Annotated in this window: 100 protein-coding genes and 1 tRNA gene (2 of these 101 only partly in view); 40 read left to right on the top strand and 61 right to left on the bottom strand. The window is 67.5% G+C overall.

Annotation, left to right across the window (positions count from 1 at the left end; translation table 11 throughout):
- The 4 genes from GRX31_RS06815 to mdlC form a co-directional block, all read right to left on the bottom strand.
- Positions 1-25, bottom strand: partial view of a Bug family tripartite tricarboxylate transporter substrate binding protein gene (locus GRX31_RS06815; protein ID WP_126312465.1) — the start only. It extends 974 nt beyond the left edge of the window; 25 of the gene's 999 nt are visible here — the first part of the coding sequence; the start codon lies at positions 23-25; its stop codon lies off the left edge, out of view.
- Between the two features lie 70 nt (positions 26-95).
- Positions 96-1,070 carry a Bug family tripartite tricarboxylate transporter substrate binding protein gene (locus tag GRX31_RS06820; RefSeq protein ID WP_160851978.1) on the bottom strand — a complete coding sequence of 325 codons (975 nt, stop codon included), beginning with the start codon at positions 1,068-1,070 and terminating at the stop codon, positions 96-98.
- Positions 1,071-1,112: 42 nt separating this feature from the next.
- The gene (locus tag GRX31_RS06825; protein WP_160851980.1) at positions 1,113-2,051 is read right to left on the bottom strand and encodes a ketopantoate reductase family protein; all 939 of its coding nucleotides are present in this window, start codon (positions 2,049-2,051) and stop codon (positions 1,113-1,115) included.
- A gap of 28 nt (positions 2,052-2,079) precedes the next feature.
- The gene (gene mdlC, locus GRX31_RS06830; protein ID WP_272918440.1) at positions 2,080-3,726 is read right to left on the bottom strand and encodes a benzoylformate decarboxylase; all 1,647 of its coding nucleotides are present in this window, start codon (positions 3,724-3,726) and stop codon (positions 2,080-2,082) included.
- A 130-nt stretch (positions 3,727-3,856) separates the two neighbouring features.
- On the opposite strand from mdlC, the gene GRX31_RS06835 reads away from it, so the two are divergent.
- Both GRX31_RS06835 and GRX31_RS06840 read left to right on the top strand, forming a co-directional pair.
- Positions 3,857-4,786, top strand: a complete 930-nt coding sequence (locus tag GRX31_RS06835; protein ID WP_160851983.1) for a LysR family transcriptional regulator — start codon at positions 3,857-3,859, stop codon at positions 4,784-4,786.
- A gap of 446 nt (positions 4,787-5,232) precedes the next feature.
- Positions 5,233-6,015, top strand: a complete 783-nt coding sequence (locus GRX31_RS06840) for a 3-hydroxybutyrate dehydrogenase (RefSeq protein ID WP_016453173.1) — start codon at positions 5,233-5,235, stop codon at positions 6,013-6,015.
- Positions 6,016-6,063: 48 nt separating this feature from the next.
- On the opposite strand, the gene GRX31_RS06845 is transcribed toward GRX31_RS06840, so the two are convergent.
- The 8 genes from GRX31_RS06845 to GRX31_RS06880 form a co-directional block, all read right to left on the bottom strand.
- The gene (locus GRX31_RS06845) at positions 6,064-7,068 is read right to left on the bottom strand and encodes a tripartite tricarboxylate transporter substrate-binding protein (RefSeq protein WP_126312461.1); all 1,005 of its coding nucleotides are present in this window, start codon (positions 7,066-7,068) and stop codon (positions 6,064-6,066) included.
- Between the two features lie 155 nt (positions 7,069-7,223).
- Positions 7,224-8,105 carry a carboxylating nicotinate-nucleotide diphosphorylase gene (gene nadC, locus GRX31_RS06850; protein WP_160851985.1) on the bottom strand — a complete coding sequence of 294 codons (882 nt, stop codon included), beginning with the start codon at positions 8,103-8,105 and terminating at the stop codon, positions 7,224-7,226.
- A 124-nt stretch (positions 8,106-8,229) separates the two neighbouring features.
- A complete protein-coding gene (locus tag GRX31_RS06855; protein ID WP_013804059.1) occupies positions 8,230-9,180 on the bottom strand; it encodes an NUDIX hydrolase in 951 nt (316 codons plus the stop codon).
- 198 nt (positions 9,181-9,378) lie between these two features.
- Positions 9,379-10,527 carry a PDDEXK nuclease domain-containing protein gene (locus GRX31_RS06860; RefSeq protein ID WP_160851987.1) on the bottom strand — a complete coding sequence of 383 codons (1,149 nt, stop codon included), beginning with the start codon at positions 10,525-10,527 and terminating at the stop codon, positions 9,379-9,381.
- A 430-nt stretch (positions 10,528-10,957) separates the two neighbouring features.
- Complete coding sequence (locus GRX31_RS06865; protein ID WP_160851989.1) at positions 10,958-11,845, bottom strand: SMI1/KNR4 family protein; 888 nt, start codon at positions 11,843-11,845, stop codon at positions 10,958-10,960.
- The gene (locus GRX31_RS06870; RefSeq protein ID WP_160851990.1) at positions 11,842-12,384 is read right to left on the bottom strand and encodes a CbrC family protein; all 543 of its coding nucleotides are present in this window, start codon (positions 12,382-12,384) and stop codon (positions 11,842-11,844) included. The genes GRX31_RS06865 and GRX31_RS06870 overlap by 4 nt, the downstream gene beginning before the upstream one ends.
- 157 nt (positions 12,385-12,541) lie before the next feature.
- Positions 12,542-13,636 (bottom strand): redox-regulated ATPase YchF, encoded by a 1,095-nt coding sequence (gene ychF / locus GRX31_RS06875; protein ID WP_016447967.1) that lies wholly within the window; start codon positions 13,634-13,636, stop codon positions 12,542-12,544.
- A gap of 69 nt (positions 13,637-13,705) precedes the next feature.
- Positions 13,706-14,572, bottom strand: a complete 867-nt coding sequence (locus tag GRX31_RS06880) for an MOSC domain-containing protein (RefSeq protein WP_034347768.1) — start codon at positions 14,570-14,572, stop codon at positions 13,706-13,708.
- A 175-nt stretch (positions 14,573-14,747) separates the two neighbouring features.
- Here GRX31_RS06880 and GRX31_RS06885 point away from each other — a divergent pair, with 175 nt between their 5' ends.
- The 5 genes from GRX31_RS06885 to GRX31_RS06905 all read left to right on the top strand — a co-directional run bounded on the left by GRX31_RS06885 (position 14,748) and on the right by GRX31_RS06905 (position 19,879).
- Positions 14,748-15,893, top strand: a complete 1,146-nt coding sequence (locus GRX31_RS06885) for an FAD-dependent monooxygenase (protein WP_026062153.1) — start codon at positions 14,748-14,750, stop codon at positions 15,891-15,893.
- Between the two features lie 144 nt (positions 15,894-16,037).
- Positions 16,038-16,754, top strand: coding sequence for a DsbC family protein (locus GRX31_RS06890; protein WP_016447970.1), 717 nt, complete (start codon positions 16,038-16,040; stop codon positions 16,752-16,754).
- A gap of 121 nt (positions 16,755-16,875) precedes the next feature.
- Complete coding sequence (locus GRX31_RS06895; RefSeq protein ID WP_074922763.1) at positions 16,876-18,798, top strand: M61 family metallopeptidase; 1,923 nt, start codon at positions 16,876-16,878, stop codon at positions 18,796-18,798.
- Between the two features lie 95 nt (positions 18,799-18,893).
- Entirely contained in the window at positions 18,894-19,673 is a 780-nt protein-coding gene (locus GRX31_RS06900) for an enoyl-CoA hydratase (protein WP_160851994.1), read from the top strand.
- A gap of 129 nt (positions 19,674-19,802) precedes the next feature.
- A tRNA-Met gene (locus GRX31_RS06905) sits at positions 19,803-19,879 on the top strand.
- A 106-nt stretch (positions 19,880-19,985) separates the two neighbouring features.
- Here the strand turns inward: GRX31_RS06905 and GRX31_RS06910 are convergent.
- The 5 genes from GRX31_RS06910 to GRX31_RS06930 form a co-directional block, all read right to left on the bottom strand.
- Complete coding sequence (locus tag GRX31_RS06910) at positions 19,986-21,188, bottom strand: DUF1513 domain-containing protein (protein WP_160851996.1); 1,203 nt, start codon at positions 21,186-21,188, stop codon at positions 19,986-19,988.
- A complete protein-coding gene (locus tag GRX31_RS06915; protein WP_160851997.1) occupies positions 21,172-22,257 on the bottom strand; it encodes an imelysin family protein in 1,086 nt (361 codons plus the stop codon). Before GRX31_RS06915 ends, GRX31_RS06910 begins: the two co-directional genes overlap by 17 nt.
- Positions 22,257-23,768, bottom strand: coding sequence for a di-heme oxidoreductase family protein (locus GRX31_RS06920; RefSeq protein ID WP_160851999.1), 1,512 nt, complete (start codon positions 23,766-23,768; stop codon positions 22,257-22,259). The genes GRX31_RS06915 and GRX31_RS06920 overlap by 1 nt, the downstream gene beginning before the upstream one ends.
- A 105-nt stretch (positions 23,769-23,873) precedes the next feature.
- On the bottom strand, positions 23,874-25,070 hold the full coding sequence (locus tag GRX31_RS06925) for an imelysin family protein (protein ID WP_016447976.1): 1,197 nt from the start codon (positions 25,068-25,070) through the stop codon (positions 23,874-23,876).
- A 249-nt stretch (positions 25,071-25,319) separates the two neighbouring features.
- On the bottom strand, positions 25,320-27,488 hold the full coding sequence (locus GRX31_RS06930; protein WP_160852001.1) for a TonB-dependent siderophore receptor: 2,169 nt from the start codon (positions 27,486-27,488) through the stop codon (positions 25,320-25,322).
- A gap of 738 nt (positions 27,489-28,226) precedes the next feature.
- Here GRX31_RS06930 and GRX31_RS06935 point away from each other — a divergent pair.
- Positions 28,227-29,384: an MFS transporter gene (locus GRX31_RS06935; RefSeq protein ID WP_237426625.1), complete on the top strand. Its 1,158-nt coding sequence runs from the start codon at positions 28,227-28,229 to the stop codon at positions 29,382-29,384.
- Positions 29,385-29,465: 81 nt separating this feature from the next.
- On the opposite strand, the gene GRX31_RS06940 is transcribed toward GRX31_RS06935, so the two are convergent.
- From GRX31_RS06940 to GRX31_RS06950, 3 genes are all read right to left on the bottom strand, one after another.
- Complete coding sequence (locus tag GRX31_RS06940; protein ID WP_017404479.1) at positions 29,466-29,876, bottom strand: hypothetical protein; 411 nt, start codon at positions 29,874-29,876, stop codon at positions 29,466-29,468.
- Positions 29,877-29,969: 93 nt separating this feature from the next.
- On the bottom strand, positions 29,970-30,248 hold the full coding sequence (locus GRX31_RS06945; protein WP_016447980.1) for a hypothetical protein: 279 nt from the start codon (positions 30,246-30,248) through the stop codon (positions 29,970-29,972).
- A gap of 216 nt (positions 30,249-30,464) precedes the next feature.
- Positions 30,465-31,292 (bottom strand): TOBE domain-containing protein, encoded by an 828-nt coding sequence (locus GRX31_RS06950; protein WP_016447981.1) that lies wholly within the window; start codon positions 31,290-31,292, stop codon positions 30,465-30,467.
- Between the two features lie 103 nt (positions 31,293-31,395).
- Here GRX31_RS06950 and modA point away from each other — a divergent pair, with 103 nt between their 5' ends.
- From modA to GRX31_RS06995, 9 genes are all read left to right on the top strand, one after another.
- A complete protein-coding gene (gene modA / locus GRX31_RS06955; RefSeq protein ID WP_160852005.1) occupies positions 31,396-32,157 on the top strand; it encodes a molybdate ABC transporter substrate-binding protein in 762 nt (253 codons plus the stop codon).
- Between the two features lie 151 nt (positions 32,158-32,308).
- Positions 32,309-32,989 carry a molybdate ABC transporter permease subunit gene (modB, locus tag GRX31_RS06960; RefSeq protein ID WP_160852007.1) on the top strand — a complete coding sequence of 227 codons (681 nt, stop codon included), beginning with the start codon at positions 32,309-32,311 and terminating at the stop codon, positions 32,987-32,989.
- Positions 32,986-34,116, top strand: a complete 1,131-nt coding sequence (gene modC, locus GRX31_RS06965; protein ID WP_160852009.1) for a molybdenum ABC transporter ATP-binding protein — start codon at positions 32,986-32,988, stop codon at positions 34,114-34,116. Before modB ends, modC begins: the two co-directional genes overlap by 4 nt.
- A gap of 52 nt (positions 34,117-34,168) precedes the next feature.
- Positions 34,169-35,089: a formate dehydrogenase accessory sulfurtransferase FdhD gene (gene fdhD / locus GRX31_RS06970; protein WP_160852011.1), complete on the top strand. Its 921-nt coding sequence runs from the start codon at positions 34,169-34,171 to the stop codon at positions 35,087-35,089.
- Positions 35,090-35,162: 73 nt separating this feature from the next.
- Positions 35,163-35,564: a hypothetical protein gene (locus tag GRX31_RS06975; protein ID WP_016447986.1), complete on the top strand. Its 402-nt coding sequence runs from the start codon at positions 35,163-35,165 to the stop codon at positions 35,562-35,564.
- 156 nt (positions 35,565-35,720) lie between these two features.
- Entirely contained in the window at positions 35,721-37,049 is a 1,329-nt protein-coding gene (miaB, locus tag GRX31_RS06980) for a tRNA (N6-isopentenyl adenosine(37)-C2)-methylthiotransferase MiaB (protein WP_016447987.1), read from the top strand.
- Positions 37,050-37,259: 210 nt separating this feature from the next.
- On the top strand, positions 37,260-39,548 hold the full coding sequence (locus GRX31_RS06985) for a hypothetical protein (protein ID WP_160852012.1): 2,289 nt from the start codon (positions 37,260-37,262) through the stop codon (positions 39,546-39,548).
- A complete protein-coding gene (locus GRX31_RS06990; protein WP_160852014.1) occupies positions 39,545-40,762 on the top strand; it encodes a hypothetical protein in 1,218 nt (405 codons plus the stop codon). Before GRX31_RS06985 ends, GRX31_RS06990 begins: the two co-directional genes overlap by 4 nt.
- Entirely contained in the window at positions 40,759-41,433 is a 675-nt protein-coding gene (locus GRX31_RS06995; protein ID WP_047217459.1) for a DUF1266 domain-containing protein, read from the top strand. The genes GRX31_RS06990 and GRX31_RS06995 overlap by 4 nt, the downstream gene beginning before the upstream one ends.
- A 22-nt stretch (positions 41,434-41,455) precedes the next feature.
- Here GRX31_RS06995 and GRX31_RS07000 read toward each other — a convergent pair whose 3' ends face one another.
- From GRX31_RS07000 to ffh, 3 genes are all read right to left on the bottom strand, one after another.
- Complete coding sequence (locus GRX31_RS07000; protein WP_016447991.1) at positions 41,456-41,851, bottom strand: helix-turn-helix domain-containing protein; 396 nt, start codon at positions 41,849-41,851, stop codon at positions 41,456-41,458.
- 86 nt (positions 41,852-41,937) lie between these two features.
- Positions 41,938-42,492 (bottom strand): C40 family peptidase, encoded by a 555-nt coding sequence (locus GRX31_RS07005; RefSeq protein ID WP_016447992.1) that lies wholly within the window; start codon positions 42,490-42,492, stop codon positions 41,938-41,940.
- Positions 42,493-42,585: 93 nt separating this feature from the next.
- A complete protein-coding gene (ffh, locus tag GRX31_RS07010) occupies positions 42,586-43,980 on the bottom strand; it encodes a signal recognition particle protein (RefSeq protein ID WP_016447993.1) in 1,395 nt (464 codons plus the stop codon).
- Positions 43,981-44,247: 267 nt separating this feature from the next.
- Between ffh and GRX31_RS30745 the strand changes: the two genes are divergently transcribed.
- The 11 genes from GRX31_RS30745 to GRX31_RS07060 all read left to right on the top strand — a co-directional run bounded on the left by GRX31_RS30745 (position 44,248) and on the right by GRX31_RS07060 (position 60,024).
- The gene (locus GRX31_RS30745; protein WP_237426622.1) at positions 44,248-46,653 is read left to right on the top strand and encodes a PAS domain-containing protein; all 2,406 of its coding nucleotides are present in this window, start codon (positions 44,248-44,250) and stop codon (positions 46,651-46,653) included.
- Between the two features lie 6 nt (positions 46,654-46,659).
- The gene (locus GRX31_RS30750; protein ID WP_237426623.1) at positions 46,660-48,147 is read left to right on the top strand and encodes a response regulator; all 1,488 of its coding nucleotides are present in this window, start codon (positions 46,660-46,662) and stop codon (positions 48,145-48,147) included.
- Positions 48,140-49,066: a GGDEF domain-containing response regulator gene (locus tag GRX31_RS07020; RefSeq protein WP_016447995.1), complete on the top strand. Its 927-nt coding sequence runs from the start codon at positions 48,140-48,142 to the stop codon at positions 49,064-49,066. Before GRX31_RS30750 ends, GRX31_RS07020 begins: the two co-directional genes overlap by 8 nt.
- 86 nt (positions 49,067-49,152) lie before the next feature.
- Positions 49,153-49,968, top strand: coding sequence for a cytochrome C assembly family protein (locus tag GRX31_RS07025; RefSeq protein ID WP_017407444.1), 816 nt, complete (start codon positions 49,153-49,155; stop codon positions 49,966-49,968).
- Positions 49,965-50,225 carry a PP0621 family protein gene (locus GRX31_RS07030; protein WP_061288088.1) on the top strand — a complete coding sequence of 87 codons (261 nt, stop codon included), beginning with the start codon at positions 49,965-49,967 and terminating at the stop codon, positions 50,223-50,225. Before GRX31_RS07025 ends, GRX31_RS07030 begins: the two co-directional genes overlap by 4 nt.
- Positions 50,226-50,227: 2 nt before the next feature.
- Complete coding sequence (locus GRX31_RS07035) at positions 50,228-51,991, top strand: sensor histidine kinase (RefSeq protein ID WP_047474686.1); 1,764 nt, start codon at positions 50,228-50,230, stop codon at positions 51,989-51,991.
- Complete coding sequence (locus GRX31_RS07040; RefSeq protein ID WP_160852016.1) at positions 51,991-53,505, top strand: sigma-54-dependent transcriptional regulator; 1,515 nt, start codon at positions 51,991-51,993, stop codon at positions 53,503-53,505. The genes GRX31_RS07035 and GRX31_RS07040 overlap by 1 nt, the downstream gene beginning before the upstream one ends.
- Positions 53,492-54,133, top strand: coding sequence for a 1,6-anhydro-N-acetylmuramyl-L-alanine amidase AmpD (gene ampD, locus GRX31_RS07045; RefSeq protein ID WP_016448000.1), 642 nt, complete (start codon positions 53,492-53,494; stop codon positions 54,131-54,133). Before GRX31_RS07040 ends, ampD begins: the two co-directional genes overlap by 14 nt.
- A gap of 529 nt (positions 54,134-54,662) precedes the next feature.
- Positions 54,663-57,581 carry a ribonucleoside-diphosphate reductase subunit alpha gene (locus GRX31_RS07050; protein WP_016448001.1) on the top strand — a complete coding sequence of 973 codons (2,919 nt, stop codon included), beginning with the start codon at positions 54,663-54,665 and terminating at the stop codon, positions 57,579-57,581.
- A gap of 214 nt (positions 57,582-57,795) precedes the next feature.
- Positions 57,796-58,890, top strand: a complete 1,095-nt coding sequence (locus GRX31_RS07055) for a ribonucleotide-diphosphate reductase subunit beta (RefSeq protein ID WP_016448002.1) — start codon at positions 57,796-57,798, stop codon at positions 58,888-58,890.
- Positions 58,891-59,067: 177 nt separating this feature from the next.
- Complete coding sequence (locus tag GRX31_RS07060) at positions 59,068-60,024, top strand: hypothetical protein (RefSeq protein WP_070080660.1); 957 nt, start codon at positions 59,068-59,070, stop codon at positions 60,022-60,024.
- Between the two features lie 97 nt (positions 60,025-60,121).
- Here the strand turns inward: GRX31_RS07060 and GRX31_RS07065 are convergent, their stop codons facing one another.
- The 7 genes from GRX31_RS07065 to GRX31_RS07095 form a co-directional block, all read right to left on the bottom strand.
- The gene (locus GRX31_RS07065) at positions 60,122-61,024 is read right to left on the bottom strand and encodes a carbohydrate kinase family protein (protein WP_160852018.1); all 903 of its coding nucleotides are present in this window, start codon (positions 61,022-61,024) and stop codon (positions 60,122-60,124) included.
- 34 nt (positions 61,025-61,058) lie between these two features.
- Positions 61,059-62,399 (bottom strand): zinc-ribbon and DUF3426 domain-containing protein, encoded by a 1,341-nt coding sequence (locus GRX31_RS07070; RefSeq protein ID WP_160852020.1) that lies wholly within the window; start codon positions 62,397-62,399, stop codon positions 61,059-61,061.
- A gap of 75 nt (positions 62,400-62,474) precedes the next feature.
- Positions 62,475-63,365 (bottom strand): 50S ribosomal protein L11 methyltransferase, encoded by an 891-nt coding sequence (gene prmA, locus GRX31_RS07075; protein WP_047217452.1) that lies wholly within the window; start codon positions 63,363-63,365, stop codon positions 62,475-62,477.
- 85 nt (positions 63,366-63,450) lie between these two features.
- Positions 63,451-64,815 carry an acetyl-CoA carboxylase biotin carboxylase subunit gene (accC, locus tag GRX31_RS07080; RefSeq protein WP_016448007.1) on the bottom strand — a complete coding sequence of 455 codons (1,365 nt, stop codon included), beginning with the start codon at positions 64,813-64,815 and terminating at the stop codon, positions 63,451-63,453.
- Between the two features lie 132 nt (positions 64,816-64,947).
- Positions 64,948-65,412: an acetyl-CoA carboxylase biotin carboxyl carrier protein gene (gene accB / locus GRX31_RS07085; RefSeq protein ID WP_016448008.1), complete on the bottom strand. Its 465-nt coding sequence runs from the start codon at positions 65,410-65,412 to the stop codon at positions 64,948-64,950.
- 145 nt (positions 65,413-65,557) lie between these two features.
- Positions 65,558-66,058: a TlpA family protein disulfide reductase gene (locus tag GRX31_RS07090; protein WP_160852048.1), complete on the bottom strand. Its 501-nt coding sequence runs from the start codon at positions 66,056-66,058 to the stop codon at positions 65,558-65,560.
- Between the two features lie 46 nt (positions 66,059-66,104).
- Entirely contained in the window at positions 66,105-66,713 is a 609-nt protein-coding gene (locus GRX31_RS07095) for a hypothetical protein (protein WP_016448010.1), read from the bottom strand.
- A 244-nt stretch (positions 66,714-66,957) separates the two neighbouring features.
- On the opposite strand from GRX31_RS07095, the gene mpl reads away from it, so the two are divergent.
- A complete protein-coding gene (gene mpl, locus GRX31_RS07100; RefSeq protein ID WP_160852021.1) occupies positions 66,958-68,397 on the top strand; it encodes a UDP-N-acetylmuramate:L-alanyl-gamma-D-glutamyl-meso-diaminopimelate ligase in 1,440 nt (479 codons plus the stop codon).
- Positions 68,398-68,480: 83 nt separating this feature from the next.
- Here the strand turns inward: mpl and GRX31_RS07105 are convergent, their stop codons facing one another.
- A complete protein-coding gene (locus tag GRX31_RS07105) occupies positions 68,481-68,798 on the bottom strand; it encodes a hypothetical protein (protein ID WP_016448012.1) in 318 nt (105 codons plus the stop codon).
- 247 nt (positions 68,799-69,045) lie between these two features.
- Between GRX31_RS07105 and GRX31_RS07110 the strand changes: the two genes are divergently transcribed.
- Positions 69,046-69,414: a YqcC family protein gene (locus GRX31_RS07110; RefSeq protein ID WP_016453140.1), complete on the top strand. Its 369-nt coding sequence runs from the start codon at positions 69,046-69,048 to the stop codon at positions 69,412-69,414.
- Between the two features lie 57 nt (positions 69,415-69,471).
- Here the strand turns inward: GRX31_RS07110 and GRX31_RS07115 are convergent, their stop codons facing one another.
- The 4 genes from GRX31_RS07115 to rodA all read right to left on the bottom strand — a co-directional run bounded on the left by GRX31_RS07115 (position 69,472) and on the right by rodA (position 74,771).
- Positions 69,472-70,629, bottom strand: coding sequence for a 3-deoxy-7-phosphoheptulonate synthase (locus GRX31_RS07115; RefSeq protein WP_016453139.1), 1,158 nt, complete (start codon positions 70,627-70,629; stop codon positions 69,472-69,474).
- Between the two features lie 441 nt (positions 70,630-71,070).
- The gene (locus tag GRX31_RS07120) at positions 71,071-71,691 is read right to left on the bottom strand and encodes a hypothetical protein (protein ID WP_016448015.1); all 621 of its coding nucleotides are present in this window, start codon (positions 71,689-71,691) and stop codon (positions 71,071-71,073) included.
- Between the two features lie 97 nt (positions 71,692-71,788).
- Entirely contained in the window at positions 71,789-73,249 is a 1,461-nt protein-coding gene (gene tldD / locus GRX31_RS07125; protein ID WP_017404622.1) for a metalloprotease TldD, read from the bottom strand.
- A 352-nt stretch (positions 73,250-73,601) separates the two neighbouring features.
- Entirely contained in the window at positions 73,602-74,771 is a 1,170-nt protein-coding gene (rodA, locus tag GRX31_RS07130; protein WP_016448017.1) for a rod shape-determining protein RodA, read from the bottom strand.
- Positions 74,772-74,983: 212 nt separating this feature from the next.
- Here rodA and GRX31_RS07135 point away from each other — a divergent pair, with 212 nt between their 5' ends.
- Genes GRX31_RS07135 through ruvC form a run of 6 tightly spaced genes read left to right on the top strand, consistent with a single transcriptional unit; the run spans position 74,984 to position 80,794 of the window.
- A complete protein-coding gene (locus GRX31_RS07135) occupies positions 74,984-75,568 on the top strand; it encodes a YqiA/YcfP family alpha/beta fold hydrolase (RefSeq protein ID WP_016448018.1) in 585 nt (194 codons plus the stop codon).
- Between the two features lie 55 nt (positions 75,569-75,623).
- Positions 75,624-77,690, top strand: a complete 2,067-nt coding sequence (locus tag GRX31_RS07140; protein WP_016453136.1) for a ribonuclease catalytic domain-containing protein — start codon at positions 75,624-75,626, stop codon at positions 77,688-77,690.
- A gap of 48 nt (positions 77,691-77,738) precedes the next feature.
- Entirely contained in the window at positions 77,739-78,602 is an 864-nt protein-coding gene (locus tag GRX31_RS07145) for a TonB family protein (RefSeq protein WP_160852023.1), read from the top strand.
- Positions 78,603-78,643: 41 nt separating this feature from the next.
- Entirely contained in the window at positions 78,644-79,504 is an 861-nt protein-coding gene (aroE, locus tag GRX31_RS07150) for a shikimate dehydrogenase (RefSeq protein ID WP_160852025.1), read from the top strand.
- Positions 79,505-79,511: 7 nt separating this feature from the next.
- The gene (mtgA, locus tag GRX31_RS07155) at positions 79,512-80,228 is read left to right on the top strand and encodes a monofunctional biosynthetic peptidoglycan transglycosylase (RefSeq protein WP_016448022.1); all 717 of its coding nucleotides are present in this window, start codon (positions 79,512-79,514) and stop codon (positions 80,226-80,228) included.
- 17 nt (positions 80,229-80,245) lie between these two features.
- Entirely contained in the window at positions 80,246-80,794 is a 549-nt protein-coding gene (ruvC, locus tag GRX31_RS07160; RefSeq protein WP_016448023.1) for a crossover junction endodeoxyribonuclease RuvC, read from the top strand.
- On the opposite strand, the gene GRX31_RS07165 is transcribed toward ruvC, so the two are convergent.
- The 26 genes from GRX31_RS07165 to dapF form a co-directional block, all read right to left on the bottom strand.
- The gene (locus GRX31_RS07165) at positions 80,791-81,579 is read right to left on the bottom strand and encodes an alpha/beta fold hydrolase (RefSeq protein ID WP_337193868.1); all 789 of its coding nucleotides are present in this window, start codon (positions 81,577-81,579) and stop codon (positions 80,791-80,793) included. The two genes, ruvC and GRX31_RS07165, sit on opposite strands and share 4 nt — an antisense overlap.
- A gap of 127 nt (positions 81,580-81,706) precedes the next feature.
- Entirely contained in the window at positions 81,707-81,883 is a 177-nt protein-coding gene (locus tag GRX31_RS30515) for a hypothetical protein (protein WP_016448025.1), read from the bottom strand.
- A 13-nt stretch (positions 81,884-81,896) separates the two neighbouring features.
- Positions 81,897-82,820, bottom strand: a complete 924-nt coding sequence (gene lpxC / locus GRX31_RS07170) for a UDP-3-O-acyl-N-acetylglucosamine deacetylase (protein ID WP_012203406.1) — start codon at positions 82,818-82,820, stop codon at positions 81,897-81,899.
- A 93-nt stretch (positions 82,821-82,913) separates the two neighbouring features.
- A complete protein-coding gene (gene ftsZ / locus GRX31_RS07175) occupies positions 82,914-84,152 on the bottom strand; it encodes a cell division protein FtsZ (protein WP_016448027.1) in 1,239 nt (412 codons plus the stop codon).
- Between the two features lie 119 nt (positions 84,153-84,271).
- Positions 84,272-85,501, bottom strand: coding sequence for a cell division protein FtsA (gene ftsA, locus GRX31_RS07180; RefSeq protein ID WP_012203404.1), 1,230 nt, complete (start codon positions 85,499-85,501; stop codon positions 84,272-84,274).
- Positions 85,502-85,585: 84 nt separating this feature from the next.
- Entirely contained in the window at positions 85,586-86,386 is an 801-nt protein-coding gene (locus tag GRX31_RS07185; protein WP_016448028.1) for a cell division protein FtsQ/DivIB, read from the bottom strand.
- Positions 86,383-87,360 carry a D-alanine--D-alanine ligase gene (locus GRX31_RS07190; protein ID WP_151019273.1) on the bottom strand — a complete coding sequence of 326 codons (978 nt, stop codon included), beginning with the start codon at positions 87,358-87,360 and terminating at the stop codon, positions 86,383-86,385. The genes GRX31_RS07185 and GRX31_RS07190 overlap by 4 nt, the downstream gene beginning before the upstream one ends.
- Positions 87,357-88,790, bottom strand: coding sequence for a UDP-N-acetylmuramate--L-alanine ligase (gene murC / locus GRX31_RS07195; RefSeq protein ID WP_160852027.1), 1,434 nt, complete (start codon positions 88,788-88,790; stop codon positions 87,357-87,359). The genes GRX31_RS07190 and murC overlap by 4 nt, the downstream gene beginning before the upstream one ends.
- Complete coding sequence (murG, locus tag GRX31_RS07200) at positions 88,787-89,878, bottom strand: undecaprenyldiphospho-muramoylpentapeptide beta-N-acetylglucosaminyltransferase (protein WP_016448031.1); 1,092 nt, start codon at positions 89,876-89,878, stop codon at positions 88,787-88,789. Before murG ends, murC begins: the two co-directional genes overlap by 4 nt.
- Entirely contained in the window at positions 89,875-91,140 is a 1,266-nt protein-coding gene (gene ftsW / locus GRX31_RS07205; RefSeq protein WP_442874080.1) for a putative lipid II flippase FtsW, read from the bottom strand. The genes murG and ftsW overlap by 4 nt, the downstream gene beginning before the upstream one ends.
- Before the next feature lie 5 nt (positions 91,141-91,145).
- Entirely contained in the window at positions 91,146-93,107 is a 1,962-nt protein-coding gene (gene murD, locus GRX31_RS07210; RefSeq protein WP_160852030.1) for a UDP-N-acetylmuramoyl-L-alanine--D-glutamate ligase, read from the bottom strand.
- Positions 93,108-93,111: 4 nt separating this feature from the next.
- On the bottom strand, positions 93,112-94,290 hold the full coding sequence (mraY, locus tag GRX31_RS07215; RefSeq protein WP_016448034.1) for a phospho-N-acetylmuramoyl-pentapeptide-transferase: 1,179 nt from the start codon (positions 94,288-94,290) through the stop codon (positions 93,112-93,114).
- The gene (locus GRX31_RS07220; protein WP_160852032.1) at positions 94,281-95,696 is read right to left on the bottom strand and encodes a UDP-N-acetylmuramoyl-tripeptide--D-alanyl-D-alanine ligase; all 1,416 of its coding nucleotides are present in this window, start codon (positions 95,694-95,696) and stop codon (positions 94,281-94,283) included. The genes mraY and GRX31_RS07220 overlap by 10 nt, the downstream gene beginning before the upstream one ends.
- Positions 95,693-97,222 (bottom strand): UDP-N-acetylmuramoyl-L-alanyl-D-glutamate--2,6-diaminopimelate ligase, encoded by a 1,530-nt coding sequence (locus GRX31_RS07225; protein WP_016453129.1) that lies wholly within the window; start codon positions 97,220-97,222, stop codon positions 95,693-95,695. Before GRX31_RS07225 ends, GRX31_RS07220 begins: the two co-directional genes overlap by 4 nt.
- Positions 97,219-98,967, bottom strand: coding sequence for a peptidoglycan D,D-transpeptidase FtsI family protein (locus GRX31_RS07230; RefSeq protein ID WP_013804112.1), 1,749 nt, complete (start codon positions 98,965-98,967; stop codon positions 97,219-97,221). The genes GRX31_RS07225 and GRX31_RS07230 overlap by 4 nt, the downstream gene beginning before the upstream one ends.
- Positions 98,964-99,248: a cell division protein FtsL gene (gene ftsL, locus GRX31_RS07235; protein ID WP_012203393.1), complete on the bottom strand. Its 285-nt coding sequence runs from the start codon at positions 99,246-99,248 to the stop codon at positions 98,964-98,966. Before ftsL ends, GRX31_RS07230 begins: the two co-directional genes overlap by 4 nt.
- A 37-nt stretch (positions 99,249-99,285) precedes the next feature.
- A complete protein-coding gene (gene rsmH, locus GRX31_RS07240; protein ID WP_016448037.1) occupies positions 99,286-100,215 on the bottom strand; it encodes a 16S rRNA (cytosine(1402)-N(4))-methyltransferase RsmH in 930 nt (309 codons plus the stop codon).
- A 15-nt stretch (positions 100,216-100,230) separates the two neighbouring features.
- Complete coding sequence (mraZ, locus tag GRX31_RS07245; RefSeq protein WP_026062826.1) at positions 100,231-100,659, bottom strand: division/cell wall cluster transcriptional repressor MraZ; 429 nt, start codon at positions 100,657-100,659, stop codon at positions 100,231-100,233.
- Positions 100,660-101,029: 370 nt separating this feature from the next.
- The gene (gene hslU / locus GRX31_RS07250) at positions 101,030-102,349 is read right to left on the bottom strand and encodes an ATP-dependent protease ATPase subunit HslU (RefSeq protein WP_189354027.1); all 1,320 of its coding nucleotides are present in this window, start codon (positions 102,347-102,349) and stop codon (positions 101,030-101,032) included.
- 105 nt (positions 102,350-102,454) lie between these two features.
- Complete coding sequence (gene hslV / locus GRX31_RS07255; protein ID WP_016448040.1) at positions 102,455-103,000, bottom strand: ATP-dependent protease subunit HslV; 546 nt, start codon at positions 102,998-103,000, stop codon at positions 102,455-102,457.
- A gap of 69 nt (positions 103,001-103,069) precedes the next feature.
- Entirely contained in the window at positions 103,070-104,854 is a 1,785-nt protein-coding gene (locus tag GRX31_RS07260; RefSeq protein WP_046240633.1) for an STAS domain-containing protein, read from the bottom strand.
- A gap of 45 nt (positions 104,855-104,899) precedes the next feature.
- A complete protein-coding gene (dksA, locus tag GRX31_RS31145) occupies positions 104,900-105,394 on the bottom strand; it encodes an RNA polymerase-binding protein DksA (RefSeq protein ID WP_016448042.1) in 495 nt (164 codons plus the stop codon).
- 530 nt (positions 105,395-105,924) lie between these two features.
- Positions 105,925-107,040 (bottom strand): CobW family GTP-binding protein, encoded by a 1,116-nt coding sequence (locus GRX31_RS07270; protein WP_016448043.1) that lies wholly within the window; start codon positions 107,038-107,040, stop codon positions 105,925-105,927.
- 134 nt (positions 107,041-107,174) lie between these two features.
- On the bottom strand, positions 107,175-108,263 hold the full coding sequence (locus GRX31_RS07275; RefSeq protein WP_160852034.1) for a tyrosine recombinase XerC: 1,089 nt from the start codon (positions 108,261-108,263) through the stop codon (positions 107,175-107,177).
- Positions 108,264-108,277: 14 nt separating this feature from the next.
- Complete coding sequence (locus tag GRX31_RS07280; protein ID WP_016448045.1) at positions 108,278-108,991, bottom strand: DUF484 family protein; 714 nt, start codon at positions 108,989-108,991, stop codon at positions 108,278-108,280.
- Positions 108,988-109,848, bottom strand: coding sequence for a diaminopimelate epimerase (gene dapF, locus GRX31_RS07285; RefSeq protein WP_016448046.1), 861 nt, complete (start codon positions 109,846-109,848; stop codon positions 108,988-108,990). Before dapF ends, GRX31_RS07280 begins: the two co-directional genes overlap by 4 nt.
- 127 nt (positions 109,849-109,975) lie before the next feature.
- Here dapF and GRX31_RS07290 point away from each other — a divergent pair, with 127 nt between their 5' ends.
- The 4 genes from GRX31_RS07290 to GRX31_RS07305 all read left to right on the top strand — a co-directional run.
- A complete protein-coding gene (locus GRX31_RS07290; protein WP_160852036.1) occupies positions 109,976-111,646 on the top strand; it encodes an MBL fold metallo-hydrolase in 1,671 nt (556 codons plus the stop codon).
- Between the two features lie 63 nt (positions 111,647-111,709).
- Positions 111,710-112,453, top strand: a complete 744-nt coding sequence (locus GRX31_RS07295; RefSeq protein ID WP_012203381.1) for a pseudouridine synthase — start codon at positions 111,710-111,712, stop codon at positions 112,451-112,453.
- Positions 112,454-112,548: 95 nt separating this feature from the next.
- Positions 112,549-113,859, top strand: a complete 1,311-nt coding sequence (locus tag GRX31_RS07300) for a sigma-70 family RNA polymerase sigma factor (protein WP_160852037.1) — start codon at positions 112,549-112,551, stop codon at positions 113,857-113,859.
- Positions 113,860-114,005: 146 nt separating this feature from the next.
- Positions 114,006-114,634 carry the beginning of a TonB-dependent siderophore receptor gene (locus GRX31_RS07305; RefSeq protein WP_160852039.1) on the top strand. The gene runs 1,858 nt beyond the window's last position, so only the first 629 of its 2,487 coding nucleotides appear in the window; it begins with the start codon at positions 114,006-114,008; its stop codon lies off the right edge, out of view.

The following is a 114,634-nucleotide window of genomic DNA, read 5'->3' on the forward strand; positions in this document are numbered from 1 at the left end:
GGCTGAAGGGATTTGTCTTGTGCATGAGCTATGTCTCCTTGGGTTATGAGTTCTTGAAAACGGTGAGGGCGCCTGAAGCAGCAGCGGCGCTACGGTCAATCCAGCCGTATGCCCGCCGACTCGATGACCTGGCCCCAGCGCCGGCTTTCGCTGCGCCAGTAGTCACGCATCTGGGCGGGCGTGCCGGGCAGCGGCTCCAGCGACAGCGCCTCGAAGCGCGCCAGCACGGCAGGCGAGCGCAGCGCCTGCTGCAGCGCCACGGACCAGGCCTGTACGGTGGCGTCGTCCGTGCCTGCGGGTGCGACCAGGCCCTGCCATGCATGGGCCTCGAAATCCTTGACGCCCTGCTCGGCCAGCGTGGGCACGCCCGGGTGGCTCTTGAGACGCTCGGCGCTGGCCACGCCGATGACGCGCAGCTTGCCCGCCGCAATGTGCTGGGCCGCCGCCGCGCTGTCGGCCAGCATGAAGGGGATCTGGCCGCCGATCACATCGATCAGGGCCGGCCCCGCGCCACGATAGGGCACATGGGACATCTTCACGCCCAGGCGCTGGGCCAGCAGTTCGGTGGCCAGGTGGTGGGGCGTGCCCAGGCCCGGGCTGCCATAGCTGACGGGGCCGGGCTGGGCCTTCACCCACTGCGTGAACTCCTGCAGGTTGTGCACCGGCAACGGGTTGCCGACCACGAGGAACAGCGGAAAGCGCGCCAGCAGGCCGATGGGCACGAAGTCCTTCTCGGCGTTGTAGGCCAGCTTGCGAAACAGGTGGGGGTTGGCCGCCAGCGTGGCGAAGTCGGCCGTGAAGACCAGGCTGCCCAGTTCGCGCGTGCGCGCCGCGTATTCGGCGGCGATGTTGGTGCCTGCACCGGGCTTGTTCATGACGACCACGGTGCGGCCCAGGGCTTTGCCCCAGACTTCGGCCACGCCGCGCGCCACGGCGTCCGAGCCGCCGCCTGCGGCAAAGCCCACCACCCATTCGATGGGCTTGCCGGTCTGGGCGTGTGCCGTGCCCATGCCCAGCAGGGGCGGGGCGCCTATGGCCAGTGCGGCCTTGAGTGCTTGTCTGCGCAGCATCTTGTCTCCTTCTTGTAGTGGCTCGTTTTGCCTTGAGCGCGTTCAGCGCGGTGCGACGGAGCCCGCGTTCTCGGACAGGCTGACCAGTGCATGCAGCGTGCGCGTCACGGGCACGGCAATGCCCAGGCGGTCGGCCACCTTAAGCACGGCACCGTGGATGGCGCCCGTCTCGGTGGCACGGCCGGCCAGCAGGTCCTGCAGCATCGAGGGCTGGTGGCCCCGGTGATGGTCCAGCGCATCGCGCACGGCCGCGCCCACGCGCTCGGCGCTGGCGGCGACGCCATGGGCATGGGCGACGGACAGCACCTCGTCCAGCACGCGCTGCAGCAGGGCCTCGCCCTGCGGATTGGCCAGTCCGTCCACGGTCTGGCGCGTCACGGCGCACACGCCGTTGAAGGCGGCATTGAAGGCCAGCTTCTCCCAGATGGCCTCCTGCACCTGCGGGTCGATGCTGCAATGCATGCCTGCGCGGTTGAGGTCTTCCGCCAGCAGGTCGAAGACCGCGCTGCGCTGGCCATCGCAAGGCATGAAGCGGATACCGCCCTGCCCCATGGAGCTGACCTCGCCCGGCGACATCACGCGCGCAGGCCAGGTGGTCACGCCCACGGCGATGCGCTCGGCCGGCACCCGCTCGCGCAGCACATCGGCGTGGCCTATGCCGTTTTGCAGGCTCAGGAAATGCGTGTCCGGCCCGATGAGATGGGCAATGCCCTGCAGTGCAGCGCGCGTATGGGCCGACTTGGTGAAGACCAGCCACAGCGCGGGCCCTGCCGTGAGCTGCTCGGCCCGCGCGGCCTGCACGCGGGTCTGCAGCAGCCCCTCATCGGTGTGGCAGCGCGCGCCATCGCGGTTCAGGGCCTGCAGCAGTTCGTCGTTCACATCGACCAGGGTCACATCCAGGCCGACGTTGGCCAATCGTGCGGCGAACAAGGTGCCCATGGCGCCTGCGCCGAGGATGCCTATGCTTCTTGTGTTTTCCATTGCCGTGTCTCCTGCAGGGGGCTTCGCCTCAGGCGACTTCGACCTCGACCACGATGGGCTTGGGATGGGCCAGCGCGCGCGCCAGCACATCGGCCAGCTCGGCCGCGTTCTCCACATGCACGCCGTCGCAGCCCTGGCCACGGGCCAGCGCCACGAAGTCGATGTCGGGCAGTTCCGTGCCCTCGACCTTCTCGCCCTCGCGGTAGCCGAAGACATGGGCGAAGTCCTGCAGCGCCGCATAGCGGCGGTTCTTGAGGATCACGAAGCTGATGGGCAGGCGCAGCTGGGCTGCACTCCAGAGGGCCTGGATGGCGTACATGGCCGAGCCGTCGCCGATGACGGCGACCACCTTGGCCTCGGGCTGCGCCAGCGCCACGCCCACGGCGGCCGGCATGCTGTGGCCCAGGCCGCCGCTGCACATGGTGTAGAAGGTGCCCGAATGGAAGATGGGCAGGTAGGTCTGGATGGTGGAGCGCGAGCTGGGCGCCTCTTCCACCACGATGCTGTGGCGGTCTCGCACCTGGGCCAGCGTGTGCATGGCAAAGGCCACCGACATGCGCTCGCCTGCGGCGGGCGCGGCCGGCACGGGCGCTGCGGGCCGGGGTGCGGGCGCCTGGCGCGGTGCGGGTGCGGGGCGCTGCAGCAGTTCCTCCACGCCCATGCGCACATTGCCCACGGCTGCCGTGCCCACGGGGGCCCAGGCGGCAATGGCCGGGTCTTCGATCAGCTGGTAGAGCGCCGTGCCTTCGGGGATGTGCGGGCCCTCGCCTTCCACGTGGTAGGTGAAGGCGGCCGCGCCCACGGCGAAGACCACGTCATGGCCGGACAGCAGTTGCACGATGCGCTCGCGCATGGCGGGCAGGAAGCCGGCGAACAGGGGATGGTCCTCGGGGAAGCTGCAGCGCCCGCTCATGGGGGCCACGAAGACGCGGGCCTGGTGGCGCTCGGCCAGCGCGACCACGGCATCCCAGCCCTGGGCCCGGTCCACGGCCGCGCCCACGACCAGGGCCGGGGCACGCGCCGCATCCAGCGCATCGCCGATAAGGTCCAGCGTGCGCGGATCGGGCCGCGTCTCGAAGCCCACATGGCGCAGCGTGACGGGCTCGGCCGGCTTGTCCCAGTCATCGGCGGGAATGGAGACCAGCACGGGGCCGCGTGGCTCCTGCATGGCGATGTAGTAGGCGCGCGCCAGCGCCTGGGGCACGTCTTCGGCGCGCGCGGGCTCGCAGCTCCACTTCACATAGGGCTTGGGCAGCTCGGCGGCCTGGTTGGAGTGCAGGAAGGGATCGAACTGCAGCAGCGAGCGCGCCTGCTGGCCCGCCGTGATCACCAGGGGCGTGCGGTTCTTGAAGGCCGTGAAGATGTTGGCCATGGCATGACCCACGCCCGCGGCCGAGTGCAGGTTCACGAAGCTGGCATTGCGCGTGGCCTGGGCATGGCCGTCGGCCATGCCCACGACGACGGTTTCCTGCAGGCCCAGCACATAGGAGAAGTCTTCGGGGTAGTCGCGGAACAGCGGCAGCTCGGTCGAGCCCGGGTTGCCGAAGATACGCGTCATGCCCAGCTCGCGCAGCATGGCGATCACGGCATGGCGCACGGTGTAGGTCGCGGTGGAGGTCGCGGTGGAAGAAGATGCCTCGGCGGGCTGGCTGCGCGGTGTGGTGGGTGCTTGCAAGATGGGGTCTCCTGGGAAATGGGCCGGCCGCCCGGTGCGTGCCGCGCGGTGGCCATGGAAGTCGGTGCCCATGGTGCAGGCGCTTATGATTTCCAGCAATTGAATAAACTATCTAAGAGATATTCACTAAATGGATATCAAGAACCTGGACCTCAACCTGCTGCGCGTCTTTGACGCCGTGTACCGCCACTGCAGCGTCAGCCGCGCGGCCGAGGAGCTGGGCATGTCCCAGCCCGCCGCCAGCCAGGCCGTGACGCGGCTGCGCCTGCTGCTGGGCAATCCGCTGTTCGAGCGCGCGCACGCAGGCGTGCGCCCCACGCCGCGTGCCGAGCGCCTGGCGCTGGCCGTGCGCCAGGCGCTGGAGGTGCTGGAAGTCGCCATGTCCGAGGCCCAGAGCTTCGAGCCACTGCAGGCGCGCCAGCGCTTTCGCATCCACCTGAGCGACATCGGCGAGGCGCGCTTTCTGCCGCCGCTGATGCAGGCGCTGCACCAGCGCGCCCCGCATGTGCAGCTGGAGACCCTGCCCATGCCGCTGGACGGCATTGCCGATGCGCTGGACCGGGGCACGCTGGACATCGCCATCGGCTTTCTGCCGGGTGGCACGCGGACCCGGCAGACCGTGCTGCTGTCCGACCATTACGGCGTGCTGCTGCGCAGCGGCCACCCCGCGCTGGCGCACCTGTCCGAAGACGCGCCACTGGCGCTGGCCACGCTGCGCCAGCTGGACTTTGCCGCGGTGCGCTCGCACTCGGAAACCTTGCGCATCCTGCAGGCGCTGCGGCTCGATGAGCGCATCCGCCTGTCGGCCGCGCATTTCATGGCCGTGCCCTCCATCGTGGGCAAGACCGATCTGGCGGTGATCATGCCGGCCGAGATCGCGGCCGGCTTTGTCGAGCGCGGCGGCTATGCGGTGCGCGATGCCGACCTGCCCGATCACCGCTTCGACGTGTCGCTGCACTGGAGCTGGCGCTTCGAGCAGGAACCGGCCAAGCGCTGGCTGCGCGAACTGGTCTGCGAGCTGTTCCAGCAGCCCCGGCACCGCGAGGCCGCCGCGCCCTGAAGGGCCGGCCGTCACGGGCATGACTTGCGGGCTGCCAACACTAGAGCGTGTTGTGCACTTTTACGTGCCCGCGAAAGCCGGGAAAGGGGTCCGGAACGAGGCGTAGCACGCGCCGCGGTTGCCACACCGCAAGCGGGCTGCAACGAAGGGCCGGGCCCCTTTCCCGGCTTTCCCTTCGGGTTGGCTCTGCGCGCAGGCGTTCGCGGCGTTGCAGCGCTTGCCAAGGCATGAGCCTTGGCGGCGCACTGCGCCTTGCGATCACCAGCGCGCAGAGCCAACGCGGGTACTTAAAAGTGCATAACACGCTCTAGGCAGCCGGGCCTGCCGACTCAGTTTCGTCTAAGAAACCGGCGCCAGACTGGTCCCTGCGCCGACAAGGGCACGCGGCCGGCCCCGCCGAAGATGGGCACCGGCCTGTTTCATCCACTCTCCAGGAAAGACTCACCATGCAACTCAAGGACAAGGTCGCCTTCATCACCGGCTCGGCCAGCGGCATCGGCAAGGAGATCGCCACGCTGTTCGCCAGCGAGGGCGCGCGCATCGTCATTGCCGACCTCAACAAGGAGGCGGCCGACGCCACGGCGGCCGAGCTGCGCGCCACGGGAGCGCAGGCCATGGGCGTGGCCGTGGACGTGACCGACGAGGCCCAGGTCAACGCCTCGGTCGAGGAGGCCGCCCGGGCCTTCGGCGGCATCGACATCCTGGTCAGCAATGCCGGGATACAGATCGTGCATCCGGTGGAGGAATTCAGCTTTGCCGACTGGAAGAAGATGCTGGCCATCCACCTGGACGGCGCCTTCCTCACCACGCGCGCCTGCCTCAGGCACATGTATGCGCAGGGCCGCGGCGGCAGCGTGATCTACATGGGATCGGTGCACTCCAAGGAAGCCTCGCTGCTCAAGGCGCCCTATGTCACGGCCAAGCACGGCCTGATCGGGCTGGCCAAGACCGTGGCCAAGGAAGGCGCCAAGCACGGCGTGCGCGCCAATGTGATCTGCCCGGGCTTCGTGCGCACGCCGCTGGTGGACAAGCAGATTCCCGAGCAGGCCCGCACGCTGGGCATCAGCGAGGACGAGGTCATCAAGAACGTGATGCTCAAGGAAACCGTGGACGGCGAGTTCACCACCACCGAGGACGTGGCCCGCGTGGCCCTGCTGTTCGCGGGTTTCCCCAGCAATGCGCTGACCGGCCAGTCGCTGGTGGTCAGCCACGGCTGGTTCATGCAGTAAGTCGCCAATCGGCCCTTCTCTGGCCCTTCTCTGGCTCTTCTCTGGCCCTCAATCGGCCTTCAGGCCCAGCGCCCGGGTCACGGCCGCATAGCGGTCGATGTCGGCCGCGATCAGCGCCTGGAATTGGCCCGGTGTCTGCCGCGCCAGGGTGTAGCCCTGGTCGCGCAAGCCAGCGCTGACGGCGGGATCGGCCAGCGCCTGCTCCAGCGTGTCATGCAATGCCTGCACCGTGGCCCGGGGCGTGGCGGCAGGTGCCAGCAGGCCATGCCACTGCTCCACCGCAAAGCCCGGCAGGCCGCGCTCGGCCACCGTGGGAACGCCGGCCAGCTGCGGCAGTCGCTGCGGCGCCGTGACGGCCAGGGCGCGCACGCGGCCTGCAGCGATCATGGCCGCAGCACTGCTGGCCGTGACCATGCCCGCCGCCACCTGGCCTGCCGCCACGGCCGTGATGGCCGGGCCGCAGCCCTTGTAGGGCACATGCTGCACAAAGCGCTTCGCCTCCCGGGCCAGCATTTCGCCGGCCAGGTGCTGGGGCGTGCCGTTGCCGCAGGAGGCGAACAGCAGCGGCCGTTCCTGGCGCGCCTGGGCCAGCGCATCCTCCAGCGTCTGCAGCGCGCTGTCCGCAGGCACGACCAGCACCGAGGCGATGGAGCCTGCGTTGAACACCGCCGTGAAGTCCTTGCGCGGGTCGAAATCCAGGCGTTCGTAGACACCGGGATTGATGGCGAACGAGCTGTTGGCCATCAGCAAGGTGCTGCCGTCCGCTGCGGCCTGGGCCACGGCATGGGCGCCGATGTTGCCGCTGGCGCCGGGACGGTTATCCACCACCACGGTCTGGCCCAGGCGCTGCTGCAGCTGCTCGCCCAGGCGCCGCGCCAGCAGGTCCGTGCCGCCGCCCGGCGGAAACGTCACGACGATGGTGATGGGCCGCTCCAGGCGCGTGCCGGCCTTGCCCGGCGCCGCCAGCCACAGCCCCGATGCGCCCGCCAGCAGCGCGCAGGCCGCCAGCGTCCAGAGTCTCCGTCGCTTCAAGGTACACCCTTCAAAAAACATGGCAACTGCTCCACTGGGCTAGCTGCAAAAAAACGGCGCGGCCCAAACTCAGAGAAGCCGAGCAAGAGCCGCCTCGCGGCGAGGGCGTCGTCCCCCTCCCCCGCGAAGCGGGTAGAGAGGGGGAAGCCGCGCAGCGGCTCAGGGGGTGCCTCATTTCAGGTGTCGAGGCCGATGTCGAGAACCCGGGCGCTGTGCGTGATCCAGCCCACGGCGATCTGGTCCACGCCGGTCTCGGCCACGGCGCGCGCCGTCTCGGGCGTGATGCGGCCCGATGCTTCGGTCACCGCGCGCCCGCGCGCCATAGAGACGGCCGTGCGCAGCGTGTCCAGGTCCATGTTGTCCAGCAGCACCACTTCCACGCCCAGGGACAGCGCCACCTCCAGCTGCTCCAGCGTGTCCACCTCCAGCTGGATCTGCACCATGTGGCCCACGCCCGCGCGCGCCCGGGCCAGGGCTTCGGCCACGCCGCCGGCCAGCGCGATGTGGTTGTCCTTGATCAGCACGGCATCGTCCAGGCCGAAGCGGTGGTTGCTGCCGCCGCCCACGCGCACCGCGTACTTCTGCAGCGCGCGCAGGCCCGGCATGGTCTTGCGCGTGCAGGTCACGCGTGCACCCGTGTCGGCGATGGCCCGCGCGATCGATGCCGTGGCCGTGGCCACGCCGCACAGGTGGCACAGGTAGTTGAGCGCCACGCGCTCGGCGGTGAGGATGGCGCGCGCGCTGCCGTGGATGCGCGCGATCTCCTGGCCGGGCGCCAGTTCGCTGCCATCGCGCAGCACCGGCTCGAAACGCGACTGCGCATCCAGCGCACGGAACGCCAGCCGCGCCATGTCCAGCCCGGCCAGCACGCCCTCCTGGCGCGCCACCAGGCGCAGTTCGGCCTGCGCGTCCGCAGGGACGATGGCATCCGTGGTCAGGTCGCCCGCGCGGCCCAGGTCTTCCAGCAGGGCCGAGCGCACCAGCGGCTCCAGCATCAGGTCGGGCAGCGGCGGCACAGGCAGGCGGGCACTGAGGGCATTGGCAATATTAATGCTCATTTTGAGTATATGTAGGTCAAAAAAATGTGGCGCGCGGCCTTGCGGGCTTGAGCGAGGAACTTATGCTAGATACGAGCATAAGTGCTGTCAAGCCATTGTCACAATCGGGCAAGTGCCGTGCAGCTCAGGGGGAACCGTCGATGCCCTTGGCCAGCGGCAGCTTGCTGCCGGAGATGGCCCGCTCCAGCAGCACATCGCTGCGAAAGCGGAACAGCTTGGCCGGCCGGCCCGCCGAGCCCACCGTGAGCTGGCCGGTCTCCTCGACCAGATCCTGCTGCTCGATCAGGCGGCGGAAGTTCTGCTTGTGCAGCCCGCGCCCGGCCAGGGCCTCCACCGTCTGCTGCAGCTGCAGCAGCGTGAACTCGGGTGGCATCAGCTCGAACACCACGGGCCGGTACTTGATCTTGGCGCGCAGCCGCGCCATGCCCGTGGCCAGGATGCGGCGGTGGTCGTGGTGCATGGCCTCGCCAGGCAGCATGGCGGCCGCGCCATGGACGCGGTGGGCCGCCTCCTGCACCAGTCCGGCCTCGTACAGCAACTCGTAGCGCTGCAGCACCATGTCCTCGTTCCAGGGCCCGCCGTCCAGGCCGAAGGCAATGTCCGCGCGCTGGCGCCGCAGCGCACGCTGGGCGCCGCGCGCCTCGGCCATCCAGGCATGCAGGCGCGGAGCGATGTGCGAGCGCAGCAGGGCCGGCTCGCCGCCGCGCCAGTCTTCCCAGGGAAAGTAGCGGTACCAGTCCTGCCAGACGGCCTGCCCCGCGCTGCGGTCGGCAGACTCGCGCGTCAGCCCCAGGTAGCTGACCGAGATCACGCGCGCGCCGCTGGCATCGGTGCGGTCGCCATCGGCAAAGGTGTAGAGCTGCTCCATGTAGCCCAGCGGGTGATGGGTCTGCTCCTCCACCCAGGCGCGCAGGCCGGCCTGCAGCGAACGGTGCCCCACCTCGAACGGCCCCGCCGGCAGCAACTGCCCGTCCGCCGTGGTCAGCACGCGCGGTGTGCCCTGGGTCACCGCCGCCAGCACGGCAACGAGTTCGGCATGGATGGGAGAGGCTGCGGGACTGGTGGGGTGGGGCACGAAGGTGAGGGAGGTCGGTTGGCGGGATGGGTGATTATGGTGGGTTGCAGGGGCGGCTTCGAGCCCGGCACAGCAGACCGCCACGGGCCATCGGACGGTGAAATTCAACCTGTTGAGCGCTGGCGTGTTTTTCTATCGCATGACTACCCGCGGCGTTCGAGCTGTCGCAGGTACTTTTCCAGCAGTTCGGCGGTGTGCTCATTCATGCCCGCCTCCCAGCTCGCGCTCGATCTGTTCGATGCTGGGCAGGCTGCTTTGCAGGGTTTCCGGCAAGGCACGGGTGAGCTCGAAACCGGAAACGCCGATGGGCTTGTCCACGCCGCGCAGCGCATACTCGGCCAGCACGTGATTGGGTTTCTGGCACAGGATCAAACCGATGGTGGGTTGGTCGGTTGCGTGTCGCAACCTGTCGTCCACAACGTTGCAGTAGAAGTTCATCTTGCCCGCGTATTCAGGCTTGAAATCGCCCCGCTTGAGGTCGATGACCACGTAGCAACGCAGCTTGAGATGGTAGAACAGCAGGTCTATGTAGAAATCGTCTCCGGCAAGGTCCAGGTGGTATTGGCGCCCCACAAAGGCGAAGCCCTGGCCCAGCTCCAGGAGAAATTTTTCCAGATGGGTGATCAGACCGGTTTCCAACTCACGCTCATGGAAACCTGATTCCAGCGTCAGGAAGTCGAACAGGTAAGGGTCCTTGAGCGTTTGCTGTACCAGGTCGGAATCCGGCGGAGGCAGGCGCAAGGCGAAGTTGCTGGCAGCTCTGCCTTGTCGCAGGTGCGCGGCTGTCTCGATCTGCATCAGCAGGACACTGCGGCTCCAACCGTTTTCGATGGCTGCGCACATGTACCAATGGCGTGCGCCCGGCTCCTTGACCTTGGCGATCAGTTCGGCATGGTGGCCCCACGGCAGGGACAGCAGAACATCAGCAGCAAACACCTGTGCGCCATCTGCCGCCCCCCCCGGCGCCTGGCGGCTTTGTGCCACAGCCTGTGGCACTTTTTCGCCGGGGGCAAGTTGTGCCACGGCCTGTGGCACTTTCTCTGTGCTCCCGGCTGTGGCAGCCAGAGAGGGATACTCGCGATAAAAAGCCAGCATGCGCTTGATGTTGCGCTCGGAAAAACCTTTTTCCTCCGGCAGTTCGTTGTGCAGATCCTTGGCCAGCCGAGGGATGACTGCGGCACCCCAGCCTTCCCGTTTCTGGCGCTGGTCGATCAGTGCCCCGATATCCCAATACAGGCGGATCAATTCGGCATTGACCGCCAGCATGGCCCGCGTCTGGGCATGGCGGACACGCTGCTTGATATCGGCCAGCAGCGCCGGATAGTCGGCGGGCAGGTGGGTGCTCATACTGCGCCCCCGCTGGTGGCCCTGAGTGCGGCCGGAGAGAATTCTTCGCGCACCTCGGTCCGGGCGTCACATCCAGCCTTTTCCATAGCCTGCGTGATGAGCTTGGTACAGATATCGCGTTCGCCAAGCGCCTGCTTATCCATAGGACGTGATTCCTTTCTTGCTGGCGTTACCTTGCTCGGGCCTGTCTTTTCACCCTGTCGGGTGACGACGGGTCATCTTACGGCGCTCGCTCCGAAACAGCCTGGGCCTCTGCCAAGCAATCCAGCACGATCGGAAGCTCAATGTCCAGCCCCCCCCGGAGCATCTGCCTTGCATTCCCGAAGAAGAGTTCGGCACGGATGGGAGGGGCTGCGGAACTGGAGGGTGGAGGCGGTCGGTTGGCGGGATGGATGACTATGGTGGGTTGAAGGCGCCGGTCTGCCCACGGTCAGGCGTGCGCGTTCACACGGCCGCCGAGGTGCTGGTCCACCATGGCCTTGGCCTGTCCCAGGCTGCAGCCATGCTCGCTCTGGCAGGCCCTGATGGCCGCCATCTTCTGCAGGGGATCGGCGGCAAGGGTGCGCCAGTCGATCTTTGCGGGCTCTGGCACCAGGCCGGGCTGCGTGCTGCCCTCGTCCGATGAACGCACTTCCCAGCGCGCCACGACGGGAAAGGAAAGGTCCACGGCGGGCAGCCTGTCCAGTTCGGCCGCCAGTTCATCCTGTGAAATCAATGAAGCCACCTGGCGAACACGCGCCCGGGGCCCGTCGCGCCAAGGCCTGATCTCCAAGGGACGCCGGCAGAAATCCTGCAGATAGCCTCCCAACTCCTGCGTCATGAAGCGCGTGGTCTGTGCGACATCGGCCCGCAACAATTGCAAAGCCTCCGGCTCCGACAATTCATCCAGCTGATCGCTCAGGTCCGCAAAGGCCTGCAGAAATCCCGCACCGACAAAGTCATCGAAGCAGGCATGGGCAACGCTGCTGGCCTCGTCATCGTGCAACACCAGCGCCACGCCCACGCCATGCGTGTCCAGCGGCGTCAGGCACCAGGCATCGCCGGCGCCCGACTGGGCGAATGGCAAAAAGCGCCTGCCGTTCTGCGCGGAAGGATTGAGCCAGCCCTCGATGATTTCCCGGCTGGCTTCGGCGTCTATCCATTCGAAGTCCTGCCAGCTCATGAACAAGGGCGGGTCCTGCAGGCAGCGCTGGCGCCAGGTATCAGCCCAATCCGGGCCGTAGTGGGTCTTTCCCGATGCCAGAAATTCCTTCAACAGTGGCGGCAAGGCAATGCCGGTCTGGGTGGAGAGCGTTTCGTAGTCGATCATCGGGTTCATCCCACATCCATATGCAGCCTATGCTCGCCGCAACGCACGCACCGGAAAAGGCAGCCTGAAATCATGCCGCCCTTGGACATCCGCTCCAGCATCCACTGGGCATCCTTTTTGTAGATGCCTTCGATGTCGGGCAGGACTTCAGCGAGGAAAGGCTCGACGGCCTGCCTGTCGGCGTGACCCAGGAAGACGCAGGGCTCGTTGCAGTGCGTGAGCCACACGGGCTGCTGCCAGGCCCTGTAGCCGGGCGTGCGCAGCGCTACTTCCAGCAGCAGCTCCCTGGCGATGGCGGGCTCCGGGTCTGCCGGATCAGGCGACACGCCTTCGATATCGGTGTATCCCACAAGTTCGCCGTCGTATGTCTCGCAAGCCTGCCCGCTGGCAATGCACCAGGGACACAGGTAGTCGGGGCTTTGCTGGCTGTAGAAAGGGCCTTCGTACTTGAGGCTGCGGTTTTGTCCGCAGCAGGAGCACACACCCTCTTCCTGCTCGAAGACGGCTTCGTAGGCACCGGGATGGAATCTGAAATGCGGGCGGTCCATTTCAAGGTCTCTCTTTCCCCAATGGAAAGGCGCCATTGTCCATGGCGGCTCAGCGCGTGGAAATGAAACGTTCCTGGCAAGAAAAAACCGCGCAAAGCGCGGTTTTTCCGAGAAGCGCGGGAGCTGCTTTAGCAGCCCCGCTGCAGCATGTGCCGCCTCAGACGTTGAACAGGAAGTTCATCACGTCGCCATCCTTGACGACATATTCCTTGCCTTCGGCGCGCATCTTGCCCGCGTCCTTGGCGCCTTGCTCGCCCTTGAAGGCGATGAAGTCGTCGAAGGCGATGGTCTGGGCGCGGATGAAGCCGCGCTCGAAGTCGCCGTGGATGACGCCTGCGGCCTGGGGGGCGGTGTCGCCGACCTTGATGGTCCAGGCGCGCACTTCCTTGACGCCGGCCGTGAAGTAGGTCTGCAGGCCCAGCAGGCCGAAGCCGGCGCGGATCAGGCGGTTCAGGCCGGGTTCTTCCAGGCCCAGTTCCTGCAGGAACATGTCGCGGTCCTCGTCGCTCATCTCGGCCATTTCGGCTTCGATCTTGGCGCAGATGGCCACGACGGGAGCGCCCTGCGCCTCCGCATAGGCCTTGAGGCTGTCGAGCAGCGGGTTGTTCTCGAAGCCGTCTTCGCTGACGTTGCCCACGAACATGGCGGGCTTGGCGGTGATCAGGCAGAACTGCTTGAGCAGGGGCGCGTCTTCCTTGGAGACGGGAACCGTGCGTGCGGGCTTGCCCTGGTCCAGGGCAGCCTGGATGGGGGTCAGCAGCGCCACCAGCTTGGCGGCTTCCTTGTCGTTGCCCGACTTGGCGGCCTTGCTGTAGCGGTTCAGCGCCTTCTCGACGGTGGCCAGGTCGGCCAGGCACAGCTCGGTCTGGATGACCTCGATGTCGGCGATGGGGTCCACCTTGTTGGCCACGTGGATGACGTTCGGGTCTTCGAAGCAGCGCACCACGTTGACGATGGCGTCGGTCTCGCGGATGTGGGCCAGGAACTGGTTGCCCAGGCCTTCACCCTTGGAGGCGCCAGCCACCAGGCCGGCGATGTCCACGAATTCGACGATGGCCGGGACGATGCGCTCGGGCGTGATGATGTCGGCCAGCTTCTGCAGGCGCGGATCGGGCACTTCCACCACGCCGGTGTTCGGCTCGATGGTGCAGAAGGGATAGTTCTCGGCGGCGATGCCGGCCTTCGTCAGCGCGTTGAAGAGAGTGGACTTGCCCACATTGGGCAGGCCCACGATGCCGCATTTGAGGCTCATGGCAGGGCTTTCTACAGGGATTCTGGGGACAAACCCCGTATTTTAGTCAACCGGGCATTTCCTGTCGTTTCAGGCGAACTGCCAGTCGCCGGCCACGGACTGGCCAACAGCCAGTTCAGCCCCGTCGTGCAGGCCTTCCAGCACGGCATTCATGCCGAAGGTGATGGCACCATCGACACGGTCGTCCTGGCGGTAGGCACGGATGGCATCACCCACGGCGGTGCCCTGCACGGCCGTGACGGGGTCGATGTCGGGAATGGGGCAGCGTGTGCAGGGCTTGGCCATGCGCAGCCGCAGGCCCCGGGCATCGAGCACGTCGAACCCGTCGACCCGGTCCTCGTCGTGGGCCTCGAGGCCCTCGATCACGATGTTCGGTCGGAAGCGGCGGGCATCGACGGCGGGCTGGCCGGCGGCCTGCAGGCGCTGGTTGAGCTCATCCACGGCCGCCTGGCTCAGCACCAGCAACGGGTAGCCGTCCGCAAAGTGCACGGGCGCGGCCTCGCCGCCTGTCCAGCGCTCGCTGGTGCGGCGCGGCGCGGCCGGGTCGAAACGCACCAGGGCGCAATCCGCGCCCAGGGCCTGGGTCAGCCAGCGCGCTGCCTCCGGCCCCATGTCCCAGGCCTGGACCCCATCCGACCAGACGCGCGCCTGGCGCACCGGGCCCGTGGCCTGCAGCGGGATGCGCAGGGGCGGGAGCTGGGGGAAATGCAGGACCAGGTGGCCGGCCTCCAGCTCGGGGCGTATCCAGGCCATGCGCGGATGGTCGCGCTGGGTCAGGAATTCGCCGTTGGCATCAACCACCATCCAATGGCGGTCCCAGGCCAGGCCCGTGGCGCCGACGCCGCTGCTTTGCAGCGCGATGCCCGCGCAGGATTTGACGGGATATACCCACAACTGGGCAATGCGGCCCTGCACGTCTCTTTCTTGGTCAAACATCGGATAGCTCTTTTTGGGGAAATCTGGAGTGTGTATGCCATCCATGGCGCGAATGGCGCCATGCGATGGGCGGCAATATGCCAGATGGCGACGCAGGCTGCGGCACATCACGCCAAAGCCGGAGTTTGCGCCAGTTGGAATCCCCGGCATGGCCCGGACTCCTACAATGCCGGCCATGGCGCAAACCTTTGATGTATGTATACGCGGGGCCGGCATCGCAGGCCGGACCCTGGCTCTCCTGCTGGCCCGGGAACGGCTGCGCGTGGCCCTGGTGGTGGCCGCTCCCACCGGCAACGCGCCCGATGTGCGCGCCTACGCGCTCAATGCCAGCGCACGCGGCCTGCTGGACAGCCTGCGCTGCTGGCCGGACGACGAGCACGCCACGCCCGTGACGCAGATGGAAGTCTTTGGCGACCTGGACGGCCATGTGCTGTTCGACGCTGCCCGCCAGGACGTCGACGCCCTGACCTGGATCGTCGATGTGCCCGCGCTGGAGCAGCGCCTGGCCGAGGCCGTGCGCTACCAGCCCATGGTCGAGGTGGTGCACCAGCCCGTGGCCGCGCCGCTGACGGCCATCTGCGAAGGCCGTGCCAGCCGCACGCGCAGCGAATTCGGCGTGGACTTCGCCGTCACGCCCTATGCACAGCACGCCATCGCCACCCGGCTGCACTGCGAGCTGCCGCACGGCCAGGTGGCGCGCCAGTGGTTCACGCCCGAAGGCATCCTGGCCCTGCTTCCGCTGGAAGGTCCCCAAGGCCACAGCGTGGCCGTGGTCTGGTCCATCGCCCGCGAGCTGGCCGATGGCTGGCTGGCCGCCGACACGCAGGATTTCACGGCGCGGCTGGAAGCCATCAGCCAGGGCGCACTGGGCCGGCTGGAGCTGAGCGCACCGCGCATGGCCTGGCCGCTGCAGCAGGCCGTGGCCGACCACTGGTGCGGCTCCATGCCTGACGGCGATGCACGTTCGGCCCGCAGCTGGGTGCTGGTGGGCGACGCGGCCCACAACGTGCACCCGCTGGCAGGCCAGGGCCTGAACCTGGGCCTGGGCGATGTGCAGGCCCTGGCCCGCGTGCTGCAGGAGCGCGGCTACTGGCGCAGCACGGGCGATCTGCGCCTGTTGCGCCGCTACGAACGCGAGCGCAAGGCCGCGCTGGCGCCCATGGGCCTGGCCATGGACGGGCTGCAGCAGCTGTTCAGCCGACCGGAGGTGCCGGTGCAGATGCTGCGCAACTGGGGCATGAAGGGCTTCGAGCGCTTCGGCCCGCTCAAGGACTGGATGGCGCGCCAGGCCATGGGCCTGGACCCGCGCAGCGGCGCCTGAGCCCGGCATGCAGGAATGCTTGCCGTTGAACCCTTTGCCGATTTGCGACTCGTACCCGTGCTCCGTGGCGCACTGCGCTGCGCACTCCCCCCTCAACCACGGCGCGGCCGGCCTGAACGCGGCCCCGCCCACCTCCGCATTGCCATGAAACTCTTCGCCTGCCTGCTGACGGCTGCCAGCCTGACCTGGAGCCTCGGTGTTCACGCCCAGGACGCCAACCTGCGCAAGACGCTGACCGAGCGCATTCCCCAGCTGGAAAAGATCGACGAAATCCGCCCCACGCCCATGTCCGGCCTGTTCGAGGTGCGCATCGGCACGGATCTGTTCTACACGGACGCCAAGGGCAACTACCTGATCCAGGGCGAGCTGATCGACACCAAGGCACGCCGCAACCTCACCGAAGACCGCATGAACCAGCTGACGGCGGTGGACTTCAAGCAGTTGCCGCTCAAGGACGCCGTGACCATCGTCCACGGCAAGGGCGAACGCAAGATGGCCGTGTTCGAGGACCCCAACTGCGGCTACTGCAAGCGCTTCGAACGCGACCTGCAGAACGTGGACAACGTCACCATCTACCTGTTCCTGTACCCCATCCTGAGCCCCGATTCGGCCGAGAAATCGCGCAACATCTGGTGCGCCAAGGACCAGGCCGGTGCATGGGCCGACCACATGCTGCGCGACAAGGTGCCGGCCGCCGCCCAGTGCGACACCTCGGCCGTGCAGCGCAACCTGGCCTTCGGCCGCAAGTACAAGATCACGGGAACGCCCACCGTCATCTTCACCAACAACACCCGAGTGCCTGGCGCCATCAGCGCCCAGGAAGTCGAGAAGAACCTGGCCGCAGCCGCAGCCGCGCGCTGATCGCCGCCTCGCGGGCCCGATGCCGGGCCCGCCCCTCTGATTCCCCTTGGCCGGAGCTTCCCGGCTCCAGCCCGCCGCAGCGGGCCCGGGCAGCCTCCAGGCCACACCTGCAGGAGCCCGAATGACCTCTCCCCTCGCCGCCACCGCCGCTGCCACTGCCGCAGCGGACATCCACTACCGCGTGCAGGCCCTTGATGTGGACGCGCACCTGTTCAGCGTGCAGCTGCACATCGCCCGCCCGGCCGCCGGCCAGACCCTGTCGCTGCCGGTCTGGATTCCCGGCAGCTATCTGGTGCGGGAGTTCTCCAAGAACCTCCAGGACCTGTCTGCCGAGCAGGACGGCCGTCCCGTCGCGCTGGCCCAGCAGGGCAAGAACCTCTGGCAGGCCGACTGCGCAGCCGGCGTGCCGCTGGTGCTCAGCTACCAGTTCTGCGCCTACGACAGCTCGGTGCGCACGGCCTGGCTGGACCGCCGCCGCGGCTTCTTCAACGGCACCAGCCTGTGCCTGCGCGTGCACGGCCAGGAAGACACGCCGCATACGCTGCAGCTGCTTGCATCGGACGCCACGGCATCGTGGCAGGTGGCCACCGGCCTGGACGCCGTGGACGCCGATGCGCGCGGCTGGGGCCTGTACCGCGCTGCCCACTACGACGAACTGGTGGACTGCCCCGTGGAGATGGGCAGCTTCTGGCGTGGCGACTTCGTGGCCGCGGGCGTGCCGCACAGCTTCATCGTGGCGGGCGCCGCGCCCAGCTTCGACGGCGCGCGCCTGATTGCCGATGCACGCAGGATCTGCGAGACCGTGCTGGCCTTCTGGCACGGTACGGGCGAGCAGGCCACGCCCGCGCCCATGCAGCGCTACGTGTTCATGCTCAACGTGGTCGATGACGGCTATGGGGGCCTGGAGCACCGCAATTCCACGGCCCTGATCTGCGGCCGGCGCGACCTGCCGCGCGTGGGCGAGCGCAAGGCCGCCGAGGGCTACACCACCTTGCTCGGCCTGATCAGCCACGAGTACTTCCACACCTGGAACGTCAAGCGCCTGCGCCCCGCAGAATTCGCACGCTACGACTACGGGCAGGAGAACTACACCGAGCTGCTGTGGTTCTTCGAAGGCTTCACCAGCTACTACGACGACCTGCTGCTGCGCCGCGCCGGCCTGATCGACAACGCCCAGTACCTCAAGCTGGTCACGCGCACCATCAACCAGGTGCTGCAGACACCGGGCCGCCGCCTGCAGTCCGTGGCCCAGGCCAGCTATGACGCCTGGGTCAAGTACTACCGCCAGGACGAGAACACGCCCAACCAGACCGTCAGCTACTACACCAAGGGCTGCCTGGTCGCGCTGGCCCTGGACCTGCAACTGCGCCGCGAAGGCCGCAGCACGCTGGACGACGTGATGCGCGCGCTGTGGCAGCGCTGCCAGGGCGGCCCCATGCGCGAGGCCGATGTGCTGGCCGTGCTGCAGGAGCTGGGCGGGCGCAGCTTCGCCCCCGAGATCACGCAATGGGTGCACGGCACCGACGACCTGCCGCTGGCCGAGCTGCTGGCCGCCCAGGGCGTGCAGGCCAAGGCCGAACCGGCGCAGACTGCCCAGCGGCTGGGCCTGCGCGTACAGGAAAGCCAGGGCATCACCGTCAAGACCGTGCTGCGCGGCAGCCTGGCCGAGCGCGCAGGCTTCATGGCCGGCGACGAATGGCTGGCCATCGAGCTGCCCACCGGGGCCGAGGATGCACAGCCCGCACGCTGGCGCATCACCCGCCTGGACGATGTGGCGCTGTACGCAGGCACGGCGCTGGAGATCGTGGCCTGGGTGGCCCGCGACCGCCAGATCCTGGCCTTCACCCTGCCCTGGGGCTCGGCCCTGCTGAGCGAGGCCGCCATGGTCGAGAAAACGGACAACGGCGATGCAAAAGCTGCCATCTCCAGCGCTACACAGCCCCCGTCTCCCAACAACCTCGCCCTGGAAATCACCGACGAAGAGGCCGTGGGACGCTGGCTGGGCGGCCGCGCCGACAGCCCGCAGGCTCCCGGCACGCCGTGAAACGCGGTGCAGGCGCGCACATGCACACACGCGCACCCGCGCCCCTGGCCGGTTATTCTTGAGCATCACGACGACAACCCCAGCAGGAGACTCCCTTGGCCTACGAAATGATTGAAGTTCGCGTCGAAGCCGACAAGGTCGGCATCATCACGCTCAACCGCCCCAAGCAGCTCAACGCGCTCAACGACCAGCTCATGAACGAGCTGGGCCAGGCCCTGCAGGCCTTCGATGCCGACGAGGCCATCGGCTGCATGATCATCACCGGCAGCGAGAAAGCCTTTGCGGCTGGCGCCGACATCGGCGCCATGGCCAAGTACAGCTTTGCCGACGCCTACAAGGGCGACTACATCACGCGCAACTGGGAGACCATCCGCAGCATCCGCAAGCCCGTGATCGCCGCCGTCAGCGGCTTCGCACTGGGCGGCGGCTGCGAGCTGGCCATGATGTGCGACTTCATCATCGCCGCCGACAATGCGAAGTTCGGCCAGCCGGAAATCAAGCTGGGCGTCATCCCCGGCGCCGGCGGCACGCAGCGCCTGCCACGTGCCGTGGGCAAGTCCAAGGCCATGGACATGGCCCTCACAGCCCGCATGATGGACGCCACCGAGGCCGAGCGCGCCGGTCTGGTCAGCCGCGTCGTGCCCTTCGACAAGCTCATGGACGAAGCCCTGGGCGCCGCCATCATCATCAGCGGCTTCTCGCAGATCGCCGTCATGGCGGCCAAGGAATCGGTGAACCGCGCCTTCGAGGGCTCGCTGGCCGACGGCGTCATGTTCGAGCGCCGCCTGTTCCACGCGCTGTTCGCCACGCATGACCAGAAGGAAGGCATGGATGCCTTCGTCAACAAGCGTCCCGCCAGCTTCAAGCATCTCTGAGCGGGCTGAAAGTCGCGCTACAATGCGCGTCTTCCGGCAAGGCACTGCAGGCCTCTCGCAAAGAAATTTCGAGAAATTTGCACAACTTCCCGGATCGACCAAAAATTCTGCATATAATTTAGGTCTTACGGCGCTTTAGCTCAGTCGGTTAGAGCGATGGAATCATAATCCACAGGTCCGCGGTTCGAGTCCGTGAAGCGCCACCAAACAAAGAAAAGGGTCTACGTGCAAGCGTAGACCCTTTTTTCTTGCCCGACGAACAGAGCGCGGGCACGCCGGGAGCGCACCCTGCTCGCCGCCCTCCCCCGGCTGCTAGCGGCGGCTCTTCAGCTCAATCCAGTGGTTGTCCAGCGCCATTCCAGGCACCGCCACCGTGCGCAACACCTGGCCGCGTTGTCGCAGCTGGGCCTGGCGCGCACCGCCCATCCACAGCGCAGGCTCGGCAGGCAGGGGCCGGCCGTTGGCATCGAGCGAGACGCTTGCGTTGGCCACGCAGTACACGCCTGGCATGGCATCGCCACGCAGCCAGCGTCCGCTGGCCTGGCCGTTGCCGGGCACCTGCCACCAGGTGACGGTGTTCACGCGCGGGCAACTGACGGCGAAGAGCTGGCCGTCGCAACCGATGTCGCCGCCATAGCCGGCCAGGGGCTCGTGCCCTTCGGGCAGGGGCACGGCATGCAAACGGTGGCCATCGAACAGGGCCAGCACGGGCGCGGCGGCGCGCGCTTCGGTGTCGCGGTGCTCGGCCTGCAGCGCAATGCCCAGCCAGCGGCGCGCGGGCGCGTGGGCGACCTGCGGACCCCAGGCCAGGTGGCGCAGGCTCAGGCGGCTGTCGTCCAGCTTCCACAGGCCGGCACGGGCGCCGCCTTCTGCCGGCAACAGCCGCGCGATGGACGAGTCCATGTGGTCCAGCTGCAGCTTGCGCCGGCCGGTCTCGGACTGCGTGGGAATGCCGCCGTTGGCGACCATGAGCGTGCCGTCGGCGTCCAGCAGCAGCTGGTGCGGGTCCATGCCGCCCGTGCGCCATTCGGCGATCTTCTCCAAGGTGATGGCATCGCGCACGCCGATCAGGCCCTGGGCATCTTCCAGGTCGGTCTCGGTGGTGTAGAGATGGCGGCCATCGGCGCTTTCGATGACATGGCCGTTGAAGAAGCGGTCGGGCTCTATCCACTGCCATTGCGCATCCTCGGCGGCCTGTCCCGGCTTCAGACGCACCAGCCAGTCGCCGGGGCGGCGGCTGGCAAAGACCACGGAGCCGTCGCGCAGCGCGGCCATGCCATGGGCGCGCGTGGGCACATCCAGGGCCTGCAGCACCTGCAGCGGCCTGTCCACCTCCGCACTGGCCTGCACGATGCCGACACGCATCTGCTCGCCCTGCATCCAGGCCGCAGCCAGCGACCGTGCCGGTCCAGACGGCCTGGCCGCATGGGAGGTTGCCAGCGGCATGGCAGCCAGCAGACCCAGGCCCTGCAGCCAGCGGCGGCGATTCAGCGCCTGCTCAATCCCCGTCGGCATCCGAGAACCCGATGTTGACTTCCAGCGCAGGCGCCACCTCGCCTTCCATGAGGCGCTTGAGGCGCGACAGCGGCTTGGTGGCGGCATCGACGGCCTTGGCGGTCGGCTCGGTCAGGGCGCGCATGCCGGCATCGGCCTCGTTGACGGCCTTGAGCCAGCGGTCGGCCAGCGGGTTGAGGCCACGGCCGCGCAGGTAGGACTCGATGGGCACGATGTCCACGCCGGGCCGGGGCACCTTGCGGTCCACGCTCACGGCCAGCGTGCGCAGGCCCTGCCAGTGCGCGCGCCAGACCTCGACGGTGCTGCCGCTGGCCAGGTGCTCCCAAGCGGGGGGCTTGCTGCCTGCACTGCCCGCACTGCGCAAGGGCTTTTCCATGTCCGCCCAGCGCAGGCGCTCCAGGCCGCCGACCCACTGGTTGATGAACTCGGCCATGGCTTCGGTGGTGGCATCGCCGTCCTCGGACCAGTCCTGGGCGGCAAGCTTGGCAAAGCCACTGCGGAGGATGCCCATCTCGGCGCCGATTTCCTCGGACACCAGGGTGGCATAGGCGCAGGCCGGCGTCTGCGGCTCCACGGGCTGGGTCCACAGCAGGTTCTCGAGCGCCGGGTATCCCTTGGCGGGTGCGCCGATGCGCTCCATGGCGGCCAGATCGGCGGGGGCCGACTGTATGGCCTTCTTGAGCAGGGCCGGGCGCATGGGGCGGAAGTCCACCAGGCGTGCCGAGCGGCGCTCCACCAGCGGCCCCAGGGCCACGGCCGAGAGGCTGCTCCACTGCCGCGACGATTGCACATAGGCCTGGCGCGCCGTCTGCAGCGTGGCGGCAGCCGATCCCGCAGGTGCTGCGCAGTGCGCGCGCAGCGCCTGGCTCAGCGCCTGGGCGGATGCCTGCGCGGCCTTGGCCTGGGGCGAGAACCATTGGCCATACAGCCCCTGCACGGCATGGGCCGTGTTGTAGAAGGGGATGGCCATGTTGGCCTCCACTTCCTGGGCCTGGGCCGGGGTGGTGGCCAGCAGCGCCAGCGCGGCGGCACAAAGGATTTGGCGAGGGGTCATGCGCATGTCTTGCATCAGAGGGACTCCACAAATTTGACCAGGGCTTCACGGTCTTCGGCGCTGAACTGGCGCACCTGTTCGCGCGCGGCTTCGGCCTCGCCGCCGTGCCAGAGGATGGCTTCCAGCACGCCGCGCGCGCGGCCGTCGTGCAGCAGGCGCTGGTGGTTGTTGACATCGGGCAGCAGGCCTATGCCCCACAGCGGCGGCGTGCGCCACTGGCGGCCTGAGGCCTTGAAGTCGGGCCGGCCATCGGCCAGGGCCTCGCCCATGTCGTGCAGCAGCAGGTCGGTGTAGGGCGCAATGGTCTGGCCCGATAACCCCTTGCTGCTGAGTGCCGGCGACAGCGCGGGGAACAGCGCCCCGCCGGTCTTGTACGAAGGCCGGTGGCACTGCGCACACTGGGCCTGGTGGAACAGTGCCTCGCCACGGCGCACGGCAGGGTCGCTGGCGTTGCGCCGTGCAGGCGGCGCCAGCGTGGCCTGGTAGAAGATCACGTCGTCCAGCACGCGGTCCTCGATCTCCACGCCCTCGGCGCCGTTGCCGTTGGGCGCGGCCAGGCAGTCCTTTTGCGCGGGCGTGCAGGTCTGGTGCGGGAAACGCTTCGATGTGATGCCGATATCGCCCAGGAAGGCCGAAGCCGTCTGGTGGGCAATGGAGGCCACGTTGGCCTTCCAGCCGAAGCGGCCCAGCATCATGCGTTCGCCGTAGGCATCCCAGACATAGTTGGGCTGGCCCTTGATGGGGCCGCCCAGGGCCGCCTGGGCGGCAGCGTTGGCCAGGATCTCGGACTCCGGGATGTGCTCCAGCAGGCCCAGGCCGATGACCTGGGGCGCAATGCGCGGGCTGGTCATCAGGTTGGCAGCGAGGGGGCCGTAGTTGAGCGCAGCCAGCTCGTAGACCGGCTTTTCCAGCGTGTAGGCCGTGCCGTCGGCAAAGCGGCCATGCACCTGTTCATAGCGGATGCGAAGCTGGCCCTCGCCCTTGACGCCCAGCACGCCCTCGGTGTTGAACTGGTCGCCATAGACCGGGTCCGGCACCGGGCTGCCGTGCGGGCCTTCGCCCGGAATGGACAGCCGCATGAGCAGGCCCGCGAACGGCTGGGGCTTGAGCGGGTTATGGAAGTCGGGCGGCTGGGCGCGGCCATCCTGCACATGGCAGCCGCCGCAGGAGCGCGCCAGGAAGTGCGGGCCCAGGCCATCGCGCGCCGTGGTGGAGGCCGGCGCCTGCACCCAGTTGCGCTTGAAGAAGGAGTTGCCGATGACGAAGCGCGTGCGCTCGGCATCGTCCAGGTTGGCGGCAGGCAGCGAGAAGGCGTTGCGGCCCGTGGCGTGGACCGTGGTCTGGCCGCCCGGGGGCAGGGGCTCGCCGGGTGCCGCGAACAAAAGAACTGGATCGGGAGCTGGATCGGGAGCAGGCTGCGGTGCTGGCGCGCGCGCTGGAGCGGCAGCCACCGTGTCCTGCTGTCGGGCCGAGCAGCCCATCAGGACCAGGGAGGCAGCGACCAGCAGCGAGGGGGAGAGATTCATGGGTGGGGACGTCCCTGGAAAAGCCAGGGCCGCCGAACCCTTTCGGGGGCGGCGGCCTTGGCGCATGGGCGTGAGAGGGGTTGGACGCTTGGGGTGAATGCTCTTTTAGTTGGCCTTGGGGTCCACCAGGTTGAGCTGGGTGATGCCGACGGCATTGGCCGCCTCCACCAGGTCCTTGCTCTGCTGGACCAGGCTGTCGATGGTGGCCTGGATCTTGGCGCGCGAGGCCGAGTCGCGCGCGCCCTGGATGGCCTGGTCGAACGGCGCGGGAATGGCCTGGGCCGCCTGCACCGACTGCGTGATCTGGCGCGTGGTCCTGTCGGCCAGCGCGCTGTCCTTGGAGGCCACCCAGTCCCTGATGCCCGGGCCTTGCAGCTCGCTGCCGTCCAGGCGCTTGTAGCTGCCCTGCCAGACGTTGAGGATGCCCTGGGCATTGGTCACGGCATCGCGGTGCGTGTTGTCCGAGAAGCAGGAGTGCTCGTCTTCCTGGTCGCGGCTGGCCAGGGCCACTTCCAGGCGCTCGCCGGCCAGCTCGCCGCGCGACAGCGAACCCAGGCCCACGAAGATGCGGCGCAGCGCGTCGTCGGGCTTTTTCTCGAACTGGGCGCGGAAATTCTTGGCCGAGCCGGGCTTCCACTGGTCGGCCACCGACTGCAGATCCTCGATCAGCAACTCGGTCACCACCTTCAGGTACTCACGGCGGCGGTCGGCATTGGATTTCTTGCCATCGACGAAGTCGGTGTAGGGACGCGCGCCCGGTCCCTTGTCATTCAGGTCCTGGCCCCAGAGCATGAACTCGATGGCGTGCCAGCCGGTGGAAACGTTCTCCTCGCCGTCATGCTCGTTGAGTTCGGCCAGGCGCTTCTTGGTGATGGCTTCCTTGCGGTTGTTGATGATGCCGGCGTTGGGATTGCCTTCCACATAGTCCACATAGGACTCGTCCATGGGCCAGGCGTTGATCTGGCCTTCGGGGCCCTCATCGTTGTCGATGGGGCCCGCGTAGAAACGGAAGGCCTCGGTCTGGCCGTAGTACTCGCGTGCATCCAGCCAGGCCTTGCGCGCATTGTTCAGGCCCTGTTCGCTGGGTGATGCGAGAAAGGCCCCGATGGCTTTCTGCATGGTCTTGGCCGAGCTGATGGAATCCGAGTAATTGGCGTGCACCAGGGTGCCGTAATGCTTGACCACCTCTGCAACGGAGAGGTTCTTCTTCACGGGCTGTTGAACGGTGCCGGCGGCTGCGGCCTGGCTCATCGGGGCGGCCGCGCCCAAAGCGAGGGCGGCTGCAATCAGGATGGGATGCATGGCAGAAAGGATCGGAGGTTGGAGAACTCGGAATGCCAAACTGTAATGAGAATTGTTTTTATTGGCAAAACCTGCGAGATATCGCCGCACTGCACCGCAAGGTCATAGACGGACCCGGGCGGCCAACGGGCAGTGAACGGACGGCAATGGGAGCGCTTGCGGCGCACGGGCCGCAGCGGGCGCCAGCCTAGCACGGCGCCCTTGGCGCCAGGGCCAAAGACCCCGCGCTGGCGCAGCGCGGGCCCGGCCTCAGAACTTGTAGTTCAGGCTGACATTCACCGAGCGCGGCTCGCCCCAGGTGTAGGTGCTGTAGTAGCTGAAGATGGTGTAGTACTTCTTGTCCAGCAGGTTGCGCACGTTGACGGTGGCCGACAGCTGTTTGCTGAACTCGTAGCGCGCCATCATGTCCAGCAGCCAGTAGCCCTTGACGGTGTGAACGGCCGTGCCGCCCGATGGCGTGGAGATGTCGCCCCAGGTCTTGTCCTGCCAGCGCGCGCCGCCGCCCACCGTCAGGCCGGAAAGCGGGCCGTCCAGCCTGTAGCTGGTGTGCAGGCTGAACTGGTTGGAGGGCGTGAGCGTGGCCACGCGCTTGCCTTGGTCGCGCGAAATGGCATGCGAGAAACCGGCCTGCAGTTGCCAGGCGGGCGTGATCTGGCCGGATATCTCCGCCTCGAAGCCGCGCGTCCTGACGCCATCGACGGCCCGGTAGGCCGTGGCGCCGCCGGGCGTCAGGCCGCCGGTCTCGATACCGAAGTTGTCTTGCTGAAGCTGGAACAGCGCCGCCGATGCATTGAGGCGGCCGTCCATGAAGGCCGCCTTGACGCCGACCTCGGCGTTGTTGCCGCGCAGCGGGTCCAGCGCCTTGCCGCTCTCGTTTTGCTTGGACTGCGGGCTGAAGATGCTGGTGTAGCTGGCGTAGACCGAATAGTTGCCATTGAGGTCGTAGATCGCGCCCACATAGGGCACGAAAACGCCGGTCTCGCGCTGACCCTGCACCTGGTTGCGATAGTTGGACCAGCGCCCGCCCGTGATCAGCTTGAGGTCGGCCGCCAGGTTCCAGCGCGCCGCCGTGTACAAGCCCTGCTCCTTGGTCACTTCGCTGTTCACGTAGTCGGGTGAGGCGCCCCACACCGGCAGGCGCGAATCGCCATTCCAGTGGTAGTAGTCATTGACCGTGGACACATAGTCGGCGGGCAGCTGCCAGTAGCCATCGTTCTTCCAGTGGCGCCTTGCTACGCTGGCGCCCAGCACCAGTTCGTGCTCGCGCCCGCCCAGCGAGAAGGGCCCGCTGGCGTAGGCATCGAGCGCATTGCTGGTGGTGCGGCCTATGTACTGGCCGCGCCACAGCGACACGCCGGAGCCGTCGGCCGGGTTGGGGAAGCCCGCAGCCGCCGCGCCCAGGTTGGCGTTGTAGCCGTTGATCTGGTGGTTGAACTGCGCCTTGGCCACCCAGCCGTTGCCGAAGCTGTGCTCCAGCGTGGCAAAGGCCGTGCGCGTGTACTGGTCCCAACGGCTCCAGCGCGTGCCGTTGTTGTGCGAGCGCGGCATGTCATTGAATTGGCCATCGGCATTGAGCAGGGGAATGCCGCCCCAGGTGGAGTTGACCGGACGGTTGTTCTGCGCATCGCCGCCCAGCGTCAGCAAAGTGCGTGGCGTCAGGTCCATTTCCACAATGCCGTAGAGCGTCGCGGTCTTGCGCGAATAGCGGTCCATGAACGAGTCTTTGTCCTGGTAGGCCGCCACGCCACGCGCGCGCACGCTGCCGCTTTCATTGAGTGCGCCGCCCACATCCACCTCGGTGCGGTAGTTGCTCCAGCTGCCCGCAGAGATGGACGCATGCCCGCGGAAATCGCGCGTGGGCTTCTTGCGGATCAGGTTGATGGTCGCGCCCGGAGTGCCGCTGCCCGTGAGCAGGCCGGTTGCGCCCTTGAGCACCTCGACGCGGTCATAGATCGCCATGTCGCTGAGGGTGTTGCCGGCCGAGTACGCGGAGTCGCGCATCATCGGAATGCCGTCGTACTGGAAGTTCTGGATGGCGAAGCCGCGGGCGTAGTACTCGGTGCGCTCGCTGTCATAGGTGACGATGCTGATGCCGGGCGTGTGCTCCATCACCTGGTCGATGGATGTGAGGTTGAAGTCATCCATCTTCTGACGTGTGACCACGCTGATGGACTGCGGCGTCTCGCGCGGCGTCAGCACCATGCGCGTGGCTGTGGCAATGGTGCCCGGCGTATAGGAGCCCGAGCCTTCGGTCACCTCGCCCAACTGGTTGGAGATCACGTTGACCGTGGGCAGCGTGGCCGGGTTCTGCGTGTCCGGCAATGCCTGAGCCTGAGCGGACAGGGCGCCGATGGCAAGGGAGATGGCCAGCGCAAGAGGCGCAGGGCGATGGCCGGGTTGAAGGCGATGCAGTGGCATGAAATGCTCCGGGAGAACAGCAATACGGCAATAAAAAAACTTCCTCGCCATGCCCTCCGATGGGTCGAAGGGCATGAAGAGAAAGCGAATGCGATTTGTTCTCATTATCGTTTCTTCAATTGTCTGGGCCATCGACAGCACAGGGGCTGCTGCATCCGCGCAACACCCGAATCCGTCCCGCGCCCGCCGGGCAGTACCAGCCGCCCATGCCGTAGAAGCTGTCTGGCAAGCCTGCCCTACTTGCCTTGTCCGGCCACTTCCCTTACCATTGCGCCCGCCCGCATGGGAGCGCCCTTTTCACCGGGCCTGCCCGCAGCCTCCAAGCCCTGATCGCCCAGCCGATTTCAGGGCTTTCGCTTTTTGCAGAAGCGGTCTTTTGGCGCTGCACCTTGCGCTCTGTCTTTGCGCGCAGCCTCTGCCATGCCCCGGCATGCCGGCCGCCCAGCTTGTTTTCCCACCAGGATTTCCGTGCCCATCGCCTTCCCAGGATGCAGCACACGCGCAGCGTGCCCGCACGCCGGCTCAGCCGGCGGCGCAGGCGTTTTTGCGTGGTGCCGCACCCCAGCGAGAGCGCGCGCCGTCCTGGCTTTCAAGGATCTTCACGTGACCACCACTTCCTCCGGGGCGCTCGCAGCCAATGCTGCCGGCGCCAGCACAGACACGCATGCCGGCGCCCATGCCAGCCAGGTCAATGGCTACAGCTGGAAGGCCCTGGCCGGCTCGGCCGTCGGCTATGCCATGGACGGCTTCGACCTGCTGATCCTGGGCTTCATGCTGTCGGCCATCTCGGCCGATCTGCACCTCACGCCGGGCCAGGCCGGTTCGCTGGTGACCTGGACGCTGATAGGGGCCGTGTTCGGCGGCATCTTCTTCGGCCTGCTCAGCGACCGCTACGGGCGCATCCGCGTGCTGACCTGGACCATCATGCTGTTCGCCGTGTTCACGGGCCTGTGCGCCTTCGCGCAGGGCTACTGGGATCTGCTGGCCTACCGCACGATTGCGGGCATCGGCCTGGGCGGCGAGTTCGGCATCGGCATGGCACTGGCTGCCGAGGCCTGGCCTGCCCGCCACCGCGCGCGCGTCTCGTCCTATGTGGCCCTGGGCTGGCAAATGGGTGTGCTGGGTGCGGCGCTGCTGACGCCGCTGCTGCTGCCCCTCATCGGCTGGCGCGGCATGTTCCTGGTGGGCGTGATACCGGCCGTGGTGGCCTGGGTGATCCGCAACAAGCTGCACGAGCCCGAGGTCTTCGTGAAGCTCCAGCAGTCCGCCACGCCGTCGGCCCGCGTGCCGGTGCTGCAAAGCCTGAAGCTGCTGGTGAAGGACCGCGCCACGGCCAAGGTCAGCCTGGGTGTGATCGTGCTGACCTCGGTCCAGAACTTCGGCTACTACGGCATCATGATCTGGATGCCCAGCTTCCTGTCCAAGCAACTGGGCTTCAGCCTGACCAAGTCCTCGATATGGACTGCCGTGACCGTGGTGGGAATGATGGTCGGCATCTGGGTCTTCGGCCAGCTGGCCGACCGCATCGGCCGCAAGCCCAGCTTCCTGATCTTCCAGCTGGGCTCGGTCATCATGGTCGTGCTCTATTCACAGCTGTCCGACCCTACGGCCATGCTCTGGGCGGGGGCCCTCATGGGCCTGTTCGTCAACGGAATGATGGGCGGCTACGGCGCCGTGATGAGCGAGGCCTATCCCACCGAGGCGCGCGCCACCGCGCAGAACGTGCTGTTCAACATCGGCCGCGCCGTGGGCGGACTGGGCCCGGTGGTGATCGGTGCGCTGGCCATGAGCTATTCGTTCCAGGTGGCGATCGCCCTGCTGGCGGCCATCTATGTGCTGGACATGCTGGCCACGGCCTTTCTGATCCCCGAACTCAAGGGTCGCGAGCTATCCTGAGCGGTGCGGGCAACGGCCCTGCCATGCAAAGAGCTGCCGATGGCAGCTCTTTTTTTGTCCCGGGACCGGCCGGCCAGGGGCTCAGCCGCCCTCGCTGCATTCCAGGTTTTCGATGCGGTCTGCCGCCTCTCGGATGTCTTCCTGGAACATCTGGTCGCCCAGCATCACGGAAACCTGGCCCTCAAAGCCGCGCAGCTTGACCAGCGCTGCCTCGTAGCCGCCGCTGCCCATGCGCTTGAGCCCGCACAGCGCATAGAGCTTGGCCACGGGCGAGCTTCGCGGATCGTCGATCACCGACAGCAGGACGGCATTGGCCTCAGGCCGCCTGAGCATGGCCTCCAGGTGCCGCTCCGCTGGCGAAATCTCGCCGGCAAGGCCGACCAGTCCCAGGTTGAACTGCGAGGCATCCAGCGGCGCCGGGTCCAGCGGACGGGCCAGGGCCGGGGCAGACAGGAACAGGCAGATCAGGGCGGCGGACAGGGTGGTCTTCATGGCAGGGGCAAGGCCGTGTGAGGCCTGGGAGGCAGTCGCAAAGGCTCTTCGACGCAAAGCATTGCGGCAGGTTCCCCTTCGGCGCCATCGCGATCATCGACCGCCAAACAGCCAGCCTGCGACCAGCGTGCCGCCATAGAACAGGAGCAGGGTGACCGGCACCAGGTGCCAGCCCCAGACTCTGAACCACCAGTGATTGAACAGGGTCACCACGGCGCCGATGACGATGCAGATGGCCAGCGCACCCAGCCGCTGCTCCAGACTGTCCGCCACGTCCTGGGACGCGAAGAAGATGAACGCCGCGACGGACGAACACAGCAAGGCGGTGTAGAACGCCACTTTCTCTTGCCTGCGCAATTTCAGGATGCTCATGGGGGCCAGGGAGGTTTCGATGGATCGGTCGCCGGGAAAGCCTGCGCCACCGGAGCGCGCAGGTTGCGCTGCGGCACAATTTTTCGTATCCCGCCCGGGATGCGCCATAAGACCCGTCCGAATCTGCAGCCACTGCAGCGCACGCGCAACGCGCTGCGGCCTTCTCGACGCCCAATCGGCCCAATCAGCTCAATCGACCCTGTCAGGTCAGTCGTGTCAGTCGGCCACGGCCAGCACCACGGCGGACTCCGGCACCGACAGCCAGACCTTGCGTCCTGTGCGCAGCGTCCAGGGCTCGCCTTGCGCCTGCTGCGCCGCATACCCCACGCCGCTGCCGCCCCAGGGCAGCCTGGCCACCACTTCGCGCGGTCCGTCCCCCTCGGCACGGGCCAGGCGTTGCACCTTGGCAGGCCAGGCATTGGCCAGGCCCTGCGCACCGGCCAGCGGCGCCACTGGCAGCACCTGGACGGCAGTGGCCTTGCACAGCGCCATCACGGGCAGGCCAGGGGCCAGGCCCAGCAACTGGGCGCTTTCGGCGGTGATGCGAGCGGCAATGCCTGGTGCATCGCCACCGCCATCGGGCAGCATCCAGACGCGGACCTGGGCACCCTGCGCCTGCAGGGCCCCGACCCGGCAAGGCCACAGATTGCGCATGCTGGTGCGCAGGCCCAGCCCCAGTCCGGGAGCCGCCGAGGAAACGCCGGCCGGCCCGCCAAAGCGCTGCAGCACCTGTGCACGGGCCTGCTCCAGCGCATCGGCCATGGCCAGCAGGGACTGCCCGGCTGCGGTGATGCGCGCGCCGCCGCCGCCGGCGCCGCCGACCGAGCGCTCCACCAGGGCACAGCCCGCGAGATTGGTCAGCACATCCAGCGCCTGCCATGCCGCCTTGTAGCTGACGCCGGCCTCGCGCGCCGCTTGTGAAATCGAATGCCCTGCTGCGATATGGCGCAGGATGGCGAGGCGGCGGTCAGCCAGGTCATGGCCCAGCGCGGGCGCCAGATCGGAGGGTGAAGCAGGAGCGTCGGCAGTCATGCGCGACATCATGCCCGCCAAGCGTTATTTCCCGCCAAGCAAAACGCCTGCACCCTGCATGCGCATTTTCAGGTCGTTACACTGCGCTATTCACCAACGGAATAGCGAGAGACCCATGAACGTGAACCAGCCCCTGCGTGCCACCGCCTTTGCCGCCCTTGCCCTGTTGGGCGGTGTCGCTGCGCAGGCTGCCGAAGTGTCGGTGGCCGTTGCCGCCAACTTCACGGCGCCCATGCAGAAGATCGCCGCCGAGTTCGAGAAGGACACCGGCCACAAGGCCCTGCTGTCCTTCGGCGCCACGGGCAAGTTCTATGCGCAGATCGTCAACGGCGCGCCCTTCCAGATCCTGCTGGCCGCCGACGACACCACGCCCGGAAAGATCGCCAAGGAAGGCCGTGGCCTGCCCGACTCGCGCTTCACCTACGCCATCGGCCAGCTCGTGCTGTGGAGCCCCAAGCCCGGCTATGTGGACGACAAGGGCGAGGTCCTCAAGACCGGCGACTACAAGCACATCGCCGTGGCCAATCCCAAGCTGGCGCCCTACGGCACGGCAGCCATGGAAGTGCTGGACAAGCTGGGCATCACGGCCCAGGTGCAGCCGCGCATCGTCATGGGCGAGAACATCGCCCAGACCTACCAGTTCGCGGCCACGGGCAATGCCCAGCTGGGCTTCGTGGCCCTGTCGCAGGTGATGGAAAACGGCAAGCTGCGCGAAGGCTCGGCCTGGCAGGTGCCCGGCTCCATGCACGAGCCCATCCGCCAGGACGCCATCGTGCTCAATAGCGGCAAGGACAACGAAGCCGCCACCGAGCTGATGAAGTACCTGCGCGCCGACAAGGCCCGTGCCATCATCCGCTCCTACGGCTATAGCTTCTGACACCTGTTGAGGCGCGCTTGCGCGCCTTCCCTCTCTCCTGGGGAGGGGTCGGCCGGCACGGACCCGTGCTCAGCGTCGCTGAGCCGGGCCGCGCCGGTTTCGTGCGTTGAGTGAGATCCAACAGCGCTGCGAACCACTGAATTCTTCCCGCATGATTCTTACCGCCGACGACTACGCCGCCATACGGCTGACGCTGAAACTTGCCAGCGTGACCACGGTGCTGCTGCTGACGCTGTGCACGCCGCTGGCCTGGTGGCTGGCGCATACGCGCTCGCGCTGGCGCGGCCCGATTGGCGCCGTGGTGGCGCTGCCCCTGGTGCTTCCGCCCACGGTGATCGGCTTCTACCTGCTGGTGACCATGGGTCCCAACGGCCCCGTGGGGCAGCTGACGCAGGCGCTGGGGCTGAGCACCCTGCCCTTCACTTTTCCGGGCCTGGTCATCGGGTCCCTGGTGTATTCCCTGCCGTTCACGGTGCAGCCGCTGCAGCGCGCCTTCGAGTCGCTGGGCACGCGCCCCATGGAGGCCGCGGCCAGCCTGGGCGCGGGGCCGCTGGACCGCTTCTTCACCGTGGCGCTGCCGTTGGCGCGCCCGGGCTTCATCACCGCAGCCGTGCTGACCTTCGCGCACACCGTGGGCGAGTTCGGCGTGGTGCTGATGCTGGGCGGCAATATCCCCGGCGTGACGCGCGTGGTCTCGGTGCAGATCTACGACCATGTGGAGGCCATGGAGTACGCCCACGCCCACTGGCTGGCCGGCGGCATGGTGGTGTTCTCCTTCCTGGTGCTGCTGGCCCTGCACCTGTTGCAGCCGCGCGAGGAGCGCCGCGAATGATGACTGACTTCTCTCCCGTTGCGTCGGCTGGCGCCGTGCCCGCCGCGAGCCCTTCGCAAATCCTTGCTGCGCTGGCGCTGGAACGTGCCGACTTCCGCCTCGATGTGCAGCTGCAGCTGCCCGGGCGCGGCGTCACCGCCCTGTTCGGCCCCTCGGGCTGCGGCAAGACCACCTGCCTGCGCGCGCTGGCAGGGCTGGAGCGCGCACGGGGCCGTGTCGCCGTCAATGGCGAGGTCTGGCAGGACGATGCGGCCAGCCAGTGGCTGCCCACGCACCGCCGCGCACTGGGCTATGTGTTCCAGGAAGCCAGCCTGTTCCCGCACCTGAGCGTGCAGCGCAACATCGACTACGGCATGCGGCGCACGCCCGCCGAGCGACGCAAGGTGTCCCAAGAGCAGGCCGTGTCCCTGCTGGGCATAGGCCATTTGATGGACCGCATGCCCTCCACCCTGTCGGGCGGCGAGCGCCAGCGCGTGGCCATTGCGCGCGCCCTGGCCACCAGCCCCCGCGTGCTGCTCATGGACGAACCGCTGGCCGCGCTGGACGCCCAGCGCAAGGCCGAGGTCCTGCCCTACCTGGACCAGCTGCGCCGTGAACTCGACATTCCCGTGGTCTATGTCAGCCACTCCATTGACGAGGTAGCGCGCCTGGCCCAGCACCTGGTGCTGCTCAAGGCAGGCGGCATCGTCGCGGCCGGCGCCACCAGCGAACTGCTGGCACGGCTGGACCTGCCGCTGAGCATGGGCGACACGGCAGCGGCCATGCTCAGTGCGCAGATCCGGCAGCACGATCCGGATGCCCACCTGAGCACGCTGTCCTTCGACGGCGGGCGCCTTCGCCTTGTCATGGCCCGCCCGCGCCCCATCGGCGAGAGCGTGCAGCTGCGCGTGCAGGCGCGCGATGTGAGCCTGAGCCTGCAGCACCCGCAAGACAGCAGCATCCTCAACATCCTGGCGGCCACCGTGCAGGATCTGCGCGAGGACGGCCCGGGCCAGGTCATGGTCTCGCTGCAGCTGGGCCCGTCCCGCCTGCTGGCGCGCATCACCCTGCATTCCGCCCAGCAGCTGGGCATTGCGCCGGGCATGCATGTCTTCGCCCAGATCAAGGGCATGGCATTGCTGGACTGAAGCTGCGCGGCGGCACCGATATCATGCGCAGGCCGCCTGCGCGGCCCACGCCATGAACGCCACCACCGAACACGCTCCCGCACCCGCCCCGGACTCGGGCCCGGCAGATGCTGCCTGCGCCACCGCGCCCGCCATTGCCGCACTGCGCACGCATGCGGTGGTGCGCCACCGGATCGCCGATGGCGGCGCCGTCAGCCTCCAGCCCGAACCCCAGGTGCTGGCCAGCGAAGTCCCCATCGCCCTGGTGTTCAATGGCATCTCGCATGCCGTGATGATGGGTACGCCCTCGGACCTGGAAGACTTTGCGCTGGGTTTTGCGCTCACCGAGGGCATCCTGGACAGCGGCGCCGACTGCTACGGCATCGAGGTGCGGGCAGTGGCCGCCGAAGCGGCAGGCCTTCCGTCCGGCATGGACGGCATCGAGGTGCAGCTGGACGTGGCCTCGCGCTGCTTCGCGCGCCTCAAGGACCGGCGCCGCAGCATGAGCGGGCGCACAGGTTGCGGCGTCTGCGGCGTGGACAGCTTCGCGGCGCTGGACCTGTCCTTCGACCCCCTGCCCGCGCACGACTGGATCGCCCGTGTCGATGCCACCACGGTGTGCGCTGCCATCGATGCCCTGCCGCCGCTGCAGCGGCTCAACGCCGAAGCCGGCGCCGTGCATGCCGCAGGCTGGGCAGGGCTGGACGGGCAACTGACGGATGTGCTCGAGGACGTGGGCCGCCACAACGCGCTGGACAAGCTGGTCGGCCGCCTCTCGCGCACCGGCCGCCTGGGCGAGGCCGGTTTTGTCGTGCTCTCCAGCCGGGGCAGCCATGAGCTGGTGCGCAAATGCGCCAGGGTCGGCATCGCCGCCCTGGCCACCATCTCCGCTCCCACGGCCATGGGCGTGCAGATGGCCGAGCTGACCGGCCTGCGCTTCTGGGGCCTGTGCCGCCCGCCCAAGGTGGTGCTGTATGCGCCGGGCCGCACCTGACCCAATGCCCGAGTGCTGCGCCTGCGCGGCGGCAAGTTCGTAGAATCGCGGGTTCAGCCCCTGGATGTACACCATGAACCGCTGCAAGCCCCATTTCTCTGCCGTCCGCCGCCTGTGCGCCGGCGCCCTGCTCGCCGGCCTGGCCTGCGCCAGCCTGGGCGCGGCCGCGCAGGGCCTGCCCTCCAACGAGACACGCAACTTCCCGCCGCAGGCCCAGTTCGGCGAGCTGGTCGTGACCGCGCAGTTTCCCGTGGTCGAAATCGACGGCAAGACCATTCGCACCAGCCCGGGCTTTCGCCTGTTTAGCCCCGAGCGCACGCTGGTGCAGGCCATCAACTACCAGGGCAGCAAGCTCGTGGTGGGCTATGTGATCGAGCCGCAGACGCAGTGGCTGCACCAGGCCTGGATCCTGACCAAGGCCGAGGCCGACAAGCACTACAAGCCCAAGTCGATGCTGCACCGCTTCTTCAACTGAGGCCGGCGCACACCGCACGCACACGATGGATGCGGCCCGCAGCTTGCGGGGCGCAGCGGCTCGGGCCAGGGAGCACAGCGCCCGCCCTGGCCCGGCCATCTTCTTTTTTTGCAGACCGCCGCTTGCAGTGCGGCGGCTGCCTGACGGAACCCCACCATGTCCAAGAAAGTCTTTATCAAAACCTTCGGCTGCCAGATGAACGAGTACGACTCGGACAAGATGGCCGATGTGCTGGGCGCAGCCCAGGGCTACGAGTCCACCGACGACCCGGAGCAGGCCGACCTGATCCTGTTCAACACCTGCTCGGTGCGCGAGAAGGCACAGGAGAAGGTGTTCAGCGACCTGGGCCGCTACAAGCACCTGAAGGAACGCGGCGTGCTCATCGGCGTGGGCGGCTGCGTGGCCAGCCAGGAGGGCGAGGAAATCATCAAGCGCGCGCCCTATGTGGACGTGGTCTTCGGCCCGCAGACCCTGCACCGCCTGCCCGAGCTGCTCAATGCACGCGCCGCCAGGCACAAGCCCCAGGTCGATATCAGCTTTCCCGAGATCGAGAAATTCGACCACCTGCCACCGGCGCGCGTGGAAGGCTCCTCGGCCTTTGTCTCCATCATGGAAGGCTGCTCCAAGTACTGCAGCTACTGCGTCGTGCCCTATACGCGCGGCGAGGAAGTCAGCCGCCCGTTCGAGGACGTGCTGGTCGAGGTCGCGGGCCTGGCCGACCAGGGCGTGAAGGAGGTCACGCTGCTGGGCCAGAACGTGAACGCCTACCTGGGCAAGATGGGTGACACGGCCGAGATCGCCGACTTTGCCCTGCTGCTGGAATACGTGTCCGAGATCCCCGGCATCGAGCGCATCCGCTACACCACCAGCCATCCCAACGAATTCACGCCGCGCCTGATCGAGGCCTACGCTCGGCTGCCCAAGCTGGTCAGCCACCTGCACCTGCCCGTGCAGCACGGCAGCGACAAGATACTCATGGCCATGAAGCGCGGCTACACGGCCATGGAATACAAGAGCACCATCCGCAAGCTGCGTGCCATCCGGCCCGAGATGGCCATGAGCAGCGACTTCATCGTGGGCTTCCCCGGCGAGACCGAGGAAGACTTCCAGAAGATGATGAAGCTCATCCACGACGTGCGCTTCGACAACAGCTTCAGCTTCATCTTCAGCCCCCGCCCCGGCACGCCGGCCGCCAACCTGCACGACGACACGCCCCACGAGGTCAAGCTGCGCCGCCTGCAGGAGCTGCAGGCCGTGATCAACAACAACATCAAGGACATCAGCGACGAGCGCGTGGGCACGGTGCAGCGCCTGCTGGTGGAAGGACTGTCCAAGCGCGATGGCAGCGAACTCATGGGCCGCACCGAGTGCAACCGCGTGGTCAACTTCCCGGGCAACGAACGCCTGATCGGCCAGATGATCGATGTGAAGATCACCGAGGCACGCACCTTCACGCTGCGCGGCGAGGTCGTGGTGCGCCACTGATCCCAACCCGATCCCTGCGGCCCCGGTGGCCCAGCGACCTCTTGCGTAACGAAAGCCCGGCAATGCCGGGCTTTTTGCATGTAACAGGACGTGAAAACAGCCCGGCCACACTGGCCTGGCGCGGGCCGGCCCGCTAGCATCGCGGGTTGCCGCCTTGAGGTCTGTCGGCCTGCATGGCTTTTCCAGCTTCGCTTGCTTGCTATCGATTCCATGAACACCTCCCAGCCCGCCAACGCCCAGGCCATCCTTGAGGGCGAAGCCCTGCATGCCTTCATGGACCAGGCGCACGACCTGCTGCAACAGGAAGATGAAACCAGCCCCATCGCCCCGGCCGAACGCCAGGCGGCCGTCATGGAGCTGCTCTCGCAGCAGCGCTTCGCGCCGGCCACGGTGAGCGAGCTGGAGCGTCTGCACGATCTCTGGCTCGACCTGGAACGGCCCGAGACCGCCAACGCCCTGCTGCGCGAGCACCGCGATGCCACGCTGCAGCACCTGCAGGGTGACAACCACCTGCTGGCCACGGCCAGCCTGGCGCTCAGCGACATCCAGAGCCGGCTGCGCTTTGACCGCGAAGGCGGCGTGGCCCTGCTCGCGCATGCCGCCGATCTCATGGGCCGGCTGCCGCACACCGGCGAGCCCTATCGCTACTGGAATGGCTGGCACTACCTGGCCCGCGAGGCCCAGGCCTGGGAACTGGCCGAGCAAGGCGTGGACCTGCAGCGCAACCACGAGCGCAGCGACCCCGACGGCGAGGCATCCCCCGCGCGCCGCGACGCGCGTGCCAGCCTGCGCAAGGCCGAGCTGGCCCGCCTGCGCGGCGACGTGCCGGCCACCGTGCGCCATGTGCAGGCCGCCACGGCGCAGTTGGCCCTGGCAGACGCCGACCAGAACGTGGACTTCGACGACTGGCTGCACCTTGCGCGCGAAGTGCTGCCGCTGGCCCCGCAAAGCGTTCCGGCCGTGCTGATGGCGGCGCAGCAGCACCTGGCCCGCACGGAAAGCCCCGCCGCATCGCAGGCGGTGCGCGCGCACCGCAAGGTCCATGAGGCACGGCTGCAGGCCATGGCCTGCCATGCCATGGGCCAGCCAGAGGCCGCGCTGCAGCTGGCCGAGCTGGGCCGCTTCGGCCTGGTGGACGACTCCGACGACGCCTTCAGCGGCCTGGTCCTGCAATGGCTGCAAGAGGCGGGCCGCCTGGCCGATGCGGCGGACTTGGCGCTGGAGAGCGTGCTGCACAGCCGCCCCGGATCGGCCCGCCAGGGCTATGAGCTGGCACTGCGCATGGTGGACAGCGACACCGCCCACGCCCCCGCCTGGGCGCTGATCCTGGCCTGGGCGGGACTGGATTCCGACATGCAGGAGATCCTGGAAGACAGCCCGGCTGCTGCGCGCAGCGCCGACGACTACCTGGCCCTGGCGCGTGCCCAGGCGCCCGGCCATCCGCTGCTGGACATGATCGACGGCTGGCGCCTGGCCAGGAACCACCAATGGGAACAGGCCCTGCCGCTGCTCGAGCGCGGCGTGGGCGAGCAGCCCCGGCACGCCAACTCCGAGCTGCTGCCCATGCTCTGGGCCGCGCGCTTCGCCGTGCTGCCCGCCGCGCAGGCGCTGCAGCGCCCCTTTGCGCAGGGCCATGGCGCCCACTGGTGCTATGCAGCGGGCGTGACCCTGGACGACGAGGACGACCTGGCCGCCCTCATGGGCGAAGGCCGTCAGGTGCCGGACGACGAGGTGCGCGAGCCGCTGGTGCAGCGCTACTACGAAGAGGGCCTGGCCCGCTTCGAGGCCTTCTGGGCCAGCGGCCAGGGCAGGTACAAGGACGCGCACCTGCACGTCTACTCCATGCTCTGCAACAACCTTGCCATCAAGTACCGCTCGCAGCAGCGCTATGAAGAGGCTGCAGCCCTGCACCACAAGGGACTGTCCAGCAGCCCCTTCGCCGAGCACCATGACGGCCTGCTGTGGTGTGCCATCCGCCGTGATGACCGACCCGGCATCGTCACGGCGGCAGAGCAGCTGTGGCACTTCACCCAGGACTACGGCTACAGCCGCCACTGCCCCACCGACTACTTCCCCAGCGTGGCGCTGGCGCTCTACCAGCTCGGCCGCGCGGGCGAGATCGGCATCTGGCTGGAACGCCTGGACCAGTGGTTCGAGGAACTGGACGCAGACGAGCAGCGCGAACAGCGGCGCGACTACCTGGCGGCCCTGATGTCCCTGCTCGACTTCTTCTCCGAAAGCCATGGCGACGTGGTGCGCCCCCGCCTGGAGGCCCTGCTGCCCGAAGTGCGCGCCCTGGGCGAGTGCTACACGCTGCGCCGCCTGGCCTGCGCCATGGAAAGCTGCGGCCCCATCGATCAGGCCGTGGCCCTGCACCGCGAGGCCATCGCCAAGCTCACCCCCGATGACAGCGAGGCCGAGCACAAGATGGCCAGGGACGGCCTCCAGCGCTGCCTCAAGCTGCGCTCGGACAGCAAGCCCTGGTGGAAGCTGTGGTGAACCCGGGAGCCGCCACGGCAGCCAGCGCCTACCGCCCGCGCGACGTGGTCAATGCGCCGGACATCAAGCAGCGCATACGTGAGCGCAGCGCGGCGCGCGGCGACAGTCAGGAGATCGCGGCCTGGCTGGCCAACCACTTCTACCGCCACGTGATCGGCAACCTCGACGCCGATCCGCCGGCCATTCAGCCCATCTCCACGCAGGCCGAGCTGCTGCGCCTGCACCGGCGCACCGAGCCTGCCGCCTGGGCGCTGGAGCGCCTGCGCGCGCATGCGACCCGCCAGCCACCGCTACAGGACAGCCCTGCGGCCGGCGCCAGCGCACCGCTGTGGTGGGTGGAGCCTGACAGCGCCCCGCTGCTGGCGCTGGAAAGCCGGCTGCTGGAGTTCCTGTCCACCCGGCGCGGCACGGCGCTTGAGGGCAAGCTGCAGCGCATCAACTGCCCGCAGGCCCTGGCGCGCTGGACGCTGGAGCACCTGGCCTTCGCCAGAAAAAGCGAAAGCGGCTGGGCCGAGCACCGACCCGGCGCCGTGCGTCCGCTGCTGCGCGGCCAGTTGGGCGTGTTCGTGGAATTCGATGCCCAAAGCCCGGACCTGCGCGCCGAAATGGCCTATGAAAGCCAGATGATGCGGCACTGCCTGGGCCAGTTCAGCGCGCGCGGCGCGCTGCGCGGCGGCTACGGCGAGCACTACGCCGAAGCCTGCGAGCAGGGCCGGCTGCGGCTGTTCAGCTACCGCACGGGCACGGCCCAGCCGCGCATCACCGTCAGCGCCCAGGTGCTTGACGGCGGGCGGCTGCGCATCGACCAGATCAAGGGCAAGCAGAACCGCCCGCCGATTGCGCGCTACCTGGCCGACGTGCTGGCCCTGCTCAACCACCTCGATGCCGATGGCGAGGCGCCAGCGGATGCCCTGGCCATGGGCATCGTGCGCCGTCCGGCGCATCTGCTGGCCTCGGGCCACACCGGCGCCTGGTGCGCGGCCAGCGAGCTGCACACCGAAGCCGAGCAATTGTGGCTGCTCCAGGCCCACCCGGCGCTGCTGGAGCAGCTGGATATCCGGTCGCCCCTGATGCAATGGCTGGTCGCGGCACGCCGCGACACCGTGCCCGTGCCCGCCTTCGAGCGCATGCCGCGCAGCGCGGCCCTGCAGCAGTCGCTGGAGCTGGCGCGGCGCCGGGCAGGATCGCCGGGCAGGACAGGAAATCCGCGATGAACGCCTTCACTCTTGTTGTGCTGTCTGCATTGGTCTGGTGGGCAGTGCGCGCCGGCCTGCGCCGCAGGCGTTCGGCGCGCCAGCGCGGCGACTTCAGCAGCTACCGCAGCGGCGATGCGGCGCTGGACTGGGCCCTGGCCCTGGCCCATCCCATGGCCTTTCACGCCATCCAGGGCGGCTTTGCAGACCGGCAGCTCCATGGTGCCGACGACGCCCTGACCACCCAGCTGCGCCCCATGGTGCTGCACCACCTGGGCCTGCGCACCGACCTGGACGATGCCCAGATCGCACGCCAGTTGCCCGATGGCCTGCGCCAGCGCTGGTTCACGCTGGACCTGCAGCGCCTGCAGGCCGGCGACGATCCCCATGCCGCCATGGCCTTTGCCTGCGCGCGCGTGGCCTTCCACGTGCGATGTGCCTGGCTGCTGGGCTGGCTGGACGAGGCCCTGCACCAGCAGATCCTTCACCTGAACGCATGCCGCGCGCGGGATTGCTTTGACAGCTGGCAGGCCTTCGGCCAGGCCTATGCGCGGGGCCGCAGCCAATGGCTGGCCCGTGGCCGGGCCGACGTGCTGGGCCGCAGCGTGACGCCCGAGGAGGTGCAGCAATGGGTGGCCGATCCGCGCCATCCCTGGCATGCCATGCCCTGGCAGCCGCAGGCGGTGCGGTGACGGCTGCCAGGTGGCCCGGCCCTCAGCCTTCGCCGTGCACCTTGGCGAAGGTCAGGATCACCTCCCGCACCACCTGGCGTTGCGGCGCGGGCAGCCTCAGAAAGGCGTCGAAGGTTTCGCGTTCAAGATAGCCCACGCCCGGTTCCTGGCATTCGTGCTGAGGCGGCAGTGACCGCTGGGCAGGGTCGCCAAAGCGCAGCACTTCGGGCTCGATCCTGAGCAGCTCGGCCAGCAGCACCAGCTTGTCCTGCTCGGGCACGGCCTCGCCGTTGAGCCAGCGCGCAACCGCCTGGAACGAAATCGGCCGACCCCAGTAACTGGAATTGAACAGATTCAGCAGCACGCTGGGCCGCGGCTCCAGACCCGCAGCCTCGATGGCCTGGCGCAGGCGCTGTGCGAATTCGAGCTTGTTATCCATTCCGAAACCCTGGATTTCTATGGAGCTCTCATTGGACCATCGATTCAAGAGCCGGCGCCAAGCCCGGCGTCTTGCCTGGCAGGCGCTCAGGCGAAGATGCTGCGCGCCTCGGTGAAGCGCCTGGCGAAATAGGGGTTGTCCATGCGCACGCGCTGCACCGTGCCGCCGCTGGACGGCGCATGCACGAACTGGCCGTTGCCCACAAAGATGCCCATGTGCGAATAGCGCGAGCCCAGGGTGTTGAAGAACACGAAGTCGCCGCGCTGCAAGCTGCGGCTGCCCACGGGATTGCTGAACTGCGCCCACTGGGCCGTGGTGCGCGGCAGGCGGCTTTCGGTAATGCCGCCCACGGCCCACTGGATCAGGCCGCTGCAGTCGAAACCGCCGTCGGGCGAATTGCCGCCGTAGGTATACGGCGTGTTGACCACGAGCATGGTGCGCGCCAGCAGGGCCTCGCGCAACTCGCCATCCAGGTTCAGGGCCTGCGGCGAAGGAGCAGGCCCGGGACCCGCGCCCTTGCGGGGAGCAGACGAGCAGCCGGCCAGCAGCGCAGCCGCCGCCAGCAGGCCCCAGTCACGGCGAGACAGCCGCGATGCAGTCACGCGGGAAGCCGCAAGGGAAGTCGAAACGCCAGCCTTCATGGCGCCGCATGTTCTCACAAAGCCCCGCAGCGGCCAAAGAAAAGCCGCAGGCTGTGCTGCGGCTTGACTGTCCATAGGCGGGGCCCGGCCCGCTCAGAACGGCAGCTTGGGCATGCCGCCGCCACCGCCCATCATTCCCTTCATGGCCTTCATGCCGCCCATGCGCTTCATCATCTTCATGAGGCCGCCGCCCTTCATCTTCTTCATCATCTCCTGCATCTGCTCGAACTCCTTGAGCAGGCGGTTGACTTCCTGGACCTGCACGCCCGCGCCATCGGCAATGCGCTTCTTGCGCGTGGCCTTGATGATCTCGGGCTTCTTGCGCTCCTTGGCGGTCATCGAGCAGATGATGCCTTCCTTGCGGCGGATCTCGCGCTCGGCCTTGTCCATGTCCACCTGGCCGGCCTTGGCGGTGAGCTGTGCCGGCAGCTTGTCCATGAGGTTGGACAGGCCGCCCATCTGCTTCATCTGCTGGATCTGGGCCAGGAAGTCGTTGAGGTCGAAGCCGTCACCGCTCTTGACCTTCTCGGCCAGCTTCTGCGCGGCCTCCATGTCCACGCCCTTGGTGACCTGCTCGACCAGGGCCACGATGTCGCCCATGCCCAGCACGCGCTGCGCGTGGCGGTCGGCGTCGAAGACTTCCAGGCCGTCGATCTTCTCGGACACGCCGGCGAACTTGATGGGCGCGCCCGTGATCTGGCGCACCGACAGCGCCGCGCCGCCGCGCGAGTCACCATCGAGCTTGGTGAGCACGATGCCGGTCAGGGGCAGGGCCTCCTTGAAGGCCTTGGCCGTGTTGATCGCATCCTGGCCCTGCATGGCATCGACGACGAACAGGGTCTCGACCGGCTTGAGCGTGGCGTGCAGATCCTTGATCTCGGCCATCAGCAGCTCGTCGATGGCCAGGCGGCCGGCCGTATCGACCAGCAGCACGTCAAAGAAGTGGCGCTTGGCGTAGTCCAGCGCGGCCACGGCAATGTCGTGGGGCTTCTGGTCTGGCGTGGAGGGGAACCACTCGGCGCCAGCCTGGCCGGTCACGGTCTTGAGCTGCTCGATGGCGGCCGGGCGGTACACGTCGCCCGACACGGTCAGCACCTTTTTCTTGCGCTTTTCAATCAAGTGCTTGGCCAGCTTGGCCGTGGTCGTGGTCTTGCCGGCGCCCTGCAGGCCGGCCATGAGGATGACGGCAGGCGGCTGGGCGTTGAGATTGATGTCGGCCACGCCCTCGCCCATGGTGGCGGCCAGTTCCTTGTTGACGATGGACACCAGCAGCTGGCCGGGCTGCAGGGAGCCCAGCACCTCCTGGCCCAGCGCCTTTTCCTTGACGCGCGCAACGAAGTCGCGCACCACGGGCAGGGCCACGTCGGCCTCGAGCAGGGCCATGCGCACTTCGCGCAGCATGTCCTGTACGTTGGATTCGGTGATGCGGGCCTGGCCGCGCATCTCCTTGACGAGTCGCGAAAGTTTGTCGGTCAGAGCGGAGGCCATAAGCGGGGAGGAACTGGAGTCGTCGGAAAGGAAAAGGTGTGCTGCAGCGAGCCAGCCGGGGCCAGGTTGCCGAATGGGGCCAGGCGGGGCCGGGTCGCGGCACGGACCCTGCAGATCCCGACGATTCTACCCGCTGCCCCTGCAGGGGTAAGTACCGGCCTTCCCTGCCGCGCAGCGGGCACCGGCCGGCAGTAACATCCACACTGCTTCCATAGATTATGGCTATCGCCCTGTGCAGTGCCGGCTTGCTACCGCCTAGGAGTCTTCATGCCCGATACGCCGTATGGCCAGTTCCTGGACCGTGTGCCCGACGGTTTTCTTCTGTTTGACGAGCAGGGCTGCCTGCTCGATGCCAATGCCCATGCCTGCGCCAGCCTGGGCCATCACAAGGCCGCCATGCTGGGGCTGGGCATCATGGAAGTGTGGCCCGACGCGGACGGACTGCGGCGCGGTCCCTGGCAGGACATGGCCGTGGACAGCCAGGCCCATCTCTGCGGCCGACTGATCCGCCGCGACGGCGCCAGCTTCCCCGCCGAGCTCCATATCTATTGCCAGTCGCTGTCGGGCAGGCGGCTTTTCTTCACCACCTGGCACGAGCTCAGCGAGCGCACCGGCCAGGACGAGCCGATCGGCCAGCCCGATGCGCAGCTGCAGCCGCTCCTGCGAAAAAGCACCGGGCCGTGGCAGGATTCGACACGCCTGCTGGAAGCCGTGATGCACGAAACGCCCGACCTGGTCTTCGCCAAGGACCGGCAGGGCCGCTACACCTTCGTCAACCCCGCCGCCGCGCGCTTTTCCGGGCGCACGCCCGAAGACATCGTGGGCAAGACCGACCAGGAACTGTTCCCCGACAGCAGCTTCACCCACAGCGACCGCCGGGTGCTGGACAGCGACGCCCCCGTGGTGTCGGAGGATCATTTGCTGGTCAACGGGCAGCGCCGCCTCTTCCAGTCCACCAAAATTCCTTACCGCAATGACGAGGGCCGGACCGTGGGCGTGCTGGGCATTGCGCGCGACATCACCCTCATGCGCCAGACCGAGTCCCAGCTGCAAAAAAGCTACGACGTGCTGCGCCAGGCCGAACAGCTGGCGCGCCTGGGCAGCTGGACATGGGAGCTGGACACCGAGCACTTCCAGGCCTCGGAGATGATGTATGTGATGAACGGCCTGGACCCCCAGGGTCCGCCGCTGACGCGCCATGCCCTGCGCGCCATGCTCGGACCGCAGGATCTTGCCCGGCTCACCGCTGCCGTGCAGCTGTGCATCGGCACCGGCCAGTCCTACAGCCTCGATGTCGTGCACCACTGCCCGGACGGACGGAGGTTCGCGGCCCGCCTCATGGGCCGCGCCCTGCGCGACGAGCAAGGCCGCATCGTCGCGCTCAGCGGCACGCTGCAGGACCTGTCCGAACGCGAGGACGCACGCATGCGCCTCGAAGCCCTGGCCGACAACCTGCCCAGCGGCGCCATCTACCGTCTGGAAGGCGGCCTGGCGCAACTGCGGCTCAGCTACATCAGTGCCGGCATAGAGAACCTGATCGGCGTGCCGGCCCACGCCATCATGGCCGACCGTCAGGCCTACCTGAATGCCATCCATCCCGAGGACCTGCCGCACTACCAGCAGATGCTGCAGTGCTCGGTCGATACGCTGCGGGTCTTCGACTGCCGCTTTCGCGTGATCAGGCCCGATGGAGAGATCCGCTGGCTGCGCTGCCGATCGGCCCCCCGGAGCAGCCACGAGGGCATGGTCTGGGACGGCATCATGCTGGACATCACCCGCGAGCGCGAGGCCGAGCAGGCGCTGCAGCAGGCCAAGGAGGCCGCAGAAGCGGCCGAACGGGCCAAGTCGGATTTCCTGGCCATCATGAGCCACGAAATCCGCACCCCCATGAACACCGTCATCGGCATGACGCGCCTGGTTCAGCAGACCGCGCTGACATCACGCCAGCGCGGCTACCTGGAGAAGGTGGAGCGCTCGGCCAGCGCCCTGCTGGCCGTGATCAACGACGTCCTCGACTTTTCCAAGATAGAGGCGGGCATGCTGGCGCTGGAGGAAGTGGATTTCGCCCTTGACGATGTGCTGGAGACCGTCTCGGCCTCCACGGCGCTGCGCGCAGAGGAAAAGGGGCTGGAAGTGGTCTATGCGCTGGACCCGCACCTGCCGCCCCGGTTGCGCGGCGACCCGCTGCGCCTGGGCCAGGTGCTGACCAACCTGGTCGGCAATGCCATCAAGTTCACCGAGCATGGCGAGGTGGTGATCTCCCTGCATCTGGAGCCGCCGCTGGCGTGCGCGCCGGTGGAGGCCGGCGCGCACGCCACGGCAGCGCCCCTGCACCACCTGTGCGTGAACGTGCGCGACACCGGCATAGGCCTGGATGCATCGCGGGCCGAACGGCTGTTCCAGCCCTTCACCCAGGCCGACATCCAGACCACGCGCCGCCACGGCGGCACCGGCCTGGGCCTGGCCATCTGCCACAGGCTGGTGCAGCTCATGGGCGGCGAGATCAGCGTCTGCAGCCAGCCCGGCCAGGGCAGCAACTTCCGCTTCACGGCCAAGGTCCGGCCTGCCACGGATGCGCCGCTGGACGGCCACGACAACCTGGGCAGCACCGGCGTTCTCATCGTCGATGACAACGCCAGCGCGCGCGAGGCCCTGGCCGCCATGGTGCGCTAACTGGGCATGCGCTGCGATACGGCGGCGGACGGCATGCAGGCGCTGCACATGCTGCAAGAGGCCGCACGCCAGGAATCCCCCTACGGCCTGGCCCTGCTGGACTGGCGCATGCCCGGCATGGACGGGCTGGACCTGGCACGCCGCATGCGCGAGCAGCAGGACCTGGCCAAGACCCCGGCTGCGCTCATGGTCACGGCCTTCGGGCGCGACGAAGTGCAGCTGCAGGCCGCGCAGTTGGGCCCGCGGGGCCTGCTGATCAAGCCCTTGACCGCATCGGCACTGCGCTCGTGCATCCGGGAGGCACTGCGGGACCCCGAATCGCCCCCGCCGGAAAGCCCGGCGGCCGGCCCCTCGCCACAGCAGCGCTACCCGGGCCTGCCTGGGCGCAGGGTGCTGGTGGTGGATGACAACGTACTCAACCGCGAGGTGGCCACCGAGCTGCTGGAGCAGGCCGGCATATCGGTACAGACTGCGCAGGACGGTCTGCAGGCGCTGCAGCTGCTGGACACCCAGCCTTTCGATGCCGTGCTCATGGACGTGCACATGCCCGGCATGGACGGCCTCAGTGTCACGCGCACCATCCGCACGCGCAGCGCGCTGCGGCATCTTCCGGTGATCGCGCTGACTGCGCAGGCCTATGTCGAGGAGCGCGCCCGGATCGAGGCCGCAGGCATGAATGCCCATCTGACCAAACCCGTTGACGATGTGCTGCTGTACGAGACACTGCAGCGCTGCCTGCGCGCGGGCCCTCCTCCAACGGCAGCGCTTGCGCCGGCCGCGCCCTTGCAGCCGACGCCGTCAAGCCCTGCCCAGGCCTGGGATCCGGCACGGCTGCGGCAACGCCTTGCCGGCCAATCGCCGCGCATGCTCCACGCCATCGAAGGCTTTGCCCAGGACTTTGCCGATGCGCCGCAACGGCTGCGCGATGCCGTGCGCAGCGGCCATTGGGACACCGTGGCATCGCTGGTGCACACCTTCAAGGGCAGTCTGGGCTACCTGGGCGCGGACCTGCTGGAGCAATGGTCGGCCATGGCCGAGACCGGTGCGCAAGCCTGCCTGTCAGGCGACGGCAATGGCGGCAACGCCCGGCCCGGCGGCGATCTGCAATCCCTGGTCCAGGCGCTGGCCGATGGACTGCAGGGCCTGCTGGCGGAAATCGCCCGGCGGTCCGGGCAGACGGCCGTAGTGGCCGTGGCGTCCGCGGCCGCCGTGACCACTGCCGCGCCCCCCCCGCAGCGGCAGCCGATGACCGCGGAAGAAGTCTCGTCCACCCTGGCTCGGCTGCGGCTGCAGATTGCCGACAGCGACTATGCCGCCTTGGCCGAACTGGAACGGCTGCGGCCCCTGGTCGACGGGCGCCATGCGTCCGTGCTGCAGCGCATCCAGCGCTGCACCGAGTCCCTGGAAACCGAGGCGGCGCTGCAGGCGCTCGAACAGCTGGCGCGGAGCATGGCCGTGAACCGGACGGTCCTACAGGGAGCTGCAGATGTTTGAAGCCTTGACCGGGCCGGAACTGCCCACGGTCCTCATCGTTGACGACGAACGGCTGAACCGCAGCATGCTGGCCGAGCTGCTGAGCCCCCACTACCGTGTGCTGCTGGCCAAGGACGGCCCGGGTGCGCTGGTGATCGCCCAGCGCGAAGCCCACCGGCTGCAGCTGATCCTGCTGGACCTGGCCATGCCCGGCATGAACGGCTACGAGGTGCTGGGTGCGTTGCGCGCCCAGGAGCGCACCGCCCATATCGCCGTCATCTTCATCACCGGCCAGAGCAATGCCCAGGCCGAGGAATACGGCCTGCGCCTGGGCGCGGCCGACTATGTCTCCAAGCCCATACGTCCCGCCGTGGTCGAGGTGCGCGTGCGCAACCAGATACGCCTGGCCCTGCAGCGCCAGGCCCTGGAGCGCCTGGCCATGGTGGACGGGCTGACAGGGCTGGCCAACCGCCGCCACTTCGACGACATGCTGGAGCGCTCCCACCGCCGCAGCCTGCGCACGGGCGAGTCCGTGGGCCTGGCCCTCATTGATATAGACCACTTCAAGCAATACAACGACTGCTATGGCCATGTGCAGGGGGACGAGGCGCTCAAGGCAGTGGCCGCCACGCTGCAGCGCCATGCGCGCCGGCCCTACGACCTGGCAGCGCGCTTTGGCGGCGAGGAATTCGCGCTCATCCTCCCCGGCGAAAGCGACGCCCAGGTCATGGCCGAGAATTTCCGCCAGGAAGTGCTGCGCCTGTCCATCGCCCACGCCGCCTCTCCCACGGCGCCGCTGCTCACCGTCAGTTGCGGCGTACTCACCGTGCGGCAGCCGTCTGCCGCGCCTTTGGAAACCTGGCTGCAGAAGGTGGACGGCCTGCTCTACCAGGCCAAGGCCCTGGGGCGCAATCGCATCGAGGCAGCCATCGAGCCCTGAAGAAAATGCGCTCCGAACCACGGCACGGCGCCCGGATTCTGAGCCTGCACAACCGGCGGCAGGAAAGCCACAGCTATCATAGAAAGATGCTCTCCGTCCCCCTGATTTCCGCCAACGCATCGCCCCTGGGCTGGATGCTGGCGCTTGCCGCAGCCGTGGCCTATGCCGTGCCGGCCGCCGGTGCCCGACGCATCAGCCATGCTGGCGCCCGCGCCGCATTGCGCCTGGCCTGGGTGCTCCACGCCCTGGCCCTGGCCTGGGGCCTGCTCGGGGAACAGCCGCACTTCGGGTTCGCGCCAGCACTGTCCATGACGGCCTGGCTGGTGCTCACCGTCTATGGGGTCGAACAGCAGTTGTTCCCCAAGATGCGCGCGCAATTGGCGCTGTCAGCGCTGGGCACGGCCGCCGTGCTCCTTGCCGCGCTGTTTCCGGGAACGCCCCTGCATGTCAACGCCTCGCCCTGGCTGCCGCTGCACCTGGCGCTGGGCATTGCCTCCTACGGACTGTTCGCCGCCGCCGTGGTCCATGCCTCGCTGATGACACGCGCCGAGCAGCACATGCGGCTGGGCGGCGGCGGGCATGACAGCGGCCTGCCCCTTCTCACGCTGGAGCGCCTGACCTTCCGCTTCGTGTCCGCAGGCTTTGTGCTGCTCACGGCCACGCTGGCCGCAGGCTGGCTGTTCGGCGAACAGCTCTACGGCAAGGCCTGGGTCTGGAACCACAAGTCGGTGTTCTCGCTGCTGTCGTGGCTGACCTTTGCCGTGCTGCTGATCGGCCGTGCGCGCTTTGGCTGGCGTGGCCGCAGCGCCGTGCGCGTGCTCTACGCAGGCGCCGCGCTGCTGCTGCTGGCCTATGCGGGATCACGCTTCGTGATGGAAGTGCTGCTGGAGCGCGCCGCATGAAGTACCTGCTGGTCCTGATCGTCATCGTCATTGCCGTCGGCGTCTGGCGCAGCCAGCGCCGTGCCGAGGCCCGCGAGCGGCGCCAGGCGGCTGCGCCGCGCAACCCGGCCAACCCGGCCAACGCGCCGCTGGCGGCTCCACAGGACATGGTCGAATGCGCGCACTGCGGCCTGCACCTGCCGCGCAGCGAAGCCATCGAGGCCGCAGGCCGCAGCTATTGCAGCGCCGAGCACCGGGCCCTGGCGCAACGGCGCTGAGCATGCAGGACGCCGCCCGCTCCCAGCCGCCCACCATCGACGAGGCCACGGCGCAGTCGCCGCACGACGCCAACGCCCCCTTCGTCCGGCTGTGGCAGGGATTTCTGACGGGCCGCGTTCTCATCGCCACTGCGCTGCTGCTGCTGCAGCTGGCGCTGCTCAGCGTGCAGCCCGGCGGCAATCCCCTGGTCTGGCTGGTCTGCCTGGGCTACCTGGGGCTGACGCTGCTGGTGCGGCTGACCGCACGCGAGCAGCCGCCCTCTGCCCGCGCCGGCGTGCACTGGCTGCCCGTGATCGGCGTGGACATCGCGGCCATCTGCCTGCTGCAGGTGTTGCAGACAGGCCCGCTCAACTACTCGGCCCTGCTGGCCATCCCCATCCTGATTTCGGCCGTGCTGGGCAATCTGACGCTGGCGCTGGCCACCACGGCCAGCGTCACGCTGCTGACCCTGGGCTGGGTCGCATGGCAGGACCTGGCGGGCCGCATAGAAAGTACCCAGGCCTACTACCAGGCCAGCTTTGCCTGCGCAGGCTATTTCGCCGTGGCCTATCTGACGCACGAGCTGGCGCGCCGCGTGCGGCGCGAGCGGCACCTGGCACAGCACAGCAGCCGCAAGGCCCAGGCCCAGGAGCAGGTCAATGCCCTGGTGATCCGCCACCTGGGCGAAGGCGTGCTGGTGGTTGATCCCCAATTCCGCGTGCAGCAGGCCAACCCGGCCGCGCTGCACCTGCTGGGACTGGCCGACGCGCATGCCCTGCCCTTCGCACTCAAGGAGCACGCCGGCTGGCAGCGGCTGCAGGATGCCGTGGCCCAGAGCTTTGCCCAGAACCTGCCGATATCGGCCGCCATCCATCTGCAGTCCATCGGCCAGGAAGGCATGACGGGACTGCATCTGCGCACCTGGCTGACCGAGGTCGCCACCCCGTCCGACGCCACCGATGCCGCCGAGCCCGCGCTGCTGCAGCAGCTGTGCGTGGTCTTTCTGCACGACCTGCGCGAATTGGAGGCGCGGCTGCGCACGGAAAAGCTGGCCTCCATGGGCCGCATGTCCGCCGCCGTGGCCCATGAGATCCGCAATCCGCTGGCTGCCATCACCCAGGCCAACGCCCTGCTGGCAGAAGATCTGGCGCAGAACCCGGCCCAGCAGCAGCTGTGCCGCATCGTGGGCCAGAACGCCGAGCGGCTGGCGCGCACCGTCGAGGACGTGCTCAACATCGCGCGGGCCCAGCAGCACATTGGCGAGGCCCACGCCGGCCTACTGGACCTGGACCAGCATGTGGCCCAGGCCTGCCAGGAGTGGCAGGCCCAGGGCCAGCCTGCGCGCAGCATCCAGCTGCTGCTGGACGCGCGCGCAAGGACCGTGGTGTTCGACGGCGAGCACCTGCGCCGCATCCTGGTGAACCTGCTGGACAACGCCCAGCGCTACCGCAGCAACGCCCAGCAGCCGCATACGCTGCAGGTGCTGACCGGCGCGCCGGCCGCAGGCCAGATCTGGCTGCAGGTCTGGAGCGACGGCGCCGCACTGGAGCCCACGGTGCAACGCCATCTGTTCGAGCCCTTCTTCTCGTCGGAAAGCCGCTCCAGCGGCCTGGGCCTGTACATCTGCCGCGAGCTGTGCCAGCGCTACGATGCAGGCATCAGCTACCAGCGGCTGTCGCGGCCCGCGCCGCACGGCCCTGTCGAGGGCAATGCCTTCAGCATCGTGTTCCGCGCCGGCGCCGCATCGGCTCTGCCGGCCTCCCTGTTTGACCAGATTGTGGTGTGATGCCCTTGAACTCCCTGCCCGCTGCCGCATCGATTCTTGTCGTGGACGACGAGCCGGATCTGCGCACCCTCTATGAACTGACCCTGCTGCGCGAAGGCTACCGCGTGGAAACCGCCGCCAGCGTGGGCGAGGCGCGCGAACAGCTGCAGACCCAGCGCTTCGACGTGGTCATCACCGACATGCGCCTGCCCGACGGCATGGGAATGGAGCTGCTGCAGGACCTGCGCAACCAGCAGCGGCGAGAACGCTGCGTGGTCATGACCGCCTACGGCTCGGCCGAAAATGCCGTCGAAGCCCTGCGCTCGGGCGCCTTCGACTATCTGACCAAGCCCGTGGACCTCAAGCAGTTCCGCCTGGTCGTGGCCTCGGCCGCCCAGGGCGTGGGCGGCGTGCCGCCCCCCGGCGTGATGCCGGCGCGCAGCCCCTCGGCGGCGTCGGCCGCAAGCCCCGTGCTCAGCGGCGGCGGGGCGCTCGACGCCATGGTTGGGGAGTCGCCCGCCATGCAGGCCGTCAAGCAGCGCATTGCCAAGGTGGCGCGCGGCATGGCGCCGGTGCTGGTGCACGGGGAGTCGGGCACGGGCAAGGAGCTGGTGGCGCGCGCCCTGCACGCCTGCAGCCAGCGCGCCCACGGCCCCATGGTGGCCGTGAACTGCGGCGCCATCCCCGAAAACCTGCTGGAGGCCGAGTTCTTCGGCGCCCGCAAAGGCTCCTATACCGGAGCCACCCAGGACCGCGACGGCTATTTCCAGGCGGCACGCGGCGGCACCCTGTTCCTCGACGAAATCGGCGACCTGCCGCTGCCCATGCAGGCCAAGCTGCTGCGCGCCATCCAGGAACGCCGCGTGCGGCCCCTGGGCTCGGCGCAGGAGGAAGCGGCCGACGTGCGCATCGTCAGCGCCACCCACCGCGACCTGGCCGCCGACGTGCAGGCAGGACGTTTTCGCCAGGACCTGTACTACCGCCTCAACGTCATCGAAGTACTTCTTCCGCCGCTGCGCGAGCGCCGCGAGGACCTGCCCGCGCTGTGCCGCGCATTGCTGGCACGGCTGTCGCAGGAGTCGGGCCTGCCCATGCCCGAGATCGACGAGCGTTCCCTGGAGCAGATCGCCCGCCTGCCCCTGCCCGGCAATGTGCGTGAACTGGAGAACCTGCTGCACCGCGCCATCACGCTGGGCGAGGAAGGGCCGCTGCGCATAGACCCCGAGATGCAGCTGCCCTGCGGCACTCCGCCGGCTCCACCCGCATCGACGCAGACCCAGGCGCACGACGGCGCCGCACCGCCGCCGGAGCCTGCCCACATGGAGCTGCCCCGCGACCTGCAGGCCTGGCTGGACGAGCGCGAGCGCGGCATCCTGGTGCAGGCGCTGCAGGAAAACGGCTTCAACCGCACGGCCACGGCCGCACGCCTGGGGCTGAGCCTGCGCCAGATCCGCTACCGCATCGACCGGCTGAACATCGCCCTGCCCGGCGACGCCAGCGCCGAGGCGGACGGAGGCGGCCATGGCGAAGCCTGATCCGCAGGCACCAGCCACCACGACCATGGGCCCGGCCTGGACCTGGCAAGGCGGCTGGCTGCAACAGGCACGCCACCTGCCCTCGCCCAACTTCGGCGAGCGCCCGGCCCAGGCCCTGGTCGATCTGGTCGTCGTGCACTCCATCAGCCTGCCCCCCGGCGAGTACGGCACGGGGGCGGTCCAGCAACTGTTCACCAACCAGCTCGACTGGGACGCCCATCCTTACTACCAGGGCATACGCGGCCTGGAGGTGTCGGCCCATTTCTTCGTCACGCGCCTGGGCGAGGTCTGGCAATTTGTGGACTGTGACGCGCGCGCCTGGCATGCGGGCGCCTCCAGCTGGCGCGGCAAGGACCGCTGCAACGACGACTCCATCGGCATAGAGCTGGAGGGCCTGGAGGGACTGCCGTTCGAGCCGGCCCAATATGCGGCCCTGGAGAACCTGTGCGAAGCCATCGCCGCACGCTACCCCGTCGCCCATCTCGCAGGCCATGAGCACATTGCGCCCGGCCGCAAACGCGATCCCGGCCCCGGCTTCGACTGGCCCCGGCTGCGCGGGCTGCTGTCCCGTCACCAGGCCACGGCGAACTGGCAGCTGCCGCCCCGCGCCGGCCAGCCCTCCACGTAAGCACACACCCTCCTGCCGGACTGCGCCAGGCCTTGCACGCAGGCCGGCTTGTCCACAGGCCCAGGAAAAGTGCGCTGTCAATCCAGAAAGCAACCCATGTGGCGCGCAGGCGCACGCCGGGCCGGCCTGATCTTTTTTTACAAATTCACGCATGTGTCGCAGCCCCACTGTTCATGGGGCTTTCGGCGGTCCGACCGGCGCAGCGGCAAGGCTGTAGCGGCTTGCGACAGGCCATCGCCCGCCAGCCACCGCGCAGCGGTGATCTGCTGCTATGGGCTTGCATGCTGGGCACTGTTTTGGCGCAGCGCAAACAGCGGTTTTCCGGCCGTGAGTACCCCGTGTACATGAGACGGCGATACACTACAGGTAGTGCCTGAGAGCACGCCGGACACCATATCTAGTGTTCACAAGCTGTGCACACCCTGTGAAAACGGTGTGCACATCCGGCCATCGATTCCATCTCCCAGCAAGCCTGCCCCCAGTGCAGGTCCGCGTCCGTTCTATCCACAAACACCCGTTGAGGAAACTCATGCAAGAAGCACTGAATTCTTTGGCTCCCGCTGCGCACGGTGATGCTGCCAATCCTTCCTCCGCCCATCACCTGTCCGTGCAGGACGGCTACCAGATCATCCGCCGCAGCGGCGACGTGGTGCCCTTCACCCCGCAAAAGATCGCCGTCGCGCTGACCAAGGCCTTCCTGGCCGTGCGCGGCGCCCAGGGCGCTGCCTCCGCCAGCGTGCGCGAGACCGTGGACGAGCTCACCCAGGCCGTGGTGCGCGCCCTGCTGCGCTCGCGTCCGGGCGGCGGCACCTTCCATATTGAAGACGTGCAGGACCAGGTCGAGCTGGGCCTGATGCGCGGCGGCCACCACGACGTGGCGCGCGCCTACGTGCTGTACCGCGACCGCCGCAACCAGGAGCGTGCCGAGCAGAAGAAGGCCGCCGAGGCCGCTGCCGCCGCTGCGGCCGCGCCCGCCCCCGTGCTGCATGTGACCGACAACGGCCAGCGCGTTCCGCTGGACCAGGCCCGCCTGCTGGCCCTGATCGAGGCCTCCTGCCGCAACCTCAATGCCGACATCCAGGCCGCGCCCATCGTCGCCGAGACGCTGCGCAACCTGTACGACGGCGTGCCGATCGAAGAAGTCTTCAAGGCCTCCATCCTGGCCGCGCGCACGCTGATCGAAAAGGACCCCGACTACACCTACGTCACCGCCCGCCTGCTGCTGCACACCATCGTGCGCGAGGTCATGGGCCATGACGTGCAGCCTGCCGACATCCAGTCGGCCTACGCCGCCTACTTCCCCGGCTTCATCCAGAAGGGCGTGGACAACGAGCTGCTCAACCCCGAGCTGCTGAACTACGACCTGCCCCGCCTGGCTGCCGCCCTCAAGGCCGAACGCGACCAGCAGTTCGACTACCTGGGCCTGCAGACCCTGTACGACCGCTACTTCCTGCACGTGCGCAAGACGCGCATCGAGCTGCCCCAGTCCTTCTTCATGCGCGTGGCCATGGGCCTGGCGCTGCAGGAAGAGGACCGCAACGCGCGCGCCATCGAGTTCTACGAACTGCTGTCTTCCTTCGACTTCATGAGCAGCACGCCCACGCTGTTCAACAGCGGCACGCTGCGCTCGCAGCTGTCTTCGTGCTACCTGACCACGGTGCCCGACGATCTGGACGGCATCTATGAGTCGATCAAGGAAAACGCTCTGCTGTCCAAGTTCGCCGGCGGCCTGGGCAACGACTGGACGCGCGTGCGCGCCCTGGGTTCGCGCATCAAGGGCACGAACGGCGAGTCGCAGGGCGTGGTGCCCTTCCTCAAGGTGGTCAACGACACGGCCGTGGCCGTGAACCAGGGCGGCAAGCGCAAGGGCGCCGTCTGCACGTACCTGGAGACCTGGCACCTGGACATCGAGGAATTCCTCGAGCTGCGCAAGAACACGGGCGACGACCGCCGCCGCACGCACGACATGAACACGGCGAACTGGATTCCCGACCTGTTCATGAAGCGCGTCATGGAAAAGGGCCAGTGGACCCTGTTCTCGCCCTCCGATGTCGGCGACCTGCACGACCTCTTCGGCGCAGCCTTCGAGCGCGCCTACACGGCCTACGAAACCAAGGCCGACACCGGCGAGCTCAAGCTGTTCAAGCGCATCCCGGCCGTGGACCTGTGGCGCAAGATGCTGTCCATGCTGTTCGAGACCGGCCACCCCTGGGTCACCTTCAAGGACCCCTGCAACGTGCGCTCGCCCCAGCAGCACGCCGGCGTGGTGCACTCGTCCAACCTGTGCACCGAGATCACGCTGAACACCAGCGACACCGAGACCGCCGTCTGCAACCTGGGCTCGGTCAACCTGGCGCGCCACATCACCAACGGCGCCATCGACCACGGCAAGCTGCGCAAGACCATCACCACGGCCATGCGCATGCTGGACAACGTGATCGACATCAACTACTACGCCGTGCAGAAGGCCAAGGACTCCAACCTGCGCCATCGCCCCGTGGGCCTGGGCCTGATGGGCTTCCAGGATGCGCTCTATGAAATGCGCATCGCCTACGCCAGCGACGCGGCCGTCGAGTTCGCCGACCAGTCGATGGAAGCCATCTGCTACTACGCCTACTGGGCCTCCACCGAACTGGCCAGGGAACGCGGCCAGTACTCCAGCTACAAGGGCTCGCTGTGGGACCAGGGCATCCTGCCGCTGGACACGCTGAACCTGCTGGAGAAGGCCCGCGGCGGCTACGTGGAAGTGGACCGTTCCTCGCGCCTGGACTGGGATGCGCTGCGCGCCAAGATCGGCCAGCACGGCATGCGCAACTCCAACTGCGTGGCCATCGCCCCCACGGCGACCATCTCCAACATCGTCGGCGTCGATGCCTCCATCGAGCCTTCGTTCGGCAACCTGTCGGTCAAGTCCAACCTGTCCGGCGAGTTCACCGTCATCAACCAGTACCTGGTGCGCGACCTGAAGCGCCTGGGCCTGTGGGACGACGTGATGGTCATGGACCTCAAGCATTTCGACGGCTCGCTGCGCCCCATCGACCGCGTGCCCCAGGACGTCAAGAACCTGTACGCCACCGCCTTCGAGGTCGAGCCCACCTGGCTGGTCGAGGCCGCTGCACGCCGCCAGAAGTGGATCGACCAGGCCCAGAGCCTGAACATCTACATGGCCGGCGCCTCGGGCAAGAAGCTGGACGACACCTACAAGCTGGCCTGGCTGCGTGGCCTGAAGACCACCTACTACCTGCGCACCACCAGCGCCACCAACATCGAGAAGTCCACGGTGCAAAGCCGCGTGCTCAACGCAGTGCCCACGGCTGCCGCCCAGCCCGCTGCCGTGAGCACCTCCAGCGCCCTGGAAGCCGCGGCAGCCGCCGCACGCGCCCAGGCCCCGGCGACGGACATCAAGTTCTGCGCCATCGACGATCCCGGCTGCGAAGCCTGCCAGTAAGCCGCGCAGCGCGGGGCCTCGCCACGGCGCAGGCCCCGCGCCCTGCCCGCCAGCCAGCCAGCCAGCGCCATGCGCAGGATCTTCGCCATGGACCTTGGGCCTGCTCAACATGCCAGGCCACCCATGGTCCTACATTGACCGGAGCAGAAAGAGAGGCCTCTTTCGCACCGAATGAACTGAACATATGCCTCAGGGCATGCCGGAGAAAATTGCAATGCTGACCTTTGACGACGACGCCACCCTCTCGAACACGCCGACCGGCGCAGGAGCTGCCCCCGCCACCGGCACACACCAGCGCGTCAACGCCGCCGACAAGCGAATCATCAACGCCAAGACCGACGTCAACCAGCTGGTGCCCTTCAAGTACAAGTGGGCCTGGGAAAAGTACCTGGCCACCTGCGCCAACCACTGGATGCCGCAGGAAGTGAACATGAACCGCGACATCGCCCTGTGGAAGGACCCCAACGGCCTGACCGAGGACGAGCGCCGCATCGTCAAGCGCAACCTGGGCTTCTTCGTGACGGCCGACTCGCTGGCGGCCAACAACATCGTGCTGGGCACCTACCGCCACATCACCGCACCCGAGTGCCGCCAGTTCCTGCTGCGCCAGGCCTTCGAGGAAGCCATCCACACCCACGCCTACCAGTACATCGTGGAGTCGCTGGGCCTGGATGAAGGCGAGATCTTCAACGCCTATCTCGAGGTTCCCTCCATCCGCGACAAGGACGAATTCCTGATCCCCTTCATCGAGGCGATCATGGACCCCAGCTTCAAGACCGGCACCTTCGAGACCGACCAGACGCTGCTGAAGTCGCTCATCGTTTTCGCCTGCCTGATGGAGGGCCTGTTCTTCTACGTGGGCTTCACGCAGATCCTGGCCCTGGGCCGTCAGAACAAGATGACCGGCGCTGCCGAGCAGTACCAGTACATCCTGCGCGACGAGTCCATGCACTGCAACTTCGGCATCGACCTGATCAACCAGCTCAAGCTCGAAAATCCGCAGCTGTGGACACCCGAATTCAAGGAAGAAATCACGGCGCTTTTCGTCAAGGCCGTCGAGCTGGAATACCGCTATGCAGAGGACACCATGCCGCGCGGCGTGCTGGGCATGAACGCATCGATGTTCAAGGGCTACCTGCGCTACATCGCCAACCGCCGCGCCACGCAGATCGGCCTGGAGGCCCTGTTCCCCAACGAGGAAAACCCGTTCCCCTGGATGAGCGAGATGATCGATTTGAAGAAGGAACGTAACTTCTTTGAGACACGCGTCATCGAGTATCAAACCGGAGGCGCACTTTCCTGGGATTAATCGCTTCTCTGCAGGCACAATGCGAACCATGACGCGCTTCACGCTTTTGCAATACCGATGGTGTTGCGGCGTGGGGCGTCTCCGTGTTCATTGCGATGCGTCACTCCACATCGCATTGAATCGCTTCGGAGCCCCGTACCCCGAAGTGTTTTGTGCAAATCAACGAAGGAGAAGATGATGGCAACTGCGAAGAAGACGGCCTCTACCAAGGCCCCCACCGACAAGAAGACCACCGCCAAAAAGGCGGCCGCCCCCAAGGCTGAAGCCGTGAAGAAAGCCACGGCCACTGCCAAGGCAGCGCCCGCCAAGAAGGCTGCGGCTCCTGCTGCAAAGAAGGCTGCCGCTCCCGCCAAGAAGGCTGCTGCTCCTGCCGCCAAGAAGGCTGCTGCGCCTGCTGCGAAGAAGGCCGCTGCTCCCGCCAAGAAGGCTGCAGCTCCTGCTGCCAAGAAGGCCGCCGCTCCTGCCAAGAAGGCTGCTGCTCCTGCTGCAAAGAAGGCCGCTGCTCCCGCCAAGAAGGCTGCTGCTCCTGCTGCAAAGAAGGCCGCTGCTCCCGCCAAGAAGGCTGCTGCTCCTGCTGCCAAGAAGGCCGCCGCTCCCGCCAAGAAGGCTGCTGCGCCTGCTGCAAAGAAGGCCGCCGCTCCTGCCAAGAAGGCTGCTGCTCCTGCTGCAAAGAAGGCCGCAGCTCCCGCCAAGAAGGCTGCTGCTCCTGCTGCCAAGAAGGCCGCTGCTCCCGCCAAGAAGGCTGCTGCGCCTGCTGCCAAGAAGGCCGCTGCTCCCGCCAAGAAGGCTGCTGCTCCTGCTGCAAAGAAGGCTGCCGCGCCTGCCAAGAAGGCTGCTGCTCCTGCCGCCAAGAAGGCCGCAGCTCCCGCCAAGAAGGCTGCAGCTCCTGCGGCCAAGAAGCCCGCCGCTGCACCGGCTGCCAAGCCCGCAGCAGCACCCGCCAAGGCTGCAGCAGCTCCTGCCGCTCCCGCCAAGAAGGCTGCAGCGCCGAAGAAGGCCGCTGCTCCCAAGAAGGCCGCAGCAGCTCCCGCCGCTGCCGCGCCTGCAGCTCCCGCTGCCGCACCCGCGCCCATCGCGCAAACCCGCCTGGCACCCCAAGCCGCATGGCCCTTCCCCACAGGCAGCAAGCCCTGAGACTTCTCCGGTCTCAAAGCAAAAAGCCCGGCTCTTTCGAGTCGGGCTTTTTTCATTGCGACGATGGCGGCTGTACCGCCACCCGGCGATCACCGCCTCAGGGCTTGGCGAAGTCCAGCACGTAGTTCTGCGGGCCGCGGCTGGCAATCTTGAGCGCACCCAGGCGGTTGCCCAGTTCTGCACAACGCACCAGATCCCAGCCACGCTCCAGGCCGAACAGCAGGGCGCCACGCCACGCGTCGCCACAGCCCGTGGGGTCGACCACGGCAGCGGGCTGCACAGGCGCCACCGGGGTCCTGGTGCCTTGCACCCAGACCTCGCAGCCTTGCGCGCCCAGCGTCACCACCAGGCCCTGCACCTGCCCTGAAATCTGCTCCAGGCTCCAGCCCGTGCGCTCGCTGAGCATGCGGGCTTCATAGTCGTTCACGGCCACCCAGTCGGCCTGCTCGATGAAGCGGCGCAGATCCTGCCCGTCGAACATGGGCAGGCCCTGGCCCGGATCAAAGACGAAGGGAATGCCTGCAGCCTTGAACTGCTGGGCATGCTCGATCATGGCCTCGCGGCCATCGGGAGCGATGATGCCCACGCGCACCTGCTCCCTGAGTTCGGGCGTGATGCGGTTGCCGTGGGCCTGCATCATGGCGCCCGGGTGGAAGGCCGTGATCTGGTTGTTGTCGCGGTCGGTCATGATCATGCACTGGGCCGTATGCGTGTCCTGCAACTGGCCGATGTGCGCCGTGTGCACGCCCAGATCCTGCAGACGCTGCACATAGTCGGCACCGTCACTGCCCACCATGGCCATGGGCCAGGCATCGCCCCCCAGCAGCCTCAGCGCATAGGCGATGTTGCCCGCGCACCCGCCGAAATCGCGGCGCAGCGTGGGCACCAGGAAGGACACATTGAGGATGTGCAACTGGTCAGGCAGGATCTGGTCGGCAAACCTTCCGTCGAAGGTCATGATGTTGTCGAACGCAAGCGATCCGCAGATGAGAGCGGCCATGGTGTGTCTCGGCTTTCTTGAAGAGTCAGGGGAATCAGGGATAAAAAACCAGGGCGCGGTAACCGGCAACGGCGGACTCCAGGCCCTGCACTTCGACCGGGGCGGTCACGCTCCATTCGCCATGGCCCTCGATCTGCGCGGGGGCACCGAACTGGTCGAGCCGGATCACGCGCCGCAGCAGCAGCTTGTCCTGCGCATCGGTGAGCGTGAGTTCGACAGCGGGCATGGCCACGGGGAAGTCGGAACGGTTCTCCAGGGTCAGGCTCCATTGGTACTGGCCGTTGCGCGGCAGCTGCCGAAAACCCGAACTGCCGATCACCACATCGCCGATCTGTCGGCGCGGCTGCAGCTCGCAGCCCGCCATGGCGCACAGGGTCTGCAGCGTGGGCGCCAGCGAAGGATGCTGCACGGCCAGCGCATCGCGCTGGCCCCACATCACCTGGCCTGCCAAAGCGCCCGCGCCCAGCAGGCAGCCCAGCACAAGGGCCACGCGTACGGCAGGCCGGCGCCAGAAGGCCTTGCGCCGCGCCTGACGCACAAAGCCGGGCTCGGCCTCGGGCAGCGCAGGCTGGTCGTCGCTGCCACCCTCGCCGTCGCTGTCGGGCCAGCGGGAGAACTCCGGCGAAGGCACGGATACCTGCGCCTGCCGCTCCGATTCACGGACCAGGCCCGTCGGGACGGACAGCGAAGGCGCATCGGCTTTCTGGGACGGCACGGCACCGTCCACCTTGTGCGGCGATGGCGCGGAAACAGGCTTGTGTTCAGGCTCGGGCTGGGGTTCAGGCTCGGGTTCGGGCTCCAGGCCGGACGGGGACGCCACCGCCGGCCCATGCCGCGCGTCAGGCTGGGGCTGCGCCGCTGGTGCAGCCACAGACGCCGCCAGGATCTCGTCCACCAGCGACGCGCCAGGCAGCTCGCGGCCCGGATCGTCGGCGGCAAAAGCCGAAGGGGTCTGCGCAGGCGGTGCCGGGGACGCGGGCGCGGGCGCCTGCGGAGCCGCAGCTTCGGCAGGCGGCACGGCAGGCGAAGGCTCGACCCTGGCAGCAGGCGCCGTGCTTGCACCAGTTGCCGTGGCTGCAGCCGGTGCCGGAGCACCCCGCCCCGGCAGCCCCACGGGCGCCGTCGGCAGCCACATGGACTCCCGGAATTCGCGGATGTCATCGTCCTCGAATTCCGGCCCATCGAGCGATGCCCCGCCCGCCACGGGATTGCCGGCGGCATGCGCAGGCGTGGCCGGCAGGGGCTGCAGATCCTCGGAGGCATCGAACACTTCATGGCAGACGCCGCAGCGCACCCACCCCTGCGAAATTCGCAGCTGGTCGGCCACCACTTTGAAGCGGGTTCCACAGGCAGGACAGCGGGTGACTTGGCTCATCAGCGATCGATTGTAGGCAGCTGCTCGCGGCCCGCGCCATGAAGGCGGCAGCCGCGCAGGGACTCGTGGCGCAAATCAGGCCGCGCGGCGCGCGGTCATCAGGATCCAGCCATCTTCGCTGTCGGCGACTTCGAGTGCCAGGTACGGCGCGTAGGCCTGCTTGAGTTCGTCGGCCTGGCGCTCCAGGATGCCGGCCAGCACCAGGCTTCCACCCTCCGCCACGCGGGCGCACAGCAGCGGCGCCAGCACCTTGAGCGGCGTGGCCAGGATGTTGGCCAGCACGGTGCTGTATTCACCCGTCACGGCATCGGGCAGGCCGGCCTTCAACTGCACGGCGTTGGCATCGGCGTTGTAGCGCGTGGACTCCACGGCAGCCGGGTCGATGTCCACCGCGTCGATGTCGGTGGCACCGAACTTGGCCGCACCGATGGCCAGGATGCCGGAGCCGCAGCCGTAGTCCAGCGTGCGCCCCAGGCTGCCCTCGGGCTGGCGTGCGATCCAGCGCAGGCACATGCGCGTGGTCGGGTGCGTACCCGTGCCGAAGGCCAGGCCCGGGTCCAGGCGGATGCTCACGCGCGCCTGCGGCGGCAGCTCGTGCCAGGTGGGAACAATCCAGAATTCGGGGGTGATGTCCACGGGGGCGAACTGCGACTGCGTCAGGCGCACCCAGTCCTGCTCGGGCACCTGCTTGACGGCGATGATGCTGCAGCCCTCGAAGAAGTCCTGGGGCAGCAGCAGATCACGTGCCTCTTCGGCCGCTTGCTGCGTGGGGAACAGCGCCACCAGGCGGCTGCGCTGCCAGCCGTCCTTGGGTGGCGGCATGCCGGGCTCGCCGAACAGGGCCTGCTCGGCCTCGGTCTGCGCGTCGGCGTCCTCGACCGATACGCTCAGGGCGTCCAGCGCATCCAGTGCATCGCTGATGGTTTCGACCCGGTCTTCCGGGCACAGCAGGCTCAACTCGAACATGGGCCCATCCTTTTCTAAGCAATCAATGAAAAATGCCGGCCGCCGTCGCCGGGGGCCAGCATGCATGGTCGATCGGGTGACCCGCTCAACGCTTGTTGGCGTTGCGGTGCGCCAGCCACTCTTCCAGGTAGTGGATGTTGGTGCCGCCTTCCATGAACTTGGCGTCCACCATCAGGTCCTGGTGCAGCGGGATGTTGGTCTTGATGCCTTCGACCACGGTCTCCAGCAGCGCAGTGCGCATGCGTGCCAGCGCCTGCTCGCGCGTGTCGCCGTGAACGATGATCTTGCCGATCATGGAGTCGTAGTTCGGCGGCACGAAGTAGTTGTTGTAGACGTGCGAGTCCACGCGCACGCCCGGGCCACCGGGCGCATGCCACATGGTGATGCGGCCTGGCGAAGGCATGAAGTTGTAGGGGTCCTCGGCATTCACGCGGCATTCGATCGCATGGCCCTTGAGCTGGGCATTGATCTGGCGCTGGGTGAAAGGCAGCTTCTCGCCTGCGGCCACCATGATCTGGGTGCGAACGATGTCCACGCCCGTGATCAGTTCCGTCACCGGATGCTCCACCTGCACGCGCGTGTTCATCTCGATGAAGTAGAACTCGCCGTTTTCGTAGAGAAACTCGAAGGTGCCTGCGCCACGGTAGCCCAGCTTCTTGCAGGCTGCAGCGCAGCGCTCGCCGATCTTCTCGACCAGGCGGCGGGGAATGCCGGGAGCCGGCGCTTCCTCGATGACCTTCTGGTGGCGGCGCTGCATGGAGCAGTCGCGCTCGCCCAGGTAGACGGCATTGCGATGGTTGTCGGCCAGGATCTGGATTTCCACATGGCGCGGGTTCTGCAGGAACTTCTCCATGTAGACGGCCGGATTGCCGAAGGCCGCACCGGCCTCGGCCTTGGTCATCTGCACGGCATTGATCAGCGCCGCCTCGGTATGCACCACGCGCATGCCACGGCCACCGCCGCCGCCTGCGGCCTTGATGATCACCGGATAGCCCACGGCCTTGGCGATGCGGCGGATCTGCACCGGATCGTCGGGCAGTTCGCCGTCCGAGCCCGGCACGCAGGGCACGCCCGCCTTGATCATGGCCTGCTTGGCCGAGACCTTGTCACCCATGGTGCGGATGTTGTCGGGCGTGGGGCCGATGAAGGTGAAGCCGCTCTTTTCCACGCGCTCGGCAAAGTCGGCGTTCTCGCTGAGAAAGCCGTAGCCAGGGTGGATCGCCTCGGCGTCGGTCACCTCGGCGGCCGAGATGATGGCCGGCATGTTGAGGTAGCTCAGCGGCGAAGGAGCGGGGCCGATGCACACGGCCTCGTCGGCCAGCTTGACGTACTTTGCGTCACGGTCGGCCTCGGAATACACCATCACCGCCTTGATGCCCAGTTCACGGCAGGCGCGCTGGATGCGCAGGGCGATCTCGCCCCGGTTGGCAACCAAAATTTTCTTAAACATGAAGGTCCTCGCGGCTTGGTGCCTGCGGCGGTACGCAGGCCGAAGCCGTCAGTTGAGCCAATTGCTCTGTCGCGCCGCGGCATGCGTTCGCGCCAGGGCGTCGTGCCGCTTGCGGCATCGCTCGCCTGCAGGTTACTCGATCACGAACAGGGGCTGGCCGTACTCGACGGCCTGGCCGTTTTCACCCAGGATGCGGGTAATGGTGCCGCTCTTGTCGGCCTCGATCTCGTTGAGAATCTTCATCGCTTCGATGATGCAGATGGTCTCGCCTTCCTTGACCTGGTTGCCCACTTCCACGAAAGGCTTGCCGCCAGGGCTGGATGCGCGGTAGAAGGTGCCGACCATGGGCGACTTCACCACATGTCCCGCGACGGCTGCCTCGGCAGGGGCTGCCACGGGCGCTGCTGCGGGAGCAGCCACAGGTGCTGCCACGGGCGCAGCCATCGGAGCCTGCATGGGCGCAGCCACGTAGTGCTGCACCACGGCGCCTTCGCTCTTGACGATCCGGACCTTGCCCTCTGCTTCGGTGATCTCCAGTTCCGACACGTTCGATTCGGACACCAGATCAATGAGGGTCTTGAGTTTTCGCAAATCCATGGGAGCTCCAGCGGCTAACAACTAAATAGGGCGCGAATTTACTCCAATTTCGCCCTTCTGCGTGCTTTGAGGCATATTTTTCATCAACGTCGCCATGGAATTCGGGGGATTTCCTGAGCCTGCACAGGCTCGGTCGCTGCGGAAATCAGCCTTTTGCGCTCCAGGAAGCCAGATCTTCGGTAGTAAGCTCACCTATTTTACGTTGCCGCACTAGGCCATCCTCGCCGAGCAGCACGGTGAAGGGCAGTCCGCCCTGCAGATTGCCGAGCGAGCGGGTCAGGCCCAGACCGCCTTCCACCGCCAGCGCCACGGGGAAACGCAGGGGTGTGCGGCCCAGAAAGCGCTGCACTGCCTCGGGCTTGTCCACGGCCAGGCCAATGACCTGAATGCCATGCTGGTCTTGGCGTGCCGAGAAGGCATCCAGCATGGGCAGTTCGCGCACGCACGGCGGGCACCAGGTGGCCCAGAAATTGACCAGCACCGGCTTGCCACGCCAGCGCGACAGCGTCATGGCCGAGCCATCGGGCGTGATGAAGCGCTGCTGCCACAGCTGCTCTTCGGCACTGGCGTCCATGGCGTGCGGCTGAAAACGCCACCACGCAAACCCTGCCCCACCCAGGCCTGCGGCGGCGGCAACGCCGCCCATCAGCCAGCGGCGGCGGGAAGATGTGTTTTGACCTGCATCCACGGAATCAGCCACGGTCGGCCTCCCCTTCGTCCTGGTTCAACAGCTTGCGCAATGCCTCTGCGCTGCCACGCGGGCTGCGCCCCTGTCCATCGGGCTTGAGCGCGCCGCGCAGATCGTCAAGATCATGGACCAGCAGGTGCACACCCACATCCTCGTTCAGCGGGCGGCAGAAGGCATGGATGCTCAGCGCCTCCACGCTCTGGCCGGTGAATCCCGTCACGGTGCTGGGTTCGTAGTTCACATGCTGGTTGATCAGTGCGATCTCTGCCGATTTGGGGTCGTCGCAGAACAGTTGCAGATAAATATCGGACAGGCGCGTGGCCGTGCCGCGCCAGACGGCGCCGGCCAGGTGGGGACGGAACTCGGCCAGGCGATCCATCCATTGCAGGGCCAGTTCGCGCAGGGCCTGCAGTTCCTGGGGCTGGGTGTCGGCGCAGAACAGGGCGATGTATTCGCGCACAGCTTCTTCCACCAGGTCATTGCCCGGCAGCGCAGTGCGCGAGGGCAGTCCCAGCTGGCGCACAGCGCGGTGCTTGGCAGGCCCCCATTCCAGACCTTCCTCGACCACGAGGCGGGCCGCAGTCTGGGCAATTTCGGCAGTGGCTTGGTCCATGGCTTTACGATCCGCTGTATCCCTACATATATATAAGAGGCCTTCCCTGCGGATGGCCCCGGGCCATTGTGACCCAAGCCGCAGCAACGCCGGCCGCTGACGGGCTTTGCATGTTCCCGCCAGCGCCTTGCACCGGCGATTTCGCAACCTTGTGTTTCCGGGACCCGGTGCCTGCTGGGCCGCAAGCTCCTGTTTTTGCAGGCCAGCCATCCCGGACATGGCGGCAACCGTAGAATGCCCGGCCATGCACATACATATTCTGGGCATCTGCGGTACCTTCATGGGCGGACTGGCCGCGCTGGCGCGCGAGGCTGGGCACCGCGTCACAGGCTGCGACGCCGGCGTCTACCCGCCGATGAGCGATCAGCTGCGTGCACTGGGCATCGAGCTGATCGAGGGCTACGGCGCCGACCAGATGACCCTGCAACCCGACATGTATGTCGTAGGCAACGTGGTCAGCCGCGCGCGCCTGCCCGACGGCAGCCCCAAGTTCCCGCTGATGGAGGCAATCCTCGAAAGCGGCGCTCCCTACACCAGCGGGCCGCAATGGCTTTGCGAACATGTGCTGCACCATCCGTCCTGCCCGCGCCATGTGCTGGCCGTGGCCGGCACGCATGGCAAGACGACCACGACGTCGATGCTGGCCTGGATTCTCGAATGCGCAGGCCTGGCCCCGGGCTTTCTGGTCGGCGGCGTGCCGCTGGACTTCGGCGTCTCGGCCCGCCTGGGTGCATCCAGGCGCCCGACGCCAGGCGAGGGCCCGGCCGGCGCGGAGCCCGTCTTCGTCATCGAGGCCGATGAATACGACACGGCCTTCTTCGACAAGCGCAGCAAGTTCGTGCACTACCGCCCGCGCACGGCCGTGCTCAACAACCTAGAGTTCGATCACGCCGACATCTTCGAGGATCTCGGTGCCATCGAACGCCAGTTCCACCATCTGGTGCGCACCGTCCCCGCTTCGGGCCGGCTTGTTGTCAACGGCATCGAGGAAAGCATCACCCGCGTGCTGCACCAGGGCTGCTGGAGCGAGGTTTCCAGCTTCGGGGCGGTGGTCAGCGACTTCAGCGCAGAGGGCGATCCGAGCGCCTTCGACGTGCTGCACCGTGGCCGCAAGGTGGCCCGCCTGGAATGGGCGCTGACCGGGGAACACAACCAGCTCAATGCGCTGGCCGCCATTGCGGCAGCCGAGCACGTGGGCGTGACGCCGGCACAGGCCTGCGAGGCGCTGGCGCGCTTTCAGAACGTCAAGCGACGCATGGAGCTGCGCGGCATGGCGGGCGGCGTATCCGTCTACGACGACTTCGCCCACCACCCCACGGCCATACGCACCACGCTGGACGGCCTGCGCCGCAAACTCGGCAGCCAGGCACGCATCCTTGCGGTGTTCGAGCCGCGCAGCAACACCATGAAGCTGGGCACCATGAAGTCGCAACTGCCCTGGTCCCTGGAAAGCGCCGATCTGGTGTTCTGCCACACGGCCGGCCTGGACTGGGACGCCGCCGAGGCGCTGCATCCCCTGGGCGTGGGCCCTGGCCGCAAGGCGCAGGTGGCAGGCGACATGGACACGCTGATCGGACAGATCCTCGCAGCCGCCCGGCCGAGCGACCATGTGGTGTGCATGAGCAACGGCGGCTTCGGCGGCATACACCCCAAGCTGCTGGCCGCCCTGCAGACCGCAGGCTGAACAAAGCGCAAGCAAGCCCCACCCCAATGAAAGAAGCCCGGGACATGCCCGGGCTTCTTTCATGTGCCTTCGCCTGTCAGCCGTCAGTAGCTGATGGACATGGCGGGCACGTCGACACGGATCAGCGGCTTGGACAGCACGGCCTGGGCTGCAACGGCATAGCTGTTGCGCCACTGCTCGTCGTCGAACAGCCCCGCACGCGAACGCGCCGCGCGCGCCACCACCACCAGCTTGTCGGCCAGCAGTACCTTGCCGCTGGCACGCAGGGGTTCGCAGTCCATGGAGATGAACTGCTGGTCCAGCCAATGCCGTCCTTCATCGGAACTCATGGGGGTGAGCCCGTTGGTGTCCGTGCGGTACTCTTTTCCGGCATCCAACACCACAATCACTTCGCTGCGCATGGAACTCCTCTCGTCATTACTGGATACAACCCCGTGCCTGCTCGCAAGGACAGGGCCGTTACTCATACCGCGAGCTTAACCGCAAGCGCCTTTTCCACACCCCAGGCAAGCTGACATGGCGCAAGCGCCGCAGCCTGGGGCTGGCACTGCCAGCAGCAGGTGTTTCATGGCGGCACGGCGCCCGCTTCAAGGTGCAAACGTACAATCGCATGCAGATTGGACTCCGAATCTTCATCAACCGCATCGCATGACGACCGACACCACACACCAGAAACTGCTTGACCAGCTGCAGCAGCTCGAAGATGAGTTGCGCGGCCAGAGCCTCTGGTCGGCCGTGGCGCCAAGCCCCGAGGCCATGGCGTCGACCATGCCCTTCATGTACGACACGCTCAAGCTGCAGCAATGGCTGCAGTGGGTTTTCCTGCCCCGGCTGCGTGCCGTGATCGAGGCCGGCGGCCAGCTGCCCTGCCAAAGCCACGTGCATCCGCTGGCCGAACATGAGTGGAGCCAGCCCGTGGAATTCGACAAGCGCCAGTTGCTGGCCCTGCTGCAGGGCATAGACGACACGCTGAACCAGTGCGGTCTGACTCCGCCGGACGCCACATCGTCCCACTGACCACGGAGCGGCCAGGCACGAAAAACGGGGCGCAGACGCCCCGTTTTCTTTTGCGCCTCAGGCAGCCACCAAGGCTGCTGCCGCCTCGGTCTGCTTGACGCGGCGCTGCAGCACGGCGTCGGACAGCTCGGCCAGCGTGGCCAGGGAATCATCCCAGCCCAGGCAGGCGTCGGTAATGCTCTGGCCGTAGGTCAGGGCAGCCACTTCGTCCTTGCCGGGCGTGAACTTCTGGGCGCCGCCCACGAGATGGCCTTCGATCATCACGCCGAACACGCTGCGCGAGCCGCCGCTGATCTGTCCGGCGATGTCGCGGGCCACGTCCTTCTGGCGCTCATGCTGCTTGGAGCTGTTGGCGTGACTGCAGTCGACCATCAGCGTGGGCGTCAGGCCCGCCTTTTCGAGGTCCTCGCAGGCAGCGGCCACGTTGGCGGCGTCGTAGTTGGGAGTCTTGCCGCCGCGCAGGATGACGTGGCAATCCTGGTTGCCCGCCGTGTTCACGATGGCAACCTGGCCATTCTTGTGCACCGACAGGAAGTGGTGGCCACGGCTGGCCGACTGGATGGCGTCGGTGGCGATGCGGATGTTGCCGTCCGTGCCGTTCTTGAAGCCGATGGGCGCCGAGATGCCCGAGGCCAGTTCACGGTGGACCTGGCTTTCCGTGGTGCGCGCACCGATGGCGCCCCAGCTGATCAGATCGGCGATGTACTGGGGAGAGATCACGTCCAGGAACTCGCTGGCGGCCGGCACGCCCAGGCGGTTGATGTCGATCAGCAGTTGCCGCGCAATGCGCAGGCCCTCGTCGATGCGGTAGCTCTGGTCCAGGTAGGGATCGTTGATCAGCCCCTTCCAGCCCACGGTGGTGCGCGGCTTTTCGAAGTACACGCGCATCACGATCTCCAGCGTGTCCTTGTACTGCTCGCGTATGGGCGCCAGGCGGCGCGCGTACTCGATGGCGGCCGCCGGATCGTGGATGGAGCAGGGGCCGACGATGACCAGCAGGCGGTCATCCTCGCCAGCCATGATGTTGTGGATGGTGCGGCGGGTATCGCCGATCAGGGTTTCGACGGCCGTACCGCGGATGGGGAAGAAGCGAATGAGGTGCTCGGGAGGGGGCAACACGGTGATGTCCTTGATACGTGCGTCGTCGGTTTGGCCAGTCTTTTGGGAACCGCCGCGATACCAGGAATCGGCGAGGGAAGCTTGATGAGCAGTCATTGCTTGCTTTCGTGAGGAAAGATGGATCGTGGAAAACGGAGCGAAGAATCGGGAGGGGAAAAACAAAAAACCGCCGGGCTCTGCAGCTTCGGCGGTTCTGAGGGAGGTTTGTTCGGGTGCGCGCGCTTACCTCTCTTCCGCCGGGGAGGAGAACCAAAAGTAAAAGTAGAAGGAGGTACGGGCTTGCATGGGAACTGAATGTAGCACAGTCATTTTTCGCAGTGCAACATGGCCATGGCAGCACGGGGGGCGCACTTCACAGTGCCACAGAGAGAAACCTCAAAATCATCCACGCACTTAAACTGCTTTTTTAACCGTTCAACGCAAAAATATTTCGTCATCACGGATAAAAACACGATGGCATGCAGTTTTCTTGCATTCACCTTTGAAAACGTGCAAACCCCAGAAAATGACGCTTCCGCGCATCGCGGCAGGCCCGCCTCAACGCCGCAGCAAGGAGTCGCGCAGCCTGCGCAGTGCTCGGCGCAGGGCGCTCCAGGGACGCCAGCGACGCGTCCGGTACCAAGGCTGCATTGCGGCGGCATCGAACCCGCCCGCCACAGCGGCGGATTCCGCAAACATGTCTATCAACAGGCATGCATCTCCCAGCAGGCGCCAGCCCAGACGCTCGCAGCGGCGGAAATGCTCGGGCTCCTGGGCATCGCCCACCAGCACGGACTGCTGCCAGGCGTGCACGACCTCCCTGAATCCCTTGAGCAGGCGCTGGTAGGCGGGAAATTCGTAGAGGGCGTGCCATACCGCCCCCAGCGTGGTGAGGAAGTGCTGGTGGTCCAGCACGGCCAGGTCGAGTTGCTGTATGGCCTCTTCCACGGCAGGGCGTGCACTGCCCGCATAGCGCACGCGCACGGCCTCGTCCAGCGCAACGGCCAGCAAGGCCAGTTGCTGGTGCATGGGCTGCAGATCGCCCACGATCAACTCGTTCAGCCAGACGCGGTTCAGCCGCGACTCGCCAGCCCAGGTGCGCCAGTGTTCCGGCAGGCTGCGCAGGGGATGGGCAGAAGTCTGCAGGCCTGGCCGGGAAGGAAAGGAAAGCTGGGTCATGGAATCGGCGCCGGGCGGCGCCCACGGAGCGCGGCGGGCCGCGTCAGGCAGGACAGAGGACCCGCCCCCTGCCATGCAGGGCGCGGGCATGCGACGGTCAGGCCGTGCCGCCCACCGTCAGGCCGTCGATGCGCAGCGTAGGCTGACCCACGCCCACGGGCACGCTCTGGCCTTCCTTGCCGCAGGTGCCCACACCGCTGTCCAGGCGCATGTCGTTGCCGATCATGGTGATGTGCTTGAGCGATTCCGGGCCGCTGCCCACGATGGTCGCGCCCTTGACGGGGTACTGGATCTTGCCGTTCTCGACCCAATAGGCCTCGCTGGCAGAGAACACGAACTTGCCGCTGGTGATGTCGACCTGACCGCCGCCGAAGTTGGTGGCGTACAGGCCCTTCTTGATCGAGGCCACGATTTCCTGCGGATCCTTGTCGCCACCTAGCATGTAGGTGTTGGTCATGCGCGGCATGGGGATGTGGGCATAGCTTTCGCGGCGGCCGTTGCCCGTGGGCTTGACGCCCATCAGGCGGGCGTTCATTGCGTCCTGGATGTAGCCCTTGAGGATGCCGTCCTCGATCAGCACATTGCTCTGGCTGGTGCAGCCCTCGTCATCGACGTTGAGCGAACCGCGGCGATCGGCCAGCGTGCCGTCGTCCAGCACGGTGACGCCCTTGGCCGCCACGCGCTGGCCGATGCGGCCGCTGAAGGCGCTGGCGCCCTTGCGGTTGAAGTCGCCTTCCAGGCCGTGGCCCACGGCTTCGTGCAGCAGCACGCCGGGCCAGCCGGGGCCAAGCACCACGGTCATTTCGCCTGCCGGCGCGGGGCGCGACTGCAGGTTGGTGAGGGCCGCGCTCACGGCTTCGTCCACATATTGCGTGATCTGCTCATCGCTGAAATAGGCCAGGCCGAAACGGCCACCGCCGCCGGCAGAGCCCACCTCACGCCGGCCCTTTTGCTCGGCGATCACGGTAACGGAAAGACGCACCAGCGGCCGCACATCGGCAGCCAACGTGCCATCGGCGCGGGCGACCAGCACCACGTCGTACTCGCTGGCCAGGCCGGCCATGACCTGGACGACACGCGGGTCCTTGGCGCGGGCCAGGGTTTCGACCTTGCCCAGCAGCTCGACCTTGGCCGTGCTGTCCAGCGTGGCAATGGGATCCAGCCCCGGATACAGCGAGCGGCTTTGCGCGATCTTGGACGCGTTGGCGCGCACGCGCTTGCTCTGGGCCGCGCCCGAGATGGAGCGCACGGTGCGTGCCGCATCCAGCAGGGAGGCTTCGGAAATATCGTCGGAATAGGCAAAGGCCGTCTTCTCGCCGCTGACCGCCCGCACGCCCACACCCTGGTCGATGCTGAAGCTGCCGGTCTTGACGATGCCCTCTTCCAGGCTCCAGCCTTCGGCGCGGGTGTACTGGAAGTAGAGGTCGGCGTCGTCGACCTGGTGGCTGCGGATCTCGGCCAGTGCGCGCGCGAGATGGGTTTCATCGAGCCCGAAGGGCTCAAGCAGCAACTGGCGCGCTGTGGCCAGGCGTTCAATGGTGGGTTCGCGGGAGATCATTCGCCCATTGTAGAGAGCCGGCCATGCCCTCGCCGTGCAACGGGGGCAGCCAACGGTTCATGGGCCTGCAAAAAAGAACGGAATGCCGCCCCACCAGGCTGAGCGGCATTCCGTAGGCATGCATCCGCGTGGATGGCGAACATGCTGGCCCATGTCCGCGCTTGCTTTGTAGCGCGCCTCGGCGTCCGTGGCAAGTGCACGGTCATCCCGCAGACGTTATGGAAACAGGAGCATGCCAGTCTCATGCAGGCTTGGCTTGCTCGCCAAATCATGGAAAGAAACGGAGCTTTCCGGCAGCAGGCATCCAGACTATTTGACATTTGCAGGCGCCTTGGGCGCCGCAAACTGGTGTTCAGAGCGGGCCGCCGCCCTCGCCCGGCAATTGCCGCTGCGAACGCGCCACCGACATCAGCACCCCCAGCGCCAGCCCCAGCGTGACCATGGCCGTGCCGCCGTAGCTGATGAAGGGAAGCGGCACGCCGACCACGGGCAGGATGCCGCTGACCATGCCCATGTTCACGAAGGCATAGGTGAAGAAGATCATGGCCACGGCCGCCGCCATGAGCCGCGCGAACAGCGTGTTGGCCTGGATGGCGATGGCCAGCCCGCGCCAGACCAGCAGCAGGAAGGAGACGATGATGAAGAGGTTGCCGACCAGGCCGAACTCCTCGGAATAGGCGGCGAAGATGAAGTCGGTCGTGCGCTCGGGGATGAACTCCAGGTGGGTTTGCGTGCCTGCCATGAATCCCTTGCCCCAGACGCCACCGGAGCCGATGGCGATCATGCCCTGGATGATGTGGAACCCCTTGCCCAGGGGGTCGCGCGTGGGGTCCAGCAGGGTGCAGACACGGGTCTGCTGGTATTCATGCAGCACGGGCCAGCGCACGCCGTCGGCGCACAGCTGGGGTTCGTACCAGACGATGAGGGTGATGCCGATCACACCGGCCAGCACGGGCGGAACGATGAGCTTCCAGGGCAGGCCCGCGAAGAAGATCACCGACAGGCCGGCCGCCATCACCAGCAGGGAGGTCCCCAGGTCGGGCTGCTTCATGATCAGCCCGACAGGCACCATGAGCAGCACCATGGCGATCACGAAGTCCGTGCCGCGCAGCTGGCCCTCGCGGCGCTGGAACCACCAGGCCAGCATCAGCGGCGTGGCGATCTTCAGCAGCTCGCTGGGCTGGATCACCACGCCCACGTTGACCCAGCGCTGAGCCCCCTTCTTGGTGATGCCGAACAGCGCCACCGCCACCAGCAGCGCCACGCCCAGCATGTACAGCGGCACGGCCACCTTCATGAGCTGCTGGGGGGGAATCTGGGCCACGACAAAGAGAATGGCCGCCGCGATCAGCATGTTGCGCCCGTGGTCGGTGAAGCGCGTGCCGTGGTCGAAGCCCGAGGAGTACATGGCGATCAGCCCCGCCGACGCCAGCATGCCCACGAACAGCAGCAACCAGAAGTCAAAGCCCCGCAGCAGCGGGGCAACACGTTGCCAGAGGGAGGGCTTGTCGAATTCGGTCACGGGGATGGTCGGTCGCGGGCACGGGCCGCCATTATCCCGTGGCGCATGCGGCCCAGCCCGGCGCAGGGTTGCCCACGGAGGCGGTTGTCATCCAGCTGTCGGCCCGGGCCTTCCCTGCTGGGCGCCGCCCGCCGCAGCGGCCACAATGGGCCATGAGCCGTCCGGGCCGCATCCGGCGCCCGGCCCCAGCAACGCAAAGGAGAGCGCCCGCCATGACCACCACCCATTTGCTGTATCTGCACGGCTTTCGCTCCTCACCCCAATCCACCAAGGCCCGGCGCATGGCCGAACATGTGGCCACGCGCCATCCCCATGTGCGCTGGTGGAGCCCGCAATTGCCGCCATCCCCGCGCGAGGCGGCCGCCTTGATTGCCGACGGCATAGGCAGCTGGCCGCGAGAGACCATGGCCGTGATCGGCTCCTCGCTGGGCGGCTACTACGCCAGCTGGGTGGCCCAGCTGGCGCGCTGCCGCAGCGTGATGATCAACCCGGCCGTGAACCCGGCGCGCGATCTTGAAAAGTACATTGGCGAGCAGACGTCCTGGCACAACCCCGAGGAACGCTTTTTCTTTCGCCGCGAGTACATGGAAGAGCTGCGCGCGCTGGACACGCGCTCCATGACACCGGCCGCGCCCGAGATGCTGCTGGCGGCCGAGGGCGACGAAGTTCTGGACTGGCGCGAGATGAGCGCGCGCTACCCGCATGCGCTGCAGATCATCCAGGAAGGCGGCGATCACGCGCTGAGCAACTTCGAGGAGTACCTGCCCCAGCTCGACGAGTTCCTGAATCTGGCCTGATGCCGCACACGCCTGCGCGGCAGCTGCCAGCCGCAGCGTGGGAGAATATCGGGCTATGCACGCATTGTTTGAAGAAGCCGGCAAGTTCCTGGCCGGCCGCATCCTCTCCGAAGCCGACACCTCCGCCCAGGTGGAACTGGACTCGGGCAAACGGGTCAAGGTCAAGTCCGCCAACATCCTGCTCAAGTTCGACAAGCCGGCGCCTGCCGAACTGATCGCCCAGGGCCAGGCAATGGCCGCCGAGATCGATCTGGACCTGGCCTGGGAATTCGCCCCCGAGGAGGAATTCGGCTTCGCCGACCTGGCACGCGACTATTTCTCGGACAATGCCACGCTGGCCCAGCAGGCCGGCGCGCTGTTTCGCATCTACGAGGCGCCGCACTACTTTCGCCGCGCCGGCAAGGGCCGCTTCAAAAAGGCGCCGGCCGAAATCCTGCAGCAGGCGCTGGCCGGCATAGAGAAGAAAAAGCAGATCCAGGCCCAGATCACGGCCTGGGCCGAGCAGCTGGGCGCTGGCGAATGCCCCGGCCCCATCCGCGAACAGCTCTACAAGATCCTGTTCCGCCCCGACAAGAACGCCGCCGAATACAAGGCCGTGGTCGAGGCCAGCCGCGCCACGCGCCTGGCACCGCTGGATCTGCTGCACAGGGCCGGCGCCATTGAATCGGCCTACGAATTCCACTGGAAGCGCTTCCTCTTCGACCACTTCCCCAAGGGCACGCAATTTCCGCCACTGGAGGCGCCCCAGCCTCCGGCAGAGCTGCCGCTGGCCGATGTCCAGGCGTTTTCCATCGACGACTCGGCCACCACCGAGATCGACGACGCGCTGTCGGTGCGCGGCCTGGGCACGGGCACGGTCACCGTGGGCATCCACATCGCGGCCCCCGGCCTGGCCATCGTGCCGGGCACGCCGCTGGACCAGCTCGGCCGCTCGCGCCTGTCCACTGTCTACATGCCCGGCTACAAGATCACCATGCTGCCCAACGAGGTGGTGCAGATCTACACGCTGGACGAAGGCCGCGCCAACCCCGCCGTGTCGCTGTACGTCACCGTGGACGAGACCACGCTGGAAACCACAGCCAGCGAGACGCGCCTGGAACGCGTGCCCGTGCAGGTCAACTTCCGCCATGACAAGCTGGACCACATCGTCACCGAGCAGTGGCTGGCCGACCCGTCCATCGAGGTCGAGGGCACGCCCGAAGTGCTGCAGGGCAAGCGCGCCGAACTGACGTTCCTGCAGCGCTGGGCCAGGCACCTGAAGGCCGGGCGCGAACTGGTGCGAGGCAAGCCCGAGAACTTCAACCGTCCCGACTACAACTTCCGCCTGGTGGGCAACGGCAGCGCCGAGCCCCGCGGCAACGAGCAGGTCGAGATCACCGTGCGCAAGCGCGGCGCACCGCTGGACCTGATCGTGGCAGAGGCCGCCATCGTGGCCAACAGCACCTGGGGCGGCTGGATGGCCGATCTGGGCGTGCCCGGCATCTACCGCAGCCAGGCCAGCCTGGCCCCCGGCATCAAGGTGCGCATGTCCACCAAGGCGCTCCCCCATGCGGGCATCGGCGTCAAGAGCTATGCCTGGGCCACCTCGCCGCTGCGCCGCTATGTGGACCTGGTCAACCAGTGGCAGATCATTGCCTGCGCGCGCCACGGCAAGACCGCCGCACTGGCCGCGCCGTTCAAGCCCAAGGATGCCGAGCTGTTCGGCATCATCAGCAGCTTTGACGGCGCCTACAGCGCCTACAACGGCTACCAGGCAGGCATGGAGCGCTTCTGGACGCTCAAGTACCTGCAGCAGAACGCCATCACCGAGCTGACGGCCACCGTCATCAAGGAAGGCATGGGCGGCGGCCTGCTGGTGCGCGCCGACGACCTGCCGCTGGTCTTCCCCGTGCTGGGCGTCACCGGCCTGCCGCGCGGTGCCCATGTGCGCGTGCGCCTGGGCGAGATCGACGAGATCGCGCTCGATGTCTCGGGCACGCTGATCGAGCGCCTGGACAGCGACGCCGCCGCTGCCGACGATGGAGCGGAGGACGACGAGGAGGCCGTAGCCGGCCCCATCGCCATCGCCGTGGACATGAACGAGACCGACGGCACGCCCGCGGCCGATCCTGCCCAGCCCTGATCTGCCCGCGCCCCTGCCTCGCATCCAAGCCACTGCCTTAGATCTGACGTGAAACTGCCTACCGCCTTCCGTTCCCTGAGTACGCTGCAGTTGGCACTGGGTGTCTCCATTGCCCTGCATGCCGGGTTGCTCTCGTTCCGGTTCATCGATCCAGAACGCTTCGACCGCGTGTTCCAGGACACGCCGCTGGAAGTCATCCTGGTCAATGCCCGCGCCAACGAGCCGCCCGACAAGGCGCAGGCCATCGCGCAGACCTCGCTGGCCGGCGGCGGCGAAGCCGACAAGGGCCGGGCCTCCAGCCCCATGCCCTACTCGGCGCTCACCGCCGTGGGCGACGACTTCGAGGAACGCCAGCGCCAGATCGACTCCATGCAGGAGCAGCAGACCGTCTTGCTGACGCAGTTGCGCAAGCAGGTCGCGGCCCTGCCGCCGCTGGACCCGCGCGAGGCGGCAAAGCAGACCAAGGAGCAGCAGGCCCAGCAGGAAAAGCGCCAGCAACTGGTCAAGCTGCTGGCCGAGATCGAAAAACGCATCAACGAAGAAAACGCCCGCCCCAAGAAGCGCTACATCAGCCCGTCCACGCGCGAGGCCGTCTACGCCATCTACTACGACGGCCTGCGCCGCAAGGTCGAGGACAAGGGCACGGAGAACTTTCCCGAGCAGGCCGGCAAGAAGCTCTATGGCGAGCTGGTCATGATCCTCACCGTCAACCACGACGGCCGCGTGCTGTCCACCGAGATCGTGCAGGGCTCGGGCAACCGCCTGCTGGACACCCGCGCCGAAGCCATCGCGCGTGCGGCCGGCCCCTTCGGCCACTTCGGCCCCGCCATGCGCGCCAAGGCCGACCAGATCGCCGTGGTCTCGCGCTTCAAGTTCACGCGTGAGCAGACGCTGCAGACCACGGTCCAGTAGCCCAGTAGCGCCCCGCCCTCTTCGCACTCCATTTTTTCGACATGACTTCCGTTGCCGCCACCTCCTCCGACCGCTACTGCGTCATGGGCAACCCCGTCGCGCACAGCCGTTCGCCCTGGATCCATGCCCGCTTCGCCGAACTGTGCGGGCAGGACCTGCATTACGAGCGCCAGCATGTGGAGCTGGATGGCTTTACCGAGGCCGTGCGCGCCTTCGTCACGGCAGGCGGACGCGGCTGCAATGTCACCGTACCCTTCAAGCTGGAAGCCGCACAGCTGGCCACCACCTCCAGCGAGCGCGTGCAACTGGCCGGCGCCGCCAACACCCTGGTGCTGGCGGCGGACGGCATCCATGCCGACAACACCGACGGCCTGGGCCTGGTGGCCGACATCGTGCGCAATGCGGGCGTGCCGCTGGCCGGGCGCGACCTGCTGCTGCTGGGCGCGGGTGGCGCCGCAGCCGGCGCACTGGGCTCGCTGCTTGCCGAGCGCCCGCGCCGCATCGCCGTGGTCAACCGCACCTTCGAGCGCGCCCAGGCCATGGTGCAGCGCCATGCCGCCATTGCCGCGCAACATGGCGTGGAACTGGTGGCGCTGGAGCAGCAGGCCGTGGATGAGGATTTCGACGTGGTCATCAACGCCACCGCCAGCAGCCTGGCCGGTGCCGAGGTGCCCGTGCCGGCCCGCGTGCTGCGCACTGGCAGCTTGGCCTACGACATGATGTACGGCCCCGCGGCCCAGGGCTTCATGCAGTGGGCCGAACAGCACGGCGCCACGGCCCGCGACGGGCTGGGCATGCTGGTGGAGCAGGCGGCCGAATCGTTTGCGCTGTGGCGCGGCGTGCGCCCGCCCTCGGCCCAGGTGCTGAACGAGCTGCGCGCCCATATTGCTCAAGGCGGCTGAGCGCTTCATGAAATCCCTGGCACGCGCCCTGCTGCTGGTGCTGTGCGCCGGCCTGCTGCTGCAGCTGTTCTTCGTGCTGCGCATTGCGCTGATGGTGGTGGTCGATCCCGAGTCCACAGCCTTCCAGCGCTCCGAAGCCTGGCAGATGCTGCGCAGCTCCGAAGGCCTGCACTGGAGCCAGCAATGGCTGCCCTATGACCGCATCGCGCCCACGCTCAAGCGCGCCGTCATTGCCTCCGAAGACGACAGCTTCACCGAACACCACGGGGTGCAATGGGAAGCCATCGAGAAAGCCTGGCAGCGCAACCAGCGCGCCGAAGCCCGGGCCATGAAGGCCGACAACGGCAAGGCGCCCAAGATCTATGGCGGCTCCACCATCACGCAGCAGTTGGCCAAGAACCTGCTGCTGTCGGGCGAACGCAGCCTGCTGCGCAAGGGGCAGGAACTGGTGCTGACCCAGCTGCTGGAACTGATGCTGAGCAAGCAGCGCATCCTGGAGATCTACCTCAACAGCGTGGAATGGGGCCAGGGCGTGTTCGGCGCCGAGGCGGCCGCTCGCCACTACTTTCGCAAGAGCGCCTCCCAGCTCAGCGCCGCCGAGGCCGCGCGCCTGGCCGTGATGCTGCCCCAGCCCAAGCGCTTCGAGAAGCTGCCCAACTCCGGCTATCTGCTGCAGCGCACGCGCACGGTCATGCAGAGAATGCCCAGCGCCGTCGTCCCCTGAACAGCTACATTCACTCCATGCGCATCCTTGGAATCGACCCCGGTCTGCAGACCACGGGATTCGGCGTGATCGACGTCGACGGCCACCGCCTGGCCTATGTGGCCAGCGGCACCATCCGCACCACGGGCATCGCGCTCGGCGACCTGCCGGGCCGGCTCAAGCTGCTGTTCGACGGCATCTCGGAAGTTGCCAGCCGCTACCAGCCCGACACCTCGGCCGTGGAAATCGTCTTCGTCAACGTCAATCCCCAGTCCACCCTGCTGCTGGGCCAGGCACGCGGCGCCGCGCTCACGGCCCTGGTCAACGCCGGCCTGCCGGTGGCCGAGTACACGGCACTGCAGATGAAGAAGGCCATGACCGGCCATGGCCGCGCGGCCAAGAGCCAGATCCAGGAAATGGTGCGCCGCCTGCTGCAACTGCCCGGCCTGCCCGGCACCGACGCCGCCGATGCCCTGGGCCTGGCCATCACCCACGCCCATGCAGGCGCCGCCATGACGAAGATGGCCGAGGTCACGCAGCTGCAGCGCCGCCAGCATGCGGTCTACAAAGGTGGGCGCGTCTACTAGGACACCAGTGCTTGGCCACCCTGCTCGGCCCTGAGCCTGATCCATTGCGCGATCCGGGGGAACACATCGGATTGCGCGTTGCCGGCCATCAGCAACCTGCTGTGGCTGTAGTCTTCGACAAAACCGGTGGCCTTGCCACACAGCACGAACTCCACATCCGTCCCGCCGAAAGCGCTTGCCAGCGCTTCGCACCCCTGCCAGGGTGCAATCAGGCGGTCTCCAGCACCCGCCAGCGCCAGAACGGGAATACGCACCTGGGAGAGTGCCTGCAGGTAGTTCATGCCGTCATGTCCCACAAATCGGCGCTGGAGATTCCACTGACACCACTGGCGCATCAGTTGGCCGCTTTCCGCCTCGGGCCCCACCATGCGGTTGGCTGCCAGCCAGTTCCGGCGGCCTATCCACGCCAGGTAACCCCGGATCCTGGCCCAGGCCAGCGGTGTGGAGGCAGCATGGGTGGCCTGGGCGGCCAGCAGCACGACACCGGCCAGATGGTCCCGGGCCACATCGGGATTGCGAGCGGCCCAGATGGCTGCCGCAATGCCGCCCCCGCTGTGGCCTATCAGGGTCAAAGGCCGGCTCTGCTCCTCGCTGCGGATGGCCTCGATGGCACTGGCGATGTCATGCCTAGCCACGGCTTCCAGATCATGGCCATGCCCGCAGGCCGGGTTCCGTCCATGGCCGCGCCAGTCGAAGAGCCAAGTGCCGAATCCCTGCGCCGCCAGATACGCGCCGAGCCGGTCGCAGGATGCGGTGCCGGAGAAGGTGCCGTGCGTGATGGCCACGACAGGCCCCTGGACGCAGCCGCTGCGCACCAGCACAAGGGTGTGGCCGTCGCCGGCCCGGATCCGAATTTCCTTCATGGCGGCCCGGCAGTCTCCGCAATGGCGGCAGCGCAGCCCATTCAGGACCTCAGACGATGCGTCCAAAGAACAGCACGGCGAAGAAGGTCACGCCGGCAATCACGGTCCACTTGAGGATGATGAAGCCCCAGCGCTTGTAGCGGGGCTGGCCCGTGCCCAGGTAGAACGCAAAGGACACGGCTGATGCCAGCAGCAGCACGGTGGCCAGCCAGCGGAAGATCAGCATGGCGGCGCCCGCCTCACCAGGCCCGCGCGGGCTGGGCGAAGCCCTTGGGCGCCTGGCGCTCGCTGTCGAAGCTGACCAGTTCCCAGGCGTCGGGCTGGGCCAGCAGGGCACGCAGCAGCTGGTTGTTCATGCCGTGGCCCGAGCGGAAGGCGCTGTAGGCGGCCAGCAGGGGCCTGCCGATCAGGTACAGGTCGCCGATGGCGTCCAGGATCTTGTGCTTGGCGAACTCGTCGTCATAGCGCAGGCCGTCGCTGTTGAGCACCTTGTAGTCGTCCATGACGATGGCGTTGTCCATGCCGCCGCCCAGCGCCAGGCCGTGGCTGCGCAGCATTTCCACGTCCTTGGTGAAGCCGAAGGTGCGCGCGCGTGCGATGTCGCGCGTGTAGTTGTCCTCGCCCATGTCGAACTCCACGCACTGGCCGGTGGAGTCCACGGCAGGATGGGCGAAGTCGATCTCGAAGCGCAGCTTGAAGCCGTGGTACGGGTCGAAGCGTGCCCACTTGAGGTTCTGGCCCTCGCCCTCGCGCACCTCGACGGGGCGGATGACGCGGATGAAGCGCTTGGGCGCCTTCTGCAGCTCGATGCCCGCGCTTTGCAGCAGGAATACGAAGGAGGCGGAGGAGCCGTCGAGGATGGGCACTTCCTCGGCGGTGATGTCTATGTAGATGTTGTCGAGCCCGAGGCCGGCGATGGCCGACATCAGGTGCTCCACGGTATGCACCTTGGCGCCGCCCGTGCCGATGGTCGAGGCCATGCGCGTGTCGGTGACGGCTTCGGCGGATATCGGGATGTCCACGGGCTCCGGCAGGTCCACGCGACGGAACACGATGCCGGTGTCGGGCTGCGCGGGACGCAGCGTCAATTCGACGCGCTGGCCGCTGTGCAGACCCACGCCCACGGCACGGGTGATCGTCTTGATGGTGCGTTGTTGGAGCATCCGACTATTTTAAAGTGCGGCAGCCGTGCGCAGGGCATGGCCCTGGCACGGCATTCGCTATCACAACCATGCAGCGACCGTATCGGCCGCTGCTCAGTCAGCCTGCTTGCGCAGGAAGGCCGGGATTTCCAGATCGTCCATGCCGCCGGAGGCCAGGGCATCGACGCGGGCAGCGGCCTGCGTGCGGTTGGTGCGCCAGACGCTGGGCACCGACATGTTGTTGGCATAGTCGGCGCCGCCAGCGGCACCGCCGACCAGGCCGCCGGCTGCCGTTGCGGCACCCATGGAGGCCGAGGGCAGCTGGTAGCTCATGTTGTCGGTACCGGTGCGCAGACCACCCTGCACCACCTGCATGTTCTGGCGGCGTGCGCTGGGGCGCGACAGGCCGGTGGCCACCACGGTGACGCGGATCTCGTCACCCAGGCTGTCGTCGTAGGCAGCGCCGTAGATCACATGTGCATCGGGCGAGGCGTAGGCATTGATGGTGCTCATGGCCAGGCGCGACTCGGACAGCTTGAGGCTGCCCTTGGCGGCCGTGACCAGCACCAGCACGCCCTTGGCGCCCGACAGGTCGATGCCCTCCAGCAGCGGGCAGGCCACGGCCTGCTCGGCAGCGATGCGCGCGCGGTCGGGGCCGGCGGCCTTGGCCGTGCCCATCATGGCCTTGCCGGGTTCGCCCATGACGGTGCGCACGTCTTCGAAGTCGACGTTCACATGGCCGTACTCGTTGATGATTTCGGCAATGCCGCCCACGGCGTTCTTGAGAACGTCGTTGGCATGGGCAAAGGCCTCGTCCTGCGAGATGTCGTCGCCCAGCACGTCCAGCAGCTTCTCGTTGAGCACGACGATCAGCGAATCGACGTTGGCTTCGAGTTCGCTCAGGCCGCTGTCGGCGTTGGCCATGCGTCGGCCGCCTTCCCACTCGAAGGGCTTGGTGACCACGCCCACGGTGAGGATGCCCATTTCCTTGGCCACGCGCGCGATCACGGGCGCAGCGCCCGTGCCCGTGCCGCCGCCCATGCCGGCTGTGATGAACAGCATGTGCGCGCCTTCGATGGCAGTGCGGATGTCGTCCTCGGCCAGCTCGGCGGCTTCGCGGCCCTTGTCGGGCTTGCTGCCCGCACCCAGGCCGCTGCCACCGAGCTGGATGGTGCGGTGGGCGCTGCTGCGCAGCAGCGCCTGCGCGTCGGTGTTGGCGCAGACGAACTCCACGCCCTGCACGTTGCGCGCAATCATGTGCTCGACGGCATTGCCGCCGCCGCCGCCAACGCCGATCACCTTGATCTGCGTACCCTGGTTGAATTCTTCAACTTCAATCATGTCGATGGGCATGTTGGTTCTCCTGTAGCTCTCTGTAAGTGGTCACCACCGTCTGGGGAAAATTCTGTCTTCTGTCCGGTATTCGGAAGCCGGTGGGCGGGCCGGTAATGCGCAGTCGATGAAAGCACATATCAAAAGTTCCCCACGATGAAGTCTTTGAAACGGCCAAAAGCGGTCTTCATCGACCCACTCTTTTGTGCCACCTTGAAACCGCGCAGGCGAGCCAGGCGGGCCTCTTCGAGCAATCCCATCACGGTGGCAGCGCGGGGTTGAGCCACCATGTCAGCCAATGCGCTCGAATACTTGGGGATGCCGCGGCGCACGGGCTTGAGGAAGATGTCCTCGCCCAGTTCCACCATGCCCGGCATGACGGCGCTGCCGCCGGTCAGCACGATGCCCGAGGACAGCACTTCCTCGTAGCCTGAATCGCGCACCACCTGCTGCACCAAAGAAAAGATCTCTTCCACGCGCGGCTCGATCACGCCGGCCAGCGCCTGCTTGCTGATCATGCGCGGGCTGCGGTCGCCCAGGCCCGGCACTTCGACCTGGGCGTCGGGGTCGGCCAGCAGCTGCTTGGCATAGCCGCTTTCGACCTTGATGTCCTCGGCGTCCTTGGTGGGCGTGCGCAGCGCCATGGCGATGTCGCTGGTGATCAGGTCGCCCGCGATGGGAATCACGGCCGTGTGCCGGATGGCGCCGCCCGTGAAGATGGCCACGTCGGTGGCGCCCGCGCCGATATCGACCACGGCCACGCCCAGCTCGCGCTCGTCATCGGTGAGCACGGCCTGGCTCGATGCCAGCGGGTTGAGCAGCAGCTGCTCGACCTCCAGGCCGCAGCGGCGCACGCACTTGATGATGTTCTCGGCCGCGCTCTGCGCGCCCGTGACGATGTGGATCTTGGCCTCCAGGCGGATGCCGCTCATGCCGATGGGCTCGCGCACTTCCTGGCCGTCGATCACGAATTCCTGCGGCTCGACCAGCAGCAGCCGCTGGTCCGAGGAGATGTTGATGGCCTTGGCCGTCTCCATCACCCGCGCCACGTCGGTGGCCGTGACTTCCTTGTCCTTGATGGCCACCATGCCGCTGGAGTTCAGGCCGCGGATGTGGCTACCGGTGATGCCGGTGCACACGCGCTGGATCTTGCAGTCGGCCATCAGCTCGGCCTCCTTCAGCGCCTGCTGGATGCTCTGCACCGTGGCGTCGATGTTGACCACCACGCCCCGCTTGAGTCCGTTGCTCGGGGCCACGCCGAGGCCTGCGAGCTTGAGTTCGCCGTTGTACAGGACCTCGGCGACCACGACCATGACCTTGGCCGTGCCGATGTCCAGTCCGACGATCACATCTTTGTATTCTCTTGCCATATCAGCATCCGCCCCCGGTTGGTTCTGTCCTGTCGCTGTGTCGCTGCTTGGTGTGCATGTACATAGGTCTGTCCTCCCTCGTCTTCAGCGTCGGGGACGCACTGCAGCCGGCGCCTTGGCCGTGCCGGTGGTCACACCGCGCAGCCTCAGCGCATATCCGTCTTCGTAGCGCAGGTCGGCCGACTCGATGGCGTCGGCCTTGCGCTTGTATTGGGTCGTGATCTGGGGCAGCGTGCGCACGAAGCGCTGCACGCGTTGCAGCACGGCCTCCACGCTGCCGCCACCCAGTTCGATCTGTGCGTCGTTGGCCAGCCTGAGCTGCCAGCTGCCGCGCGCATTGAGCGTCAGCCCGTCGATCTCCACATCCAGCGGCCCCAGCGCCGGCACCAGCAGCCGGTACATCTGCAGCATCTGCGGGGCGCTGTCCTCTGGGCCCTGCAGGCGCGGCAGGCCGTCGCGGTCCAGCTCGCCCAGGTTGGCCTCGAAGACCTCGCCGAAGCTGTTGACCAGGCCGGTGCCCGAATCAGGCCCCCAGAAGGCCTCGGCCACATGCTCGTGCAGGATGACGCGCAGGCTGTTGGGATAGTCGCGGCGCACCTGCGCCTCCCGCACCCAGGGCACCTGCTCGAACGCCGCCTTGGCGGCCTTGAGATCCACGGTGAAGAAGTTGCCCGTGAGCACCGGCGCCACATTGGCGCGCAGCGTCACTGCGTTGTTGTGCACCAGCTCGCCCTCGACCACGATGCGGCCGATATTGAAGGCCGGATGGCGCAGCGCCCACCAGCTCACCGCTGCCAGCCCCAGCGCAGCCACGCCCACGAACAGGACCGTGGCGGTCACGTTCATGAGCTTGACGTCGAAGGGGGCCGGCAGGGAGTAGCTCATGCGTGCTCCTGCTCCGGTTGCGCGTCCAGCGCGGCGCTGGCCAGGATGCCCAGGCACAGGTTTTCGTAGCTCACGCCGATGGCGCGGGCCGACATGGGCACCAGCGAGTGGCCCGTCATGCCCGGCGAGGTGTTGATCTCCAGCAGGAAGGGCTTGCGGTCGCTGCCGCGGATCATGATGTCGGCGCGCGACCAGCCGCGGCAGCCCAGCGTGCGGAAGGCCCGCACGACGATGCGCCGGATCTCGGCCTCTTCCTCGGCAGGCAGGCCGCTGGGGCAGTGGTACTGGGTGTCGTCGGTGAAGTACTTGTTCTGGTAGTCGTAGTTGCCTTCGGGCGCGACGATGCGGATCACGGGCAGGGCGTGGGCGCCCTCGCCGGTTCCGAGCACGGGGCAGGTGGTCTCGTCGCCTTCGATGAACTCTTCGCAGAGCACTTCGGGGTCGTACCGGGAGGCCAGCACATAGGCCTGCTCGCATTCCTCGGCTGTCCAGACCTTGGTCAGGCCGATGGTCGAGCCCTCGCGCGAGGGCTTGACGATCATGGGCGCGCCCAGTGCCTGCAGCGCGGCGCGGGTCTCGTCGGCGCTGGCGACCAGCCGCCAGTCGGGTGTGGGCAGACCCTCGAAGCGCCAGATGCGCTTGGTCATGATCTTGTCCATGGCGATGCTGGAGGCCATCACGCCGGGGCCCGTGTACGGGATGCCCAGCAGCTCCAGCGCGCCCTGCACCGTGCCGTCCTCACCGTAGCGGCCATGCAGCGCGATGAAGCAGCGGTCGAAACCGTCCTTCTTCAACTCGCCCAGGTCCCGCTCGGCGGGGTCGAAGGCATGGGCATCCACGCCCTGCGACAGCAGGGCCTTGAGCACGCCCGTGCCCGACATCAGCGAGACCTCGCGCTCGGCCGAGCGGCCGCCCAACAGCACGGCCACCTTGCCCAGGGCCTTGACATCGATCTGGGTGCCGAAGCTGCTCATTGCGCAGCTCCCTGCTGCGCCTGCAGCGTTTGTTTCTGAAGCATTTCAACCAACTTTCCGGGCACGGCGCCAATCGAGCCGGCCCCCATGCACAACAGCACGTCGCCATCGCGGGCGTGGGCGGCCAGGGCCGCCGGCAGCTCGGCAACGTCTTCCACAAAGACCGGCTCGACCCGGCCGGCCACGCGCAGGGCGCGCGCCAACGAGCGGCCATCGGCCGCCACCACCGGCGCCTCGCCGGCCGCATAGACCTCGGTCAGCAGCACGGCATCGGCCAGGCCGATGACCTTGACGAAATCCTCGAAGCAATCGCGCGTGCGGCTGTAGCGGTGCGGCTGGAAGGCCAGCACCAGGCGGCGGCCCGGGAAGGCGCCGCGCGCAGCAGCCAGCGTGGCCGCCATCTCGACAGGGTGGTGCCCGTAGTCGTCGATGACGGTGAAGCTGCCGCCGTCGGCAGCCGCCAGTTCGCCATAGCGCTGGAAGCGCCGGCCCACGCCCTTGAAGCTTTCGAAGGCGCGCAGCAGCGCCTCGTCGGCAATCTCCAGCTCCATGGCGACGGCCACGGCCGACAGCGCGTTGAGCACGTTGTGCTCGCCCGGCAGGCTCAGCACCACGTCCAGGTCGGGATAGCTTTGGCCGTTGCTGCGGCGCACCGTGAAATGCATGCGGCCGGCCTCGGCGCGCACGTTGAGGGCGCGCACCTGGGCGTCCTCGGCAAAGCCGTAGGTGGTCACGGGGCGGGCCACCTGGGACAGGATCTCGCGCACGGCCGGGCTGTCCACGCAGACGATGGCGCGGCCGTAGAACGGCATGCGGTGCAGGAAGTCGACGAAGGCGCCCTTGAGCCGGCCGAAGTCATGGCCGTAGGTTTCCATGTGGTCGGCGTCGATGTTGGTGACGACAGCCATCACGGGCAGCAGGTTCAGGAAGGAGGCGTCGGACTCGTCCGCCTCGACCACGATGTAGTCGCCCTGGCCCAGCTTGGCGTTGGCGCCCGCGCTGTTGAGCTTGCCGCCGATGACGAAGGTCGGGTCCAGCCCGGCCTCGGCCAGCACGCTGGTCACCAGGCTGGTGGTCGTGGTCTTGCCGTGGGCTCCTGCGATGGCGATGCCCTGCTTGAAGCGCATCAGCTCGGCCAGCATGAGCGCACGCGGCACGACGGGGATCTTGTGCGTGCGCGCCGCGACCACCTCGGGGTTGTCGGACTGCACGGCGGTGGAGGTGACGACGGCGTCAGCCCCCTCGATGTTCGCGGCCGCATGGCCGACGTGGGTGGCAATGCCCAGGCCTGCGAGCCGGCGCAGCGTGGCACTGTCGGACAGGTCCGAGCCCGAGACGGCGTAACCCAGGTTGTGCAGCACCTCGGCGATGCCGCTCATTCCGGCGCCGCCGATGCCGACGAAATGGATGTGATGAATGGCGTGCTTCATGCGGCCAGTTCCTCACAGGCGGCGACCACCTCGGCGGTGGCTTCGGTCTTTTGCATTTTCTTGGCTTTTCCAGCGCGCTCCAGCAGCGTCGCACGCTGCATATTTTGTAGCATTTCGGCCAGGCTTTGGGCAGTCAGTGCGCTTTGTTGCATCAACCATCCACCACCGGCATCGACCAGGAAACGCGCGTTCGCGGTCTGGTGGTCGTCCACGGCGGCCGGGAAAGGCACATAGATGGCGGCTGCGCCCACGGCCGCGATCTCGGTGACCGTGCTGGCACCGGCGCGGCAGACGATGACATCGGCCTCGGCAAAGGCGCGGGCCGTATCGTCGATGAAGGGCGTCAGCTCGGCCTGCACGCCTGCCGCCGCGTAGTTGGCGCGCAGGGCGTCGATCTGTGCGGCGCCGCTTTGGTGGAGCACGACGGGGCGCACATCGGCCGGAATCAGGGCCAGCGCCTGCGGCACGATCTCGTTGAGCGCCTTGGCGCCCAGGCTGCCGCCCACCACCAGCAGGCGCAGCGGTCCGCTGCGGCCCGCAAAGCGCTGCTCGGGCGCGGGCTGCTCGGTGAAGGCCTGGCGCAAGGGGTTGCCGACCCAGCGGCCCTTGGGGAACACGTTGGGGAAGGCGGTGAAGATGCGGTGGGAGACGCTGGCCAGCACCTTGTTGGCCATGCCGGCCACGGAGTTCTGCTCATGCAGCACCAGGGGCTTGCCGGCCAGCACGGCCATCATGCCGCCAGGAAAGCTGATGTAGCCGCCCAGGCCCACGACCACGTCGGGCTTGACGCGGCGCACCACGGCCAGCGCCTGCCAGAAGGCACGCAGCAGGCGCATGGGCAAAAAGGCCAGGGTCATGATGCCCTTGCCGCGCACGCCCGAGAACTCGATGGTCTCCAGCGGGAAGCCCTGGGCCGGCACGATGCGGGACTCCATGGAGCCGGGGGCGCCCAGCCAGCGCACGTTCCAGCCGCGCTCGCGCAGCGCCTGGGCCACGGCCAGGCCCGGGAAGATATGGCCGCCCGTGCCGCCGGCCATGATCAGGGCCGTGCGCTGGCGTTGCGTGCCTTGAGAGGTGGACTGCGTCATGCATGCCCTCCCTTCATCAGCAACTTGTTCTCGTAGTCCACCCTTAACACCACCGCTATCGCTATCAGATTCATGAGGATGGCCGACCCGCCGAAGCTCATCAGGGGCAGCGTCAGTCCCTTGGTCGGCAGCGCGCCCAGGTTCACGCCCATGTTGATGAAGGCCTGGAAGCCCATCCAGATCGCAATGCCCTCGGCCACCAGGCCGGAGAACACCCGGTCCAGCGCAATGGCCTGCCGCCCTATGAGCATGATGCGGCGCGTGAGCCACAGGAAGGTGACGGCGATCAGGAGCACGCCGACCAGGCCGAATTCCTCGCCGATCACGGCCAGCAGAAAGTCGGTGTGCGCCTCGGGCAGCCAGTGCAGCTTTTCGACGCYGCGGCCCAGGCCCACGCCGAAGATCTCGCCGCGCCCGATGGCGATCAACGCATGCGACAGCTGGTAGCCCTTGCCCAGGGCATGCTTTTCATCCCAGGGATTGAGGTAGGCAAAGATGCGCTCGCGCCGCCATTCGGAGGTGGCGATGATGAGCACGAAGGCCAGCACCACCAGGGCCGCGATCAGGAAGAACATGCGCGCGTTCACGCCGCCCAGGAACAGGATGCCCATGGCGATCACCACGATCACCATGAAGGCGCCCATGTCGGGCTCGGCCAGCAGCAGCACCCCGACCAGCACCACGGCCAGCCCCATGGGCAGCACGGCGCGGAAGAAGCGCTCCTTGACCTCCATCTTGCGCACCATGTAGTCGGCCGCATAGATGAGCACGGCGAACTTGGCCAGCTCGGACGGCTGGAAGTTCATGATGCCCAGGGACAGCCAGCGCCGCGCGCCGTTGACCACGGTGCCCACATGCGGGATCAGCACGGCCACCAGCAGGACCAGGGACACCAGGAAGAGCTTGCGCGCCATGCGCTCCCAGGTGGCCATGGACACCTGGAAGGCCAGCAGCGCGCCGACGAAGGCCATGCCTATGGACATGGCATGGCGCATCAGGAAATGGGTGGGCGCGATCTTGCCGAAGCGCGGATTGTCCGGCATGGCGATCGATGCCGAATACACCATGACCAGGCTCCAGGCCAGCAGGCCTATGACCACCCAGATCAGGGCCTGGTCCAGGCCGAGCACGCTGGCCGGCGTCTGCGTGGGCCGGTGGTACTGGGGACCGCCCAGGCGCACGGGCAGCACGTCGATGGCCTTTTCCTGCGCGCCTCCGAACCAGGAGCGCATGCGGCCCAGGGCCTGGTTCATGGCGTTCATCGCGCTCATGCAGCACCTCCGAGTTCATGCCCGGCATCCAGCGCCAGCGCGCGCACGGCATCGACGAACTGGTGGGCCCGGTCCTCGTAGTTGCGGAACATGTCCAGGCTGGCGCAGGCGGGCGACAGCAGCACGGCGTCGCCTTCATGGGCGCGCGAGGCGGCCAGCTCCACGGCATCGGCCATGGTGGTGGCATCGACCAGGGGCACGCCGCAGTCCTGCAGCGCAGCGCGGATGCGGCCCGCGTCGCGGCCGATCAGCACGGCGGCGCGCACGTGGCGCGACACGGGTGCGGCCAGCGGAGAGAAATCCTGGCCCTTGCCGTCACCGCCCAGGATGACCACGATGCGGTGGTCAGGCCCCAGGCCCGACAGCGCGGCCACGGTGGCGCCCACGTTCGTGCCCTTGCTGTCGTCGTAGTACTCCACGCCGTTGACGCGGCCGATGGGCTGGACGCGGTGCGGCTCGCCCCGGTACTCGCGCAGGCCGTAGAGCAGGGGCGCCAGCGTGCAGCCGCCCGCGCTGGCCAGGGCCAGGGCGGACAGGGCATTGATGGCGTTGTGCCGGCCGCGGATGCGCAGCGCGTCGGCGGGCATCAGGCGCTGGATGTACAGGTCTTCGGCGTTCTTGCCCTTGGCGGTTTCGTTGGCCTCATGGGCGCGCACCAGCCACGTCATGCCGCTGACCACTTCCAGACCGAAGTCGCCGGGGCGGCGCGGCATGTCGCCGCCGAAGGTGATGTGGGCGCGCTGCTGGGGCTTTTGGCGCTTGCCCGGCGGCACCACGGGTGCCGGCAGCATGCGCATGACCTCGGGGTCCTCGCGGTTGAGCACCATGATGCCGCTGCTGCCGAAGATACAGGCCTTGGCATCGGCATAGGCGCGCAGGCTGCCGTGCCAGTCCAGGTGGTCCTGGGTGATATTGAGGACGGCAGCGGCCGTGGGCTCGAACATCTGCACGCCGTCGAGCTGGAAACTGGACAGCTCCAGCACCCAGGCCTGGGGCAGCGTTTCGGCATCGATGGCCTGGGTCAGCGTGTCCAGCAGCGTGGGGCCGATATTGCCGGCCACGGCCACGCGCAGGCCGGCATGCTCCAGCAGTTGCCCGGTCAGCGAGGTCACCGTGGTCTTGCCATTGGTTCCGGTAATGCCCAGCACGGTGGGACGGTAGCCATGGGCTGCGGCCAGGGCCTTGAGCGCCATGGCGAAGAGATCGAGTTCGCCGCCCACGGGCAGGCCCTGGGCCCGGGCCGTGTCGACCACGGGCGCCACGGCGGCCGGGCTCAGGCCGGGCGAGCGGTAGACCAGCCCCAGGCTCTGGCCGTCCACCAGCTGGGCCGTGAAATCTCCGGGCACGAAGCGCGCCTGGGGCAGTTCGGCGGACAGCTGTTGCAGCTGGGGCGGCGCCTGGCGCGTATCGGCCACGATGACTTCGGCGCCGCAGCGCACGCACCAGCGCGCCATGGCCAGGCCCGAGGCGCCCAGGCCCAGGATGAGCACGCGCTGGCCCTGCAGGTGCTGGGCCTGCTCGCCGGGCCAGCCGGCAGCCACGGGTGGCAGTACCTGTTCGGCTTCAACCGCCTCTTCGGTGGCGACCGGGGTGACCTCGGCGTCGGAGGAATCCGAGATGCTGGGGTCGGCAAAGATCTGGGCCACGAAGGCAGCGGCATCCCTGGCTGCCGTCAGCGTGGAGATGTCGGGTACAGGCTCGGTCATCGCCGCAGGGGCCGGGGCTGCCTCAAGCCCAAGCGCCTGCGAAGGCTCCGCAGCCAGCGGCTGCTCTGCACCTTCCAGAGCCGCAGCCGGCGAATCGTCCAGGACCGGATCCGCGACCGGCTCGTCCGCCCGCTCGCCGGCAGACTCCGAGGCAAAGTCGGCCCCCTTGGCCAGTTCGGCATGCAGCGCCGGGACAGCGGGCTCGCCAGCCGGCAGCGCAGGAGGTTCGGTCTTGAAGTCTTCGGTGTTCATGGACTCACCTCAGCTTCAGCGTGGACAGGCCCAGCAGGCACAGCAGCATGGTGATGATCCAGAAGCGGATCACGACCTGGGTTTCCTTCCAGCCGCTCTTCTCGAAATGGTGGTGCAGCGGCGCCATCTTGAGCAGGCGACGGCCTTCGCCATAGCGCTTCTTGGTGAACTTGAACCAGGTGACCTGCAGCATCACCGACAGCGCCTCGACCACGAAGATGCCGCCCATGATGGCCAGCACGATTTCCTGGCGAACGATCACGGCGATGGTGCCCAGCGAAGCGCCCAGCGCCAGCGCGCCCACGTCGCCCATGAAGACCTGGGCCGGATGGGCGTTGAACCACAGAAAGGCCAGACCCGCTCCGGCCATGGCCGCGCAATACACCAGCAGCTCGCCCGAGCCCGGGATGTGCGGGAACAGCAGGTACTTGGCGTAGCCGGCATTGCCGGTGACGTAGGCAAAGATGCCCAGGGCCGAGCCCACCATGATCACAGGCATGATGGCCAGGCCGTCCAGGCCATCGGTCAGGTTCACCGCATTGCTGGCGCCCACGATGACCAGGTAGGTCATGACCACGAAGCCGAGCACGCCCAGCGGGTAGCTGACTTCCTTGAAGAAGGGAACAAGCAGGCCGGCCTTGGGGGGCAGGTCCAGCGAAAAGCCCGACTGCACCCAGGTCACGAACAGCTCGAAGACCTGGGCATTGGTGTTCTCCGAAATGCAGAACACCAGGTAGAGCGCGGCCAGCAGTCCGATGACGGACTGCCAGAAATATTTCTCGCCCGAGCGCATGCCCTCGGGGTCCTTGTTGACCACCTTGCGCCAGTCATCGACCCAGCCGATGGTGCCGAAGCCCAGGGTGACCAGCAGCACGATCCAGACGAAGCGGTTGGACAGGTCGAACCACAGCAGCGTGGACACGGCGATGGACAGCAGGATCAGCGCCCCGCCCATGGTGGGCGTGCCGCTCTTGGCCAGATGGGTTTCCATGCCGTAGCCGCGCACGGGCTGGCCGATCTTGAGCGAGGTCAGCATGCGGATCAGGCGCGGCCCGGCCAGCAGGCCGATGACCAGGGCCGTGAGCGCGGCCATCACGGCACGCATCGTGAGGTACTGGAAGACGCGCAGAAAGCCGAACTCGGGGGACAGGCCCTGCAGCCATTGGGACAGCATCAGCAGCATGCGGCCTCCTTCTTGCAACCGTCATCCTTGCCGGCCGCCTCGACCGCCTGAACCACCTGCTCCATCTTCATGAACCTCGAACCCTTGACCAGAATGCTACCCACCTCGGGCAGCGCGGCACAGGCTGCCTGTTGCAGCGAGGCCATGTCTTCGAAATGCCGGGCACCTGCACCGAATGCGGTGGCGGCGGATGTGCTTTGCGCGCCCAGCGTGAACAGCCGGGCAATGCCCAGGCTGCGCGCCAGCGCGCCCGCCTCGGCATGGAATTGCGGCCCCTGGTCGCCGACCTCGCCCATGTCGCCCAGCACCAGCAGCTGGGGAGCGGGCAGTTCGCGCAGTACCTCGATGGCCGCGGCCACCGAATCGGGATTGGCGTTGTAGCTGTCGTCGATCACGGTGACCGGGCGACCTTGCACCGAAACGCTCAGCGCGCGCGAGCGGCCCTGCACGGGCTCGAACACGCTCAGGCCGCGTGCGATGTCGGCCAGCGGCACGCCGGCCGCCTGGGCGCAGGCCGCTGCGGCCAGCGCGTTGCGCACGTTGTGGCGGCCGGCGATGTGCAGGCGCACCGGCGCCTCGCCCTCGGGCGTGGCCAGGGTGAACTGCCAGGCATCGCCCAGCCACAGCGCGTCACGCGCGTGGATATGGGCGCCGTCGCCAGACTCGCCGAACAGCAGGCATTGGCGGGCGCCCGCCAGCTCACGCCACAGCGGCGTGTAGGTGTCGCCTGCGGGGAACACGGCCACGCCGTCGGCGGGCAGGGCCAGCAGCACGCTGCCGTTTTCGCGCGCCACGGCCTCGACCGTGTGCATGAATTCCTGGTGCTCGCGCTGGGCGTTGTTGACCAGGGCCACCGTGGGTTGGCCGATGGCGGCCAGCTCGGCAATCTCGCCGGGATGGTTCATGCCCATCTCCAGCACGGCCACGCGGTGCTGGCCGGTCATGCGCATCAGGCTCAGTGGCAGGCCGATGGAGTTGTTGAAGTTGCCGCGCGTGGCCAGCGCCGCCTCGCCCGCATGGGCACGCAGGATGGAGGCCACCATCTGCGTGACCGTGGTCTTGCCGTTGCTGCCGGTGACGGCGATCAGCGGCAGCGCAAAGCACGCGCGCCAGGCCGTGGCCAGCGCGCCCAGGGCGGCCAGCGAATCGGGCACTTCGATGCCGGACAGGCCTGCAGCCTCCAGGCCGCCATGGGCCAGGGCTGCGGCGGCACCGGCCTCGCGGGCCTGGACCAGGAACTGGTTGGCATCGAAACGCTCGCCCTTCAAGGCGACGAACAGATCCCCGGCCTGCAGCGTGCGGGTGTCGGTGTGCACGCGCGTGAGCACGGTCTGGCCGTTGCCGACCAGCCGTGCCTGGGGGATATGCGACTGGATCAGCTCCAGCGCTTGTTGCAAGGTCATCATGACCGCTTCTTTCCTTCACGGGCCGCCAGCGCCTTGCGCGCCTCGGCCATGTCGGAGAACGGATGGCGCTGGCCTGCCGTCTCCTGGTAGTCCTCATGTCCCTTGCCGGCGATCAGCACCACGTCGCGTTCGCTGGCGTGCGCGATCGCCTGGGCGATGGCCGCCGCGCGATCGGCCTGGGACTGCAGGTTCTCGCCCGGCTGCATGCCGGCCAGGATCTGGTCGATGATGCGGTCGGGCACTTCGCTGCGCGGGTTGTCGCTGGTGACCAGCACGCAGTCGGCATTCTTCTGGGCGGCCTGCCCCATGAGCGGCCGCTTGGTGGCATCGCGGTCTCCACCGCAGCCGAACACGCACCACAGCCGGCCCTGGCGCTGCTCGGCGGCCGGGCGCAAGGCGCGCAGGGCCTTGTCCAGCGCGTCAGGCGTGTGGGCGTAGTCCACGGCCACCAGCGGCTGGCCGGGCTGGACGATCTGCTGCATGCGGCCGGGCACGGGCTCCAGGTGGGCGCAGGCAGCGACGGCCTGGTCCAGGCTCAGGCCCAGGCAGCGCAGCGCTGCCAGCACACCCAGCAGGTTGGATACGTTGTACTGGCCCACCATGCGCGTGTGCATGCGCAGGCTGTGGCCGGCCTCGATCACGGTGAAGCTCAGGCCCTCGGCGCCCAGCGCGATGTCCTTGGCCTGCAGGCGCGCCGCGCCCTCGATGGAAATGCTCCAGACATCGAGCGCGGCAGAGGATGGGCGCGACTGCAGCGTGGCCCACAGGCGCGCGCCGTGCGCGTCGTCCACATTGACGACGGCGGCCTGCAGGCCGGGCCAGTCGAACAGCGCGGCCTTGGCATCCCAGTAGGCCTGCATGCTGCCGTGGTAGTCGAGATGGTCCTGCGTGAAATTGGTGAACATCGCCACGCGGATGCGCGTGCCATCCAGCCGGTGCTCGACGATGCCGATGGACGAGGCCTCGATGGCGCAGGCCGCCAGGCCCGCATCGGCGTACTCGCGGAATGCGCGCTGCAGCCGCACCGGGTCGGGCGTGGTCATGCCCGTGGATTCCAGGGCGGGCGGGATGCCCACGCCCAGCGTGCCCACCAGGGCGCAGCCGCTGCGTTCCTGCAGCTTCACCTGGGCCAGCGCATGCGCCAGCCACCAGGCCGTGGTGGTCTTTCCGTTGGTGCCGGTGACGGCCAGCACGTCGATCCGGGCGCTGGGATGCTGGAACCACTGGTCGGCGATCAGGCCCGTGGCGGCCTTGAGGCCGGGCAAGGCCGCAATGTGCTCGCCGGAAAAACCGAAGGGCTCGACGCCCTGCGCTTCGACCAGGCAGGCCACGGCGCCGCGCTCCAGGGCCGAGGCCACATGGGCGCGGCCATCGGTGGCCGCGCCGGGCCAGGCAATGAAGGCGTCGCCGGGCCGGACCTTACGGCTGTCGGTCTGCAGCGTGCCGCTGCCTTGCAGGCGGGCGGCCAGCCATTGGACAGCCTCGGTGGCCGACGACAGCATCAGCAGGGCTTGGGAGGAACTCATAGCGAGGGCTCCTCCACGGGATTGGCGACGATCAAGGGCTTGACTTCCATATCGGGCTGCACGCCCATCAGGCGCAGCGTCTGCTGCACCACTTCGCTGAACACGGGTGCCGCCACGGTGCCGCCGTAGATGGTGCCGGCACTGGGCTCGTCCACCATCACGGCGACGATGATGCGCGGGTTCTCGATGGGCGCCATGCCCGTGAACCAGGCGCGGTACTTGCCGGCGGCATAGCCCTTGCCCTGCTGCTTGCGGGCCGTGCCCGACTTGCCGCCCACCGAGTAGCCGATGGTCTGGGCGCGCTGGCCCGTGCCGCCGGGGCCGGCCGCCAGGGCCAGCATCTTGCGCACCTCGTTGGCCGTGCGCGGAGAGAACACGGGCACGCCCACGGGCGGCTCGTCGGTCTTGACCATGGTGGCCGGGATCACGCGCCCGCCGTTGGCAAAGACGGTGTAGCTGCGCGTCATCTGCAGCAGGCTGGCGGACAGGCCGTAGCCATAGCCCATGGTGGCCTGCTCCACCGGCCTCCAGGTCTTGTAGGGACGCAGGCGACCGCTGGCGGCGCCGGGAAAGGAGATCTGCGGCTTCTGGCCGAAGCCCACGGCCGAGAAGGTTTCCCACATTTCCTTGGCCGGCATCTGCAGCGCGATCTTGGTCGTGCCCACGTTGCTGGACTTCTGGATCACGCCGGCCACGGTGAGCAGGCCGTAGTTGTGGGTGTCGGAAATCGTCGAGCCCGTGACGTTGACGCGGCCCGGCGTGGTGTCGATGGGCGTTTCCGGCTTGAAGCGGCCCGACTCCAGCGCCAGGCCGATGGTGATGGGCTTCATGGTCGAGCCGGGCTCGAAGGTGTCGGTGATGGCGCGGTTGCGCAGCTGCTCGCCCGTCAGGTTCTTGCGCTTGTCGGGCACGTAGCTGGGGTAGTTGGCCAGGGCCAGCAATTCGCCGGTGTGCGCATCCATGACCACCACGCTGCCCGCCTTGGCCTTGTGCGCGATGACCTGCTCCTTGAGCTTCTGGTAGGCGAAGTACTGGACCTTGCTGTCCACGGACAGCTGGATGTCTCGGCCGTCCTGAGGCGGCACTTCCTCGCCCACGCCCTCGACCACGCGGCCCAGGCGGTCCTTGATCACGCGGCGCGAGCCGGGCTTGCCGCCCAGCTCCTTGTCGAAGGCCAGCTCCATGCCTTCCTGGCCATGGTCTTCCACATTGGTGAAGCCCACGATGTGGGCGGCCGATTCGCCTTCCGGGTACTGGCGCTTGTATTCCTTGCGCTGGTAGATGCCCTTGATGTTGAGGGCATGGATCTGCTGGCCCACGTCCCAGTCGAGCTGGCGCTTGATCCAGACGAAGGTCTTGTCCTCGTCGGCCAGCTTTTCCATCAGCGCGGGCAGCGGCATCTCCATGAGCGCGGCCAGCTGCTTGAGCTTGGCCTTGACCTCGGGGTCATCCTGCTCGACATCTTCGGGAATGGCCCAGATGCTGGCGGCCGGCACGCTGGAGGCCAGGATCAGTCCATTGCGGTCCAGCAGGCGGCCGCGGTTGGCCGGCAGCTCCAACGTGCGCGCAAAGCGCACCTGGCCCTGGCGCTGGAAGAAGTCGTTGCCGAACACCTGCACATAGGCCGCGCGTGCACCCAGGCCGACAAAGCCCAGGCCCAGCATGGCCACGATCATCTTGCTGCGCCACAGGGGTGTCTTGGACGCCAGCAAGGGGCTGGAGGTGTAGAGCACGCTGCGCGTCATGGAGCCACTCCCGTGCGCGCATCGTCATTGACGTACTGGGCGATGGCCGGCGTCGCCGGCTTCATCTGCAGGCGCTCGCGCGCCATGACCTCGATGCGCTGCGGCGTGGCCTGGGCGCGCTTTTCCACCTGCAGGCGCTGCTGCTCGGTGGCCAGGCGGCGCGATTCGGCCACGGCGCGGTCCAGTTCGGTGAACAGCCGGCGCGACTCGTACTGGTTGTGCACCAGGAAGATGGCGCTGGCCATCACCGCCAGCAGCAGCACGAGGTTCAGGCGCAGCATGCCACGCCCTCCTCTTGCGCCAGACGGTGCGTGCGCTTCATGCAGGCACCTCGGTGCGGCGGGCCACGCGCATCACGGCCGAGCGCGAACGCGCATTGGCGGCGACCTCGGCCTCGCTGGGCTTGATGCGGCCCAGGGCTTCAAGGCGCATGGGCGTGGGCGCGGCAAAGGGTGCGCGCCGGTCATAGACTTCCTTGGAATGCCTGGCAATGAACTGCTTGACGATGCGGTCTTCCAGCGAGTGGAAGCTGATCACCACCAGGCGCCCGCCCGGCGCGAGCACGCGCAGGCTGGCCTCTAGCGCCTGTTCGAGTTCTTCAAGCTCGGCATTGATGAAAATCCGAAGAGCCTGGAATGTGCGTGTCGCTGGGTTCTGCCCAGCCTCGCGGGTCCGGACCGCGCCAGCCACGAGCTCGGCAAGCTCCGCGGTATTGCGAAGGGGCCCCTGGCTTTCGCGCCGAGCAACAATCGCCTTTGCAATGGGGCCAGCAAACCGTTCTTCGCCGTAGTCACGTATCACCTCCGCAATCTGCTGGGCATCGGCTTCCGCCAGCCAGTCCGCCACGCTCTGACCGCGCGTGGTGTCCATGCGCATGTCCAGCGGACCCTCGAAGCGGAAGCTGAAGCCACGCTCGGGGTTGTCGATCTGGGGAGAGCTCACCCCCAGGTCCATCAGCACGCCCTGCACGCTGCCGGCCGGCAACTCGCCCAGGTGGCGAAACCCTTCGTGCCGAATCGAAAAACGCGCATCGGTGATGCGCGCTGCCTCTTCGATCGCGTCCGGGTCCTTGTCGAACGCCAGCAAGGTCCCGCCCGGCCCTAGCCGCTGGAGGATGCGCCGGGAATGCCCGCCTCGCCCGAACGTCGCGTCCACCCATTGCCCGGCAACGGGCTGCGCGGCGCCGTCCAGCAGCGCATCGACGGCCTCGTCGAGCAAAACGGTGATGTGTTGCAACGGCTGATTCAAGAGAACGCCTCTTTCCTAGAAAGCAAAATCCTGGAAGGCCGCAGGCATCTCTTCCTGCATGGCCTTCGCTTCATGTGCCTCATAAGTGGCCTTGTCCCACAGCTCGAAATGGTTGCCCATGCCCAGCAGCACGACCTCCTTGGTCAGACCCACGGCGTCGCGCAACTCGGGCGACACCAGCACACGGCCGGTGGCATCCATGTCCACGTCCATGGCGTTGCCCAGGAAGATGCGCTTCCACCACTGCGCCGACATGGGCAGCTGCGCGATCCGCTCGCGGAACTGCAGCCACTCCGTGCGCGGGAACAGCATCAGGCAACCATGGGGGTGTTTGGTGAGGGTGACCTGGCCCTGCGCCATGGCCAGGAGGGCGTCACGATGCCGGGTCGGCACAGACAGCCGCCCCTTGCCATCGAGATTCAGCGAGGACGCCCCTTGAAACACGGTCAGTCACCCCGGTCGGTTGGAGCCATCGCGTCCCGGAAATCGGGGCACAAAGGCAACTTTCACCACTTAATTGCACTTTTTTGCACTGTAGCAGCAATTTGGTGTTTCACAACCCGGGAATGGACAATTATTTGCAATGAAATCAACAACTTAGAGATCGAATGCAATGTGAGTGATGACAAAAAACCGAGACTTTACAAGCACTTAGGGGAGTGATTGCAAGTGAACTCTCAATCCCGGCAGGCAATTGCAACGATTCAATTCGCTGGCGACGGGGTGCAACTCGGGCCGGCCTCCTACAAAAAGTGACTGCCCGGCAATGCGGGCAGTCACTTCGATGGCGGCCGCTCGGCCGCCGGGGCAGGCTTCAGAGGATGAAGCGAGACAGGTCTTCGTCCTGGCTCAGGGACTGCAGGCGCTGGTCTACGTAGGCCGCGTCGATGGTGACGGTCTGCCCCGAAAGCTTGGCCGCATCGAAGCTGACCTCGTCCAGCAGCCGCTCCAGCACGGTGGACAGGCGGCGCGCGCCGATGTTCTCGGTGCGCTCGTTGACCTCGAAGGCGATGCCGGCCAGCCGGGTGATGCCTTCGGGCGTGAACTCCAGCGTGACGCCTTCGGTGGCCAGCAGCGCCTGGTACTGCTTGACCAGGGAGGCATGGGTCTGGGTGAGGATGGCCTCGAAGTCCTGGACCGACAGCGAGTCCAGCTCCACGCGGATCGGGAAGCGCCCCTGCAGCTCGGGGATGAGGTCGCTGGGCTTGGACAGGTGGAAGGCGCCCGAGGCGATGAACAGGATGTGGTCGGTCTTGACCACGCCGTACTTGGTGGAGACGCTGGTGCCCTCGACCAGGGGCAGCAGGTCGCGCTGCACGCCCTGGCGCGAGATGTCGGAGCCGCTGCTTTCCTGGCGCGTGGCGACCTTGTCGATCTCGTCGATGAAGACGATGCCGTTTTGCTCGGCATTGGCAATGGCGCGCGTGCGCACGTCTTCCTCGTTGACGAGCTTGGCCGCTTCCTCGTCGGTCAGCAGCTTCATGGCCTCGGCAATGCGCAGCTTGCGCGTCTTGCGCTTTTCCTGGCCCATGTGGCTGAACATGCCGCGCAGCTGCTCGGCCATCTCCTCCATGCCCTGCGGGCCCATGATCTGCACCTGAGGCGGCGCGTCGGCCACGTCGATATCGATTTCCTTGTCGTCGAGCTGGCCTTCGCGCAGCTTCTTGCGAAAGACCTGGCGGGCCGTGTTGTCGGCAGCCACCTCGCCGCTGCGGGCCTGGGGCACGAGCACGTCGAGGATGCGGTCCTCTGCAGCGTCTTCGGCGCGCAGGCGCAGCTTCTTCATGTCGGCCTCGCGCGTCTGCTTGACGGCGACCTCGGCCAGATCGCGGATGATGGCATCCACGTCCTTGCCCACGTAGCCCACTTCGGTGAACTTGGTGGCCTCGACCTTGATGAAGGGCGCATCGGCCAGCCGCGCCAGGCGGCGCGCGATCTCGGTCTTGCCCACGCCGGTGGGGCCGATCATGAGGATGTTCTTGGGCGTGATTTCCTGGCGCAGGCCGTCGGCCACGTTCTGGCGGCGCCAGCGGTTGCGCAAAGCGATGGCCACGGCGCGCTTGGCACCGGTCTGGCCGACGATGTGGCGGTCCAGTTCGGAGACGATCTCCTGGGGGGTCATGGCAGAGGACATGGTGTGTATTCGAAGCATTGCGCCGCCAGCCCCGCTTCCGTTACCTGGCGGCTGGCGGCTATCCGTTTCAATGGCCGGGCGAGAACCGCCCGCGCCGCGAGGGTCTCAGAGCGTCTCGACCGTGTGATGCATGTTGGTGTAGATGCACAGCTCGCCGGCAATCGCCAGCGACTTGCGCACGATCTCCTCGGCCGACAGCTCGGTATTGGTCAGCAGCGCCTTGGCCGCCGAGTGCGCGTAGGCGCCACCCGATCCGATGGCCACGATGCCCTGCTCGGGCTCCAGCACGTCGCCGTTGCCGGTGATGATCAGCGAGGCCGATGCATCGGCCACGGCCAGCATGGCCTCCAGCCGGCGCAGCACGCGGTCGGTGCGCCAGTCCTTGGTCAGCTCGATGGCCGCGCGCGTCAGATGGCCCTGGTGCTTTTCCAGCTTGGCCTCGAAGCGCTCGAACAGCGTGAAGGCGTCGGCCGTGGCGCCGGCAAAGCCGGCCAGCACCTTGCCGTGGTAGAGCTTGCGCACCTTGCGCGCCGTACCCTTGACGACGATGTTGCCCAATGTGACCTGGCCATCGCCACCGATGGCGACCTGCACGCCTTCGGGGGTCTGCCGGCGCACGCTGATGATGGTGGTGCCGTGATACTGTTCCATAGCGGTGCCAGATGAGGGCGGCTCCCGTCTTCTCAAGAGCCCCTCCAAAGAATGCCGCCGCTCGGCAGGTCAGTCCCGTCTTGGCGTTACCTGCGCATGCTCCTGGATGCCGATCACATTGAAGAATACGGCCACCAGCTGGTGCAGCTGGCCGAACTGCAGCACATGGCCCAGCGACTGCATGTGGGCCGCCCAGTTGAGCACGGAGCCGGCCGCCGCAAAGTCCATGCGCACCAGCTGGGTGCAGTCGATGAACACCGGCTCGCCCAGGCTGGCGCCTTCCTGCACCGGGTCCAGCCAGGTGGAGGCATCGCCTTCGATGGTGCCGGACAGCGCAAATCGCACGGTATCCGCCGGGGCGGCAGCGCCCGGCTGCACAGGGGCTTGTGCACCGCCGGACTCGACGGCTTGCGTCAGGCACTGGCAGACCGGGTCCACCCATGCAGGTGGCGAGACTTCGTAGGTCACGCAGTAGTCCAGGGCCACCAGCTCGAAATCATCCTGCCGGTTCATCAGGCGCAGCACGGCCATGCGCAGGCGCCACCACAGCGTATCTACAGCGGAGTCGCCCGACGGAGCCAGCTCGCCCAGCAGCGCCTGCAGCCGGTCCGCGTTGAGCAGCACGAATACGCCCTGGGAATCGGCCCATTGCTGCAGCAGCGCCTCCAAGGCGGTGGCTGCCGCCTCGTCGATGTGGGTCACGGCAGCCCAGTCCAGGGTCCAGGGACCGGCGGCCTTGGCCTGGGAGGCCTTCAGCGCCGTGACGGCGCTGGGCGTGACCTGGGCGGGAGCGCTCCAGCGCCAGCCGCGCCCTGCCGCTGCGCCGGGAAGGGGCGCCATCGCGGCGGTGCGCTGCTGCGGCATCGCGAACCACTGGGGAGCGGAGCGGCCGAAGCGCGCCGCGAATTCAATGCCGGCCTTGTCGAACTGCAGCGGGCGATCGGCCGCGCGGTACAGGTCCAGCAAGGCCAGCCAGACCGGCAGCTGCGCAGGCACATCGCGCCGCTCGATCAGCTCCAGCATGCCCTGCTCGGCACCGTCCACGTCGCCATTGGCAAAGAGGATGGCCGGCTCTTCGAGGTCGGGATCGTGCTCGAACACCACGAAGGATGGCGGCACCATGTCCATGGGCTGCGGGGCAGAGACCTCGGTGGCCGCGAAGGCGGGCAGGAAATCGGTCGCCCCCTCCAATGGCCGCAGGGGGCGGGCCATGGGCATGGAATCCATGAGGGGAGCCGTGGAGACGGACGGCACCTGCGGCGCAGGTGCCAGGCTCATGGGCAAGGTGGTGGCAAAGGCCGCCACATCGCCGGCCGAGGCGATGGCCGCAGGCACCACGTCGCTGAGCATGGGGATCTGGCCCGGCGGCGGCTGCTTGCGAAACGACGCCGGCGCGGGGTTGCCGCCAGCGGGCAGCGCCATGGGAATGGTGGTGGCGTCGGCCGCCTGCTTGCCCCGCCACCATTGCTGGGACATCTGGGCCTCGATCTCGTCGATCTTCTTGAGCGTGACGGCGCGCTCGCCGGAGGATTTGGAGCTCAGCAGGCTGCTGAGGAATTGCGAGCCCTGTGCAGCCGGTCCGGGCACGCCGACACCGACAGATGCGCTGCCCGGCCGGGAGGCCTGTTGCAACTCGGCCTGGCGCAGGCGGCGCAGCTGGTCGAATTCGCGCTTGCGTACGAAGTCGTTGCGGCGCTTGCGCTCGATCATTTCCTTGAGCGCCTGCTTGCTGTACTGGCTCTCCTGGTCAGCGTCGAGGCCGTCGAGATCGGACCAATTGACCGTCGGGTGGCGCACAAAGCGCACCACCTTGGACAACAACCCTCCCGATTTGCTGCTCTCTTCTTTTGCCATGGCGAATCAGATTAGCACCACCGTTCCGAAGGCCGTTGCCGCAACTCAATCTCCGTACATCTTCTGCTTGAGCTCGCGTCGCTGCTGGGCTTCCAGCGACAGCGTGGCCGTGGGACGGGCCAGCAGGCGGCCCACGCCGATGGGCTCGCCGGTTTCGTCGCAGTAGCCGTAGTCGCCTGCGTCGATGCGTGCAATGGATTGCTCGATCTTCTTGAGCAGCTTGCGCTCGCGGTCGCGGGTGCGCAGTTCCAGCGCGTGCTCTTCCTCGATGGTGGCGCGGTCGGCCGGATCGGGAACCACCACGGTGTCCTCGCGCAGGTTTTCTGCCGTCTCGCCCGCGTTGGTGTGCATGTCGTGCTTGAGAGTGAGCAGCTTCAGGCGGAAGAACGCCATCTGCTTCTCATTCATGTAGTCGTCATCGGACATGGCCAGCACTTCGGCATCCGTCAGCTCCTCCGCCGACTTGGTCTTCCAGGCATTGGCCAGCTTGGGGTCTCGTTTCGTCGATCCCGACGAAGGCGTTTGCGTAGTGGTAGGCATAGTGTTGGTTTCGCTAACTTAGTCCGAGCCGGGGGCATCGGACGGGGCCATGGATGGTACTGTCAATCGAGGCGCCCGGGTCGAATGCCATGTAGGACAGCCGATCGCCGCAGTTGCGGAACCTGCCGGCTTCCCCTTGCGGCGGGGTGCGGCAATCCAGGCCGTGCGGCGGCCGTGCGTGCAAAGAGCCCATTTCCAGCCGGCGCGGGAGGCCAGGTCGACGACGCCGACCGCAGTGCGGACCGCGGCCTTCTGGCTTGCAGCCGGGGCCTGGGCGGCCACTGACGGCTTCTTGCTGGATTCGGCGCTCACTTGCTGTCTCCTCACGGTATGGGCGACCCCTGCGGGGCAGTCCATTGGGCTTGGGGGCTCTCTTCAGGGGCGCGATTGTATCGATGCTCTACAGGAGCGCAAGCCGTTGCACATACCCCACATGAAAGCAGAGGAACCGCCTGCAGATGCGGGCGGCTCCTGCGTCAATCAGATGTCAGCAAAAACCATGTGATTCCTCACAAAAGTTCACAGACGGCTCAGACCAGGCACTGCTCCAGGCCCTGCAGGAAGATGTCCTGGGGCAGGTCGATGCCGATGAAGACCATCTTGCTCTGGCGCTTTTCGTCTTCGGCCCATTGCGGTCCCAGGTCGCTGCCCATGAGCTGGTGCACCCCCTGGAAGATGACCTTGCGCTCCGTGCCCTGCATGTTCAGCACGCCCTTGTAGCGCAGCATGCGCGGGCCATAGATGTTGACGATGGCGCCCAGGAAATCCTCCAGGCGGGCAGGGTCGAACGCGCGGTCGGCACGGTAGACGAAGCTCTTGACGTCGTCATCGTGGTGATGGTGGTGAGGATGATTGCAGTGTTCGCCGTGCTCGTGATCATGGGCGTGGCTGTGGGCGTGGTCGTGCCCGCAGTTCTCGTCATGCTCGTGGTCATGGCTGCAGTGCTCGCCATGCTCGTGCTTGTGATCATGGCCGTGGTCGTGATCGTCTTCCTTGAGGAAGTCGGGATCGATGTCCAGCTTGGCATTGAGGTTGAATCCACGCAGGTCGAAGACTTCGTTCAGGGGCACTTCGCCGAAATGCACGGCGCGGATGGGCGCGCGCGGGTTCATGTGCTTGAGGCGGTGGATGAGCGCGTTCTTCTCGTCCTCGCTGACCAGATCGGTCTTGGACAGGAAGAGCTGGTCGGCAAAGCCGACCTGGCGGCGCGCTTCCTGGCGGTCGTCCAGCTGCTGGTTGGCGTGCTTGGCGTCGACCAGGGTCAGGATGGAGTCGATGAGATAGGTCTCGGCGATCTCGTCGTCCATGAAGAAGGTCTGGGCGACGGGGCCGGGATCGGCCAGGCCCGTGGTCTCGATCACGATGCGGTCGAACTCCACCAGGCCCTTGCGGCGCTTGGAGGCCAGCAGCTGCAGGGTCTCGCGCAGGTCTTCGCGGATGGTGCAGCAGATGCAGCCGTTGCTCATCTGCAGGATCTGCTCCTTGGACTCCGTCTTGAGAATGTCGGTGTCGATGTTTTCTTCGCCGAACTCGTTCTCGATCACGGCGATCTTCATGCCGTGGGACTCGCTGAGCACGCGCTTGAGCAGCGTGGTCTTGCCCGAGCCCAGGAAGCCGGTAAGGATGGTGACGGGAATCAGTGCCATGGGATTGCTTTCAGAAAATTCAGCAAAGGGAAGCGGCAAGGCCCGTCCACCATGGACGGGCCTTGTCGAAAAGACGTTCCGAATAAGTTTAGCGAGCCTGTCAAGTGCTGTTTTGCCAGAGGGCTTGGCCTTTTTTATTCGAGGTTGTCCTTTTCAGGGGTTTCGCCGATTTCACCGACTTGCCTGCTGTCGCCGCTCTTGCGGCGCGCGCGCGGGTGGGCGCTCTCGTAGGCCTGGGCCAGATGCTGGAAATCCAGGCGCGTGTAAATCTGCGTGGTCGAGATGCTGGCGTGGCCCAGCAGCTCCTGCACGGCGCGCAGATCGCCGCTGGACTGCAGCATGTGGCTGGCGAACGAATGCCGCAGCACATGGGGATGGACACCGGCCGACAGGCCGGCCTGCTGCCCGCGCTGGCGCAGCCGCGCCCAGACCGACTGCGCGCCCAGGCGCTCGCCGCGCCGGCCGATGAAAAGGGCGGGTTCGTGCTGCGCAGCCTGTGCGGCCGCCCCCGCAAGACCCGTTTCCCGAAGGGCCAGCCAGCGCTGCAGCGCCTGCAGCGCGGCCGCTCCCACGGGCACGGTGCGGCGCTTGCCGCCCTTGCCCTGCACGTGGGCGTCGGCGGACTGCAGGTCTATCCAGCCACGGCCCTGGCGCTGCGTGTCCTGGCCGGGCGCCACGTCCAGGCCCACCAGCTCGCCCACGCGCAGGCCGCAGCTGTACAGCAATTCGGTGATGGCGGCGTCGCGCGCCTCGATCCAGGGGTCGGCATCGGCGTTGCCGAAGGCGGCCAGCTGCACGGCGTCATCCACGCCCAATGCCTTGGGCAGGGGTTTGGGTGCCTTGGGGCCGCGCACGCCCTCCACAGGATTGAAAGGCACCAGCGACTGCTGGGCCGCCCAGCGGAAGAAGCTGCGCCAGCCGGACAGGATGAGCGCAATGCCGCGCGGGCTGCGGCCCCGGGAATGCATCCGGGCCACGAAGCGGCGGATATGGGCGGGCTGCAGCGCCAGCAGTTCCAGGCCGGCGTCGCGGGCCATGGCGCACAGCCGGCCCATGTCCAGCGCATAGAGCTCGCAGGTGCGGTCGGCCAGGCGCTTTTGCACGCGCACATGCTCCAGATAGGCATGGACGGCGGAGGGGAGCAGCGCCAGGTCCTCCGCCTCCAGATCCTCTGCCGGAAGGCCGCCTTCCGGGAGCCCGTCCCTGTCCGATGCCCCCGGCATGGGCTTTCAGCCGATCAGCCGCGCGCCAGGGTCAGCGCCACGGGCCGCATGCGCGAGAGGGCCGCGCTGGCCAGGGCCGCGATGCGCGAGAGGAATTCCGTGCCCATGGTTGCCTCGAAGCGCAGCGGATCGGGCGAGCCCAGGACCAGCATGCCGAAGGCATGGGCCGGGTTGCCGGGGTCGCCATCGTGCAGGGTGAGCAGGGCCAGGGACTGGGCCGCGTCGGGATCGACCAGCCAGCCGCCGGGCTCGAAGCCCATGTTGGGGCCGCAAAACGGCATGGTCAGCGAGGCAGCGAAGGACTTGGCATCGTCGCTGACGCCCATGGTGTAGATGCTGCTGGTCTGCGCGCCGGAGACGTTCCACAGGCGCAGGGCCACCTGGGGCACCTCGAAGACATGCTGCAGGCTGGCCGTCAGCGCGTGGGGCAGTTCGCGCAGGTCCTGGACCTTGGCCAGGGCGCAGCTCCAGGCGTGCAGCTTGTCGGCGATGGAGGCGTTCTCGCTGCTGTGCCGCATCATGTCCATGATGCGGTGCTCCAGGCCCTTGATCTTCTCGCGCAGCATCTCGGCCTGGCGTTCCTGCAGGCTGACGGTGCGCGGGCTGTGGCTGCTGACCAGCTGCACGCGCGCGAGCATCTCGGCGTGGCGCTCGAAGAATTCCGGATGGTTCAGCAGGTAGTCGGCAATCGTCTCTTCGGTGACGGCGATATCGGTAGTGCTGTTCATGGCTGGTCGGGAACCTCGATCTGTCCTTCAAAAACAAACTCTGCGGGGCCGGTCATGCGCACTGCGCCGCCGTCCCACTCGATGGTCAGCCGGCCGCCGCGGGTGTGCACATCGACGCGCGCGTCGAGCAGCCCCCAGCGGATGCCGGCCACCACGGCCGCGCAGGCGCCCGTGCCGCAGGCCAGCGTCTCGCCGGCACCGCGCTCGTACACACGCAGCCGGATCTGGCCGCGATCGACGATCTGCATGAATCCCGCATTGACGCGCTGGGGAAAGCGCGCATGGCGCTCGATCAGCGGGCCCCAGGTGGCCACGGGCGCATGGTCCACATCGTCCACCAGCTGCACCGCATGCGGGTTGCCCATGGAAACGGGGGCGATCCAGACCGTGGCCTCGTCGCCCAGCTGCAGGGGCCATTGCTGCGCCGCACCCAGCGGGCGGGGAACCAGGCCTGCACCATCGAAGGGCACCAGGGCGGGCTCCAGCACGGGCTGGCCCATGTCCACGGTGACGCGGCCATCGGCATGCAGCTCGGGGGCGATGAGGCCGGCCAGCGTCTGCACGCGGATGACGGACTTGTCCGTCAGTCCCTTGTCGTGCACATAGCGGGCAAAGCAGCGCGCGCCGTTGCCGCACTGCTCGACCTCGCCGCCGTCGGCGTTGTGGATCACGTACTCGAAGTCGATGCCTTCGGCGGGCGAGGGCCGCACCGTGAGGATCTGGTCGGCGCCCACGCCGAATTGGCGGTGGGCCAGAAAGCGGTACTGGGCTGCGCTCAGGCCCAGCGGGCCGGCGGTTTCGTCAAGGACCACGAAATCGTTGCCAGCGCCCTGCATCTTGGTAAAGCGGATCTGCATCCCGCGATTATCCCCTGCACGGCAGCCTCATGGCGCAATCCGGGGCATGCCCTGGCGCAGAGCGCCATCCAGCCGCCTGCGTCTCCGGCGCAACAGCACGATGCAGGTCCATCCGCATAATGCCCCCATGACCCGCCCCAGCCAGCTCCTGCACCCCCAGCGCCAGCCCGTAGACACGCTCAAGGCCTCCACCGTTTTGCTGATGCGCGACCGCGCCGATGGCAGCGGACTGGAAGTGCTCATGACAAGGCGCTCGCCCAAGGCCAGCTTCGTGCCCAGCGCCTATGTCTTCCCGGGCGGCGGCATCGAGGCCCAGGACGCCGCCGACGCCGCCCATGCCTGCGCCAGCACCCGCCCCGCCCAGGCCGGCGACCGCCTGCGCGTCACCCAGGCCATCGCCGGCCTGCGCGAGACTTTCGAGGAGCTCGGCATTTTGCTGGCCCACGATGCCCAGGGCCGACCGGTATCGGCCGCCGAGCTGGCCACGCTGGACCGCAATGCTCCCCTGGTTCCCCAGTGCGAGGCACGCGGCCTGCGCCTGGCCGTGGATGCGCTGTGGTACCTGGCCCACTGGACGGCCGACCGCGACCTGCCCCGGCGCTTCGATGTGCCCTTCTTCGTGGCGCGCATGCCCGAAGGCCAGGAGCCTGACGCCGACGGATCGGAACAGTTCGAGCCCATCTGGGTGAGCCCCCAGCAAGCGCTGGAGCGCCACCGCGCCGGCATCTTTCCCATGATCTTTCCCACCATCCGCACGCTGGACCGGCTCAGCCGCTTCGCGGGCACCGATGCCGTGTTCGCCGCCCTGCAAGGCGAGCGGCCGCTGTGGCAGTGCTGCCCGCGCACCGGCTTTCTCGATGGCAAGGAAGCCCGCCACATGGAGGACGAGGCCCCCTTCGGCGAGCTGGAAATGGTCTGCCCGGACGGCCAGATCCTGCACACGCTGGACTGGCAGAGCGAGCGCGCCGTGCCCTTGCGCAAGAACCTGCTGCGCCTGACGGCCCCCAACCCCGGCGTGATGACCGGCCCCGGCACCAACAGCTATCTGGTGGGCGATACCGCCACGGGCTACATCTGCATCGATCCCGGCCCGGCCGACGCCGCGCATGTGCAGCGCCTGTTCGAGGCGGCCGGCGGCGACATACGCCACATCCTGTGCACCCACTCCCACGCCGACCATTCGCCGGGCGCAGCCCTGCTGCAGGCGCTGGCGGTGCAGGCCGGCAAACCACGCCCGGCCATCGGCGGCCTGCCTTCGGCACCCACGGCCCGGCCGGCCAGCCGCTTCACGCCAGACCACGTGCTGGCAGATGGCCAGCGCATCGCCGTGCAGGATGCGCAAGGCACCGTCACCCACACGCTGCAGGCCGTGTTCACGCCGGGCCATGCGGCCAACCACGTGTGCTTTCTGCTGGAGGAAGATGCCCTGCTGTTCAGCGGCGACCACATCCTCAACGGCAGCACCACCATCATCGATCCGCCCGACGGCAACATGCGCGAGTACATCGATTCGCTGGACAGGCTGGACGCGCTGTGCGCCGCGCACGATGCGCGCTTCATCCTGCCGGCCCATGGCTATGTGCTGGGCTTTGCGCGCCAGGCGATTGCCAGACTCAAGGCCCACCGGCTGGCACGCGAGGCCAAGGTGCTGGCCGCCATGCAAAGACAGCCCGACGGCAGCGTGCAGGACTGGGTGCGCCTGGCCTATGACGACGCCCCGCCGCAGCTGTGGCCGATTGCCGAGCGCTCGCTGCTGGCGCATGTGGAGCGCATCCGTGCGCTGTGCGGGCGGCAATGACCAGCAATGACCGGCAATGACCGACGACGCGCGCGGGGCCTGGTATCTGGTTAAGCTGCGCGCATGTCTGAATCTGAAAGCGTTCGCCTGGCCAAGCGCCTGGCCGAACAGGAACAATGCTCGCGCCGCGAGGCCGAGCTGCATATCACCGCCGGCAACGTCCAGGTGGACGGCAAGGTCGTGCAACTGCCCGAGACGCGCGTGCGCCCCGAGCAGCAGGTCACGCTGCGCAGCGGCGCCCAGCCCGAGGCCGTGCCGCCCGTCACCCTGCTGATGAACAAGCCTGCGGGCTATACCCAGGGCCGGCCCTATGGCCGGGTGCGCAGCGCCCACTCCCTGCTGGGCGAAGCCAGCATGGCCCAGGTGGACACGCCCATGCCGCTGCTGGTGCTGGCCCAGCACTTCAAGAACCTGGAATCCTTCCTGCCCCTGCCGCTGCCGGCCAGCGGCCTCATCGTCTACACCCAGGACAAGCGCGTGGCGCGCAAGCTGGGCGAGGAAGGCATGTGGCTGGAGCAGGAATGCATCGTCGGCGTCGAGGGCCAGATCCACGAGGACGGCCTGGAGCTGATGAAGGCCGGCCTGCCGATCGGCAAGCGCCAGCTGCCGCCCTGCCGCGTGAGCTGGCAGAACGAGAACCACCTGCGCTTTGCGCTCAAGGGCATCGCGCCCGACGAGATCGACGCCATGTGCACCGAAGTGGGCCTGCGCGTGGTCAGCCTGCGCCGCCTGCGCATTGGCCGCCTCTCTCTGGCCAAGGTGCCCGAAGGCCAGTGGCGCTACCTGATGCCCTGGGAGCGGTTCTAGGCCGGCATTGCCGGGTGCGCGGCGGGCAGCACATTCGGCAAATGAGAATCATTTCATAGAATGCGGGATTCCCGTGCTGCCTTCGGGCCTCCCGCATGCCTGCGCCCGCCTCTTCCTCCTCTTCCCTGCTGAGCACCTTCCAGGACAGCTACCACGAGCTGGTGCGCTTCGTGGCGCGCCGCGCCGGCCCGCAGGCAGCGCGTGACCTGGTGCATGACGCCTGGATACGCCTGGCCGAACGCCAGCGCGGCGAAAGCGATGCGCCCGCCGCGCCGGACAGTCCGCCAGGCGCCAGCCGCGCCTATCTCTACGCGGTGATGGAGAACATCGCCATCGACCACCTGCGCCATGGCCAGCGCACGGCCGAGCGCTTTGACACCAGCGCGAGGGAAGGCGAGCCGCCCTCCCCCCTCAGCCCCGATGTGGCCGACACCCATTCCTACCGCCAGGCCCTGGCCGGGGTCGAAGGCGCCCTGGCGCAGTTGCCCGCGCGCTGCCGCGACATCTTCCTGGCCGACCGCATCGAGGGCGCCTCGCATGCCGAGCTGGCCGAGCGCCACGGCGTCTCGGTCAAAACCGTGGAACGCGAGGTCATGCGCGCCATGGACAGCGTGGAAGCCTCGCTGCACCGCTGGCGCGGAGACACCGCCGCACCCGCACCACGCACGGGCCGCCGCCGCGCCCTGTCCACCCTGCTGGGGATGGCGGGCCTGGGTGTCGGCAGCCCGGCGATCTGGCTGGCCTGGCGCCAGTGGATGCCGCAGTACCAGGTGCGGCTGGCCACGGCCACCGGCCGCCTGCTGAACCAGCCCCTGCCCTACGGCAGCACCCTGACGCTGGACGCCGCCAGCCGCGCCGAGGTGGATTTCTACGCCACGCGCCGCCAGGTGCGGCTGCTGGCCGGCAGCGCCTTCTTCGCCGTGGCGCGCGACACGGAACGGCCCTTCGTGGTCCAGGCGGCGGACGTACAGGTCACCGTGCTGGGCACGCGCTTCGAGGTGGCGCTGGAGGAGGATGCGGTGCTGGTCGCCGTCGATGCGGGCCGCGTGCAGGTGCGCGACGGCAGCGGCGCCCGGCATGCACTGGGCGCAGGCCAGATGCTGCGCCTGGCGCCAGGCCAGACGGCCGCCGTGCAAACGGTTGCGGCAGTGGCCGCCTGGCGCGAGGGCTGGCTGGACTTCCAGAACACGCCGCTGGCCGAGGTGGTCCGGCGCCTGGAGCGCTACAGCCTGCAGCCACTGCGCGTGGAGCCCGACGCCGCCGCCCTGCCCGTGCTGGGGCGCGTGCGCATTGCGGCGGCCCAGGGCTGGCTGCGCATGCTCCCGCGCACCCTGCCGGTCAGCGTGCAGGAAGAGGAACAGGGCCCGGGAAGCGGGCGCACTCTGGTCATCCGCCGCCGCAGCTGATGCGCCCATAGCCCCGGAATGCACGTCGCATGCGCACCAGGCATGAGGGAATGCCTGCGCCCGTTCGTATAGGCATGAGGACCCGGGAACGCGACGCATTCGCAGCCCGGGAATCGCCATTGCCCAGATCCGCCACGAGACCTTCCATGTCTTCATTCCCCTCCAAGCCTTCCCGCCTTGCCTGCAGCCTTGCCCGCCACCATGCCGTTGCCGCGGGCATCGCGCTGCTGGCCCTGCAGCTGTCTCCAGCCGCTCTGGCCCAGGCGGCACAGGCCACAGCCACGGCCGCCAGCACCGACTTCCACATTCCCGCCCAGCCGCTGGACCAGGCGCTGGCCCAACTGGCCCGCCAGGCCGGCCTGCAACTGCTGGCTGCGCCCGAACTCGTGCAGGGCCGCCGCGCGCCCGCCGTGGAAGGGCGCCTGAGCACCGCCGCCGCCGTGGCCCGGCTGCTGCGCGGCAGCGGGCTGGAAGGCCATGTGAGCCAGGGCACGCTGGTGGTGGAAAAGCCCGCCGGCACCGTGGCCCTGCCCGAAGTCACGGTGTCCGCCGTGGGCGAGACCACGACCACCGAGGGCTCGGGCTCCTACACCACGGGGCTGATGAGCACCTCGACCAAGCTGCCGCTGTCCATCCGCGAGACGCCCCAGTCCCTCACCGTGGTCACGCGCCAGAAGATGGACGACCAGGGCATGCTGTCCATCGACGACGTGGCCAACAGCGCCACCGGCATCACCATCAACCGCTGGAGCGACGACCGGGCGCGCTATTTCTC

Source organism: Delftia sp. CH05 (assembly GCF_009827015.1).
In the GTDB taxonomy this organism is placed as follows: Bacteria; Pseudomonadota; Gammaproteobacteria; order Burkholderiales; family Burkholderiaceae_C; genus Comamonas; species Comamonas tsuruhatensis.

Bases quoted from the DNA above. Each gene is read 5' to 3' on its own strand.
- GRX31_RS06820 (WP_160851978.1), bottom strand. From the start codon at position 1,070: ATGCTGCGCAGACAAGCACTCAAGGCCGCACTGGCCATAGGCGCCCCG.
- GRX31_RS06825 (WP_160851980.1), bottom strand. From the start codon at position 2,051: ATGGAAAACACAAGAAGCATAGGCATCCTCGGCGCAGGCGCCATGGGC.
- GRX31_RS06835 (WP_160851983.1), top strand. From the start codon at position 3,857: ATGGATATCAAGAACCTGGACCTCAACCTGCTGCGCGTCTTTGACGCC.
- GRX31_RS06840 (WP_016453173.1), top strand. From the start codon at position 5,233: ATGCAACTCAAGGACAAGGTCGCCTTCATCACCGGCTCGGCCAGCGGC.
- GRX31_RS06845 (WP_126312461.1), bottom strand. From the start codon at position 7,068: ATGTTTTTTGAAGGGTGTACCTTGAAGCGACGGAGACTCTGGACGCTG.
- nadC (WP_160851985.1), bottom strand. From the start codon at position 8,105: ATGAGCATTAATATTGCCAATGCCCTCAGTGCCCGCCTGCCTGTGCCG.
- GRX31_RS06860 (WP_160851987.1), bottom strand. From the start codon at position 10,527: ATGAGCACCCACCTGCCCGCCGACTATCCGGCGCTGCTGGCCGATATC.
- GRX31_RS06865 (WP_160851989.1), bottom strand. From the start codon at position 11,845: ATGAACCCGATGATCGACTACGAAACGCTCTCCACCCAGACCGGCATT.
- GRX31_RS06870 (WP_160851990.1), bottom strand. From the start codon at position 12,384: ATGGACCGCCCGCATTTCAGATTCCATCCCGGTGCCTACGAAGCCGTC.
- ychF (WP_016447967.1), bottom strand. From the start codon at position 13,636: ATGAGCCTCAAATGCGGCATCGTGGGCCTGCCCAATGTGGGCAAGTCC.
- GRX31_RS06880 (WP_034347768.1), bottom strand. From the start codon at position 14,572: ATGTTTGACCAAGAAAGAGACGTGCAGGGCCGCATTGCCCAGTTGTGG.
- GRX31_RS06885 (WP_026062153.1), top strand. From the start codon at position 14,748: ATGGCGCAAACCTTTGATGTATGTATACGCGGGGCCGGCATCGCAGGC.
- GRX31_RS06890 (WP_016447970.1), top strand. From the start codon at position 16,038: ATGAAACTCTTCGCCTGCCTGCTGACGGCTGCCAGCCTGACCTGGAGC.
- GRX31_RS06895 (WP_074922763.1), top strand. From the start codon at position 16,876: ATGACCTCTCCCCTCGCCGCCACCGCCGCTGCCACTGCCGCAGCGGAC.
- GRX31_RS06910 (WP_160851996.1), bottom strand. From the start codon at position 21,188: ATGCCGACGGGGATTGAGCAGGCGCTGAATCGCCGCCGCTGGCTGCAG.
- GRX31_RS06915 (WP_160851997.1), bottom strand. From the start codon at position 22,257: ATGCAAGACATGCGCATGACCCCTCGCCAAATCCTTTGTGCCGCCGCG.
- GRX31_RS06920 (WP_160851999.1), bottom strand. From the start codon at position 23,768: ATGAATCTCTCCCCCTCGCTGCTGGTCGCTGCCTCCCTGGTCCTGATG.
- GRX31_RS06925 (WP_016447976.1), bottom strand. From the start codon at position 25,070: ATGCATCCCATCCTGATTGCAGCCGCCCTCGCTTTGGGCGCGGCCGCC.
- GRX31_RS06930 (WP_160852001.1), bottom strand. From the start codon at position 27,488: ATGCCACTGCATCGCCTTCAACCCGGCCATCGCCCTGCGCCTCTTGCG.
- GRX31_RS06935 (WP_237426625.1), top strand. From the start codon at position 28,227: ATGGACGGCTTCGACCTGCTGATCCTGGGCTTCATGCTGTCGGCCATC.
- GRX31_RS06940 (WP_017404479.1), bottom strand. From the start codon at position 29,876: ATGAAGACCACCCTGTCCGCCGCCCTGATCTGCCTGTTCCTGTCTGCC.
- GRX31_RS06945 (WP_016447980.1), bottom strand. From the start codon at position 30,248: ATGAGCATCCTGAAATTGCGCAGGCAAGAGAAAGTGGCGTTCTACACC.
- GRX31_RS06950 (WP_016447981.1), bottom strand. From the start codon at position 31,292: ATGATGTCGCGCATGACTGCCGACGCTCCTGCTTCACCCTCCGATCTG.
- modA (WP_160852005.1), top strand. From the start codon at position 31,396: ATGAACGTGAACCAGCCCCTGCGTGCCACCGCCTTTGCCGCCCTTGCC.
- modB (WP_160852007.1), top strand. From the start codon at position 32,309: ATGATTCTTACCGCCGACGACTACGCCGCCATACGGCTGACGCTGAAA.
- modC (WP_160852009.1), top strand. From the start codon at position 32,986: ATGATGACTGACTTCTCTCCCGTTGCGTCGGCTGGCGCCGTGCCCGCC.
- fdhD (WP_160852011.1), top strand. From the start codon at position 34,169: ATGAACGCCACCACCGAACACGCTCCCGCACCCGCCCCGGACTCGGGC.
- GRX31_RS06975 (WP_016447986.1), top strand. From the start codon at position 35,163: ATGAACCGCTGCAAGCCCCATTTCTCTGCCGTCCGCCGCCTGTGCGCC.
- miaB (WP_016447987.1), top strand. From the start codon at position 35,721: ATGTCCAAGAAAGTCTTTATCAAAACCTTCGGCTGCCAGATGAACGAG.
- GRX31_RS06985 (WP_160852012.1), top strand. From the start codon at position 37,260: ATGAACACCTCCCAGCCCGCCAACGCCCAGGCCATCCTTGAGGGCGAA.
- GRX31_RS06995 (WP_047217459.1), top strand. From the start codon at position 40,759: ATGAACGCCTTCACTCTTGTTGTGCTGTCTGCATTGGTCTGGTGGGCA.
- GRX31_RS07000 (WP_016447991.1), bottom strand. From the start codon at position 41,851: ATGGATAACAAGCTCGAATTCGCACAGCGCCTGCGCCAGGCCATCGAG.
- GRX31_RS07005 (WP_016447992.1), bottom strand. From the start codon at position 42,492: ATGAAGGCTGGCGTTTCGACTTCCCTTGCGGCTTCCCGCGTGACTGCA.
- ffh (WP_016447993.1), bottom strand. From the start codon at position 43,980: ATGGCCTCCGCTCTGACCGACAAACTTTCGCGACTCGTCAAGGAGATG.
- GRX31_RS30745 (WP_237426622.1), top strand. From the start codon at position 44,248: ATGCCCGATACGCCGTATGGCCAGTTCCTGGACCGTGTGCCCGACGGT.
- GRX31_RS30750 (WP_237426623.1), top strand. From the start codon at position 46,660: ATGCGCTGCGATACGGCGGCGGACGGCATGCAGGCGCTGCACATGCTG.
- GRX31_RS07020 (WP_016447995.1), top strand. From the start codon at position 48,140: ATGTTTGAAGCCTTGACCGGGCCGGAACTGCCCACGGTCCTCATCGTT.
- GRX31_RS07025 (WP_017407444.1), top strand. From the start codon at position 49,153: ATGCTCTCCGTCCCCCTGATTTCCGCCAACGCATCGCCCCTGGGCTGG.
- GRX31_RS07030 (WP_061288088.1), top strand. From the start codon at position 49,965: ATGAAGTACCTGCTGGTCCTGATCGTCATCGTCATTGCCGTCGGCGTC.
- GRX31_RS07035 (WP_047474686.1), top strand. From the start codon at position 50,228: ATGCAGGACGCCGCCCGCTCCCAGCCGCCCACCATCGACGAGGCCACG.
- GRX31_RS07040 (WP_160852016.1), top strand. From the start codon at position 51,991: ATGCCCTTGAACTCCCTGCCCGCTGCCGCATCGATTCTTGTCGTGGAC.
- ampD (WP_016448000.1), top strand. From the start codon at position 53,492: ATGGCGAAGCCTGATCCGCAGGCACCAGCCACCACGACCATGGGCCCG.
- GRX31_RS07050 (WP_016448001.1), top strand. From the start codon at position 54,663: ATGCAAGAAGCACTGAATTCTTTGGCTCCCGCTGCGCACGGTGATGCT.
- GRX31_RS07055 (WP_016448002.1), top strand. From the start codon at position 57,796: ATGCTGACCTTTGACGACGACGCCACCCTCTCGAACACGCCGACCGGC.
- GRX31_RS07060 (WP_070080660.1), top strand. From the start codon at position 59,068: ATGGCAACTGCGAAGAAGACGGCCTCTACCAAGGCCCCCACCGACAAG.
- GRX31_RS07065 (WP_160852018.1), bottom strand. From the start codon at position 61,024: ATGGCCGCTCTCATCTGCGGATCGCTTGCGTTCGACAACATCATGACC.
- GRX31_RS07070 (WP_160852020.1), bottom strand. From the start codon at position 62,399: ATGAGCCAAGTCACCCGCTGTCCTGCCTGTGGAACCCGCTTCAAAGTG.
- prmA (WP_047217452.1), bottom strand. From the start codon at position 63,365: ATGTTCGAGTTGAGCCTGCTGTGCCCGGAAGACCGGGTCGAAACCATC.
- accC (WP_016448007.1), bottom strand. From the start codon at position 64,815: ATGTTTAAGAAAATTTTGGTTGCCAACCGGGGCGAGATCGCCCTGCGC.
- accB (WP_016448008.1), bottom strand. From the start codon at position 65,412: ATGGATTTGCGAAAACTCAAGACCCTCATTGATCTGGTGTCCGAATCG.
- GRX31_RS07090 (WP_160852048.1), bottom strand. From the start codon at position 66,058: ATGGGCGGCGTTGCCGCCGCCGCAGGCCTGGGTGGGGCAGGGTTTGCG.
- GRX31_RS07095 (WP_016448010.1), bottom strand. From the start codon at position 66,713: ATGGACCAAGCCACTGCCGAAATTGCCCAGACTGCGGCCCGCCTCGTG.
- mpl (WP_160852021.1), top strand. From the start codon at position 66,958: ATGCACATACATATTCTGGGCATCTGCGGTACCTTCATGGGCGGACTG.
- GRX31_RS07105 (WP_016448012.1), bottom strand. From the start codon at position 68,798: ATGCGCAGCGAAGTGATTGTGGTGTTGGATGCCGGAAAAGAGTACCGC.
- GRX31_RS07110 (WP_016453140.1), top strand. From the start codon at position 69,046: ATGACGACCGACACCACACACCAGAAACTGCTTGACCAGCTGCAGCAG.
- GRX31_RS07115 (WP_016453139.1), bottom strand. From the start codon at position 70,629: ATGACTGCTCATCAAGCTTCCCTCGCCGATTCCTGGTATCGCGGCGGT.
- GRX31_RS07120 (WP_016448015.1), bottom strand. From the start codon at position 71,691: ATGACCCAGCTTTCCTTTCCTTCCCGGCCAGGCCTGCAGACTTCTGCC.
- tldD (WP_017404622.1), bottom strand. From the start codon at position 73,249: ATGATCTCCCGCGAACCCACCATTGAACGCCTGGCCACAGCGCGCCAG.
- GRX31_RS07135 (WP_016448018.1), top strand. From the start codon at position 74,984: ATGACCACCACCCATTTGCTGTATCTGCACGGCTTTCGCTCCTCACCC.
- GRX31_RS07140 (WP_016453136.1), top strand. From the start codon at position 75,624: ATGCACGCATTGTTTGAAGAAGCCGGCAAGTTCCTGGCCGGCCGCATC.
- aroE (WP_160852025.1), top strand. From the start codon at position 78,644: ATGACTTCCGTTGCCGCCACCTCCTCCGACCGCTACTGCGTCATGGGC.
- mtgA (WP_016448022.1), top strand. From the start codon at position 79,512: ATGAAATCCCTGGCACGCGCCCTGCTGCTGGTGCTGTGCGCCGGCCTG.
- ruvC (WP_016448023.1), top strand. From the start codon at position 80,246: ATGCGCATCCTTGGAATCGACCCCGGTCTGCAGACCACGGGATTCGGC.
- GRX31_RS30515 (WP_016448025.1), bottom strand. From the start codon at position 81,883: ATGCTGATCTTCCGCTGGCTGGCCACCGTGCTGCTGCTGGCATCAGCC.
- lpxC (WP_012203406.1), bottom strand. From the start codon at position 82,820: ATGCTCCAACAACGCACCATCAAGACGATCACCCGTGCCGTGGGCGTG.
- ftsZ (WP_016448027.1), bottom strand. From the start codon at position 84,152: ATGCCCATCGACATGATTGAAGTTGAAGAATTCAACCAGGGTACGCAG.
- ftsA (WP_012203404.1), bottom strand. From the start codon at position 85,501: ATGGCAAGAGAATACAAAGATGTGATCGTCGGACTGGACATCGGCACG.
- GRX31_RS07185 (WP_016448028.1), bottom strand. From the start codon at position 86,386: ATGAGCTACTCCCTGCCGGCCCCCTTCGACGTCAAGCTCATGAACGTG.
- GRX31_RS07190 (WP_151019273.1), bottom strand. From the start codon at position 87,360: ATGAGCAGCTTCGGCACCCAGATCGATGTCAAGGCCCTGGGCAAGGTG.
- murC (WP_160852027.1), bottom strand. From the start codon at position 88,790: ATGAAGCACGCCATTCATCACATCCATTTCGTCGGCATCGGCGGCGCC.
- murG (WP_016448031.1), bottom strand. From the start codon at position 89,878: ATGACGCAGTCCACCTCTCAAGGCACGCAACGCCAGCGCACGGCCCTG.
- murD (WP_160852030.1), bottom strand. From the start codon at position 93,107: ATGAACACCGAAGACTTCAAGACCGAACCTCCTGCGCTGCCGGCTGGC.
- mraY (WP_016448034.1), bottom strand. From the start codon at position 94,290: ATGCTGCTGATGCTGTCCCAATGGCTGCAGGGCCTGTCCCCCGAGTTC.
- GRX31_RS07220 (WP_160852032.1), bottom strand. From the start codon at position 95,696: ATGATGACCTTGCAACAAGCGCTGGAGCTGATCCAGTCGCATATCCCC.
- GRX31_RS07225 (WP_016453129.1), bottom strand. From the start codon at position 97,222: ATGAGTTCCTCCCAAGCCCTGCTGATGCTGTCGTCGGCCACCGAGGCT.
- GRX31_RS07230 (WP_013804112.1), bottom strand. From the start codon at position 98,967: ATGACGCGCAGCGTGCTCTACACCTCCAGCCCCTTGCTGGCGTCCAAG.
- ftsL (WP_012203393.1), bottom strand. From the start codon at position 99,248: ATGCTGCGCCTGAACCTCGTGCTGCTGCTGGCGGTGATGGCCAGCGCC.
- hslU (WP_189354027.1), bottom strand. From the start codon at position 102,349: ATGTCCTCTGCCATGACCCCCCAGGAGATCGTCTCCGAACTGGACCGC.
- hslV (WP_016448040.1), bottom strand. From the start codon at position 103,000: ATGGAACAGTATCACGGCACCACCATCATCAGCGTGCGCCGGCAGACC.
- GRX31_RS07260 (WP_046240633.1), bottom strand. From the start codon at position 104,854: ATGGCAAAAGAAGAGAGCAGCAAATCGGGAGGGTTGTTGTCCAAGGTG.
- dksA (WP_016448042.1), bottom strand. From the start codon at position 105,394: ATGCCTACCACTACGCAAACGCCTTCGTCGGGATCGACGAAACGAGAC.
- GRX31_RS07270 (WP_016448043.1), bottom strand. From the start codon at position 107,040: ATGGCACTGATTCCCGTCACCATCCTTACCGGCTTCCTGGGCTCGGGC.
- GRX31_RS07275 (WP_160852034.1), bottom strand. From the start codon at position 108,263: ATGCCGGGGGCATCGGACAGGGACGGGCTCCCGGAAGGCGGCCTTCCG.
- GRX31_RS07280 (WP_016448045.1), bottom strand. From the start codon at position 108,991: ATGAACAGCACTACCGATATCGCCGTCACCGAAGAGACGATTGCCGAC.
- dapF (WP_016448046.1), bottom strand. From the start codon at position 109,848: ATGCAGATCCGCTTTACCAAGATGCAGGGCGCTGGCAACGATTTCGTG.
- GRX31_RS07290 (WP_160852036.1), top strand. From the start codon at position 109,976: ATGACCCGCCCCAGCCAGCTCCTGCACCCCCAGCGCCAGCCCGTAGAC.
- GRX31_RS07295 (WP_012203381.1), top strand. From the start codon at position 111,710: ATGTCTGAATCTGAAAGCGTTCGCCTGGCCAAGCGCCTGGCCGAACAG.
- GRX31_RS07300 (WP_160852037.1), top strand. From the start codon at position 112,549: ATGCCTGCGCCCGCCTCTTCCTCCTCTTCCCTGCTGAGCACCTTCCAG.